The sequence below is a fragment of the Bradyrhizobium sp. CIR48 genome, from assembly GCF_014198315.1.
Lineage (GTDB): Bacteria > Pseudomonadota > Alphaproteobacteria > Rhizobiales > Xanthobacteraceae > Bradyrhizobium.
The window spans coordinates 1-115,343 of sequence record NZ_JACIHG010000010.1 but is presented as its reverse complement, the minus strand read 5'-3'; the positions used below and the strand labels follow the sequence as shown (position 1 = coordinate 115,343).

Sequence of the window (115,343 nt, the reverse complement as noted above, 5' to 3'; positions counted from 1 at the left end):
CGGCGGGCAAAAGCAACGCAATGGCGATCAGAACTGGTCGTTTCATACGATATCTCCCGAGCATGAACGTCAGGGAGGCGATCACCGTTCCTTCACGGTTCGTTGGGTGAACCTTAGCGGGGGACGGCAACCAGCTTGCCATCCCGCCAGACGCCCTGGGCCGACTTTCCAGCAGGCAGGCTGCCTGAAAGGTTCCGAACGGCGGTCGGCCGCGAGGCAGCCTGATTGGTCTGCGCCTTCTTCGTGGGGGTCGTGATGATGCTGGAGCTCGTGGTGTTGGCCTGATCCTTGGTCCCCTGCGCACCGGCAGGCGAAACCAGGAAGGTCAAAACCGTGAGGACTGCTAGAACGCCGCGCATGGTCGAGCACCAGAAAGAGAAGAGCTTGGCGAAATGTCACAGGTTCTCGCCCAAAAGCAAGCACCTTCGAACACCGCGCGAGGCCGTCGCGGAGCCGCCAATCGAAGCCAAACTGCCTCAACTCGAGAGGTTTGAAGCGGAAAGACCTAGCGAAATAGCCCTATCCGGGCTACTTGATCGGCCTTGATGACCGACTCCGGTGAAACTGCGGCCAACGCTCCCTCGGCGCAACAGATCAAAGCCGGGTTTATCCGTCTCCTGTCGAGCCGCATCCGCGCCGTATCCGACGATCCCCGGCAAATGCGGGAGATTGTCTATGAGCTGGCGCGCGTCAAGCTTCTGGAGCAATTCACGCACGCCGACGCGCGGGAATCGCGCGAGTTTCAGCAGGTCCTCGAACGTGCCATCAAGGAGGTCGAGCGTTCCTTCGAGCGTAGCGCCGCGTCCGAGCCGCAAAAAATTGTCGCGGCAACCGACGTTCCGGTCCCGCCCCCGGGCCATACCCCCGCTCCCCCGCCCATTCCGATGTCGTCACCCGTTTCGGCTTCGCCGCCTGCTGTGAAGGACGCGGGAGCACCGCGCCGTCCCGTGGCTTCGCCGCGATCGCCGGATCAAACCAAACGCAGCGGCGCCTTCACCTTTCTGGTTCGACTGGCCGGCATTCTCCTGCTCATGGCCGGCGCCAGCACCACGGTGATCTATTGGCCGCGTTTGAGGACCCAAGTGTCCGCACTGTCACAATTGGTGCTGCCATCCGAGCGCGCGCCGGGCAACCCCGAGCCCCGGCCGACCACCGCCCCGCCCCCGTCGGAGAGCGTGAGTGTCGAACGAGCGCCCGACAGCGCAAAGGAGCCGGAGCCACCTGCACACCCCTCCATGCCTTTGCCGACGACCTTCGGCGTCTACGCGCTGAACGAGGGGCAGCTCCAGGAACTGAAGCCGGTCCCCGGAAAGATTCCAGACCGACGCGTTGCGATCTCGGCGGCCATCAACACGCCGAGTGCAACGACCCTGACAAGCGGAGATGTCAACTTTATCGTGTTCAGACCGGACGGAAGCATTGAGGCAAGCGTGACCGAGGTTCGAGTCGTCGCGAGGGTGTCCCGGTCAATGGGCGTCGATGCCTCCGGCAAGGCCGCCATAGTCAACGCGGGCGATTCCTGGGTCATTCGCAGCATGTCCTACCCCTACAAAGTGGGGCCGGTCGAGGATCAGCAGAGGATGCTGTTGCTGCAACCGGAACAGGACGGCTTCACCCTGTCGCCGGGCCGCTACATTGTCGTCGTCAAAGGCATCGGCTACGATTTCACCGTGGCAGGGACGATCACCGATCCCAACCAATGCGTCGAACGCATCAACGCGGCGAACGGCGCGTTCTATTCTCCCTGCCCGCCGCCGCGTTAGATCGACGGCCGCTACTTACTGGGCTTGCTGTCCTTGGCCGCCTCCGCCGGCACGTCGTCGACCTTACCGTTGTTCGCGACGCATTTTTGGAAGTATGCGCGCTGATCCTTGGCCGTTCCCTTGGCGCTCCCCGCCGCCGGGTTGCCGATTTGCCTGGGCGGAAACGCCTTGGCCACCGCCGCTTCGCATGCGCGCGCCACTTCGGCAGTGATGGCCGACGCCGTCGCCGGCGCAGCCAACGTCAACACGCATGCCAATCCAACCAACCTTCGCATATTCCTGACCGGCACCTTGCTGCTCCCTCGAAGCGTGAATGCTTGCCGGGACCATAGCAAAAAGGATCGACGCGCCAAACCGCAAAGCGGCGCCGAATTGTCACGCGGTGTGGCCTGGGCGTCTCGAAGGATGGCCGAGCGCGCGGCAAGAGCTCCAATACTAGCTGTTGAGCTGCGGCGGCTTGAAATTCGGAAAACGCGTGAGCATTGCGGTCTTGACGAACTTCAGGTGCCCGATGCTGCTCGCCAATTCCTTGAGCCGGCGCTGGCCATTGGAGATGTCCGCCGCAAAGAGATCCTGGTGATGATTGTCGAGCGCCTCTCGCTCAAGGTACTCGTCGGTACCGTTTCCGAAGGTGACGGATGCGCGCGCAACTGCGTCATCGACACGCCGGTTGAGGCCGGCCTGCTCCCTCTCCGCTTCCTGCAATGCCGTTTCGATCGCCGTCAGGACGGCACCGATCCGCGTGCGATCGGTCTCCGCATCACGCTCCGCGGAGCGGGCCTTAAAACCTTTGTCCTCGCGGCGGGAGCCGAGAAGATTATGCGCGCGTGCTCTCAGGAATAGCTGAAACATGTGGGCCATCCCCATTTTCGAGATCTAAGCCGCTACCATCGGTCAGGCATAGTTAACAAAGCCTAAATCCTGCGTCCGCCCCGCCTGGCTTTGTGCGATCCAGGCCCGCCAGGCTCCTTCGTGCTTGGAATAGAGCTCCAGCCACCGAACGTCGTCAACCGCGGCCGCTCTCGTGCCTGCGCGGGTTTCGGCCACGATTTGCACCGTCTCCTTCGAGGCAAGATCCAGCGCCTCGAATTCCGCCGTCTCCTCCAGCGAAAGGCCTATCAGAACACGATGCCCTTGCGCGTCAACAAAATACCTGCGCGGCGCGTTCTGCCGTTGATCAATCATTTGAATGACCCTCGCTCATGATCCAAGGACCTGGAAGATCTCTCAGATGCCGGCCATAGCTACAAACAAACGCAATCAAAATAAGAGCGCAAGTCGTCGCGCCCAGCAACGCAATCAGCCACGTCATCTACGCCTACCCGCACGCCCTCCGGAAATAGAGGGCCCGAACTCGCAATGAACTGATCCGTCTTAGGTTGCCTTGCCTGGGCGCTCAAGGACGGCGGCAGATTAACCTAACCGCACATGGTTATTTCGACTCCGCCACGACGACCATTCACCCGGGTCAGCACGCGCGCGGCCCCGCGGTTACGATGGCCGCTGGGTGCGACCGGCTTCCATCGAAGCGGGGGTATAGGGTGCATAGAGACGATATCGTGCCGATCGCTTCCGCGAGCGCCACGCCCGTACGGCATAGCCGCAGCCAAAACCCGCTGCGAAAATCGAAATCAAAACCAAAGCAGCTAACATTGGAATATTCCCACGTTTGCCGGAACGCTCCTCCCGCGCTCATTTTCATCTTTTCGTTGTGTCGACTTCAAGTTCGTCACCGCTGAAACTTTTGTCAGACGAAGATGAAGTTTGTGCAACGTGATGCTCGAAGATTGGTCGGCACGCGAGGACACAGAGCGCGGAGAAGAGGCTCCAGTTCTTTTTACCAGAACTCGCCACGCCGACACCATGAACCCTCGTTCATCTTGGTGCTTCAAACGTCGACCGGCACGGATGAGACCGCCGTGGGAGGGCGCGCATCGGATTCGCCAGCGAAACACCGTGGTTATACGGAGCGTCGCGCATCGATTTCATCGCAGTAAGGTTGAGCAGTTAGCTTAATCCGCGTTGTTTGTTGCGAAGTCTCACCGATCGCATATCCATCTCGCACCGGGCTCCCCCAAGCCCGGCCCCACCCAAGCAAAGCCGTCGAGCGAACATGGGTCGCTTGGCGGCTTTGTCGTTGTGTCGACAAGAGGATGATTTCGGTTATGGCGCGCAAGCCCTGGTCGTTCAAAGAAGACCGCCGGCTCATGGAGCTGGCCAAGTCTTCGGCTTCGCTGGAAGAGGCCGCGAAAGTTCTCGGACGCTCGCCTGATGCGATCAAGCGCATGGCCTTGCGGCTTGGTCTTTCGCTGAAGCCGAAGACGGGCAAAAAGAGCTAGCCTCGGAAAGGCGACGGTGCTCGCCTTGAGCCCCGCAGCACGACCTCCCGCGTGCGGTGAATGACGACCGACCTCACTGTCGGGGCCAGCAGGTCACTGCAAAAGGCTCAGAGGTCACGACTCCGCAGATGCGGACGTCAGCCTACAGTCTTTCGAAACAGACATTCTTTCGAAGTAATCATGGCTTTGCCTCGCCGGGACGGAACCAGACCCACGTTCGGGTGTTAGTTCGAATCTCACAGCGAGGTCTGGCAGTGCTCCACTTTGCCATTTCCGCGGTTTTGGTTTGGCTGGCGATCAACATCGCCTTCGTGGTGCTTCGGCTGCGGGCCGCCCGTGATCCCGCAGCGCCCCACACCGACAGGTCAGGCAGAGCTTATCCAGAGGCCGTCTCCCCGCGCCCCCGATGAGCGCGACCAAGCTGACCTGACCTAGTTGCGCGTCTTCTTCTGGGACCCCATCCCAGGGCTCGTTCCATAGTTGGGTGTCCCCGTCCCCTTGAAGGCTCCGCCCATGCTGTCCGAACCGGAATTCGTGGCCGTGCCGCTGCGGGAGGTGGGCTGAGTGCCCGATGGCTGGTCTTTGGTTCCCTGCGCCCAAGCCGCGGAGCTTCCGACGACGAACGACAGGAGGAGGAGGCTTAACGTCCTGATCATACTGCTCAACTTTCCATGCTCGGGCCGCACGACCATCAGTCAGGCAACCCCTGGGTAGCCCTTCCGGACCGGTCCGCTCGTTAAACCCTATCTTAGCCCCCGCTGGCTAGAATCAATTCCCAAAATCAGTTCCGAGATCAGTCACCAAGCCTCTCCTGAATTTCGCCTGGACCGGATGAGATTACAGCGGCCGAACCTCTCGTTTGCGGCGCTCGTTGTTGCGAGCACGATGGCGTTCGGGCTGGCGGGCCATTTTGCGGCAGACGGCGTCATTCGCCACCAGCAGGCGCATCAACTGAACGAGCTGACCGAGGTCGTTCTGCGCCGCTCCGAATTTGCGGTCGATTTCGCCGCGGCCAGCCTCGACGAACTCGCCAAGCGTGATCTTGCCAGCTGCGCACCGGCGGCGCTGCAAGCCATCCGGCTCCACGTCTACCAGCGCTCGGCGATCAAGGACGTCCGTCTCGTCAACCCGGACGGATCGGTGATCTGCTCGGCCTATTCCGAGACGCTCGAGTTCGACAAGGGATGGGCGGATCGGCGCGACATGCTGCCCTCGCACGACAAGAGGCTCTCGCTGTTCCGCGTGGAGCAGTTCGGCGGCGACGCATTGGGCGTGCTCAGGGACGTCAATCGCAGCTCCGCGCTGGTCGCCATCGTCGGCATCAACGCCGGCCTGTTCGATCTCATGCCCGCCGAGCTGCGCGCGCACAGCGAGGTGATCCTCGCCTTGAGCAATGGCGAGAAGCTCGGCGATTTCCGGCTCGATGCCGACAGGCCCCTGCCAGGGCCGATCAGCTTCGACAGGCATTCCACGCGCTTCCCGCTTCACGCCACGATCCGGCTCGAGCACGCCGTGCTTTCGAGCTGGAACAGCGAGGCGTATTGGCCGGCGCTCGCAGTCGCCCTTGGGCTTGGTGCACTGTTCGGCATCCTGCTTGCACGCAGCCGCCGGATGGAGGGGCCGGTCGCCGATCTCGATCGCGGCCTCGCAGCCGGCGAATTCAAGCCGTACTACCAACCCATCTTCGAGCTCAGGACGGGCCAGATCACCGGCTGCGAGATTCTGGCGCGCTGGGTTCGTCGGGACGGCTCGGTGGTGCCGCCGATGAACTTCATTCCGCTCGCCGAATCCAGCGGGCGCATCCAGGTGATGACCTGGCAGATCCTGAAATCGGCACTCACCGACCTGCAGGGCGTGCTGAAGGCGGACAAGACCTTCAAGATGTCAGTGAATGTCGTGCCCAAACACCTGCTGAGTGCCGGCTTCGTCGAGACGCTGCGTCGCACGGTCCTGGCAGCGAGAATCTCCGCACGCCAGGTCGTGGTCGAGGTCACCGAACGCGACGAGCTCGACGATCTCGCGCACGCCGCGACCGTCGTGGCCGAGTTACGCGACCACGGCTTCCGCGTCGCAATCGACGACGTCGGCGTGGGTCACAGCGGTCTGTCGCGACTGAAGGGACTCGGCGCCAACACGATCAAGATCGACAAGTTCTTCGTCGACACCATCACCGTGGATGCATCGACCACGACGATCGTCGAGATGTTGGTCGCGCTCGCCAAGGACTTCCGCATGACGGTCGTCGCCGAAGGAATCGAGACCGAGGAGCAGCGCCGCGCCCTGATCGCCTCCGGCGTCGAGGAAGGGCAGGGCTATCTCGTCGCCGCACCGCTGCCCTTTGCGAAATTCAGCGAGCTCGTCGATTCACGCCGCCACTCCGCATCCGCAGCGCAGGCGGGCGACGTCCTGGTGGCCTGACCATCTTCGCCGGACCGCCTCCCGGCCGGCGATAACGGCCAGGTTTTAGGCAGCCCGCGCCGCCCGAAGAGCGACGAGGCGCTTTAACGATGTTCTCGTCTTTCGAAGCGGAATGGCCCTCGAGCGGTTATGGTAGGCCATGCGTCGAAATCACCTCATCGCAGCCGCGGGAATCTGCCTCGCCCTCATCGCCTATGCCACCCTGGCAAGGCTGGCGGGGCGGCCGGCGCTGATGGGGCATCACGAGGCTTACTGGATCGTCGTCATCGAGCGCTTCAGCGCCTATGGCCTGTTGGGCTTCCTGCTCGCTTTCCTGTTGCCCGGCCGACTCGCTTTGGCCTGCTCGCTCGTCATCGCAGTTGCGATGGGGCTGGAAGTCCTGCAAACGCTGACCCCCGATCGTGATCCGGGTTTCCTGGACGTGCTGCAAAAGGCGGCAGGAGGCACCGTCGGTGTCATCCTCGCCCAGACGATCCTGGCCTTCTTGCCTCGGCCGCCAGCCTGAAGCCCACGGCGCTGACACATTCTTCAGCGCCAGCGCGACATCCCCCTACTTCATCATCTGCCCGCGCAATTCGCCGCCTGGGTTCGCGGCCGTATGGATGTTCGCGTACCATTTGCCGGCCAATAGATCCGCCGCCTGGGCATCCGTGAGCGTGGCGCTGCCCTGGATAGGACTCTGGACCGTCTTGAAGGGCAGAGCGATGCCGGCGTTCTTGCCCGCATCACTGGGGCCATGAAAATGTGCCCCCATCGCCGGACCAGTCAGATTGGCAAACGTAATCGTATAGGTCAGGACTTTGGTCTGGGTGTCGAACGCGGCCTCCGCCTTGCCTGAACCGGACGAGCCGTTCGGAGGCACTTCATTGCTACCCTTGAGGTCCGCCTGCAGCTTGACGACCTCCGCACGTGACGGCGCGGTTGTGACGATCAGCAGCCCACCGAACATCACCGTTCCCAACAGCGTCACGCCGACCCGATACTTGGCTTTCCTCATGGCATTCTCCTACAGGCTCTACGGCCCGATGCGGTTGAAACCCCGGCCCCGGCTCGAAATTCCGGAGACGAGTCTATGCCTGATTCGCGAAAAGCTGGCGGCGATCCACCGGTGGCACGTGGAACGATCTGCGGGGCCTGACGCCAAGCGAGCTAGGCTGCCCCGCGCTCGCGGAACCCGGTCGGGGCCAGGAGTTCGGCCATCTGCCTGTGCGTGCTCTGCAGCGCCTCGATCGCGCCGTCGAGATCGAAATCCGCTTCGCGGATTGAGGCGAAGAACTTGGCCGTCAGCGCCAGGTCGAGCTTGACGCGCGTTGCGCCGTCGCGGCTCTTCCGACGGTCGAGCGACAGATGGACGGCGCGCATTTTGGCTTCTGCCGGCGAACAGCCGCTGAGTGTCGCCAATTCGTCGTATGTCATCCAGATCTGAGGCATGGTCTCGTCCGTCCTTTATTGCCGCCTCATTCCTAACTTTCTGCGCCTGAATGCATCGTTGCCGCAGCGCGGTCGCAGCCCGCTTCGCTGCGATAGCGTCAACGCAAGACTAAGATGCGGGCGGCGGCCTGGAAGGCGCAGGAAATTGGCGCGGCCGCGAACGGCTGTCGAGGCCCTTGGGCAATTTGTCATTGAGCTTCACGACGGCGCCTCGCGCCTCCACAGCCGGCGCATCTTCCTGGCTGTAGATCAGCGTCACCTCGAACATCACGTCGGGCGCTTCCCTGGCCGTTCCGGAGCAGGTCGCCATCGCACCGCTGCACACGCCGGCGAGGCTGACCTCGACCTCGTCCAGACCGAACACGGTCGGCGGCCCCTCGGCATAGCGCCGCGTGGTCAGCACGGCCGTGAAGCGCTGATCGTCATCGAACTGATAGGAGCCGCCATAGGTGAAGAAGCTGTCGCTGCCGGAGATCCGTCCCTCCGCCAGATGCACGATACCCGTGCCCTGGCCGCGCGGCGTCCTGAACCAGGCCGCGTATTTGCCGTCTCGCATCATGGAAATGTCCGCCGTAAAATTCACTGATATTTGCAACCAACTCTGGGGCGCGACAATGACCGACGCGGCGAGTATTCCGCGACGGTTAACGCCCTGCAAAGCCGACTCGTCAAATTGCCGCCGCATCACGTGGCGACGCAATCAAAACAATTCTATGCCGTCATCCGCAGTCTCGACCGCCTCGACCCGGCGCATGGTGGCGATCGATGCCAGTCCCAGCGCTTGCAGGAACTCCCGATGAACGTCCCGCTCGCGCTCCATCGTGTAGCGCGCGAAGAGATCGTCGAGGATCGCCTGATCCTGCAGCTCCGGCTGTAGCCGCTGCGCGCTTGCGCTCGCAGTCTCGAGCCGCGTGGCGACCGCAGGCAAGGCTGCGGAGCTTTCGCCGAGCCTTGTCATCAGGCCCTGGGCCGAATTCATCAGCCTCTCGAATTCCACGCCTTCGTCGACGAGCCGGCTCATCAGCTTGCCGAGCCGTTCATTGCCGGCCTCGACCTCGCGCAGCGCCTGAAGGATTTGCGGCTCCAGCTTGGCAAGCTGGGTGGGATCACCCTGCACGCGGAGCTCCTTCAGCTCATTGGCCGAGCGCTCGATCCCGTCGAGCACGGGCCTCAGGCGCGCGGCCCCCGCGGAGACCTGGTCGGCGGTCGCCTTGAGCTCGTTGGCGATGACGACGAAGGCGCTGCCGCGGCTGCCGAGATGGCTCGCCTTGAGGCCGGCATTCATTCCGATCAGCGTGATGTCGATAGTCGCTTCGGCAAGCCCTGCGATCGCCTGGCGAAATTTCGTCAGCGTGTCCTCGACGATCGCGAGCGCCTCGTCGACCGAGCGGCCGGCACTCTCGCAGGTAGCGATCAGGGTCGATGCGTGCGCCAGCGTCTGCTTGATGCGCGTCAGGAACGACGACGAGCCGCCCTCCTCGCCGCCGAACAGCGTGCGGCCGTGGCCGACGACGCTGCCCGCATCGTGCAGGATGGCCGTCAGCGCGCCGACGATCTGGCCGACGTCGCCGCCGAACTCGCGCTGGGCATCCCTGAGCTGGACCGCCTGCAGCCGGCAAATCGCACGCACGCCGTCATCGCTCGGCACCGTTTCAGGAACGAGGCTCGGCGCGGCTTCCGACGCAAGGCCGAGGCCATAGGACACGTGCTCGAGACGCTGACGCGTGCTGTCGCCCGCCTGCAGCGAGATGATCGCGCTGCCGACCGCCTCGGCGATCTTCCTGGTGCTGGCACTGGCGCGGTCGGCCAGATGGCTGCTCTTGCTGCGCTGGTCGCGTAACCCGGAATAGGCCGCGCCGAGCTCGGCGCTCTCCGACATCAGCTGGGCCCGGTAGCGGCTCTCGAATTCCTTCTGCCGGCCGGAGGCGGTGGCAACCGCCTCGGACAGGCGCCGCTGGTCGCGCGCGCAGCCTTCGATCGAGCGCTGCACGGCCCTGCCGAGATCGTAGGCTTCCTGGGTGAAGGCGAGAAAGCCCTCGCGGTCGCCGTCGAGCGAGGCCGCCTCGATCCGCGCGCTGCGCGCGATGATGGTGATCATCTGGATGTGCTTGAACAGCGGCTTGAGCAGCGAGGACGCCTCCGCCGTGCTCTTGCCGATCGTCTCCAGCAGGGCGCTCTCCGCCGGCAGCGCCTGCGCCAGCTCGCTCAGCTGCGCGGCGATCTCCTGCAGCGCCGTTGCTGCACCCTCGATCTCGGCGCCGGAAAGCTCGCCCGAGAGCGTCGCCAAACCCTGGTTCAGCTCCTTGAAGATGAAGTGGCCGCAGCCGAGCTCGTGACCGACGCGCGCGAAGACGTCCTCGATGCGCGAGGAGACGTCCTCAATCGCGGTGGTTGCCTCGGCGAGCGTGTTGGCTGGAACGGGCGACATGGCCATCAACCCGCCACCGCGGCGTGCCCGACCTGATACCAGAGCATGATCTCGCGCGGAATGTGATGCAGCGAAACGACCTTCTCGACACCGCCATGGGCGATGGCTTCCTTGGGCATGCCGAACACCACGCAGCTCTCTTCGTCCTGCGCCCGCGTCGAGGCGCCGAGCTTGCGCATCTCCAGCATCCCGCGCGCGCCGTCGTCGCCCATGCCAGTCATGATGACGCCGAGCGCGTTGGCGCCGGCATGCTGGGCCGCCGAGCGGAACAACACGTCGACTGAGGGACGATGCCGCGATACCGGCGGGCCGTCCTTGATCGCGATCTGGTAGCGCAGGCCGATGCGCTGGAGCAGCATGTGGCGGGCGCCGGGCGCGATATAGGCGCAGCCCGGCAGCACCGGCTCGCCGTCCTCGGCCTCCTTGACCCTGATCTGGCAGACGCCGTCGAGACGCTTGGCAAAGGCCGCGGTGAAGCCTGCCGGCATGTGCTGGACGATGACGATCGGCGGACAGTGCGGCGGCAGCATCTCGAGGACGTCGTTGAGCGCCTCGGTCCCACCGGTCGATGCTCCGATGCAGACGATGCGCTCCGTCGTCGGACGGACCCTGCCCTGCACCGGCGGCGGGATGATGGCGTCGGCGGTCAGCTTCTTCTCGATGGCCCGGCGTTCCGCACGCGGCCGCACCCGCGCGCGCGCAGCCGACTTCACCGCCTCGCGCAGCCGCGTCGAGCATTCGAGCAGCGCCAGGCGCGTGTCGATCTTCGGCTTCGGCACGATGTCGACCGCGCCCGCCTCGAACGCCTCGAACATCACGTTCGAGCCCTCTTCGGTCAGCGAGGAGCAGATGATCACCGGGATCGGGCGTTGCGCCATGATCTTGCGCAGGAACGTCATGCCGTCCATCCGCGGCATTTCCAGGTCGAGGATCATGACATCGGGGATCTCGTCCTGAAGACGCTTTGCAGCCACGAACGGATCGGAGGCCGTTGCCATCACCTCGATATCGGGATCGTCGTTGAGGATCGTCTGCAGGATTTGGCGCACCGACGCCGAATCGTCCACGATCAGCACGCGAACCTTCTCCCTCGGCATCTTGGTTGCGCTCCGGCTAGACCTGGAAAATGGTTGGCTGAACCTGCTTCAGCCCGGGCACGGCACTGTGAATCATCGATTCCGAATGTCCGACCAGCAAATAGCCGCCGGGACGCAAGTGGCTGCACAATTGCTCGACCACCTTGCGCTGGGTCTCGCGCTCGAAATAGATCAGGACGTTGCGGCAGAAGATGATGTCGACGTCACGATCGACCGGATAGGACTTGTCCATGAGATTCATTCTCATGAAATGTGTCGCGCGCCGCAGCTCGGGTACGACCCGCACCTCACCGCGCGACTTGTCCCGCGACGTCGCAAAATATCGTTTCACGAAATGCTCGGGCACCGGGCCGAGCACGTCGCGCGTGTAGATCGCCGTCTTGGCGAGGCGCAGCACCGCGGTCGAGATGTCGGTCCCGAGGATGCGGTACTGGAAGCGCGAGCCGTTCCGCGTCATGTCGTCCAGCACCATCGCGGTGGTGTAGGCCTCCATGCCGGTGGAGCTCGCCGAGCTCCAGATCTTCAGGTTCGCGTTCTTGCGTCCATGCGACTTGAGCAGGCCGGGAATCGCGACGTCGCGCATGAAGGTGAAGTGCTGCGGCTCGCGGAAGAAGTCGGTCTTGTTGGTCGTCACCACGTCGATGAGATGGGTGAGCTCGGTATCGAAATGATCGGCCTCGAACAGGTTCTCGACATATTCGTTGAGACCGGTGAAGTTGAGCGCGCGCACGCGCTTGTGCAGCCGCCCCTCCAGCATCAGCCGCTTGCCCTGCGGCAGCTTGATGCCGACCTGGCCCTCGATCAGTTCGGCGATGGTGCGGAAATGGCGGTCCGACAGATGCACGGCCGTATCCTGTACGGCGGGCATCATGACCGCCGGCCCCGGTCCGCGACGGCCACCTGCACTGAATGTCGGGCCGTACGGGCCATCTCGAATCCTACGGGTTTAAACAACCTATGAAAGAAGACCGGTCCACCGTCCCAGGGCAGACCGGCCCGCAAAAATCCTAGCGCTGAAAATCGGCGTCCCGATCATCCTCGCCGTCATGCATGTCGAAGGCAAAGCCGCCGCCACCGGCAACCTTCACGGCGCGCGCCGGCCGGGCCTGCACGACCTTTTTCGCCGGACGCTCGGCAGCCGCCATCATAACCGCCTTGGCGCGCAACTGGCTCACCGCCCGGTCGATCGGCGCCGGCGCCTGGCTCTTGGCGCCGTGCTCGATGCGGAAATAGGCGATGGTGGATTGAAGTTGTTCGGCCTGCGAAGCGAGCTCCTCCGAGGTCGAGGACACCTGCTCGGACGCGCTGGCGTTCTGCTGACCGACCTTGTCGAGCTGCTGGATCGCCTGGTTGATCTGGGCCGAGCCGACGTCCTGCTCGCGGCAGGCCGCGGTGATCTCCTCGACGAGCTCGGCAGTCCTCTTGATGTCAGGGACGAGCTTGGAGAGCATCGCGCCGGCCTCCTGTGCCACCTTGACGGTGTCGGCCGAAAGCGTGCCGATCTCGGCCGCGGCGGCCTGGCTGCGCTCGGCGAGCTTGCGCACTTCGGAGGCGACCACCGCAAAGCCCTTGCCGTGCTCGCCGGCGCGCGCGGCCTCGACCGCGGCGTTGAGCGCGAGCAGATCGGTCTGCCGTGCGATCTCCTGCACGATCGTGATCTTCTCGGCGATGGTCTGCATCGCGTTGACGGCGCGGCCGACCGCGGCACCGCTGGCCTCGGCGTCCTTTGCCGACTGCGCGGCGATCTTCTCGGTCTGATTGGCGTTATCGGCGTTCTGCTTCACGTTGGAGGCCATCTCCTCCATCGAGGAGGAGGCTTCCTCCGCGGACGAGGCCTGCTCGGTCGCTCCCTGCGACAGCTGCTCGGCGCTCGCGGAGAGCTCCTGGCTGCCGGCGGAGACGTTCTGCGCCGCCGTCAGCGCTTCGGACACGATCTGGCGAAGCTTCTCCACCATGCGCTCGAGCGCAAGGCCCAGCGTGTCCTTGTCCGACAGCGGCTTGGCTTCGATCGTGAGGTTGCCCTGCGCGATCTCGTTGGCGACGGCCGCGGTGGCGTTCAGATTGGCGGTCATCGCGTTCAGGGATTTCACGAGATCGCCGATCTCGTCGTTGCTGGAAGCATCGATCTTGTGGCTGAGATCACCGATCGCGACGGCATCCGCCAGCCCGACCGCCTTGGCGAGGGACCGGCTGATATTGATCGAGATCCAGACTGCGCCAATCGCGGCAACGATGAGTGAGACGATGACGAGGACGATCAGAACCAACTGGGCACGGCGGCTGTCCTCGTTGGACTGCACAGCCTGCTCGGCCATCTGCCTCTTCGTATTGGCGACATAGGCTCCCATCGCCTCCGTCGCATCCGCAACCACCTTGCGCCCGTCGCCCATCGAGCGCTCGGTGGCCTTGGTCTTATCGGTCTTTGCCAGCCTGATCGTCTCTTCCTGAAAGACGTTCATTCTGGCGTAGGCGCTGGCGAAATTGTCGAGCAGCTTCTTGCCGCCTTCGCTGGCCATCGCATAGACCTCGTCCCTGATCTTCATGGCCTCATCGCGGAGCTTGGCCGCGTTCACCGCGAATTCCTCGGCCTCGCTTGCCGTCCCCAGAATTGCGTTCTTTTCCGCCCTGACCTGCTGCCAGATGATCTTTTCGACCTCGGCTGCTTTCTCCATCCGCTTGGCGCGAAGCACCATGGAATCTGCGGTCGCGGCCATGTCGGACAACTTCATGTAGCTCACGGCGCCTGCTACCATGAACAGAAGAATGACGACGCCAAACGCGCTGGCGAGCTTGGCTTTGACGGTGAATCTCATTTTCAGTCTCGTTGGTTCGAATTGGGGTGCTTACGCGTGACCACGCTTCACTCTTGCAAACTCAGGCGGCGCGCGGCGCATCTGTAGCCGTGTCGCGGCCTTCCGGAACTTCGTCATTGGCCATCAGCTTGGCGAGATCGAAGATCACGACGAACTTCTCGCCCTTGCGGCCGATGCCGGCGGCATAGTCCGATTGCCATTTCCCGCCGACCTCTGGCACGGGCTCGATTGCCTGCTCGTCGATGTCCGTGACCTCGAACACGCAGTCGGCGACGAAGCCGACGCCGACCAGACGGTCCTTCATCGGCACATCGAGGATGATGATGCGGGTCGCCTCGGTGGCGGCCACGCTGGGCAGGCCGAGCTTGTTCCTGAGATCGACGATCGGATAGCCGCTGCCGCGCACGTCGATCATGCCGAGCAGAAAGTTCGGCGCATGCGGAAGCCGCGAGATCGGCCGCATGTCGAGAATTTCCCGGACGTTGCGGATGCTGATGCCGAACGTCTCGCCGGCGAGCCCGAGCGTCAGATATTGCGAGGTTGCGGCCATGATGCAGTCCAGGATTCCCGGTTGGAAATGGGTACGGTCCGGCACAAGGCCGGACCGGTTGATCAGCGTTGGAACTCGGCGTCGCGATCGTCTTCGCCGTCATTCATGTCGAAGGCAAAGCCACCGCCACCGGCGACCTTCATCGCACGTGCCGGCTTGCGGACAGGCACCGGCTTCTTCATGCCGCGATCGGCGGCCGCCATGTGCGCTGCCTTGGCCCGGAGCTGACCGACGGCGCGGTCGATCGGCTCGGCCGCGGCCTTCTCCTTGCGCGTGGCATGCTCGATCCGGAAGAACGAGATAGTGGACTGCAGCTGCTCGGCTTGCGAGGCGAGCTCCTCCGAGGTCGACGACACCTGCTCGGAGGCGCTGGCGTTCTGCTGGCCGACCTTGTCGAGCTGCTGGATCGCCTGGTTGATCTGGGCCGAGCCGACGTCCTGCTCACGGCAGGCCGCGGTGATCTCCTGCACCAGCTCGGCGGTCTTCTTGATGTCGGGCACGAGCTTGGACAGCATCTGGCCGGCCTCCTGGGCGACCTTCACGCTCTCCGTGGACAGCGTCCCGATGTCGGCCGCGGCGGCCTGGCTGCGCTCGGCAAGCTTGCGCACTTCGGAGGCGACCACAGCAAAGCCCTTGCCGTGCTCGCCTGCGCGAGCGGCTTCCACGGCCGCGTTGAGCGCGAGCAGGTCGGTCTGGCGTGCGATCTCCTGCACGATCGTGATCTTCTCGGCGATGGTCTGCATCGCCTCGACGGCACGGCCCACGGCGACACCGCTGGCTTCAGCGTCCTTGGCCGACTGCCCCGCAATCTTCTCGGTCTGGTTGGCGTTGTCGGCATTCTGTTTCACGTTCGAGGCCATCTCCTCCATCGAGGAGGAGGCTTCCTCGGCGGACGAAGCCTGCTCGGTCGCGCCTTGCGAGAGCTGCTCGGCGCTGGCGGATAGCTCCTGGCTTCCGGCGGAGACGTTCTGCGCCGCAGTGATCGCCTCGGCAACGATTTGCCGGAGCTTTTCGACCATTCCGTTCAGCGACCTGACGAGATCTCCGATCTCGTCGTTGCTCGCCGAGGGAATGGTCTGGCTGAGATCGCCCTCCGCGACCGCACCTGCAAGGCCAACCGCTCTTCCGAGCGAACGGCTGATCGAGATGGAAATCCAGAGCGCAGCCCCGATTGCAACCGCCAGCGAGATGCCGATCAGCGTCATCAGCAGGAATTGGGCCTGGTGCCCCTCCGCCTTGGACTGGACGGCCTGCTCAGCCATCTGCTTCTTCGTGTTGGCGACATAGGCGCCCATGGATTCCATCGCGTCTGCGACGACCTTGCGGCCGTCACCCATCGAGCGCTCCATGGCCTTCGGCTTGTCGGTCTTCGCCAGCCGGATCGTTTCTTCCTGGTAGGTATTCATCTTCGCGTATGTGGCTGCGAAGCTGTCGAGCAGCTTCCTGCCGCCCTCGCTCGCCAGCGCGTAGACCTCATCCCTGGTCTTCATCGCTTCCTCGCGAAGCCTGGCGGCATCGGCGGCAAACTGTTCGGCTTGAGCCTCCGTACCGAGCACCGAGTTCTTCTCGGCGCGCAGCTGAAGCAGGATGTCCTTTTCGATCTGCGTCGCCTTTTCCATGCGGTTTGCGCGCAGAACCATGCTGTCGGCGGTCGCCATCATGTCGCCGAGCTTCATGTAAGCCACGCCGCCCGCAATCCCGGACAGGACGATGATCACGCCGAACGCACTGGCAAGCTTTGCCTTGACGGTAAATCTCATTTCCAGCCCCTACCCCGGTCTCGCCCGAGACCTCATCTCAATTTAGAATGCGTTCCATGTTCGGAACGATGACGAACTCTTCGCGCCACTTGGCAATGAAGCGAATGAACTCCGGCTTCCAGTGCATGCCGACGCGCGGCGTCTGCTGCACGTCGGTCTGGGAGATCTCCGTGACCTCGTAGACCTTGTCGGCGGTGACGCCGACCAGAACCGGCTCGCCATCGAGCTCGAGCTCGATGACCACGATGCGCGTATCGGCGGAATCATCGAGCTGCGGCATGGCGAAGCGGATGCGCAGGTCGGCGAGCGGAATGACGTTGCCGCGCACGTTGATCACGCTGGGAACGAAGGCGCGCGCGCCTGCCACTTTGGTCACGGGGACGGGATCGATGATCTCGCGCACGAGGCCGGCGTCGAGCGCGAACTTCTCCTCGCCAAGGCCGATCATCACGACCTGCATCGCGTCAGCCTGCCGTTCGCCAGCCAAACCATCGTTCATCACGCCGCCTCGCTGATATGCTGCTTCTCGACCTTCGACTGCGCCAACGCGACAAGCTGCGCGACGTCGAGGATCAATGCCGCCGTACCGTCGCCCAGGATGGTCGCGCCGGAGAACATCGTGACGTCCGAATGCAGCTTTGAGAGCGACTTGATCACGGTCTGGTGGTTGCCGATGATCTGGTCGGCGACGAGACCAACGTGCGTCTCGCCGGTCGAGATGATGATCGTCTTCTGATGACGGTCGGGCGTGCCCGATGCGGTCATGATCTCGCGCAGCCGGAGGAAGGGCACGAGATTGCCGCGCACGTTGAGGAAATTGCGGCCGCGCGAGCGTTCGTCCTCGGCGGTCAGCTCGATGCATTCCTCGACCGCAGACAGCGGAATGATGTAGCGGCCTTCGCCGACGCGGATCAGAAGACCTTCGATGATCGCCAGCGTCAGCGGCAGGCGCAGCGTCACCGTGGTGCCCTGGCCCGGCCTGGTCGACAGGTCGATCGAGCCACGCATGTTCTCGATGGTACGCTTGACCACGTCCATGCCGACGCCGCGGCCTGATAGCGCCGAGATGGTCTGCGCGGTCGAGAAGCCGGGATGGAACAGGAACTGATGGACCTCGTGATCGGTGAGCACGGCGCCAGTCGCGATCAGCCCCTGCTCTTCGGCTTTCGCACGGATGCGCGCGGTGTTGAGGCCGCCGCCATTGTCCTTCACGGTGACGAGCACCTGCGCACCGGAATGGACGGCGGCGAGCTCGATCCGGCCCTGCTCGGTCTTGCCATTGGCAGCGCGCGTGGCGGTGTCTTCGATGCCGTGGTCGACGGCATTACGGATCAGATGCACCAGCGGATCTGCCAGGCACTCGATCATTGTCTTGTCGAGCTCGGTATCTTCGCCCGAGGTGACGAATTCGACGGGCTTGGACAGATCCCGCGACAGATCATGCACGAGGCGGCGGAAGCGGCCGAACAGCGATCCGATCGGCACCATGCGCGCACCCATCGTGGTATCGCGCAAGGAGGAGGCGAGGCGCTCGATCTCCTCGGCGATCATCTTGATCGAGAGGTCGGAGCCGGAGGCGGCGAGCTGGGTCAGCCGCGCCTGGGCGATGACGAGCTCGCCAACGCGGTCCATCAGCTCGTCGAGACGCTCGGCCTGGACGCGGACGGTGGCAATGCCGCGATCGTCGCGCTTGGCCTCGAGCTTCGGTTCAGGCTTTGATTCGGATTTCGGTTCCGCCTTTGCGACCGCCTGCTCGGCGACGGGCGCCGCAGCAGCCTCGACCGGCGGCGCAGGCATTTCGGCCACCGGGGCCAGCTCCTCGTCGAGCAGCTGGAACAGCGGTGCCGGCGCAGGCGCTTCGACATGCTCCAAAGGCGACAGCGTCAGCTTCATCTCGTCCTGGACGAACATGAAGACGTCGTCGATCGCATCCTTGTCGCAGGCCGCGTGCAGCTTGACGTCCCACTTCAGATAGCAGTCTTCCGGCTCCATCTCGTCGAGGAACGGGACGCCGTCGGTAACGGGCACGACGAAGCAGGGGCCGAGCTTGCAGAGGTCTTCCAGCAGGTCGAGCGGGTTCGAGCCGTTGCGCAGGATATGGGTTTCGAATTCCAGATAAAGGTGCCAGCCGGCCTGCTTGGTCCCGGCGGGAGCCAGCGGCGGCGCTTCGGCAATCTCCATCACCGCTGCAACAGGCTGGTCGGCCGAGACGAAGCGCTTGAGGTCGTCGAGAATGGCCTCGCCAATGATGTCGTCGGTCGACTGGGGATCTTCGATCAACGCGCGGATGTAGTCCTTGGCCGCGAGCGCGACCGAGATCAGCTCCTGGGTCGGCTTGATCTCGCCCTTGCGGACACGGTCGAAGGCGGTCTCGAATTCGTGGGTGAAGGAGGCGACCTTGTCGAAGCCGAACATGGCGCCCGAGCCCTTGATCGTATGCAGGGCGCGGAAGGCGGAATCGACCAGTTCGCGGTCATCGGGACGCTGGCCGAGATCGAGCAAGGCCCCTTCAAGGACTTCGAAGAGCTCGCTGGCTTCCTGACGAAAGACCTCGGTCGGGTCCATTGCGCTCATGCGCGCACCAGCTTGCCGACCACGGCGAGCAACTGCTCAGGCTTGAACGGTTTGGTGATCCAGCCGGTGGCGCCGGCGCTCTTGGCTTCCTGCTTCACCGTGTCGTTGGATTCGGTCGTCAGGAACACGATGGGCATGCCGACCGCACTCGGCAGCTTGCGCAGCGCCCGGATCAGCTCCAGCCCGTTCATGACGGGCATGTTGAGGTCGGTGATCACGAGATCGAGCTTGCCGGCCTGCGCCTTGGCGAGGCCTTGCGCACCGTCGCCGGCCTCGATCACGCTGTGACCGGCCGGCTCGAGCACCACCTTGATCATTTGCCGGATGCTGGGGGAATCGTCGACGGTCAGAATCGTGGCCATTAGGTGCCATCTTTCTTTTGCGGGAAATGCTGATCGATCATCGCCTCGCTGGTGAAGCCGGCGCGGCGAAGGGTGTTGCGAAGAGACTGTGAGAATGAGGTCAGCACCACCGGGCGGCCCTGAGCCTGGCCCGTCTTGGCTGTCGACAGCAGAAGCTGGATCGAGGTCACGTCGGCCTTGTCGACGCTCGAACAGTCGATCTCGAGCCGCTCCTGGCGGCCGAACGCCTCGCGAATGAGCTCATAGACATTGCGAATGGCCGCGATGCTGCAATCGGCGGGCAACCGCAACGACCACTTTGGCTCCGTGGGATTGAGCGCCATCGCTGCCCCGCCTTTGCTAAAATTCCACTACTCGTTTGACGCGAATCCGGTGAGCAAACTCCTAACGCGGGCATCCGTACAACTACGGGTCACATTCTCGCGGAATTCGCGCAACTGTATGCAGACGTGTACAACCTCCTGAAATCTTTCATGCGCGGCGCGCATATCCGCGGCGCGGGTGCTCCCGTACGGCGCATTTGCTTCGCGTTAAATTCGCTCGGGCTATGGCTTGGGTTCGTGTCTTTGCCAGCGAAGAGAGCCCCGGCCGCCGATGCTGACCCAAGCGCTTCTGGTTGACGACAGCCGTTCCGTCCTCAACTTCCTGAAACGTCACATCGAGGCCGAAGGCCTGGTCGAGGCCACCACCTTCCTCGATCCCGTGGAAGCGTTGACTTGCGCGCGCGAACGCGGCTTCGATCTCGTGCTGGTCGACTACGAGATGCCGCACATGGACGGCATCAGCTTCATCCGCACCTTCCGTGCCCTGCCCGGCTGTGCCGACATCCCGATCGCGATGATCACGTCGCGGCAGACAGATGACGTCAAGATGGAAGCGCTGCAGGCCGGTGCAACCGACTTCCTGCCCAAGCAGCCGCAAAGCGTCGAGATGACGGTGCGCCTGCGGAATTTGATTCAGCTTGGTGCAGCCGTACGCAAGCTCAACGACCGTGCGGCGCATCTGGCCAGCGAAGTCGCAGCCGCGACGCAAAAGCTCGGCGAACGCGAGGAGGAGATCATCCTGCGGCTCGCACTCGCGGTCGAATACCGTGACAACGACACCGGCGAACACACGCTGCGGGTTGCCCGGTACAGCCGCATCATCGCCGAGCAGCTCGGACTGCCGGCCCGGCTTTGTCGCGACATTTATCTGGCCGCGCCCCTGCATGACGTCGGCAAGGTCGCCATTCCCGACAACATTCTGCTCAAGCCCGGCAGGCTGACCGACGATGAGATGGCGGTGATCCGCACCCATGCAACGATCGGCGAGCGGATCCTGGCGAACTCCGGCTGCGAGCTGATCCAGCTCGGTGCGCAAATTGCCGCAGGCCATCACGAACGCTGGGACGGTGCGGGCTATCCAAACGGTCTGAGGGCAGACGAGATCCCGGTCGCCGCGCGCGTGGTCGCGGTCGCCGACGTCTTCGACGCGCTGACGACGCGACGACCATATAAAGAGCCGATGCCGATCGAGCTGGCTCGCGGCTATTTGGTCGAGAACCAGGGCCGCCAGTTCGATCCGGCCTGCGTCGAGGCTTTCTTGTCGCGCTGGAACGAGGTGGTCGAGATCGCCGCCGGTGAGCGGGCGACGCCATTTCACAAGGCCGAGGCTCCGCTCACTCCGGCCATGGAGGCACCGGCCGAGGGCCGTTCGCCTGAGGTTGTCCCGGCCAGCTGATTTCGCTGTCCGGCCAACAGCTTGGCAATCTTCCTTCGTCGGCGATGGCCGGCTTGAACCACTTCCTGCTAGAGTGCACCAATAATCAAAGAGTGATTCTGGTCACACTTGCCTGGGCGCCCCGATGCTAAAAATCGCACCGGGACGGGGACCTGGCAAAATTATCGGTCGAATTGAATGAGAATAGTCATGAGAAGCCTGATCGGCGCTGTTGTCGGCGCGTTCTGTACTGCGGCCCCTGCCTTGGCAGAGACGCCGGCCGCGATCGTCGAGGATGTGCAAGGCAAGGTCGATGGCGTCGAGTTCATGGACTATGTCGCCGCGGGCAAGATCATCAAGCTCGGGCCCAAGGCCAGCATTACGCTCAGCTATCTCAAATCCTGCCTGCGCGAGACCATCAGCGAGGGCGTCGTGATGGTCGGCGCCGAGCAGAGCACCGTGCAGCTCGGCGACGTGCAGCGTGCCAAGGTGCCCTGTGACACCAAGGCGGCGCAGCTCTCCGAACGCGAGGCGAACCAGAGTGCGGCGACCACGTTCCGGACCATGCGGTCCGATGCCAAGAGCGCACCGTCCAAGCTGCCGACGATTTACGGCGTCGCGCCCCTGATCCAGGCCAAGAGCGGCAGCACGCTGGTGATCGAGCGCACCGACGGCAAGGAACCCACGATCAGCGTGCCGCTCAAGAACGACATCATGATCCGCGGCAAGTTCTACGACTTTGCCAAGGCCGGGAAGTCGCTGACCCCGGGCGGCAGCTATCTCGCAAGCCTCGGGGCCAAGCGTTACACCTTCCAGGTCGATGCCAGCGCAACCGCCTCGCCAACCCCGATCATCGGCCGCCTGCTGCGGCTCGAATAAGCAGACCTAGCGACCGGGCGATGCGGCGGATCGGGGGACGGGACATCGTTGCGGCGACCCTGATTGCGCTCGTGACGGGCGCGATCTTCACGTCGCCGCCGCTTCAGACCCTGCAAGGCCTTTCGCTCGACATCCTCACGGCGATGCGCGGGAGGCTTCTCGGCGACAGCCGCGACATCGCGACATCGCCGGTCGTCGTCGTGGCGATCGACAGTGAAACCTACGACACGCCACCGTTCAAGGGATCGCCGACGCAGACCTGGACGCGCGAGATCGGCCGGGTGCTCGGCAGCGTCACCGAGGGCGGCGCCAAGGTGATCGGCTTCGACGTCATCTTTCCGAGCTCGATCGAGCAATCGGAGATTCCTTTTGGCGACACCGCCGTTGGCGGCCGCATGAAGGGATTCGATCGGGATTACTTGATCGCGCTCCGGCAAATCTCCGACAGCGGCAAATTGGTGCTCGGCGAAATCCTGAGCAATGACCATCCGGAAGTGCCCTATCGCGCCCAGCAAGTCGCCGTGCGCAACACCGTGCGGGCACTCAATGTCCACACCGACCACGACGACGTCATCCGACGGATGCCGCTGAGCTTTGCCATCGAGGGCCGGCCGGTCCCCGCGATGGCGGTCGAGCTCACTGCGCGCGCGACGGGCGCAAAGCCCGAGATTGCGCCCTCTGGCGCGACCGAATTGTCCAGCTATGCGATCCCAAGTGCCGTGCCGAATACAATGACGCTCAACTTCCGAGGGCTGGGACGCGACATCCCGACCTTCTCCTTCGTCGATCTGCGCGCCTGCGTCGAAAAGGGTGACCGCGACTTTTTTCGCCGCGCTTTCGGCGGCAAGGTCGTGCTGCTCGGTACTGTCCTGAATTTCGAGGACCGCAAGCTCACCTCGATGCGCCTCTCCGGCGGGTATGACGGCACGCCGGCGGCACGATGTGCCCTGCCCGCGCCGGCAGGCACTGTGCAAAAGTCTCGCAGCGACGTCGCCGGTGTGTTCGTGCACGCCACCGCGGTCCGAAATCTGATCGAGCGCGATGCCGTGACCGAACTCGGCTTCCCAATGCGGACCATTCTCACGATCGCGTTCGCGGCGATCATCGCCTGCGCGGCCTGCCTGCTCGCACCGAGTGGCGCGCTGCTCACGTGGTCCGCTCTCACCCTCGTTTATGCAGCCATAGCCGTCAGTGCGTTCGTCCATGCCTTGGCGCTGCCGCTGACGGAGCCGGCACTCGCCAGCCTTGCCGCGCTCGCGATCATGATCGGCTACCGATTCATGCTGGCCGATCGCGACGAGCGCTTCCTGCGCAAGAGCTTTGCCTTCTACCTCGCGCCCGAGGTCATCGAGACCATGGTCACCTCCGGCAAGATGCCGGCGCTCGGCGGCGAGATGCGCAACGTCACCATGTTCTTCTCCGACCTCAGCGGTTTCTCGTCCATTGCCGAGACCATGACGCCGGGAGAACTGGTGACGCTGATGAACGAATATCTGTCCGCCATGACGGATATCATCGAAGGCCATGGCGGTTACGTCGACAAATATATCGGCGATTCCATCGTCGCGATGTTCGGTGCGCCGGCCGACGATCCCGCACACGCCGCCAACGCCGTTCGCGCCGCGCTGAAGTGCCATGAGAAGCTGGCGGAGCTCAATGCGGGCAATCCCGTCTTCGCCGGTCACGGCCTGTCGCATCGCATCGGGCTCAACAGCGGCGAAGCCGTGGTCGGCAATATCGGCTCGCGCCGCCGCTTCAACTACACCGTGATGAGCGACACCGTGAACGTCGCCTCGCGGCTCGAGGGCGCCAACAAATATTACGGTACCGCGATCATGGCCTCGGAGACGACCATGACGCAGAGCGGCGACGCCTTTGCCTGGCGCGAGCTGGATGCCATCAGGGTGCTGGGGCGCGGCGAAGCCATCAGGGTGTTCGAGCCGATGGCGGAGAAAGGCGCGGAAGGCGCCGAGCAGGCGAAGGTCGCCGCAGCTTATGCTGAAGGACTGGCGCGCTGGCGCGCGCGGGACTTCGCGAAGGCGGCTGACGCCTTCGGGCAGATGGCGGAGACTGATCCGGCGTCAGCGCTGTTTGCGAAGCGCGCGACGGCATTCACCGCGAATCCACCGCCGCCAGATTGGACCCCGGTCAATACGCTGGAAGGGAAGTAGCGACGTCAGCGCCAGACGCGCCGCGCCTAGAACGGCAGTCCCACGTAATTCTCCGCGAGCAGGCGCTGCGCCGTCTCGGACGAGAGCAGATAGTCCAATTCGGTCTGCTGAAGCCGGTCCTCGTATTCGAGCCGGTCGGGGAAGCGGTGCAAGAGCATCGTCATCCACCAGGAGAAGCGCTGCGCCTTCCAGATCCGCGCGAGCGCCTTGGCGGAATAGCCTTTGAGGCCGGAATCATCGCCGCGCTGATAATGCGCGAGCAGGGCGTGATAGAGATAGTAGATGTCGGACGCCGCGCTGTTCAGCCCGCGCGCGCCCGTCGGCGGCACGATGTGAGCGGCATCGCCGGCGAGGAACAGGCGGCCATAGCTCATCGGCTCGGCGACGAAGCTGCGCAGCGGCGCGATGCTCTTCTCGATCGACGGCCCCGTGATCAGCTTGCCGGCGACCTCCTCCGGCAAGCGGCGCTTCAGCTCGGCCCAGAACGCATCGTCGCTCCAATCCTCGACCTTATCGGTCAGCGGCACCTGGACGTAGTAGCGGCTCAGCACCTGCGAGCGGAGCGAACAGAGCGCAAAGCCGCGCTCGTGCTTCACATATATCAGCTCGGGCGACACCGGCTTGGTGCGCGACAGCACCCCCAGCCAGCCGAACGGATAGACCTTCTCATATTCGCGCAGCACATCCTTCGGGATCGACTTGCGGCTGACGCCGTGGAAGCCGTCGGCTCCGACGATATAGTCGCAATCGACGCGGACGGTCTCACCGTTCGATCGATAGGTCACGTAGGGCCGGTCCGACGTCAGATCATGCGGCGTCACGTCCTGCGCATTGTGCACGACCTTGCCGCCGAGGCGGTCCCGCGCCTCATAGAGATCGCGCGTCAGCTCGGTCTGGCCGTAGACCAGCACCGAACTGCCGCCGGAATGCTTGTGCAGATCGATCTTGGACAGCACGCCGTCATGGGCGATCTCGAAACCGGTGTGGATCTCGCCTTCGCGGTCCATCCGCTCGCCGCACTGTGCCTCGCGCATCAGCTCGGCGAAGCCATGCTCGAGCACGCCGGCGCGGATGCGGGCGAGCACATGGTCGCGGCTGTATTTCTCGAGCACGACCGCATCGATGCCCTTGAGGTGCAGCAGCTGGGATAACAACAGCCCGGACGGCCCGCCGCCGATGATACAGACCTGAACCTTCATTTTCGCGTCCTCCCGTCGGCACTTTTTTGCAGATTTGGCGGCGCAGACCGATGGAGGGTTTCGCCATTGTCTTGTACTATTCGAACATGAGAAGCGCGCTCCCTGCCCGGACGATCCGGGTCTACAATTTGTTCGGCGAGTCCGGCGATCTGCCCGACGTCGTGCATTGCGAGACCATTGCGTCCCGCTCGGTGCTGCACGACTGGACCCTCGCCGTGCACCGTCATGCCCGGCTGCACCAGGTGCTGCTGATCGAGCGCGGCGGCGGCGAGGCGACGCTCGATGGGCGCGTGGTGCCGTTGAAACCGATGCAGATCGTCAACGTGCCTGTCGGTCACGTCCACGGCTTCCGCTTCGTGCCGGATACGCAAGGGTGGGTGCTGACCATCGCCGCGGAAATTCTGGATGAGGCGCTGCTTGCCGCCGAGGGTCTGCGCGGTGCACTGGCCCGCTCAGCCGTGGTGCGCGGAACGCCGCAGATCCGCGCCACCATGAAGCAGATCTTCGCCGAACACGCCGCGCGCGATTTCGGCCGCGCGCATGTGCTGCGGGCGTTATCGTCGGCCATGATCGGGCTGGTGGCCCGCGCGCTCATGAGCGAGAGCGGCGGCAACGGCACGGTCGAATCCAGCCTGTTCCGGCGATTCGAGGCGCTGCTGGAGCAGCATCACCTGGAACGCTGGAGCGTCGCGGACTATGCCGAGGCGCTGGCGGTGACACCGACACATCTCAACCGGATCACGCGGGCGGCGACCGGCGATACCGCCTCGCACCTCATCCTCAACCGGCTGATCCGCGAGGCGCGGCGCAACCTCGTCTACACCAATTTGCCGATCTCGACGATTGCCTACACGCTCGGCTTCGAGGATCCCGCCTATTTCAGCCGGGTCTACGCCGCAGCCACGGGAGTGTCGCCGCGCGCCTTCCGCGCGCAGCTGCATGGCGATGAAGGTTGACACGTCGGACGAAAGACCGAGCGCGCCCATGGATGAAGGCGACATTGCCGCAATGGCCGCCTTTGCTGCCGGTGCAGCCACTTACCTTCGTATATCGGGTCCTATCCTTTGCATAGAAGCCCCTTACCTCAGTACAATTGAGCAGGGCCTGCTCGCGCCTTAGCGTGGCTGCATTCGGCGCCCTGGCGCTGGTGGCATGGAACCTCCCTTACCTTGGCGCAAGACGGCCACCCCTGTCCGGTCGTCTGCGCCGCTTTTTCAGCAAGCCATCGGCGCCTTCAGTATTTTCCGGCCGACATACCGTACCCTGACAGCTGATCGGCCAGCTTTCGTGTGGACTGGAGATTTGAGCACAATGTCTTCGATTGAGAAGATCGCACTCTTTATCGATGGCTCCAATCTCCATGCCACCTCCAAGGCGCTCGGCTTCGACATAGATTACAGGCGTCTGCTCGGCGAATTCCAAAGCCGGGGTGTGCTGTTGCGGGCCTTCTACTACACGACCCTCATCGAGAATCAGGAATATTCGTCGATCCGCCCGTTGATCGATTGGCTCGACTATAACGGATACACCGTCGTCACCAAGCTCACCAAGGAGTTCGTCGACGCCACCACGGGCCGCCGCAAGGTGAAGGGCAGCATGGATGTCGATCTCGCCGTAAGTGCGATGGAGCTCGCCAAGCACGTCGATCAGATCGTGCTGTTCTCGGGCGACGGGGATTTTCGTTCGCTGGTGGAAGCCCTGCAACGCCGCGGCGTCCGCGTGACGGTCGTCTCCACGCTCTCCACTCAGCCACCCATGGTCGCCGACGACCTGCGCCGGCAGGCCGATGTATTCATTGACCTGGCAGAACTGAGACAAAAAGTGGGGCGCGATCCGGTCGACCGGCCGGGATCGCGCGAAATGCGTCAGTCGCCGCAATTCCTCGCCCGCGGAGCGATCAATCGCGGCGATCCGGTGGAGTGATCCTGCCGGACGGCGGCCGGATCCTCACACGTCGAAGAACACCGTCTCCTCCGGCCCCTGCAGATTGATCGTGAAGGAATACACGACCTTGCCGCCGCGCTCGCTGCGCTTGGCGACCAGCGTCGAGCGCCGGGACGGCTGTTCGATCAGGTTGAGCACGGGGTCGGCGGCGTTGGCGGTCTCTTCATCCGAGAAATAGAGCCGCGTGTTGAGGCCGATATTGATGCCGCGCGCGACGATCCAGACATTGATGTGCGGCGCGCATTTCCGGCCCGCCTTGTCGACGATTGCGCCCGGCTTGATGGTCTCGAAGGTCACGAGGCCGCTCTCGAAGTCGGAGCCGGCGCGGCCCCAGCCGCGAAACTCCTGCTCCAGCGCGCCGGCCGAGCGATCGGCCGGATGGTTGTAGCGGCCGCTCGCATTGGCCTGCCAGATCTCCAGCAGCACGTCGCGCAGCGGCGTACCGGTGCCGTCGAGCACCTTGCCTTCCAGCGTGATGCGCTCGCCCTCTGTATTCGGCGTTGTCAGGACATTCGAGAAGTTCTTCTCGAAGATGTCGAAGCCGGCCATCGCCGGGATCAAGCCGATATGGACGTAGGGCCCGGCCGTCTGCGAGGCGGTTTCCTTGAGATAGTTGAGCGGCTGCGGCATGGCTCAGTTCCCCGCGGTGCGGTTTTCAAAATAGGTGGAGCGCTGGCCGCGCAGGACGATGTCGAAGCGGTAGGCCAGCGAGTCGAACGGCGCCGAGGCGTTGAGGTCGAGCGGCGCCACGAGGCGGTCGAGCGCATCCTGGTCCGGAATCGTCGTCAGGATCGGGCAGACCGGGATCAGCGGATCGCCCTCGAAGTACATCTGCGTGATCAGCCGCTGCGCAAAGCCCGAACCGAATACCGAGAAATGGATGTGGGCGGGACGCCAGCTGTTGACGTAGTTGCGCCAGGGATAGGGCCCCGGCTTCACGGTGCGAAAATAATAGTAACCGGTGTCGTCGGTCAGCGCGCGCCCGCAGCCGCCGAAATTCGGGTCGACCGGCGCCAGATAGGTGTCCTTCTTGTGCCGGTAGCGGCCGCCGGCGTTGGCCTGCCAGAACTCGACCAGGGTGTTCGGAACGCCGCGGCCGGTCTCGTCCAGCACGCGGCCGTGGACGATGATGCGCTCGCCGACGGGATCGCCGTCCTTGGCGTAGTTACGGATCAGATCATTGTCGAGCGGACCGAGATCGTTGTGGCCGAACACCGGCCCCGTGATCTCCGAGACCGAGCCCTCCAGCGACAGCAGCGACTGCCGCGGCGAGCGCAGCACCGAGGATTTGTAACCGGGCGCATGCGCGGGCGGATGGATCGAACGATCGCGCTGGAAGAAGCCGCCATCACCAAGCGGCGGCGTCAGGGGCTCGGGGCGGTTGAGGCGGGGATCCCGCAAGGCTGGCGCCTGGGCATTCATCGTGTCTCTCCCTGGGGGCGCCCGGGGTCCGGACGCGCGGCTTATCGGGAGATCATGGAACGGTCTATTCCGCAGATAAATAGATTGATTATAATATATTGCATGAAAGAAATCGATCATTTGGCCCTCGACGGCCACGCCCTCGAACTATTCCTCGCCGTGCTGGAGGAAGGCTCGGTCACGGCGGCCGCCACCCGGCTCGGCCTGACGCAGTCCGCCGTCAGCCACGCCCTGAACAAGCTGCGGCGGATCGCGGGCGATCCCCTGTTCGCCAAGTCCGGCCGCGGCATCGTCGCAACCGCCCATGCGCAAGCGTTGGCCGCAAAGGCGCGCGCACTGATCGACGAGATGCGAAGCTTTGCCGGCGGCGTCAGCTTCGAGCCGCCCCGCGCGCAGCTTTCGCTGACGATCGCGGCCAATGACTTCCAGCGCGATCTGCTGCTGCCCCGGTTCTTCGATCATGTCGCCGGCCAGGTGAAGAGCCTGAATTTGCGCGTGATCCCCTCGCAGTCGCCCTCCCCCGCGATGCTGCGTGAGAACCGCTGCGATCTCCTGATCACGCCGCTGCCGCCGTCCGGCATCGACATCGTGCAGAAGCGCCTGCTGAGGGATCATTACGTCTGTTATTTCGATGCCAAGGCGCGTACTGCGCCGGCCAGCCGCAGCACCTATCTCGCCGCGCGCCACATCACCGTCGTCTATACCGACAATGAGAGGCTCGATTTCGACCGCCGGCTGGCGGCCAACGGTCTTCACCGCGACATCGCGATCTCGGTCCCGAGCTTTTCCGGCGTGCCGTCCTTCCTGCGTGGCTCGCAGATGCTGGCGAGCATGCCGAGCCTGCTCGCATCCGGCGTGATGCGCGGCTTCGCGCAAACGCGGATTCCGCTGGCGTCCCGCACGCGGACCCTGGCCGAGCTGCCGATGTTCATGGTCTGGCACCAGCGCTATCAGAAAGATCCGGCTCATCGTTGGGTCAGGAGCCAGCTCGAGACGGTCGCAGCGACGGCCGCCAAGGCTTGAAGGCCTGATCGCTGATACCGCCTTTCGGAAGACCACCCCTCGCCAAACCCACTGGTTGCGCGCGGGCCGCCGCGCTAAAATCCCCCCATGACAGTGACCGATATTGCGAGCCGGACCTACAATCACAGCTGGCGGCTGGACCCCATCATCCGCAGCCTGCTTGATACCGACTTCTACAAGCTATTGATGTTGCAAATGATTCGGGAAGACTACCCGGATCAGCAGGTGACCTTCTCGGTCATCAACCGCTCGCGCCATGTGCGGCTTGCCGAGATCATCGACGAAGGCGAGCTGCGCGCCCAGCTCGACCATGCCCGCACCATCCGCTTCACCAAGAAGGAGCTGATCTGGCTGGCTGGTAACACCTTCTACGGCAAGACCCACATGTTCTCGGCGGACTTCATCCGCTGGCTGGCCGAATTCCGCCTCCCCGAGTATGAGCTGCGCAAGGTCGAGGGCCAGTACGAATTGCATTTCCACGGACCGTGGACCCACACCACGATGTGGGAGATCCCGGCGCTCGCGATCCTCAACGAGCTGCGCTCGCGCGCGGCGACGAAGGGCCGCGGCCGCTTCGAGCTGGACGTGCTCTATGCCCGCGCCAAGGCCAAGCTGTGGACCAAGGTGGAGCGGCTGCGCAAGCTGGAGAATCTGCGCCTGTCCGACTTCGGCACACGTCGGCGTCACGGCTTCCTCTGGCAGCGCTGGTGTGTGGAGGCGGTGAAGGAAGGCCTGGGTCCGTCCTTCATCGGCACCTCCAACGTGCTGCTCGCGATGGACAACGATCTCGAAGCCATCGGCACCAACGCGCATGAGCTGCCGATGGTCGCCGCGGCACTCGCCAGGGACGACGAGGAGTTGCGCTGGGCGCCCTATCGCATTCTCGACCAGTGGCGCCAGACTTACGGCGGCAATTTGCTGATCGCGCTGCCCGACGCCTTCGGCACCAAGGCCTTCCTGCGCGATGCGCCGGAATGGGTCGCGGACTGGACCGGCTTCCGCCCCGACAGCGCGCCGCCGATCCAGGCCGGCGAGGAGATCGTCGCCTGGTGGGAAAGGAAGGGGCGCAATCCCAAGGACAAGCTGCTTGTCTTTTCGGATGCCATGGATGTCGGCTCGATCGAGGAGACCTATCACCACTTCGCCGGCCGGGTGCGGCTCTCCTTCGGCTGGGGCACCAACCTCACCAACGACTTCGTCGGCTGCCCGCCGGACGGCTCGTTCAATCTCGATCCGATCTCGCTGGTCTGCAAGGTGTCGTCGGTCGATGGCCATCCGGCCGTCAAGCTCTCCGATAATCCGGAGAAGGCGACCGGCATGCCCTCGGAGATCGAGCGGTATCTGCGCGTGTTCGGCGACGCCGGCCGCGTCCGCAAGCCGGTGCTGGTCTAACGGCACCGACGAAACTCTCTCGATCGGGTAAACCGCGCACGACGAATGCGAGGCATTCGTTCGTCGATGCGGCGCCTTGTCCTATTTACCGGCATTTGAAGCGATCTGCGCATATCGGCTTCACAGCGCTTTCACCCTGCGATGCAGTCTCCCGCGCCTTTCAGGCCGAGTTAAGCAACCATATCCTCTACTTGGCGTTGCAGGCGCAGCGCTCCGCTGGGGGTCATTGCGCGATTTGGGGAACGCAGGGTGTTTCGCAGAACAGCGACGTCGACGAAGGGACACAGCTTCCTTCATGTCATCAAGCTCGTCTCACCTTTCGTGATGGTCGTCGTGCTTCAAGCGACGATCGCGGGATTCAGTCTCGAGGTGATGTCGTCGGTCCGCGCCTATGTCGCGGGCGAGGCGATGTGGTCGCGCTCGCAGAAGAACGCCGTCTATTTCCTCAATCTCTATTTGCATTCGGGCGATGCCAGCCAGTTCACGCAATACCAGGCCTCGCTTGCCGTTCCCATCGGTGACGAGTTCGCGCGCTGGGCACTCGAGCGTGATCCGGTCGACGTCGAGGCCGCCCGCATCGGCTTCCTGCAAGGCGGCAACCATCCCGACGACGTGCCGGGACTGATCTGGCTGTTTCGCTACTTCAACCGCGTCAGCTTCCTTCAGGACGCGATCCGCGAGTGGGCTGCCACCGATCCGATGCTGCTGGAGCTGAGCGTGTTCGGCGAGGTCATCCGGTCCGAGCTCGCGAAGGGGCCCATTCAGGACACGAACCGCCTGCAAGTCCTGTCATCGCGGCTCTCCGAGCTCAACGCCCAATTCACGGTGCATGCCAAACGGTTCTCCACGGTGCTCGGCGAAGGCTCCCGCGCCATCAAGCTGGCACTGACCGGCATCAATATCGTCACCGCCGCGGCGCTGATCCTGCTCCTGATCTGGCACACCAGGCGCTTGGTGCTGCAGCGGCAGGCCTTCGAAGATGCCTTGCATGCCGAGAAGGAACGCTTGGGGTGGCAGGCATCGCACGACTGGCTGACCGGCCTGTCCAACCGCCGCGCCTTCGAGGCGCGCCTGCAAAGCGAGCTGGACGTTGCCGCGGCGGGTTCGCTGGGCCTGATCCTGCTCGACCTCGACCAGTTCAAGAACGTCAACGACAGCTGCGGGCACCTTGCCGGCGACAGCCTGCTCTGCCAGGTCTCCCGCCTCCTGCAACAGGATCGGCATCCGCGTGACCTGGTGGCCCGGCTCGGCGGCGACGAATTCGGCCTGATCCTGCCGCAGTGCTCGCCTGCGAACGCGGTCGACATCGCCGAACGGCTGCGGCGATCGCTCGAGCTGTTCAATTTCGCCTGGGACGATCGCTGCTTTGCGGTGACCGCCAGCGTCGGCGTCGCCTGCATCGCGGATCGCAACATCACGCTCGAGGATGCAATGCGGCGCGCCGATGCGGCCTGCTACCGCGCCAAAGAAAAGGGACGCAACCGCGTTCAGGTCGATGGCGGGCGACCGGACGTCGTCGTGGTCGCGCCTTGGCACCGCGAAGCCGCCGCCGCGCAAGGCTGATTGCCGCCCGCGCATCATTTCAATTCGACGGTCGGCCGACATTGCGATCGGGTTGAGTTCGCCTCAGACCGACCCGATGACGTCTCGGTCCACTCTGGCGCGCCGGACAGTGCAGTGATACGGCGCAGTTGTGACGTCGCGGCCACATGGCTTTGAAAAAGCGACGCTCTTCGCATTCGGACACATCACATTGCGCGCCGGGCCACGATGGCCGGCGCCTCCTTCTCTAAGCATGGCACTGCCCAATATTTGCGGCGCGATTCCACGGGTTGCGCCGCAGGAGGAGTTTGGAAGTGCCTTGGAATCGTTTGCTAGCCCCGCGCTATATCGTCCGCTCGAACACGCCCCGGCGGCGCATGCTACTTCTGAGCACCGCGATCGGCGCCCTCGCCGCAAGCGGTTCGCTACCGTGGTTCATCACGCCGGCGCAAGCGGTGTGTGTGGTGACCGGAGCCGGCACGCTGACGACGCTTCAATCGGGTGATTCGATCACCTGCGTCGGGAATAACACCCAGATCAAGACATTCCCCGTGGTCAACGGCGTCACCATCAACATCGGCGACGGCACCACCGCGACCTCAGTGAATGACCCAACTTTTGCGGGCATTGTGCTTCAAACAGCATCCAACAGCTCGATCAGGATCTTCAGCAACGCATCGGTCGCGCCAGCCAACAGCGACGGCATCATCGTGTCAGGCGGAGGCAACAATACAATTACCGTGGATGCGGGTGCCGCAACCGGGTCACCGGCCCTCGGCTCGACGGGGCTTGGTCTGTCCGGTTCGAGCAACAACACCATCGTGATCGGAGGTACGGTTGGAAGCGGCGCTGCCGGAACCTCCGGCATCGGCATCTTCGCCGGCTCCGCGAGCAACCAAGTGAATGTCCTGTCGAGCGGCCTCGTCCAGGGCAACGGCCCGGCGGCCATCGAACTCAACGGCGCGGCAGACGGCAACACCATCAACAACGCCGGCACGATATCGAATGCCTCGGGCACCGCAATCTTCGGCTCTAACAGTCAGGACACCGTCATCAACGCCGGCACGATCATCAACAACATTGTCAGCACGGCTGTCGACCTCAAGGGCGGCAACGACGTCTTCGAGCTCCGCGCTGGATCGAACATCACGGGCTGGGTCGTGGGTGGTAGCGGAATGGACACGTTGCGCCTGGGCGGAACCGCCAACGCGGCGTTCGACCTCAGCACATTCGGTGCGGCCGGCCAGTTCAAGGACTTCGAGATGCTGGAAAAGACCGGCAGTTCGACCTGGACGCTGACGGGCACCACGATGGACGCGGCCGCCATGAACGTCCAGGCCGGCACCCTCATTGTCAACGGCACGATGGCCAACATCGGGACGGTGGTGAGCGGCGGCACGCTCAGTGGCAGCGGCATGATCGGATCGCTCACGGTGCTGTCCGGCGGCAGGGTCGCGCCCGGAAATCTCGGTCAACTCGTCGTCAACAGCAATGCGGCGTTCCAGTCAGGGTCAACCTACGCAATCTCGGTCAACGCGGCCGGACAATCAGACAAGATTGCCGCTGTGAGCTCGACGCTGACCGGCGGCACAGTCGCCGTTAACACGATTGCCGGCGCCTACAATCCCTCGACGCAGTACACCATCCTCAGCACGACGGCTGGCCTCACCGGTAGTTTCTCTGGCGTGACTGTCAGCGGATACAATCCGCAGCTGTTCGCGTCCTTCCTCAGCTATGACGGATTCAGCGTCTTCCTGACGCTCAACTACAACAATGCCGCTTTCCTCTCGATCGCCCAGACGCAGAACCAGAAGGAAGTGGCCGGCGCGCTGAGCGCATTCGGCCCGAACCTGCCCTTCCTGTCGTCTTTCGCGGGCCAGAGCGACGCGCAGCTTCGTCACAATCTCGATCAGCTCTCGGGCGAAGCTGCCACCGGCGCGCACCGCGGCGCATTCCAGTTCACCGGCCAGTTCCTCGGCTTGATGCTCGATCAATTCATGAGCGGGCGTAGCGGCATGGGCGCAGGCGATACAGCACTCGGCTTCGGCCGCGAGCGCGCCGCACTGCCTGAGGATATTGCCCTCGCCTATCGCAAAGCTCTCGGCACGCCGGCAACGAAAGCGCCGGCCTTCGCGGAGCGTTGGGCCGTCTGGGGCACGGCCTTCGGCGGCACCAACCAGACCGGCGGCGATCCGATCGTGATCGGCAGCCACGACCTCGGCGCGCGCGCAGGCGGCGTCGCGGCCGGTGCGGACTATCATTTCAGCCGCGACGCGGTCGTCGGCTTTGCGCTCTCCGGCGGCGGCACCAGATGGGATCTCGCGCAGGCGCTCGGCGGCGGCAAGAGCGAGGCGATCCAGGCCGGCGTCTACACCGCGGTCCGCAACGGGCCTGCCTATTTCGCCGCCTCGCTCGCCGTGGCCAATCACTGGATGTCGACGGACCGCCTGGCGCCGTTCAGCAACCAGCTGACCGCGAAGTTCGATGCGCAGACCGTCGGCGGCCGCATCGAGGGTGGCTATCGCTTCGCGACGCCGATCGGCGGCTTGACGCCATATGCGGCAGCACAGGTGCAGGCGTTTCGCACGCCGACTTATACCGAGACCGATTTGACCGGCAGCGGCTTCGGCCTGACCTATCGGGGGCGTACGGCCTCCGACACGCGCAGCGAACTCGGCGCGCGCTTCGATCGCGCCACGCTGGTTGCACCGAACGCGGTCCTGACGTTGCGCGGCCGCGCGGCCTGGGCCCATGATTGGGTGAGCGATCCGACGCTCGTCGCCGCATTCCAGGCGCTGCCCGGCGCGAGCTTCATCGTGCAAGGCGCGACGCCGGCAAAGGACGCCGCGCTTGCATCGGCCGGGGCCGAGCTGAAGTTTTCGAACGGTGTTGCGTTGTCGGCCAAGTTCGACGGCGAGTTCGCGGCCCGCAGCACCACCTATTCCGGCACCGCGAGCCTGCGATACGCCTGGTAGCACCGGCGCCCGATCAAGACTTCCGCGCGCCGACCGGCAGAATGCCGAGGCCGGCGAGATGGGCGTCGACGAACTGTTCGATCTGCTGACGCAGCATCTGCGGCGGCACGGCCACCATGCGCTCCTCGAGACCGAGCGAGATGATTCCGTGCACGGCAGAAAACAAGGTGCGCGACAACAGCGCGATCTTCACGTCATCCGCATCCGGTAGCAGCCGCACCAGGGGCGGATGCATCAGCGCAAATGCATCCATCACCATCTGCAGGATGTCGTCGGGATAGGGACGGTCGTCCTCCATCCGATGCTCGAACAGCGAGCGCAGCAGATTGGCGTGCTCCGCGAAGAATTCGAGATAGGTCTCGGCAAGCCCGTAGAGCTGGCGAACGGGATCTTCGGCCGGAACCCCGCAAAGCCGGGCCGTGAGCGCCTGAACGGTCTCCCGATTGACGGTCAGGATGACCCCGTCGAAGTCGCCGAACTCGTTGTAGACGCTGCCAACGGAGCAGCCGGCGGCCTCCGCAACGTCCCGAACCTTCAACGATCTCAATCCTTTAGTCGCGATAATCCCCCGCGCGATCTCCAGGATCTGGAGCCGCCGCCGATTTTTTTTCTGATCCCGCAACGATTCTTCTTGAACATTGTTCATTTTCGAGCTACTCATGTGAACATTGTTCAAATTAACCTGGAGACGACCAAAATGCAAACCCTCGCTGTTGATATCGCCGCCACCTTCGTCGACGACGCCACCGCCCTCGTGACCGGCCTTGGCCGCGCCCTGCTGCGGTTCGCCATGACGCCGATCGATCGCATCGCAAATGCCTGCGACATTGCCGGCGTGCTTGCCGAACGCCGGGCGACCTTCCGGATGTGGCGGGCGAGCCGCGACCGCGCCCGTCAAGAGGGCCGCCGATTCAGCCTGCTCCGCCGCCTCTCGCCCTTTCGTCACCTCGCCCATCTCACCTGAGGTGCACGCGACCTGCACACGCGGGTCGGCTCGAATGCAAGAGCTGGTTGCAAGGAAGGACTTACCATGTCCCGATGTTCGCGGCCGATCTTGCCAGACTTCAGTGACGCGGTTCAGCTTTTCCTCATCGCTCGGCGCATACCCGGTAAGGCGCGCCCAGATATTTTGCGAACCTAACGACGCCGCTTGGAGACCAACAGGATCAGAGGGATCGAGGGGACAAGGCAGGCCGGCCATCAGCGCCCGCAATCGTTCGTCCCCTCCCCTTCCGGTCGTGACGCTTCAAAGACAACGTAACGAACCTCATTCTGCCTTTCCAAAACAGGACTAGTCATGATCAGGGAATTGATGTCGTCACGCCGCTTTGCTCCACTGTTCTGGGCGCAATTCTTCTCGGCGCTCAATGACAACGTGCTCAAGAACGCGCTCGTCATCATCCTGCTTTACAGCGCCGCAACCGGGCACGGCGATGCGCTGGTGACGGTGGCAGGCGCGGTCTTCATTTTCCCCTATTTCATCCTGTCCGGGCTCGGCGGTCAGCTCGCCGACAAATACGTCAAATCCGTCGTCGCAAGGCGGCTCAAGTTCGCCGAGATCTTCGCTGCTTGCTTTGCCGCCGCCGGCTTCTTCCTGCACTCGGTGCCGCTCCTGTTCGCAGCGCTCGCCCTGTTCGGCACCATCGCCGCGCTGTTCGGACCCGTGAAATACGCCATGCTTCCGGATCAGCTCGAGCTCGGCGAGCTCGCGACCGGCAACGCGCTGGTCGAAGGCGCGACCTTCATGGCCATCCTGCTCGGCACCGTCGCCGGCGGCCAGTTCGTGGCGGGATCCGCGCATATGGGCTGGGTCGCATCGGCCGTGGTCGTGCTGGCCCTGCTGTCCTGGGCCTTCGCCTCCCGCATTCCGCAGACGACGCCGTCGGCGCCCGATCTGCCCGTCGACGCCAATCCCTGGACCTCGACGGTGAGCCTTCTTAGGACGTTGCATGCCGACCACCGGCTGTGGGACGGCACCGTGATCGTCTCCTGGTTCTGGCTGGTCGGCGCGATCGTGCTGTCGCTGCTGCCGGCGCTGGTCAAGGATGTCGTCGGCGGCACCGAGGGCGTGGTGACGCTGTGCCTTGCGATTTTCGCGATCGGCATCGCCATCGGCTCACTGTTCGCTGCCAGCCTCAGCCACGTTCGCCCGAACCTCGCGCTGGTCCCGATCGGCGCCATCATCATGGGGTTTGCCGGCCTCGATCTCGCCTGGGCCATCGCCGTGACCACCAAGGGGCAGGACATCACCGCGGCCGGCTTCGCGACCTCGTTCGCAGGCCTGCGTATGCTCGTCGACTTCGTCGCCTTCGCATTCGGCGGCGGCTTGTTCGTCGTTCCCTCCTTTGCCGCGGTCCAGGCCTGGTCGGCACCGTCCGAGCGCGCCCGCATCATCGCCGCCGGCAACGTGCTGCAGGCCGCCTTCATGGTGGTCGGCTCGCTGTTCGTCGCGCTGCTGCAGGCGGCCGGCCTTCACATCGGCTGGATCTTCTTCGGGCTCGGCGTCGCCAGCTTCGGCGCAGTCTGGTTCGTGCTGACGAAATGGGGCAAGGAAGGCGTGCGCGATTTCGGCGGACTGCTGTTCCGCGCACTGTTCCGCACCGAGGTTCGCGGCCTCGAGAACCTGCCGCCTGCCGGCACGCGCATGCTGATCGCGCCCAACCATGTCAGCCTGATCGATGGTCCGCTGCTCCATGCCGTGCTGCCGATCGACGCGAGCTTCGCGGTCGACACCGGCATCGCCAAAGCCTGGTGGGCCAAGCCGTTTCTGCGCGTCGTCAAGCACTACACCATGGATCCGAGCAAGCCGCTGGCTGCGCGCGACCTGATCAAGCTGGTCGCCGCCGGCGAGCCGGTGGTGATCTTTCCGGAAGGACGCATCACCGTCTCGGGCTCGCTGATGAAGGTCTATGATGGCACGGCGATGATCGCGGACAAGGCCGATGCGGTGGTCGTACCCGTTCGCATCGAAGGCGCGCAGCGCTCGCATCTCAGCTACCTCAACTCCAGCCAGATCAAGCGCTCGTGGTTCCCGCGTGTGACGGTCACCATCCTGCCGCCGATCAAGCTGCCGGTCGACCCAGCGCTGAAGGGCAAGGCGCGCCGCAACGCCGCCGGCGCCGCACTCCAGGACGTGATGATCGATGCGATGGTCAAGAACGCCATGCTCGATCACACCCTGTTCGAAGCGCTCGGACACGCCTATCGCGACCGTGACACCGGCAAGGTCATCATCGAGGACGCGCTCGGTACCAAGCTGACCTATCGCAAGCTGATCCTCGGCGCGCAGGTCTTGAGCCGGAAGCTCGAGACCGGCACCGACGTGGGCGAGAATGTCGGCGTGCTGCTGCCGAATTCGGCGGGCGTCGCCGTCGTCTTTATGGCGCTGCAGAACAACGGCCGGGTGCCGGCGATGCTCAACTTCTCTGCCGGCCCGGTCAACGTCCTCGCCGCCATGAAGGCCGCGCAGGTCAAGACTGTGCTGACATCGAAGGCCTTCATCGAGAAGGGCAAGCTCGACAAGTTGATGACTGCGATCTCCGCGGAGGCGCGCGTGGTCTATCTCGAGGACGTCCGCGCCTCGATCGGGACGGCCGACAAGATCAAGGGCCTGCTCGCAGGCACCGCGCCGCGCGTCGCCCGCCAGGCTAGCGACCCCGCCGTCGTGCTGTTCACGTCGGGTTCGGAAGGCACGCCCAAGGGCGTGGTGCTGTCCCACCGCAACATCCTCGCCAACGCGGCGCAAGCGCTGGCGCGGGTCGATGCCAACGCCAATGACAAGGTGTTCAACGTGCTGCCGGTGTTCCATTCGTTCGGGCTGACCGGCGGGATGATGATGCCGCTGCTCGGGGGCATTCCAATCTACATGTACCCCTCGCCGCTGCACTACCGCATCGTGCCCGAGCTGATCTATCAGACCGGCGCCACGATCCTGTTCGGCACCGATACGTTCCTGACCGGCTACGCCCGCTCGGCGCACGCCTACGACTTCCGCACCCTGCGGCTCGTGATCGCCGGCGCCGAAGCGGTCAAGGACCGCACACGGCAGGTGTTCATGGAGCGCTACGGCATCCGCATCCTCGAAGGCTACGGCGTCACCGAGACGGCGCCGGTGCTGGCGATGAACACGCCGATGGCCAACCGCCCCGGCACCGTCGGCCGCCTCTCGCCGCTGATGGAAAGCCGCCTCGATCCGGTCCCCGGCATCGAGGAAGGTGGGCGCCTCTCGGTGCGCGGGCCGAACGTGATGCTCGGTTACCTCAGGGCCGAAAATCCCGGCGTGCTCGAAAAGCTTCCCGAGGGCTGGCACGACACCGGCGACATCGTGGCGATCGACGCAGCCGGCTTCATCACCATCAAGGGCCGTGCCAAGCGCTTTGCCAAGATTGCCGGCGAAATGGTGTCGCTGTCCGCGGTCGAAGCCATCGCCGCGACGTTGTGGCCGCAGGCCGCATCGGTCGCCGTCTCGATCCCCGACCCGCGCAAGGGCGAGCGCATCGTGCTGCTGACGACGGAGAAGAATGCCGAGCGTAGCGCGATGCAGGGCCAAGCCAAGACGATCGGCGCGTCCGAGCTGACCGTTCCCGCGGTGATCTTGGTGGTCGACAAGGTGCCGCTGCTCGGCACCGGCAAGACCGACTACGTAACCGCGACGACGATGGCGCGCGAGCAGGCGTCCGCGCCGGAGCGCGAGGTGGCGTAAGGCAGATGCACGAGGCGCCTCATTCAGGCGACGCGCGATGCCCGGGAGTGGTTCTGCTTCACGGCATCGCGCGGACCTCGGCATCTCTGATGAAGCTGGAACGGGCGCTTCGTGCGGCCGGCTTCGCAACGCTCAACATCGACTATCCCAGCCGCAGCAAGCCGATCGCCGCGCTTGCGGAGGATATCCACCCGGCGATCACCCGTTTCGCCGAGCGCGACGCACCGCTGCATTTCGTCGCGCATTCGATGGGCGGGCTCGTCGCGCGCGCTTATATCGCGAGACACCGGCCGGCCCGGCTTGGCCGCGTCGTGATGCTGGGCACGCCGAACAGCGGCAGCGAGGTCGCCGATCTCCTGCGGGGATCTTTGCCCTATCGCAAATTCTACGGGCCAGCCGGGCTCGAGCTCACCACCACGCCTGCGACCGCGCCGAATGCCCTCCCCGCCATCGACTATCCGGTCGGCGTGATCGCCGGAAGCCGCTTCATCGATCCCGTCGCCGGCCTGCTCGTTCTGCCGAAGCCAAATGACGGACGGGTCTCGGTGCAAAGCGCGGGGCTGGCCGGCATGGCCGACCATATCGTCGTGAAGACGTCGCATACCGGGCTTCCGCGCCACGCCGCCGCGATCGCGCAGACCGTCGCCTTCCTGCGCGAGGGCCGCTTTCAACCGAAGTAACGGGTCACCCTGCAGTCCGCCGCTCCTGCGCGTAGCGCACCAGCGCGACGAAACGGTAGATGCCGTGCACGAACTTGCCATAGGGCATGGTGACGAACAGCGCGAACACCGCGCCGAGATGCAGCGCCAGCAATGGCCCCATTGCGGCGGTCTCACGCAGGACCAGAAGCGCCATGCCGGTGAACCCGGTCAGGAACAGCATGGCGATGAAGCCGACATCCATGCCGTAGCTAAACTCGTCGAGCAGCGCCGGATCGCGTCGCATCTTGGCCGTGAACAGGCCGATCGGGCCGATGATCAGGCCGATGCCGCCGAGCGTGCCAAGCACCACCGGCAGGTCCCACCACGGATACGGCGCCTCGCGGCCGAGCAGATAGTGATACAGCGTGGCGACCGAGGTGGCGGCGAAGCACAGCAGAAAGCCGTAGAAGGTCAGGTGGTGATACAGCTTGCGCCGGTCGGTCGGCTTGTCGTCCTCGTTGTAGCAGCCGACGCCGCCGCCGTGGAGATAGCGCAGCTCGCCGGCATCGCGGATCGCCCGCAAGATCGATCCCCCATCGGCGCGACCGCCGATCGGCGGCCCGATGTCGCGCCAGAAGGCGCGCACGCTCATGATCAGTGCGAGGATCGCATAGAGAAAGACGGCGCTGAACAGCGCAGCCATGACGTTATGCGGCATCAGCTTGTAGAAGGCGCCGGGGCCGGTATGCACGCCGAACAGTACGTCGCGGTCGTTCAGGGCCGCGAAGCCGAGGATGAAAGCGGCCATGCTGAGCGCGGCGACAATGCTGATGACGAGGCCGTTCCGCGCAAATGTGCCTGAGAGCGCCCGCGGCCAAGCATAGGCTGCATAGGACTCGGCGCGCGCCACCGCCAGCGTCTTGGGAACGTTGACGTTGAACTCGTGCGGCGGCGAGAACTGGCAATCGACATAGCAGGCACCGCAGCCATGGCAGAGATTGGCGAGATAGTTGAGGTCGCCGTCGGAAAAGGCGCGGCGCATTTCCATGGCCGGAAACACCGCGCACAGCCCCTCGCAGTAGCGGCAGGAATTGCAGACCGTCATCAGGCGGTCGGCTTCGTCCAGGATCCTAGTTCCGTGCATGTTTTGCCGCTTCCCGTCCCGCGATCCGCCCGAACACGCTGCCGATGGTCATGCCCATGCCAGCTGCGTAGCCTTTGCCGAGCACGTTGCCGGCCATGATCTCGCCGGCGGCGAACATGTTGCCTGACGGCTTGCCGTCAGCCATCAGCATCCGCGCCTCCTTGGTCACGCGCGTGCCGAGATAGGTGAAGGTGATGCCGGGCCGCACCGGATAGGCGAGATAAGGCGGCGTTTCGATCTTGCGCGCCCAGTGCGTCTTGGGCGGCGTGATGCCTTCGGTGCGGCAGTCATCCAGAATCGTGTGGTCGAAGGTGCCTGATAGCACCGCGGCGTTGAATTCGGCAATCGTCTTTTCCAGCGCTGCCGGGTCGAGCTCCAGTTTACCGGCGAGCTCGGCCACGGTCTGTCCGGCGATCGGCGGAAACAGCGTCGGCATGAAGCTCGTGACCACGGTGGAGTCGAAGATGATGTAGGCGATCTGGTCGGGCTGCGCCGCGACCAACCGGCCCCAGATCGCGTAGCGCTTCGGCCAGATGTCCTCGCCCTCGTCGTAGAAGCGCTGTGCGTGCTTGTTGACGACGATGCCGAACACCACGGAGTCGTGCCGCGTGATGATCCCGCCGTCGAATTTCGGTGCGCGGGCATCGATCGCGACCGCATGGCACTGGGTGGGATCGCCGACCTCCTGCACGCCCTTGTCGAGCAACATCTTCAGGATCGAACCGCGATTATAGGGCGTGCCGCGGATCAGGAAATTGTCGGCGGCCTCACCCCAATATTGCTTGAGCCATTCGATGTTTGCCTCGAACCCGCCGGCCGCGGCGACCAGCGAGGTCGCGCGGATCTCGGTTTCGCCCCTGATCGGCCGCTTGAGGCGCGCAGCGAGGAACATGCCATCCTCGATCACGAGGTCGGTGACCTCGGCATCGTATTCGACGTCGACGCCGAGCCGCTCTGCAGTGAGATAGAGCGCATTCAGCATCGCGCGGCCGCCGCCGAGGAAGAAGGAATTGGTGCGGCCGAGGCTCAGCGTGCCGCCGAGCGAGGGCTGCCAGCGCACGCCCTGCTCCACGATCCAGTTCAGGATGTCCTTGGATTCGCGGATCATGTGGCGCGCGAGCACCTCGTCGGTCTGCCCGCCGGTGACGCGCAGCAGGTCCTCCCAGAACTCGTCCTCAGTGTAGGGACCGGTCAGGATTTCGGTTGCGGCGTCATGGGCGCAACGCATGTTGCGGGTGTGGCGGGTGTTGCCGCCGCGATAGAACTTCGGCGCGCCTTCGAGCACCAGCACCGAGGCACCACCGCGCCGCGCCGCGATCGCCGCGCACAGCGCCGCGTTGCCGCCGCCGATCACCAGCACGTCGTATTTGCTGCTCATGCCGTCCGTCCGATACGACGAAGTGGAGACATTCCATCCACGGGCGGCACCGGTCACCCGCACCGCCATTGCGTACCTTTGTATACAAAGATATACATAATCTGTGCAAGCGACATCTCTGCATGGGCAGGGTGCGCCTTGCGTCGAGGGAACATGGCGAGGCGCCCGGCAAAGACAGGCGGATCAATCGCGCGCGGCGGCGTTGCGCTCGGCGAGGCCGTGTTCCGCTCGCTCTGCGAAGCACTCCAGGCCGGCAACTACCGCGCCGGAGATCGCCTGCGCGAGGAAGAGGTCGCACAGCGGCTCAAGGTCAGCCGCACCCCGGTGCGCGAAGCGCTCGGCCGGCTCGCCGCGCGCGGCTTCGTCGAGCCCGCCGGCGGCCGCGGGCTGATCGTGCGCAATCTCGACATCTCCGAGGTTCTCGAGCTTTACGCCATGCGCGAGATCATGGAAGGCGCCGCGGCGCGCCTTGCCGCCGAGCACGCTTCGGCGCCCGAGGTCGATGCGCTCCGGGATATCGAGCAGGCTTTTGTCGAAGCTCCCGCAGCGGACGCGGCCGAGATGGCAAGACTCAATCGCAGCTTCCACGAGGCCATATGCCGGGCCGCCCGCAACCGCTATCTCGACAACGCTTCGCGGGAATTGCAGGACTGGATCGCCCTGCTCGGCCCGACCACCTTCTCCGTGTCGGGCCGCCCCTCGTCCAGCCATGGCGAGCACCAGGCCATCATCAACGCCATCGCCGCGCGCAACGGCGACAAAGCAGAGCAGCTTGCCCGCGCACACATCCGCGAGGCGCTGCGCTGCCGGCTGAAGCTGTTACAGAAGCAGTAGGCCGGCCCGATCACGCCTCGAGCACGCGCGTCAGCAGCCAATATCCACCGAGCAACCCAATCGCCGCGGACACCGAGTAGACCAGTCTCGTCGCGCGTGCCGGCTCATCCGGCCCGACCACAGTCACACGGTCCAACAGGCCAAGTATCGGCACCATCAGCGCGACGATCGCGATCTGCCCGATCTCGACGCCGATGTTGAAGGCGGCCAGCGCCGGGACGATCGCATCCGGCGGCAGGCCGATCTCGTGAAGAGCGCCGGCGAAGCCAAAGCCGTGGATCAGACCAAACAGAAGAGCCACGCGCCAGCGCTTGTCGACGTCCCGCGAGAAGAAGTTCTCGGCCGCCACGAACACGATCGAGGCCGCGATCGCCGGCTCCACGATGCGGCTCGGGATAACCAGGACATTCAGCGCCGCGAGCGACAATGTCAGGGAGTGGGCGATGGTGAAAGCGGTCACGATCTTGACGACCGGCAAGAGCCGTCGCGCCCACAAGACGATCGCGACCAGAAATGCGATGTGATCGTAACCGAGAAAGATGTGCTCGATGCCGGTGAGCAAATAGCGTTGCATGATCGAGAACGGCGATGGCGGCGCCGTCGAGAGCGTCACCGTCGTATTGTCGGCATCGAGCAAGGCCTGCGCCTCGGACCTGCCCTGCACGATCAGCACCACCTGTCGCGCGGTCTTGTCTTTCGCCGTCAGCACGGTGGAGCGATAGACGATGTCGCCGGCCGCGTCCGTGCAAGCAAAGCTGTTGCGATAGACGATACCGTCACCATCAGGCAGGATCGCGGCATCACCCGGCGAACAAGCCGTACCGCCGCCTGTCACGGCCAGGTGCCGGCCGAGATAATCGATGATTGCGGATTTGGCCGCTTCGACCGCGACCGGGTCGACCGTGTCCTGCCTTGCATCATGGATCTTCGTGCCGATCAGGCGATCGACATCGCTGCCCTTCAATCCCAGCTCGACGTTCACAATGCGACCGGCGGTGAGGGCCACGCGCGCGGTCACAAGATTGATCTGATGCGCCTCAGCCGGCGGGCAGACCACAAGCAAGATCGCGAACCACAGCAGCAGTGGCCGCCTCATGATCGCGCTCCATTGCCGTCACGCCAGCACATCCGCGACGACCGCTTTCACGACGTCCCTCACGTCGCCCGGCTTGAGCCGCACCTGCAACCCGCGCTGGCCGCCATTGAGATAGACGAGATCATGCGCGAGCGCGCTCTGCTCGATCACGGCGCGAATGGGCTTGCGCTGCCCGAATGGGCTGATGCCGCCCACCTTGTAGCCGGTGACGCGCTCGGCCTCGGGGGGCTTCATCATCTGCGCCGACTTGCCGCCCGCGGCTGCGGCGAGCTTCTTCATCGAGACCTCCTGGTCGGACGGCACGACCACACAGACCGGCTTGCCGTCCACCAGCGCCATCAGCGTCTTGAGGACACGTGCCGGGTCCTCACCGAGCGCGGCGGCCGCCTGCAGCCCGATGCTCTCGGCGTCAGGATCATAGTCGTAGGCATGGACGGTGAAGGCAACACCGGCGGCCGTGAGCGCGCGAGTGGCGGGGGTGACCTTGGACATGGGCCACGTTTAGCACCGTCATTGCGAGGAGCGAAGCGATGACGATGTAGGGGTACAATTCCCCGCCACGCTCTCCGTTGTCGTCCCCGCGTACGCGGGGACCCATAACCCCAGGGAAGAGTTTGGCTAAGGCTCGCAGTCCGGGACTGCGACCACTCGCACTCGATGGATCACGCAGTATGGGTCCCGGCGTTCGCCGGGACGACACCGGTAAATTGGCGGCACTGAGCCGCCAACTAACGCCAGAGCCCTACTCCGCCGCGTCCCGCATTTCCACGCGCTCGGCCCGGGCCGCGCAGAACTTGAACTCCGGGATCTTGCCGAACGGATCGAGCGCCGGATTGGTCAGCAGGTTCGCCGCCGCCTCCGCATAGCAGAACGGCATGAACACCATGTTCTCCGGCACGTCGCGGTCCGAGCGGACCTTGACCTCGACCGCGCCGCGGCGGGTCTCCAGACGAATGAAATCGCCCGGTGTAAGGTTCTTTTTGCGCATGTCCTTCGGCGACATGAAGGCGACCGCCTCCGGCTCGATCTGGTCGAGCACCTGGGCGCGGCGGGTCATCGAACCGGTGTGCCAGTGCTCCAGCACGCGACCGGTCGACAGCACCATCGGATACTCGGCGTCGGGGATCTCGTCCGGCGGGATGACCTTGGCCGGCACGATCTTGCCGCGGCCGCTGGCGGTCGGGAAGCCCGTGGTGAAGATGATCTCATTGCCGGGCTTGTTGGGATCGTCGACCGGATAGGTCACCGCGCCTTCGCGCACCAGCCGCTCCCAGGTGATGTTCTTCAGCGACGGCATCAGCTCTGCCATCTCGGTGAAGACGTCGCCCGGGCCGGCGTAATTCCAGGGCAGGCCCATGCGCTTGCCGATCTCCTGGATGATCCAGAGATCCTGCCGCGCATCGCCCGGAGGCTTGATCACCTGGCGGGCGAGCTGCACGCGGCGATCGGTATTGGTGAAGGAGCCGTCCTTCTCCGCGAAGGCCGAAGCCGGCAGGATGACGTCGGCATGGAATGCGGTCTCGGTGACGAAGAGATCCTGCACCACGAGATGATCGAGCATGGCGAGCGCATGGCGCGCATGCTGCAGATCCGGATCGGACATCGCGGGGTTCTCACCCTCGATATACATGCCCGTGATCTCGCCGGCGTGGATCGCATTCATGATCTCGACCACGGTCAGGCCGCGGACGGGATCAAGATCCTGCTGCCAAAGCTTTTCGAAGCTGCCGCGCAGATCGTCGCGACCAACCGGCTGATAGTCCGGCAGGAACATCGGGATCAGGCCGGCGTCGGAGGCGCCCTGCACGTTGTTCTGGCCGCGCAGCGGATGCAGGCCGGTGCCGGGACGGCCGACCTGGCCGGTGATCAGCGCCAGCGCAATCAGGCAGCGCGCATTGTCGGTGCCGTGGACATGCTGGCTGATGCCCATGCCCCAGAAGATGATCGACGATTTTGCGCGGGCATATGTCCGGGCAACCTCGCGCAAGGTTTGCGCCGGGATGCCGCAGATCGCTTCCATCTTCTCCGGCGCGAATTCCTTGATCTTCTCCTTGAGGTCCTCGAAGCCTTCGGTGTAGCCGGCGATGTACTGGTCGTCGGTCAGGCCTTCGGTGATGATCGTGTGGATCATCGCGTTCAGCATCGCGACGTCGGAGCCGGGCTTGAACTGCAGGTGTTTGGTCGCGTGGCGCGACAGCGTCTGCCGGCGCGGATCCATCACGAACAGCTTTGCGCCGTTCTGCTTGACCGCATTCTTGATGAAGGTCGCGGCGACCGGATGGTTCACGGTCGGGTTGGCGCCGATCACGATGATCACTTCGGCATCCATCGCAGCCGAGAATGGCGCCGATACCGCGCCCGAGCTTAGGCCTTCGAACAGCGCCGCCACCGACGAGGCGTGGCACAGTCGGGTGCAATGGTCGACGTTGTTGGAGCCGAAGCCGGTACGCACCAGCTTCTGGAACAGATAGGCCTCTTCGTTCGAGCCCTTGGCCGAGCCGAAGCCCGCCAGCGCCTTCACACCCTTCTCGTCGCGGATCTTGACGAGGCCCTTGGCGGCGATGTCGAGCGCTTCCTCCCAGCTCGCTTCACGGAAATGGGTGAAGGGATTGGCGGGATCGACCTGGTCGTTGGCATCCTTCTTCGCGTTCGGCAGCCGCACCAGCGGCTTGGTCAGGCGATGCGGATGGTGGATGTAGTCGAAGCCGAAACGGCCCTTCACACAGAGACGGTTGCGATTGGCGGGGCCGTCGCGGCCCTCGGCATAGATCACCTTCTCGTCCTTGACCTCGTAGGTCACCTGACAGCCGACGCCGCAGAACGGGCAGAGCGAATCCACCTTCTTGTCGGCGTAGGTGACACGGGTCTGCTTCTCGTCGAGCATCACGGCCGGCATCAACGCGCCGGTCGGGCAGGCCTGCACGCATTCGCCGCAGGCGACGCAGGTGGACTCGCCCATGGGATCGTCGAAGTCGAACACGATCTTCGAGCCATGGTTGCGATAGGCCATGCCGATGACGTCGTTGACCTGGACCTCGCGGCAGGCGCGTACGCACAAGCCGCACTGGATGCAGGCGTCGAGGTTGACGCGCATCGCCGGATGGCTGGCGTCGGTTGCCCAGCGCTCGGCGGCGGGGAAGCGGCTCTCGGTGACGCCTGTCGTCTCGGCCCAGTGCCAGAATTTCGAATCCGGATCGTGGCTGGTCTCGCGCGCCGGCTGGTCGGCGACGAGCAGCTCCATCACCATCTTCTGCGCCGACACCGCGCGCGCGGACTCCGACTTCACCTTCATGCCGACCGACGGCGTGCGCTTGCAGGACGCAGCCAGCACGCGCTCGCCCTCGATCTCGACCATGCAGGCGCGGCAATTGCCGTCGGGCCGATAATCGGGCGCGGGCGAATAGCACAGATGCGGGATCTCGCGGCCCTGGCGTTTTGCGACTTGCCAGATTGTCTCGCCGGGATTGGCTTCGACCTGCTTGCCGTCGAGCTCAAACGTAATCTTGGTCATTCGGCCGCTTCCTTGAACTCGTCAGGGAAATATTTGATCACGGTGGCCAGCGGATTCGATGCCGCCTGTCCAAGCCCGCAAATCGAGGCATCGCGCATCGCCTGGCTCAATTCTTCCAGAAGAGCGCGGTTCCAGACCGGCTTCTGCATCAGCAGCGCCGCCTTCTGGGTTCCGACACGGCACGGCGTGCACTGGCCGCAGCTTTCGTCCTCGAAGAATTTCATCAGGTTCAACGCCGCCGCGCGCACGCTGTCCTTTTGCGACAGGATCACGATCGCGGCAGAGCCGATGAAGCAGCCGTATTTTTCCAGCGTGCCGAAATCGAGCGGGATATCGTCCATCGACGCCGGCAGGATACCGCCGGATGCGCCGCCCGGCAGGTACGCATAGAACTGATGGCCATCGGCCATGCCGCCGCAGAATTCGTCGATTAGCTCGCGCACGGTGATGCCCGCGGGTGCGAGCTTCATGCCGGGATTCTTGACTCGGCCCGAGACCGAGAAGCTGCGCAGGCCATGACGCTCGTGGCGGCCATTGCCCTTCCACCAATCAGCGCCCTTCTCGACGATGTCGCGCACCCACCACAGCGTCTCGATGTTGTTGATCAGCGTCGGCAGGCCGAACAGGCCGACCTGGAACGGATAAGGCGGCTTGTGCCGGGGCAGGCCACGCTTGCCCTCGATGCTTTCGAGCAGTGAGGATTCCTCACCGCAGATATAGGCGCCGGCGCCGCGGCGCATGTGCAGCGTTGGACCGCCCGGCGGAAGCTTTGCGATCTCGCGCTCCAGAATCTCGCGCGAGGCCGGATATTCGTCGCGCAGGTAGATGTAGACATCGGAGGCCTGCACCACATGCGCGCCGATCAGCATGCCCTCGATGAAGCGATGCGGGTCGCTTTCGAGATAGACGCGGTCCTTGAACGTGCCGGGCTCGCCCTCGTCGCCGTTGATCGCCATCAGCCGCGGGCCGGGCTCGCCGAGCACGGCGCGCCATTTCCGTCCCGTCGGGAAGCCGGCGCCGCCAAGGCCACGCAGCGAAGCATCGTCGAGCGATTTCAAAAGATTGTCGGTCGACAGTTCGCCCGAGCGCAGGTGGCCCAGCAGCTTGTAGCCGCCGCCCGCGACGTAGGCCTCGTAGCCGATATAGTTGGGCAGATGCGCGTGAGTGTCGCCGACCTTCGCCGCCGCCATCACATTGGCGACGGTCGCATGATCGACGAAATTGTGCCCGACCTCGGCTGCCGGCGCAGTATCACAACGACCGACGCAGGGCGCGCGCACCACACGGATGCCAGGGCCGCTTGCGCTTTGCAGATCCTCGAGCAGCTTCTCACCGCCGAGCATCGCACAGGTCAGGGAGTCACAGACGCGGATCGTCAGCGGGGCGATATCCGGCTCGCCCTCCTTCACCACGTCGAAATGCGCGTAGAACGTCGCGGTCTCGAACACCTCGGCGAAGGCGAGCTTCATCTCGTCGGCGAGCGCGGCCAGATGCGCGGCCGAGATCTGATGATATCTGTCCTGGATCAGGTGCAGATATTCGATCAGGAGATCACGCCGCCGCGGCCTGTCGCCGAGCAGCTGCTCGATCTCGTGCGCGGCGGTGGGATCGACCTGCCGCCCCTTGGGCGTGGCCTTGGCTCGCTTGCGTCCCTCACCGGGATGCTCGAACGGGCGGACCTTGTGCACGTCGTCGTGGCTCATCGATTCGTCTCGATCTCGTCTTTTAGAACGACTCCAGTTCTAGCTCCTGGCATGCCAGATGCCAAGCAAATTATCATGCTCGCGGAAGCAGTTAAGCGCAGCCCAAGGGCAACCCAAGATCGCTGCCCGGACACGGCCTTGCGTTCGTCCAACGCGCCAATCGATAGAACGAAGCCTGAATTGGTCTGGAGATCAATAAAGGCTTCCTATGCTGCGATAGCGAAATCGTATCGAACTCCGCTCCGAGGCTGCAGGTGACCTCTCCGTGCCCCAATGCTGACGGGTCAGCTCTTGCCCATGCACTCCTCGATATAGAACCAGCGATCGTCGCCCGCGAGGCCCTTGGCCTTCACGTCCTTGCGGCACTCCCTAAGCTTTGACTTGTTGGCGCTCCACTTGGCCTTCATGTCCTTGAGCTTCTGCGCGGTCAGCTTGATCTTGCCGGGCTTGGCCTCGGTCGCGGCGGGCGGCGTTACAGCCGGTGCCGCGGCGGTTTGTGCGGATGCGGATTGCAGGACGCCGGCGACGAGCAGCACGGCGGCTGCACAAACGAGCTTACGAACCATCGAATTCCCCCAGGGAAGTTTTGAAGCAATCGAAATGAGCGGCGGGAGCGCGCATGATGCGCTCCCGCCGCGATGAACGTGCGATCAGAAGATCTTGACCGCGCTCTCCAGCGTCTTCCAGACACCCCAAGCCAGCGGCACGCCGACAAAGGCCCAGAACAGCGCCGCATTGGCATCCAGACCGCCCTTGCCGATGCCGAACGAGCCGTGCTGGACCGACGCCTCGCTCTTCGCACTGGCCGCCTGCAGGCGGGCCACCTCCTCGTGGCTCATGTTCCACTTCGGATCGACCGGCTTGATCAGGTAGTTGCAGATCAAACCGGCGATCAGCATGGCACACAGGATGTACATCGTCGTGTTGTAGAGCTGGTCACGCGGCACGCCGGCCGCGAGCTGGAACTCGCGGATGTAGTTGACCACGACCGGACCGATGATGCCGGCAGTCGACCATGCCGTCAGCAACCGGCCATGGATGGCGCCGACGAACTGGGTGCCGAACATGTCGGCAAGATAGGCCGGCACCGTCGCGAAGCCGCCGCCGTACATCGACAGGATGATGCCGAATCCGAGCACGAACAGCAGTTTCGAGCCCATCGCCGCGAAGGTGGGCGCCAGCGCGTAGAGCACGATGCCGAGGATGAAGAACGTGTAGTAGGTGTTCTTGCGCCCCATGAGGTCCGACATCGACGCCCAGAAGAACCGGCCGCCGATATTGAACAGCGACAGCAGGCCGGCGAAGCCGGCGGCGATCGCCGCGATCGATGCCTTCTGTTCGACCGAAAGCTGGCTGAACGTCAGCTCCGGATGCCCGATCAACTTGCCGGCGAAGATTTCCTGGAGCATGGGCGAGGCCATGCCGATCACACCGATGCCCGCCGAGACGTTCAAGCAGAGCACCCACCAGATCAGCCAGAATTGCGGCGTCTTGTGCGCGTTGTTGAGGTGCACATGGTGCTCGGTGATCATCGACTTCTTCTCGCTTGGCGGCGTCCAGCCATCAGGCTGCCAGCCGGGCGGCGTCACCCGATACGAAAAGGCACCGATCGTCATGAAGATGAAATAGATCACGCCCATCACGACGAAGGTCTGCCAGACGCCGACATCCGTTGCGGTCTTGAAGTAGTTGATCAGCAGATTGGCGAGCGGCGCACCGATCATCGCACCACCGCCAAAACCCATGATGGCCATGCCCGTCGCCATGCCGCGGCGATCGGGGAACCATTTGATCAGCGTCGACACCGGCGAGATATAGCCGAGGCCGAGCCCGACGCCGCCGATGACGCCGGCCCCGAGCCACATGATCCAGAGTTGATGGACGTAGACGCCGAAGGCGCCGATCAACAGGCCGCCGCCCCAGCAAAGCGCGGCAACGAAACCTGCCTTGCGCGGGCCGGCACGCTCGAGCCAGCCGCCCCAGATCGCCGCAGAGACGCCGAGCAGGACGAAGAACAGCGTGTACATCCAGCCGAGGCTTGCGACCTTCCAATCGCAGGTCGTGGTGAACAGCTCCTGCCACAGCGAGATGTCGGGGCAAGCCTTGCTCTGCGTGATGCCGATCGAACGCGACAGCGGCAGCCAGAACACCGAGAAGCCGTAGGCCATGCCGATGCAGAGATGGATGCACAGCGCGGCCGGCGGCACCAGCCAGCGATTGAACCCGGCCTTCGCGATCGTGCGTTCACGATCGAGGAAGCCGGAAGCACCAACCGGTGCAAGAACGGTATCGGCAGTTGTCATAAGCATTCCCTCCCAAGCGCGGCCTTGCCGGCACATCGGTTTGAGACCGGTCGTGTGCGTGCTTTCAGCCGCGCATGACAGGTCGGACTTCATTCATGCCGAAGTGGAATCGTCTGGTGCGCATCCGTCTTGTGCGCCGAGCAAGCAACTGATCGCGGGCGATGTCCCTTCGCCTCGCAAGCAGCGTTGCCTTGACGGCTATCGCGCCCTCATCCCCCTCAACACCCTGTCTTGAGAAGGGCAACGCGCGTGCCAGAAGTCGCATCGTGACGATTCAACGACTTCCCGCAGCGCAGCGCGCCGCTCCGGACAGAATGTCCTGACTCCAAGGACAAAATGTCCAATCAGGTCGCTTCGGGCAGCCACATCGTGAAGGTGCTCCCGGAACCGAGGTGGCTTTCGGCCGTGATCTGTCCGCCCTGGCGCTTGATCAGCGTCTGGCTGATGGAGAGGCCCAGTCCGGTGCCTTGCCGCCGTTTGGTGGTGTAGAAGGGGTCGAAAATCTTTTCGATCACGTCTGCGCTCATGCCGATGCCGGTATCAGTGACCTCGATGGCGACGCCTTGATGGCCGTCGCGCTCGGCATCGAAGGAGCGGAGCGTCAGGGTTCCGCCGTCCGGCATGGCGTGGATCGCGTTGACGATGAGATTGACCAGGACCTGCTGCAGCTCGTTCCGGTTCATCAGCACGAGCCGGCTGGCGCGATCGTCCCTGACCACGGCGATCTCGGTCTTGTTCAGAAGATGCTGCACAAGCGGCAGACAATCGGAGATGACGCTCGTCGGCGCATGGCGCTCGACATAACCGGCATATTCCTCCGGCCTTGCAAACTGCAGCAGCTTGGTCACGATCTGGCTGATGCGGTGAATCTGCTCGTCGAGCAGGCGAAACTCGACCTTCGCCTTGTCGGCATCGGCCCCGAACACGCTGCGGATGACGTCGAGATTGCCCTGCATCACCGCGATCGGATTGTTGATCTCGTGCGCAACGCCGGCGGTGATCTCGCCGATCGCGGCCAGCTTCTCGGACATGATGAGCTGCTTGGTGGTTGCCTCGAGCTTGAGATTGGCGTGCTCGAGGTCGCGGGTGCGCTCCAGCACGCGGACGTTCAGTTCCTCATTCCACTCCCGGAGCTGCCGGTCGCGTTCCTGGATCTGGTCGAGCAGGCTGTCGAGATGAACCGCGACGCGGCCGATCTCGTCACCCAACACCGGCATCTTGGTGCGGGCGGACAGGTTCCCGCGCTCCACCTCGCCGATCGTCGCCGTGACGCGCTCCAGCGGCATGAAGATGGAGGTCGCCCAGCGCAGGAAGATCGGTACGGTCGCGGCGGTGATGGCAATGAACGCAGCGATGATGATCACCAACGTCTGGTATTTGGCTTCGCTGAACGGCTTCTCCAGAAAGCCGACATAGAGCATGCCGACCCGCTTGCCATAACTGTCGACCAGCGGCTCGTAGGCGGAGATGTACCAGTCATTGACCACGAAAGCGCTGTCGAGCCAGGTGTGCCCCTCGCCCAGCACGGCCGAGCGCACCGCCGCCGACACGCGCGTGCCGAGCGCGCGCCGGCCCTCGAACAGGCGGACGTTGGTCGATATCCGCACGTCGTCCAGGAACAGCGTCGCGGTGCCCTGGCTGCCCTCCGGCAGGCTCGCCGCGCGGTAGACGAGATCGTTGATCGTGTCGATGAATTCGAGGTTCTGGTTGAGCAGCGTGCCGCCGACCAGCGCAGCGGCGCCCCCGTCAGGCAGCATCGCCCGGCTCGCCGCGTGCACGACCATGCCGCGCGTCTCCGTGCTGCGGTCGGTCGGCACCGCGTTCGGGGTTGGCACCAGGTCCAATCGCGCGCGCTCGGCCAGGGCCGGCGAAATTGCGGCGAGCTCGTCATTGCCGAAAATGTCGACGCCTGTGGCTGGGACCTGGCCCGACAGCGCCGACATGATGATCGGCCAGTCGCCTCTCGGTTGACGCTGCAGCGGGGGCGATGAGGCCAGGACGTCGCCGCGATCATTGGTCAGGTACAGGAAATCGAGACCGATCTCCTTGCGGGTCTCGTCGAGCAGGTCCCGCAGCGAGCCGCGCGCATCCGGCGCCAGCACCTCCTGGAAGCGGGCCGACAGGCCGAGCGCCCGGATCTGGACGCCGGTCTTTTCTAGGATGCGGGCGAGATATTGATGGGCGATGGTGAGATCGCCGTTCACCTTGGAAATCAGGGCCGCGTCGAATTTTGCGTTCCAGCGATAGATTGCGACGCCGAGCAGGAGCGGCAGGATGACCAGCATCGGCAGCAGAGCGATCGCGAGCAACCGGAAGCGGACGGAGCGTCCCCGCACGAGCTCACCGCTGCGGCGGGCACCATCAGACATCCCATAACGCGCATTTGCGGTCGATGGTCTTGCGCGAGATACCGAGACGCCGCGCCGCCTCCTCGCGATTGCCATTGACCTCCTTCAGCACGCCGAGGATGTGACGTCGCTCGAGCTCGGCGAGACTGTCGGCAGGCGCCGACTGGCCGTCGTTGCGGGGACCGGCGAAATCGTCGGGGAAGGCGCCGAGGATCAGCGTGCGCTCGATCAAATTGCGCAGCTCGCGCACATTGCCCGGCCAGTCATAGCTTGCGAGCGCCGCTCGCACCGAGGCGTCGATCGGCACCGGCGGCATGCCGAGCTGAGTCGACAGCTTGCTCATGAAGATGGCGGCAAGCTCCTGCACGTCGTCGCCCCGATCCTTCAGCAGCGGCAGGTGGATCTGCATCACGTTGAGCCGGTAGAACAGATCGGCTCGGAAACGGCCCTTCTCGACCTCTTTCTGAAGCTCGGCATTGGTTGCGAAGATGAAGCGCAGGTCGACCGGAACTTCCCGCTCGGAGCCGACCGGGCGGACGCGGCGGTCTTCGAGCACGCGAAGCAGCTTGCTCTGCATCGGCAGCGGCAGCTCACCGATCTCGTCGAGGAACAGCGTGCCGCCGTGGGCATACAGGAACAAGCCCTCGCGCCCCGAATCGGCACCGGTGAAGGCGCCCTTGATGTGTCCGAACAGCTCCGCCTCGATCATCTCGGGCGGGATCGCCGCGCAATTGACGGGCACGAAGGGCTTGTCGGCGCGGTCGGACAGCGAGTGGATCGAGCGCGCTGCCACTTCCTTGCCGGTGCCGGATGCGCCGGTGAGGAGAACCGAGGTCGGCAGGCGCGCGACGCGCGCGATGGTCTCACGCACGCGCAGCGTCGCTGCCGATTGTCCGATCAGATTGTCGCGCAGAAAGGTGCGGTCGGACGAGGCGCGCAGGGCGTAGCGCAGGACATAGTTCTCGCGCTGGAGGCGGACACGGTCGAGGCATCGTGCCACCGCGTTGAGGATCTGGTTGGAGCGGAACGGCTTGAGCACGAAATCGGCCGCACCGGCGCGCAGGGCCTGGATCGCGGTGTCGAGGTCGGCATAGGCGGTGATCAGGATGGCGTCGGCGAAAAAGCCGACGGCGCGCTGCTCGGCGAGCCAATCGACGCCGTTCTTGCCGGGCATGATGTTGTCGAGAATGACGACATCGTAGCGGTTGGAATCGAGCTTGCGCGAGGCCTGGTCGGTATCGGCCGCCTCGTCCGCCAGCTTGCAGCGCGGCGCAAGCGTACGCACCAGGAAATTGCGCATGCCCGGCTCGTCGTCGACGATCAGGATGGAGGCCTGTGCCAGCGCGCCGAACTCCGGCCCTGCAGCCGTCTTGCCGGGCTTGACGGCAGGCTCGCGGCCCGCCGCGGGACCTGCGGCAGCGCTTGCCCTCGATGTTGAGAAAGTCATGCCCGACGTCTTTGAGAGTCTTGGGTTTGAGGGGTCTTGGGTTTGAGGGGTCTTGGGATTGAGGGTCTTGGGATTGAGAGTCTTGGGTTTGAGCTCATCCACGGCACCAATCGGCGCCTTTCGCATTGCAGCGAAGTTCCGGCCGTGTCCCGCGCAGGCAACATAGTCAAACGTTGCCGCCGTGAATATTCGCCTTTCTACGGGGCGTCGCTCTTTTCGACCAGGAACACGATGCGCGCCTCGTTGCGTTCGGTAATCTCGACCTTGTCGCCGGTCTCGCGGATCAGGTTCGGAATGTCAATCACCGACAAGGGATCGGTGCAGTGGACCTCGAGCTGATCGCCCGGCTGCAATGGCTTGAGCGCCTTGCGCGTCTTCAGGGCGGGCAGCGGGCATTTCAGTCCGGTGAGATCGAGCGTCGTTCTGGTCATGGGCGCAACATGGCGGGACCGATCGATGGCGTCAACGCGAGGCCGCTAGAGCAGATCGGCGTAGGACAAAAAACCTACGGCCTGCCCCGGCTCGACGCCCGTGATGCTCTCACCGAGCTCGACGAGGCCGTCGGTCTCGACCAGCGAGGACAACAGCCCGGCCCCTTCGCGCGGAAACTTCACCGCCTCCAGCGTACCGTCCTCCGCCCGCCGCAAGGAGACGCGAACATATTCGCGCCGGCCTGCCTTCTTCTTGTAGGTGAAAGCCGCCCGCAGGGGGATCGGCAGAAGCGGCTCCGGCAGGCCCCCGGCGAGCGCCAGCACTGTCGGCCGCACCACATGGACGAAGGTGACGAAGCTCGCGACGGGATTGCCCGGCAATCCGATCAGCGGCGTGCCGTCGATGATACCCATCGCCACGGGACGGCCAGGCTTGATCGCCATCCGCCACAGCACCAGCGAGCCGATGCTCTCGACCGCCGCCTTGACGTGGTCCTCCTCGCCGGTCGAGACGCCGCCGGTGGTGAGGATCAGGTCATGATCACCGGCCACCTGCTTCAAGCCATTGCCGAGCGAAGTCCGCTCGTCGCGCAAGATGCCGAGATCGCTGACCTCGCAGCCGAGCCGGCGCAGCATCGCCATCAGCATGAAGCGGTTGGAATCGAACAGTTGCGAGGCCGCGCGCGGCTCGCCGGGCGAGGCCAACTCGTCGCCGGTCGAGAACACCGCAACGCGAATGCGCCTGATGACGTCGAGACTGACAAGACCGAACGCCGCGGCGAGCGCGACATGCTGCGGCCGCAAGCGCTGGCCGGCGCGCAGCGCGACGTGCCCTTTCGGGATGTCCTCGCCGGCGGGGCGAACATTGGCACCGGGCTTCAGCCCCGGCGGCAGCACGATCCTGCCGGAATCGTCGATGCGGACGTCCTCCTGCATGAAGACGGTTTCGGCATCCGGCGGCATCGGCGCGCCCGTGAAAATGCGCGCGGTATGGCCGGGCTTGATCGGCGCCTGTGCGAGGCCGCCGGCCTGGATGCGGCCGTCGAGCGGGAACGCCCGCTCCGCGCCTTCAGGAATGTCGCCGTTGCGCACGGCGTAGCCGTCGACGGCCGAGTTGGTGAAGGGCGGCAGCGGCAAGGGTGCTGCGACATCGCGCGCCAGCACGCGCCCGTCTGCGTCGATGAGCGCCACCGTCTCCAGATCTGCGATCGCGTTGACGCGCGTCGTGATGAGACCAACGGCCTCGTCGACCGACATCATCGGGCCGCCGAAGGCAAAGCAATCGTCCGAGAGTTGCGCCATGGTGCCTCGTCAGCGTATCGCGGCGCTTTTCGCCACCGCTTCCTCGACCGGCATCGCGGCGCGCAGCAGCAACGCCGCAGCTGCCGCGACATCGTCGAGATGGACAGTCGGCAGCTTGGTGTCAATGGCGGTGTCGGCCGCGATCCCGGCAATCCCGGGATCGTCGGGAAACAGCAACGGCTTGCCGTTCGCCGCGCGATGCACCTCGATCTTGCGATGCGGCTCGCGCTTGAAGCCCTCGACCACGACGAGATCGACCGCGGAAAGCTTGTTCAGGAGCTCCGGCAGCCGCGGCTCCGCCGCCCCGCGCAGTTCGTGCATCAGGGCCCAGCGGTTTGACGACGCAACCAGCACCTCGGCCGCGCCGGCCTCGCGATGGCGCCAGGAATCCTTGCCGGGCACGTCGACGTCGAACTGGTGATGCGCATGCTTGATGACCGAGACGCGCAGCCCTTGCGCGTTGAAATGCGGGATCAGCCGCGTCAACAGCGTGGTCTTGCCCGCACCGCTCCAGCCTGCAAGGCCGATGACTTTCATTCTAGCTCCGTGTCCGCGAGCGACTTGGTTTTGGTGGAACCGCTATCCCTTCCCGTCATTGCGAGCGAAGCGAAGCAATCCAGACTCCTCGCTTCGCTCCTCGCAACGATGACCGGAGGCATTTCGTTTTCCGTCAGCATGCTTATATCGGCTTGACCCGAATGTCATGCTAACCTCGCCGCCATGATGAAGATCGACAAAGCCCCGGTGCCCCTGATCGTCCCCAACCCGGACGACCCGCGCCTGACCCAGAGCGTGACCGGGACCGACCAGACCGGCGCCAGGGTCGAGATCAAGGTACCGATGGAGCGACCGCTGACGCTCTACCTGAACTCCCAGGAGATCGTCACCATGATGACGATCGGCGATTACCCCGAATATCTGGCGCTCGGCTACCTGCTGAACCAGAACATGCTGAAATATAATGACGTGGTCACCGAGGTCGAATACGACGACGACCTCCAGGTGGTCGTGGTGCGCACCACGCACCACACCAATTTCGAGGCCAAGCTGAAGAAGCGCACGCAGACCTCGGGCTGCGCGCAGGGCACCGCCTTCGGCGATCTGCTCGAGGCGGTCGAGAGCGTCGCGCTGCCGAAGGCCGAGCTGCGCACGTCCTGGCTGTACCAGATGACGCAGACCATCAACACCATGCCCTCGCTCTATCTCGAGGCCGGCGCGATCCACGGCTGTGTGCTGTGCAAGGAAGGCACCCCGCTCTGCTACACCGAAGACGTCGGCCGCCACAACGCCGTCGACAAGATCGCGGGCTGGATGTACCGCCACGGTGTCGATGCCAGCGACAAGATCCTCTACACCACGGGGCGGCTCACCTCGGAGATGGTGATCAAGACGGTCCGCATGGGAATTCCGATCCTGGTGTCGCGCTCCGGCTTCACCGCCTGGGGCGTCGATCTCGCAAGACAGGTCGGGCTGACGCTGGTCGGACGCACCCGCGGCAAGCGCTTCATCGCGCTCGCGGGCGAGGAACGCATCGTCTACGACCAGGACCTCGCTTACGTCGAGGAAGAGTCGGCCAAGCACAAGCGCAAGGGTGAAGCTGGTGACGACTGACATTCTGCCGACGCAAGGCGTGCTGCTCGCCGGCGGCCTGGCGCGGCGCATGGGCGGTGGCGACAAGCCGATGCGCACCATCGGCGGCCGCACCATCCTGGAGCGCGTGATCGCGCGCCTGTCACCGCAATGCAGCGGGCTGATCCTCAACGCGAACGGCGATCCCGCGCGTTTCGCCGCGTTCGGCCTGCAGGTCGTCGCCGACGACGTGCCCGGCTTTCCCGGCCCGCTCGCCGGCATCCTCGCCGCGCTCGACTGGACCGCGGCAAACCGGCCGGGCATCGAATGGGTGCTCAGCGCCGCCGGCGACTGCCCGTTCCTGCCACGCGATCTGGTCGCGCGCCTGCATGACACGCGCGCGCGTGAGAACGCGCAGCTCGCGGTCGCCGCGTCAGGCGAGCAGTCGCACCCCGTGATCGGCCTGTGGCGCGTCGCCTTGCGCGACGAGCTCAGGCACGCGCTGGTCGTCGAGGACCTCCGCAAGATCGACCGCTGGACCGCGCGCTATCCACTGGCGACGGTGACGTGGCCGACCGAGCCGCTCGATCCCTTTTTCAACGCCAATACGGTCGAGGATATCGCCGAGGCCGAACGGCTGGCGGCGCTGGATGATGCATCCTAGGGCATTGCCTGGAGTTCATGGCCTTGAGCTCCTGGCTATGAACCGGGCCTGAGAAGCGAACGACCAATGATTGGGACGTTGCCCCGGATGAGCCATGGCCGACTCGCTCTTGGAAGTCATTTTCGACGTCGTCGATCTCGCGTTCGATGTTTCGGACGCAATCGATCGCACGAAGCAGCTGAGTAAGCCTGACACCGTCGAAGTCCCGCCGGACCCGGAACCGTTGCCGGCCGCCGCCCAGCGTGCGCTCGCGGAAGCCGAGGAGCGGGAGCGCAAACGCGGTCAGTCCGATCAAGCCGCCAGCAGCACCGACCAGGCATCGTAGCTGCAGATCCAGCCGGTATCAGTCCGCTCCTTCCGCCAGATATTTGATGCGCGAGGTCTTCTGCACCGTCGCTACGCAGGCCGGAATCCGGCGCGCTCCAGCGCGGCACGGGCCTCATTCGAGCCAAGCGCATCGAGAAACGCCTGCACCGCCGGCCGGTCCTTGCGCGCCGTGACCAGCGCGAAGTCATAATGCTCTTCCGCGAACGGAATGAAACCGAGGCCGGCCGCATGGGCGACCGGTGCAATGGTCATGCCCCAATCGGCGCGGTGCTGCGCAACAGCTGCCGCGACCGCATTGTGCGAACGCGGCTGATTCCAGTAGCCTTCCGGCCGCGCGCCGCCGAGCAGCCGATCGATCAGGATGCGCGTGCCGGCGCCCTGGTTACGGTTGACCATGATGCAGGCGGGGTCAGCGAGAGTGGCGGCGACGGCCTCCTTCGCGCCGAGGCCCTCGAAACGCCTGTCGTCCTTGCGGAAGACGATGCCCTGCATCCGCCGCCAGCCCGGCACGAGCTCGAGGCCCTCGACGAGATAGGGCGAATTGTACGTCTCGCTCTTGTCATCGAACAGATGGATCGGCGCGAGATCGCATTCGCCGCGCTTTGCGGCCGCGAGTCCGCCGAGGCTGCCGACGGCGATCGAGCGCACGGCCAGGCCGGTATGCGCGAGCTGTGCGGTGACGAGATCGAGGCCGGTGCAATGGCTGCCGACGATGACGAGATCGGGCACGCGCACATGCGGCGTGAACAGCGTCACCTCGGTTTCGGTCCCGGCCGGCATCTGGTCGGCGAGCGCGTCGATGCGCAAAAAGCCGTCGGCCTGCGCGAAGGACGTGATCGCGCCAGACCCCTTGCCGGAGGGATAGGCGATCAGGCCGTCCCTGCCCTCGACCAGCGACACCATGACGAACTCGGTGCGGCCGAGCTCGGAAGCAATACGCACCGGCACGGTCGCGTTCACCTTGGCATCCGAGCGCGGCGGCAGGCCGGCCAGCTTGCGTAGCACCGGCACGATCATGTCGTGGAAGGTGAACATCGCCGAGGTCGGAAAGCCCGGCAGGATCACCACCGGCTTGCCGTCGCACACCGCGAGGCACAGTGGCTTGCCGGGCTTGAGCGCAACGCCATGCGCGATGATGCCGGGCCGGCCGAGCCGGCCGATGATGCGATGGGACAGGTCGCCCGCGCCTTTCGAGGTGCCGCCCGACAGCACCAGCATGTCGGATTCGGCGAGCGCGCGACGCATGGCGGATTCGAGTTTCGCCTCATCGTCCGGAATGGCGCCGAGGAAGACCGCCTCGCCGCCATTCTCGTCGATCGCAGCCGCAACGATCGCGCCGTTGGTATCGTAGATCGCGGCGGGCGCGAGCATCTCGCCGGGCTGTACCAGTTCGTCACCGGTGGAGACCACGGCAACCCGCGGCTTGCGCGCGACGGCCACCTCGGCAATGCCGCAAGCCGCGAGCATGCCGATCTCGCGCGAGCCGATGATCGTGCCGGCACGCAGCAGGGCCTCGCCGCGCGCAATGTCGGATCCGGCGTACGACACGAATTGTCCGGGCGAGACGGCACGGCGGACGTCGATCGCATCGGATCCAACCGGCTGGGTGTGCTCGACCATGACGACCGCGTCGGCACCACGCGGCAACGGACCGCCGGTGGCGATCGGCGTCGCGGTTCCCGCCGCCACTTGCATCCTCGGCGCGGTGCCGCAGTGGATGGTCTCGCGGTTCAGCGTGAGGCGCCGGGGAGTGCCCTCGCCAGCCGCCGCAAGATCGGCCGAGCGCACGGCAAAACCGTCGACATTGGAGCGATCGAAAGGGGGCACGTCGATCGGCGCGGTGATGTCTTCGGCGAGCGCCACGCCGAGCGCATCGCCGAGCTTGCGCTTTTCGCTCGGAACAGCGCGCGGGAACAACGCGGCCTCGAAGCGCGCCAGGGCCTCCTCGCGCGAGAGGATCTTGAGGAACTGCTCTTGTTCGAGCGCGCTGCGGATTTGCGATTGCGGGTTCATCGACATGTCAAAACCCATATCATTCCCGCATCAGATAGGCATCGATCGGCACGCCCGCCGCAAATCCCTCGTCCCTGTCGGGAATGAGCAGCCATGCGTCCGCACCGGCAATAGCCTGGAGCGGCCATTCGCCCACGGCAAGCGGCATCCAGCCGTGATGTTCCCTGGCCAGCAAAGCGATCTCGGCGATGCCGACGCTGGATGCGATTTTTCGCGCAAGCGGCAGGGTCACGCGCCGGCGCGGCCGGCGCGCCGATAGCCGGTCGACGAGCGGAAGCACGAGCGCGAGCCACGCCGCCAGCGCGTGATCCGGCGAGCCCGGCAAGGCGACGACGGGAACCTTTCCAATCTTCGCGGCCGCGGCAGTCCGCCCGGGCTGAAGTGCAAAACCGTGGGCGATCACCTGACCACGCTGAGCCAGCGCCGTCACGGCCGCATCGCCACGGCCAACGCCGCTGCCGCCGACTGAGAGGATCAGATCGCAGGAGGACGTATCGAGCGCATCGGCAATCGCCACCGCATCGCGCGCGCCCGCCTCACACGTCTTCACATCCAGTCCCGCAGCGCGCGCGATCCCCGCGATCATATGCATCGTTGCCGTTGCACCCGGCACGTTGACGATACGCAACCGGGGCCGACGCACGCCGAGCTTGTCCAAGCCGGCAATGCGTGCGAGCAGCAGATCGGCTGCGACGACCGGTTGGCCCTCGGCGCCGGCCGGCGTGCGCTCCGCGATGTCGCTGCCGCCACGCCTGACGCCCTGCCCCGGCACGCCCTCCGCCAGCACCTGCACGAGCGGCCCCGATGCATCGACCGCGTCGGCATCGAGCACACAATCGCAGCCGGCGGGCATCGTGTCACCGGCCTCGACCCACGCGGGCGCTTGTGGCAAAGGCAGCGGCGAATAAGAGGACGCGCCGACGAGATCGTTGGCGCAAAGCGCCCAGCCATCCGCGGCGGCGATGTCGTGATGCGGATGGGCCGCAAGCAGCAGCGTGCCCGCCGCGATGCAGCCGGCCGCTTCGCTCAGCGGCAACTCCACCGGTGCAAGCGGCTCAAGCCCGTTCAGCAACGCGGCGAGCGCGGTGTCGAGCGGCGTCAGCGATGGCGGCAGGCGCTGGGTCATGCGCCATGGTGGACCATGCATCGCCCGGTTTGGCAACCACCGGCGATGCCGACGTCAACCGCCCGACCTGTCCGCATTGGGGAAGAACAGCTGCTGTCCGTCGACCTTGTAGCCTGCGATCGCCGTCTGCCCCTCCGGCGAGGTCAGCCAATCGATGAAGGTCTGCGCGAGATCCTTCTTCACGTTCGGAAACTTCTCGGGGTTCACCAGCATCACGCCATACTGATTGAGCAGCCGCCGGTCGCCTTCGACGACGATATCGAGATCGCCGCGATCCCTGAAGGCGATCCAGCTGCCGCGATCCGACAGCACATAGGCATTGGCGGCGCGCGCGGCGTCGAGAGCCGAGGCCATGCCCTGTGCCGCCTCGCGATACCAGGCGCCCTTGGCTCCGGCGATGTCGATGCCGGCGACGATCCAGAGCGCAAGCTCCGCAGCATGGGTGCCCGACCGGTCGCCGCGCGTCACGAACGGCGCACCCTTGGCCTCGATCGCCTTCAGCGCCGTCGCGATGTCCTTGCCCTTGACGCCGGCGGGATCGTTCTTCGGCCCGATCAGCACATAGTCGTTGTACATCACGTCAAAGCGCTTCACGCCAAACCCGTCCGCGACGAATTTCTCCTCCTGCGGCCGGGCATGCATCAGCACGACGTCGGCCTCGCCCCTGCGCGGCCCGTCGAGCACCTCGTCGGCGCGCCGCGCGATCACCGTCACGTCGACACCGGTCTTGTCGCGAAAGATCGGCAGCAGATAGTCGAGCAGGCCGGAATCCTGCGTCGCGGTCGTCGTGGCAAGGACGAAGCCGCGGTCCTCGGCGGATGACGCCGCAATGGCGGCGGTGAGGCCGCAGAACAGCGCGAATGCAACGGACAGGCGGCCCATGATCGGGGGTTCCTTTGGCTACGACCCGATCATGATGATGATCGATTGCGCCGCACTCGTGACGCGTTTGCCTTTTGCGCACGTCACCCGGGAAATTTCGGCAACGCGCCGAACGATTCAGGATCATTCACCAAAGCAAAAGACGCGCGCGCGGATGTGTTGCAAAGCAGCGAGATGATCGGGCATGGTTCCGGCGGACACGAATTGAAATGCAGAATTCCACCTGCGTCGAACGTCAAAAAGAAGCAAGAATTTGCATAGGAATGCAGGATGGAATTCCTGACGACCAGCGAAGCCGCCGACTATCTTCGGCTCGGCGAACGCAAGCTCTACGAACTCGTCACCACAGGCGCGATCCCCTGCACCAAGGTGACCGGGAAGTGGCTCTTCCCACGCCACGAACTCGATCTCTGGGTGCTCTCTGGCCTCGCGCGTCCGGCCGGCATGCTGATCGCGGAGCCGCCGCCGGTCGTCGGCGGCAGCCAGGACGAACTGCTGGATTGGAGCCTGCGCGAATCCGGCTCGGGCCTGGGATCGATGAGCGAGGGCAGCGTGCGCGGGCTCGAGCGCTTGCAGCGCAACGAGGTGATGGCGGCGGCGATACACTTCCACGGCCTGGATGCTTCCGATGATCTCGCTGGGGATGCCAGTGTCGAGGCGCTGCGGGCCGCGCCGGATTTGCATGATGCGGTGCTGGTCGCGTTCGCGCGCCGCGAACAGGGTCTCGTGCTGCCGCAGGGTAATCCCAAGCACCTGCACGGCCTGACTGACGTGCTCGCGCTCGGCGCCCGGATGGCGATGCGGCAACAGGGCACGGGCGCGCAGATGCTGCTCGACGTGCTGCTGAAGCGCGTGGGCGCCACGACGCGGGATTTGCGCAGGGTCGAGACGCCGGCCCTGACCGGACCGGATCTTGCGGAACTGGTCCGCGCCGGCCAGGCCGATTGCGGCATCGCGACGCGCGCCGCCGCGCGTTCGGCCGGTCTCGATTTCGTGCCGCTGGTCTGGGAGAATTTTGACCTCGCGATGCGGCAGCGCAGCTATTTCCGCCCCGCCATGCAGGCCTTGATCGGATTCCTGAACGAACGGCGGCTGCGCCAGCGCGCCGATGAGCTGACCGGCTACGATCCCTCACCCGCGGGGCGGATCCGCTTCGCAGCCTGACATTGACGCCCGCCCCAAAATAGTTGCAAAAGAAACCAATTCAGCCGGGCATACCCGGGGCAACACCGGCCAACGTGCCGGATCAGGGGAGGACAAACGTGAATCCAATCAGATTTGGACTGCCGGTCGCGGCCGCCTTGACGGCGGCGCTGCTGTCCGGTGCGGCATCGGCGCAGGTTTCCGACAACGTCGTCAAGATCGGCGTGCTCACCGACATGAACGGCCCGGCCTCTGCGCCGACCGGCCAGGGCTCGGTGACGGCGGCGCAGATGGCGATCGACGATTTCGGCGGCACCGTGCTCGGAAAGCCGATCAGCATCGTGATCGGCGACCACCAGCTCAAGGCCGACATCGGCGGCACGATCGCGCGGCGCTGGTACGACGTCGACCAGGTCGACCTGATCGTCGATGTGCCAGTCTCCGCGGTCGGGCTCGCGGTGCAGAACGTCGCCAACGAGAAGAAGCGGCTGTTCATCACGCATTCCACCGGCACCGCGGACTTCCACGGCAAATTCTGCTCGCCTTACGCGATCCAGTGGGTGTTCGACACCCGCGCGCTCGCGGTCGGCACCGCGGACGCCGTGGTCAAGCGCGGCGGCGACAGCTGGTTCTTCATCACCGACGATTACGCCTTCGGCCATTCGCTCGAGCGCGACGCCTCCGCCGTCGTCACCGCCAATGGCGGCAAGGTGCTGGGCTCGGTGCGGCCGCCGCTGGCAACGCCGGATCTTTCCTCCTTCGTGCTGCAGGCGCAGGCCTCCAAGGCCAAGATCATCGGCATCGCGGCCGGACCGCCCAACAACATGAACGAGATCAAGACCGGCTCGGAGTTCGGCGTGTTCAAGGGCGGCCAGCAGATGGCGGCGCTGCTGGCGCTGATCACCGACATCCACGGCCTCGGCCTGCAGGCGGCGCAAGGTCTGCTGCTGACCACGTCGTTCTATTGGGACATGGATGACAAGACCCGCGAATGGTCGAAGCGCTATTTCGCCAAGATGAACAAGATGCCGTCGATGTGGCAGGCCGGCGTCTATTCGAGCGTGATGCACTATCTCAACGCCATCAAGGAAGCCGGCACCGACGATCCGCTCAAGGTCGCCGCCAAGATGCGCGAGAAGCCGATCGAGGATTTCTTCGCCCGCAACGGCAAGCTGCGGGAGGACAATCTGATGGTCCACGATCTCTGGCTGGTGCAGGTCAAGACGCCGGAGGAGAGCAAATATCCGTGGGACTATTACAAGATCCTCACCACGATCTCCGGCGACAAGGCGTTCGGTCCGCCGGACCAGGCGTGTGCGATGGTGAAGAAGTGAGTTGGCGAATGGCGAATAGGGAGTAGCGAATGGGGATGCTTCCATTCGCTATTCGCAACTCGCCATTCGCTACTTCACCACCCCGATCTCGCGAAAATAATTCATCACGCCGGGATGGATCAGCTCCGGCCTCGGCGCCGCCGCCACCGTGTTCGCGGCCGTGGTTTCGCAGGCCTGCGCGAGCTTCTTGCAGAAAGTCGCCTCATTGCCGTGCAGCGTCTTCGCCAGGCGATAGGCAATTTCGTCAGGCAGATCCTCGCGCGTCAGCACGAAGCTCCAGGACCCCAGCGAGGCGATCGGCGCGTCCTGCTTCGGATAGCTATTAGCCGGCACCAGCAGCGGCTTCAGGAAGGCATGCTTGGCGCGGATGCGCGTCATCTCTTCAACATCAGGCGCGATGAAGCGCGCGCCTGAGGCGCTCGATGCCACCGCGGCAAAGCCGGGCCAGCCGATGCCGGCGCCCCACAGCGCGGCGACGCGGCCGTCCTCGACCATCGCGGGGCCGTCGCCGGCGCGGTCGAGATAGATGGCCTTGAAGTCCTCGTCCTGCTTCAGGCCGAGCCCATCCAGCACATAGCGCGCCAGGATCGGCAGGCCCGAGCCCTTGGCGCCGAACGCAACGGGCTGGCCGACGAGATCGCGGATGGTCCTGTAAGGACTGTCCGCGCGCACCACGAACATGCCGGGGTTGGAATAGATCGCGGTGAGAATCTTCAGCCGCACAGGCGCGCGTCCGATGCCGGCGAAGGCCTCATAGGCCGGCTCGCCCGCGACCAGCGCAAGATCGAGCTCGCCCTTCTCCAAGAGCGGAATGTTCTCGTTGCTGCCCTTGGTGTTGCGTGGCGCGATGGAGATTTGCGGATCGGCCGCGTTCATCACCTCCGCAAGAGCGTTGCCATAGAGCGGAAAGCCGCCGCCGGGCGTCGCGGTGCCCAAACTGATCGTCGTGGTCGGAATGGCCGTGCCTCCGGTTTGAGCAGCAACGGGGCTTGCGAGCAGCGCCGCGCCGAGAAGGGTGAGGATCGCGAATCTCATGGTCGTCCCTGACGGACCTGCGTCAACACCGACTTGCGGCGATGTAGGCAGGGTGCGGATTTTGTGAAAGCATGTCGCCAACGACAATAGAACAATGGGAGGCGTCATGTTGCGAATTTTGCGTAACGGTTTTTTCGGGCTCACCGTCCTTTTAGGTCTTTTCAGCGCCACGCCTCCCGCCTCCGCCGCCTATCCCGACCGTCCCGTGCACTGGCTGATTGGATTTGCCGCCGGCGGTCCGGTCGACATCGTGGCGCGGATCATGGCGCAGTGGCTGTCGGACCGTCTCGGCCAGCAATTCATCGTCGAGAACCGGACGGGATCCGGCGGCAACATTGCTGCCGCCGCCGCGATCAACTCGCCGCCCGACGGCTATACGCTGCTGTTCGTCGCGCCCAACAACGCGATCTCGACCTCGCTCTACAAGAAGCTGCCGTTCGACTTCCTGCGCGACACCGTGCCGGTGGCGAGCATCATGCAGCTCACCAACATGCTGGTCGTCTCCAACGCGTTCCCCGCGAAGACGGTCCAGGAGTTCGTCGACTACTGCAAGGCCAATCCCGGCAAGATCTCCTTTGCCTCGTCCGGCAACGGCACCTCGGTGCACATGTCGGCCGAGCTGTTCAAGGTGCTGACCAAGTGCGACATGGTGCACGTGCCCTATCGCGGCTCCGCCATCGCCTTCCCCGACATCATCTCCAACAAGGTGCAGCTGATCTTCGACAATCTGCCTTCGGCCATGGAGCAGGTGAAAGGCGGCAATGTCCGCGCGCTGGGCGTGACCTCGCCGCAGCGGTGGCCGAGCGTGCCCGACGTGCCCGCGATCGCCGAGACCGTGCCCGGCTTCGAATCGGTCGGCTTCTACGGCATCTCCGCGCCGAAGGGCACGCCGCCCGAAGTGATCGAGATCCTCAACAAGGCCGTCGGCGAAGCGCTGAAGGACCCGAAGCTGGTGGCGCGCCTCACTGAAGTCGGCGGCCTCCCCAAGCCGATGACGCCTGCCGAGTTCGGCAAGCTGGTCACCGACGAGACCGAGAAGTGGCGCAAGGTGGTGGAGTTCGCCGGGGTCTCGGTGGATTAGGCGGCGGGCTCAGCCGCAAGCCTGCAGCTCGCTTGGCAAGCGTCGGGGGGGATTCCGGAAGGCCCCCTCTCGTCAAAAACGGCAAAACAACCCCATGCACAGTAGACGAGGCCAGCAATTTCAATAGGTTACCGAACCTGAAAAGTGAGGCCTTCGCAAGTCGGTTTGCTTCGTCGGGCAAAACAGGGTTATACAGGCACCATCGCCAATTTCGGATATTCAACAATCACCTGCGATGCCGCGGCGGCGTTCCCATCCCCAGAGCCAGCATTGCACCCCCGCCCCCATCCCTGTAAACGAACCGCGCACCGTTGCCGGCCGTACATCGCGAGCCGTCTCGCGGCGGGGCCTGTAGCTCAATGGTTAGAGCCGGCCGCTCATAACGGTCTGGTTGCAGGTTCGAGTCCTGCCGGGCCCACCAAAGAAATCAATGACTTATCAGGCACCAGTTCGCCGGATCGGAATCACCGCACCAGAAACCGCACCAGATACGTGCGCTTTTCGTTCACTGGCTGGGTCGCACTTGGCAATTTTGTCGACGGTATCGGACAAATAGTCGGGATTCTGATGGCTATACGTGTTGAGCGGCACCTCAAGCTACATTCCGAGATAGCCCACTGCCTGCCAAGGATCCGCGCCCTTTCTGTATAAGCCAAGTCTGCGGTGTGTCGTAGCGTGTGCGCTTCAAGCACCAGCACCGAGGATGCTCGTAACGGGACGCCGCGGCATCGCGCCCTTGTCTCGAGGAGCGCTCGTCCAATGAGAGGCCGGCAGCCGCTAGGCTGCCAGCGGCGCCGATGCTCAAGCTGCTGCTGGTCGTGCTGCTGGTGCTGCTGGGGATGATGCCGGCATCATGACCGTCGGCATGTCGATGAGCAGCAGCATGCTGATTATATCATGGTGCCGCTGATGATCGGCGGCGCCGGATATGCCTGAGCCGTTTATGCCGACCCTGCCCGCTAGGCTCGAGCAGCGCTATTTTTCTTGGCGAAAAGAGGCGCCGCGCTGTCCACCACCTCTTTCGGAAGCATCCTTAATTGCTCTGCGTCGAACGGAAGGTGAGTAAGATAGTTCGCCACCAGAGCGCCTACGGCTTCAGCCTGCGCTGCATCTCGTTGGCGTTTGAGCGCCTCTCTGTCCGCACGACGGGACAGCCATAGCTTATGGGCGGCCCAAACCCGCGGATCCGGAGCCACGATGCGTACCGGTTCGCCCTTTTCGTCGATCGCGACCGCCTCGAACGCGGGAGCATTCTGCAGCCAATCGAGTCCTTCGATTTGCACAGCGGACAAATCTTCCGGGTCCGAGCCGATCTTATCTGGACCCTTCCGCCAAGGTGGGCTCTGCATTGGCTTAATCAAATCGACGAGATAGCCGTCCCGGTTTATAGCGCGGAACGTCTGCTTGGCGCGTTCGAAGCTGGTGTCCACTCGCTTGAGTATCTTCATGAGCGATGACTCAGAGACGTGGTCGTCTGCGACGAACGTTAGTCCGCCGCGCGCATCGAACAGCAGATCGATGTCTTCCGTCGTGGCCAGGCCCGAATCGAGTCTGACGCCGGAAGAGGCCTCATAACCGTAGATCGCGTTGGTCCCGAGAATCCGGATCCCAGAACCCAAGATTCCGAATCCGTCGAGAGCGCGCATGATCCGGGCTCCAAGCAACGGTACGCGGCCCAAGCCGAGCGCACGATTGACCGCGGCTTGACGATCCATTGTATCGCGCAAGTTCTTCACCCGGTCTTCTGCAACAGCACGTTTAGCTTCGAAGTCCGCCTTCATTTTTTCAGTTTCGGGCGAACGCGAGCCGAGCGAGGCTTGCTTCCTGAGGCCAGCCTTGTCGTAGTAGCTCCGGACGAGGTATTCGCGGCCTTTCGACTCCACCCAAGTCAGGGACCCCCGATGGGTATCGTAGGCCTCCTTGGCATCCCTCAGGGCCTGGAAGCGCTGCTGACTATTGACCACCTCGCGGCGTTGGTCATTGTTAAGCTCTTGAAAATCCATGGTTTCAACAATCTAGCCCGATTTCTAACTCAGCTGTTAAAACGCTATTTATCATCTGGAATCAATAGTTTCAACAGTTCCACCAGACATAGAGACAAACTGTTGAAACCGGGAACTCGCACTTACCTCGCTACCGCCCTCATCGAATCGCCGATCAAGCGGAGGTAATCCTGTTTCCTCCTCAGCGAAGGCAACATCACGATCCAATGGCAGATCAGATCCGCCAACTCCGGGTCGCCCAAAGAGGCCCCAGATCGACTGCTTCGCTTTCGATAACGCGCAGCGGAACGCCTTCTTCGTAGTGCTTGGGAATCTCTCTCAGATGCTGCGGCAGCCACCGTCCGTAATTGGCGAGGTCGACCCGAAGATCAGCGTCGTACCTTCCGCGGACGGAACGGCTCCGCACGAAATAGCGAGTAACTTATCAGGCGCCATTTCGCCTGATCGGAATCACCGCACCAGATACGTGCGCTTTTCGTTCGCCGGCTGGATCGCGCTTGGCGATTTTGTCGACGGCATCGGACAAATAGTCGGGATGGTGATGGCCGTAAGTGTTGAGCAGCACCTCAAGCGACATTCCGAGATAGCCCGCTGCCTGCCAAGGATCTGCGCCTCGCTGCATAAGCCAAGTCGCTGCGGTGTGTCGTAGGGTGTGAGGGGAGATTCCCGGACCAAGGCCTGCCAGTCTCACGGCACTCTTGAACGCCGTTTTGACCGAGGTAACGGGCCTTCCGTTGTACTCGACGAAATGCTTCGCCTCTGGATTAATCCGGTGCCAGCGCCGTAGGTGAGCAAGCAAGCGCAACGGTATCGGGACGGTCGGCTGCCGCTTGTTGGTTTGGGCACTGCCCTGTTTTAGACGGTAATAGCGGCCGCGCTCCAGGTCGACATAAGCTCGACCGATTGCAGGAATGGGAGATGCGGCTGCAATAGCGCCCGCCCGGGTTCCGCTATAGATGCCCAATAAAATAAACCGTGCAAGATGGCGCAGCGGACGCTTGCATGTCGGGACCTTCAGGTCGTCGGTCGGCCGACGCGAGCCCTTCTGCATTTCGCGATGGCGCCAGCATGTCCAAATCAGTTTCGCAGCATCGCTGCGCGTCAACCACTTGTCTCGAGGTTGGCCCTTCTCTGGCAGTGATATCTTGACGATTTCCCGATGAAATCCTTCGGCCGCATGGTGACCAATTGCTGCGCGGAGGTCCTCAAGGTCTCGGCGCGCGCCTCCCCTCCGCGCGCGCTCCCTGGCGTACGAGCGACACGCCTCCCCGTTCACCTCGCCCAGCATTTTTGCTCCCCACCAGTCGTTCAGCCGCTCGATCCGCCTTTTGAACTTGCGGATATCGGGGATGGTATCTTCGTTCTCGCTATCGACATTGAAACGGCCGCGAAGCTTGTCCAATTGCGCGTCCAGATAGATCGAAAGGACGTCGGCAACGGCGATATCGTCTATGTGACGAATTCGTCGCTTCGGAGTGTGTTTAGACGCTATGTAATCCTTCAGTTTTTCCTCTGCGGCCGCAATCTCATCTGCAGCGCAGCCTGTGCCGACATCCCGGCCGTTGTCTCTGATGATCCAGGTTGCTTGGTGGGTGATCTTTCCGCTCTTGTTTCGGCGGGCGGCCTTAAACTGAAGTCTGGCGCCCTTGCTTCTTCGCGGCATAGCTCTCGCATCCGTTCGATATGAGCCAGCGTTGTAAATTCCTTGCCGGCAATCTTCTCAATGACCAATCGGTTACGATCGCGCTCGCGACGTAAGCCCGCGACCGTCATTCCTCCCAAAGGAAACGCGATCTTCGCGGCATCAGCAAGGCGAAGAGGAGTATCGGGTGTAATTTCAGGTTGCGCACGATTTGACATCGACGCTTGTCGGCTGTTGTGGGGGCTTACACGAGCAGTCCCACTATCATCGCAAAGGCCAATCTCTGCATAAAGGCACCACGCTCCTTAGTCGCACAATTGAGTGCGTTCTCGACCAATCGCGTAGGTTAGCGTCGCGAGCAGAATGGGCTCGAGACGTGCAGGCTCCAAGTGCTCTCCAAAATTTCTGCGACAGAGCGCACTCAGGGCTCCACGACGGCCTGACCTAGCAGCCCGCTTAACTTAGCTCTATGAGGCGCTCCCCAGGGCGCCGGCGACACAGCGGCCGGCAGCAACGCCAACTGGTATCGGCTGGATCCGCCGTTACCGGCCGTGTTCCACTATAGCCTCTACCCTCAAAGGCTCAGCATCAACACGCATGACTGCGGCAATCGATAAACTCAATCCGGAGCGCCGACAGCCGGGTCGTCCGCGCGAACAGACGTCAGATTGGCAAGGTCCACGCGTTTCCGATTGGCCATTGAACGAGATTCCTGGGACGGTACGACGCATCCGCCCGCCAGCGGTCGAATACCGACTTGTCAATCGTCTTGTTCACATTCACATGGGCCCCGTCATCGCGGACGTCCGGCTCCTGGTCGATCGTCCGATAGAGCGGCTTGGTGACCCTGGAGTATAGGCCGTAGGCAAACTCTTTGTAGGAATCCGCAAGCGGCGCCGACAGTCCGTCACCGTCCAGATCCACCTCGCTGCGGAATGCGAGTCCTTGCGACTGGGCCTTCTTCATGATCGAGCGCAACGGCACCTGAGGCAATAGGTCGGTCGCGTATCCACCTCCAACGTTGGCGTGCGCGCCGACGAACCAGCGTTGCTCGACGCTGGATTATGAGGTTGGCGTGAATGGCTTCCTTGGCGGCGTCTTTGGCAAAGGCCTTGATGAGAACATCCGGCTCGCGTACGAGTGGCTCGTCGAGAACTACAATGACGGAGATGAGATATTCATCTTTGGCGTCAGTCGCGGAGCTTACACCGCCCGAAGTCTGGCGGGGCTGATCGCAAAGCTCCGAGTTTTAAAGACGGGCTCGCCAATTCGCATCACTCAGTTGTATGACCGTTATAAGCGAGGGAACGAGGAGAAGATCTGGCGTCTGGCTGAGCTGGAGAGCTCCGGAAACCTTCAGAATATTACGACGGAAGAGCAGTGGTTGCTCGAGGACGTGGCTCAATTCATGGCCCTTTAGGAGATGGTCAAGGCTTCAGCTTGGGCAACCGTGCGCGGAAATCCGTCTAGGATGAAACCTCGATCCGCGTCAGGCTGTGCAATGCGCTCGGCAATCAGCCCGATCACCAGACCGTCCGGGACGAGCTCGCCGCGCTCCATGATCTCCGCGACGTGTCGTCCGATCGCGGCTCCCCCAGATACCGCTGCGCGCAGCATGTCACCCAGTCGAGAGCTGCGGGATCCCGAGCGTCTGGGATAGCCTGACCGCCTGCGTTCCCTTCCCGGCGCCAGGTGGTCCTAGGAGAACAAGCCTCATATCGTTCCTCCGTCAAAGTCGGCTTCGAATGGCTGCGCGGGTCGGTGGCGCATGCCGGATCACAATCACACCGATGTTCGTCGACGATTAAGCCGGCCCGCCCTTCCTGTTCTGGCGGTTCTTGACGAGATCATCGACCACAGCGGGATCGGCAAGCGTCGAGGTGTCGCCGAGGCTGCCCGGTTCGTCCTCGGCGATCTTGCGCAGGATGCGGCGCATGATCTTGCCGGAACGGGTTTTCGGCAGACCGGGCGCAAACTGGATGAGGTCCGGCGAGGCGATCGGCCGATGTCCTTGCGGACCCAGGCGACCAGTTCCTTGCGCAGCGCTTCGCTCGGCTCCTGGCCCTGCATCAAGGTGACATAGGCGTAGATGCCCTGGCCCTTGATGTCGTGGAGATAGCCGACCACCGCCGCTTCGGATACCGCCTGGTGCGCCACCAGCGAGCTCTCGACCTCGGCGGTGCCCATGCGATGACCTGAGACGTTGATGACATCGTCTACGCGGCCGGTGATCCAGTAATAGCCGTCGGCGTCGCGGCGGCAGCCGTCGCCCGTGAAATACTTGCCGTTGTAGGTCGAGAAATAGGTCTGCTCGAAGCGCGCGTGGTCGCCATAGACCGTGCGCATCTGGCCTGGCCACGAACGCGTGAGACAAAGATTGCCTGACGTCTCGCCGTCCAGCACCTTGCCGTCGGCGTCGACGATTTCAGGCACCACGCCGAAGAACGGTTGCGTCGCCGAGCCCGGCTTCAGCTTGGTCGCACCCGGCAGCGGCGTGATCAAAATGCCGCCGGTCTCGGTCTGCCACCAGGTGTCGACGATCGGGCAGCGTCCCTCGCCGACGACGCGGTGATACCACTCCCAGGCCTCCGGATTGATGGGCTCGCCGACCGAGCCCAGGAGGCGAAGGCTCGCGCGTGAGGTCTTCTTCACGGGCTCGTCGCCGCCTTGCATCAGCGCACGGATTGCGGTCGGCGCGGTGTAGAAGATGTTGACCTTGTGCTTGTCGATGACGTTCCAGAAGCGCGAATTGTCCGGATAGTTCGGCACGCCCTCGAACATCAGCGTGGTCGCGCCGTTCGCCAACGGTCCGTAGAGAATGTAGCTGTGGCCAGTAACCCAGCCGACGTCGGCGGTGCACCAGTACACGAGATAGCCGCCCGTCGAATGCACGACTCCCTTTGGGGCGCCGGTCGAGCCCGACGTGTAGAGGATGAACAGCGGATCCTCCGCCTTCATCTCCGCGGGCAGACAATGTTCGGAAACCTTGGCTGTTTCCTCGTGGTACCAGACGTCGCGGCCGGCATACCAGGCGACGTTTCCGCCGGTGCGCTTGACGACGATCAGCGACTTGATTGTGTCGCCGGTCTTCCTGATCGCTTCGTCCACGTTGGACTTCAGGGCAACCTTGCGACCGCCGCGCAGTCCCTCATCTGCCGTGATGACGACCTTGGACCCGCAGCCCTCGATACGACCCGCAAGCGAATCCGGCGAGAAGCCGCCGAAGACGACGGAGTGAACAGCCCCGATCCGTGCGCAGGCCAACATCGCGTAAGCCGCCTCGGGGATCATCGGCAAATAGATGGTGACGGTATCGCCCTTCTTGACGACGTGCGCCTTCAGCACATTTGCGAATGTGGCGACTTCCCGCGCCAACTCGCCGTAGGTGATCTTCCTGGATTCGTTGGGATCGTCGCCCTCCCAGATGATCGCGACCTGATCGGCGCGCTTCGCAAGATGACGGTCGATGCAGTTCCAGGCGACATTGGTCGTGCCGTCCTCGAACCATTTGATCGAAATGTTGCCGGGCTCGAACGAGTGTTGCTGACCTCAGAGAAGGGCTTCATCCAGTCGATACGCTTGCCGTGCTCGGCCCAGAAGCCCTCGGAATCGGACAGCGAGCGCGCCTACATCTCGCGATATTTGGCATCGTCGATCCAGGCGCGCTTCGACCACTCGGCAGGCACGTCGTAGACAGACACCCCAGAATTGCCATCGGCCATGTTGCTCTCCTTAAAATTGTGATTTCAAGCAGACGCAACTTATCGCGCACCTGCCCTGGTTGGCTTCAAGAGCGGTTCAGTCCGCTATTGTCAGAGATTGTCGGGCTCAGGCCCATCGACGGGCCGGAGACGGTCATCAATGTAGCGCCGCAGCGCTGCGGCGGCGTTCAGCATATGCGCACGCATTCGGCGTGAGGCCGCTTCGCCGTCGCCTTCGGCGATCGCCTGCATGATCGCATCATGCTCGTCGCGGGACTTGCGGATGCGATCGCCCTGCCGCAATTGCGTGCGGCGGAAGGCACTCAGCCGGGCACGAACATCCTGGGCCTGCTCGGCCATGAACGAGTTGTGCGTCGCGCTGTAGATACATTCATGGAAGACCCGGTTGAAGGCATCATAGGCATCGACGTCGTTGGCCTCGACCATTGCCCGCGAGCCTTCGTGTAGCTCGATTAGGCGGCTGCGTTCTAGCGGCGTCATGCGATAGGTCGCGAGCCTGACGCACAGGGCCTCCACCTCAGCGCTGGTCTCGAACATGTCCATAATCCGTTCGGGTGTCATCCGCGCCACCACAACCCCGCGACGCCCACGCACCTCGACCAGTCCGCTGACGACGAGTTGCCGGAGAGCCTCCCGCACCGGGGTGCGGGAAGCTCCGAAGCGATCGGCAAGCTGCTGCTCTTCCAAAGCCGAGCCGGCAACGAGCGCACCGGAGGCGATCTCGTCCGTGAGCGCATTGCGGATGCGATCGGAGAGGAGGCCGCCATCTTCTTCTGCTTCGGCTGCGACTTTGAACAGACCTGCCATTCAGCTTCCTATGATTGCGCGCACCGTGAAGTAGAGGATGGACGGTGCGACCAGGCATCCGAGGCCCGTGTGAAACGTCGCGGTCAATGCGCCGTAAGGCACGAGGCGACGATCGGTCGCCGCAAGCCCTCCGGAAACGCCGCTGACCGTTCCCATCAAGCCGCCAAACACCATTGCGCTGCGCGGATTGTCGAGCCCGATCATCTTCGCGACGAAGGGCGTGCCGATCATCACGATCACCGCCTTGAATACACCGGTCGCGATCGAGAGCGCAATGACCGGCGATGACGCGCCGATCGCTGCCCCCGTGACCGGACCGACGATGTAGGTGACCGCACCGGCGCCGATCGTCGTGAGCGATTCGGCGTCAGTGTAGCCAAACGCTGCGGCGACGAACACGCCCAGAATGAACGGAACGACCGTTCCCAATCCGAGCGCGACCGCACCGATCAGTCCGGCCTTTCGCGCATGGACGACATCGACCTCGAAGGCGGTGGCGACGATGGCGAAATCCCGCAGCATCGCGCCGCCCATCAGGCCGATCCCGGTCAGCGCCGGCAGGTCGGCGACGCCCTTTTCGCCGCCGGTGGCGAGACCTCCGAAAAAGGCCAGCACGAGACCCAGCATGATCGCGATCGCCGAGCCGTGGATGCGGCCGAAGGTGAGGTATTTCGAGATCGCCCCCGAGACCCACATCAGGATCCCGACGGCGGCGAACGCCGTGATCAACGCATTGGCTGCGAGAATGTGAGAGATCATGGTCATCCGACCCTCCCGGACTTGAAGTGGGGCACATTGGCCTCGATCGCCTCTCGGGCTTCGATCTCGTCCATGGTCTCGACGCGGCCGCTGAGCCGGCCGATCAAGGCCACCATCGCGAAACACACCGCGACCGCGCCGGCGCCCGCGATGACGACGATCGGACCGCCCTTCGCCGCGGCGACGACGTTCTGCTGCGCGGCCATGGCGACCACGATCGGAATGTAGAAGCTGCCCCAGAACTCGACGCCGGTATTGAGCCCGCGGCTGAGCAGGCCGTTCCGCACCAGCCAGAGCCGGGCCGCGATCAGGAACATCATCGCAATGCCGACGCCGCCGACATTGGCCTTCACACCGAGGGCAACGCCAAGAAGGTCCCCAAGCAGGCCTCCCAGCAGGGTGCAGATCGCGAGCAGAGCTACGCCGGAAATGGTCACGGGCGCCTCCCTGTTGCGAGCGGGGCGCAGGCCCCGGGATACGAGGCCTCTGTATGCATTCGCATCATAAATTCCCTCCTGTGTATGCGAATATCCATCGCTTATATAGTTACGTATACACTAATTGACATTTGAAGGCAATATGCATACATTCGACCCCATCGAAGACCAACTTCGCATGCCGAGGAGCTGAAATGAGCGATTGGGGTATGCAAAAGGCCGCCCTGGGCGAGCGCCTCGCGGCCGGCCGACAGCACGCCAGGGGGAAGGTCGTCCCGATCCCGAACCTGGGCGCATTTCTGAAGGCGGTGGTCCGGTCAGGGGATCGGGTGTGCCTGGAGGGGGATAATCAGAAGCAGGCCGATATCCTCGCCGCGGCGCTCGCGAACCTGGACGCTCGGGATGTCCACGACCTGCACATGGTGCAGTCGGGCGTGGTGCTGCCCTCCCACCTCGACATCTTCGAGAAGGGCATCGCGCGGCGGCTCGACTTCTCTTATTCCGGCCCGCAATCGGCGCGCATCGCGCGCATGCTGTTCGGCGGCAAGATCGAGCTCGGGGCGGTCCATACCTATCTCGAGCTGTTCGCCCGCTACTTCATCGACCTCACGCCGAACGTCGCGCTGATCGCGGCGGTGAGCGCCGACAAGGACGGCAACCTCTATACGGGGCCGAACACCGAGGACACGCCGACGGTGGTCGAGGCGACCAGCTACAAGAACGGTCTCGTCGTGGCGCAGGTCACCGAGATCGTCGACAAGGTGCCGCGCGTCGACATTCCCGGCGATCTCGTGCATTTCGTGGTCGAGGCTAACAGGCCCTTCTATGTCGAGCCGCTCTTCACCCGCGACCCCGCCGCCATCACCGAAACGCAGATCCTGACGGCGATGCTCGCCATCAAGGGCATCTACGCGCCTTACGGCGTGCGCCGGCTCAACCACGGCATCGGCTTCAACACCGCCGCGATCGAGCTGCTGCTGCCGACCTATGGCGAGAAGCTCGGCCTCAAGGGCAAGGTCTGCACCCATTTCGCGCTCAATCCGCATCCGACGATGATTCCGGCGATCGAGTCCGGCTGGGTCGAGCAGATCCATTGCTTCGGATCGGAAGTCGGCATGGAGGATTACGTCGCGGCGCGCTCCGACATCTTCTTCACCGGTCCCGATGGCTCGCTGCGCTCCAACCGTGCCTTCTGCCAGACCGCGGGCCTCTACGCCTGCGACATGTTCATCGGATCGACGCTGCAGATCGATCTCGAAGGCCACAGCTCGACGGTGACGACCAGCCGCATCGCCGGCTTCGGCGGCGCGCCCAACATGGGCTCTGATCCGCGCGGACGTCGCCATCCGAGCGAACCCTGGCTCAAGGCCGGCGCCGAGGCCGACCCCGATTCCAGCGCTGCGCTGCGCCGAGGCCGCAAGCTCGTGGTGCAGATCGGCGAGACCTTCGGTGACAGCAACGTCCCGCTCTTCGTCGAGCAACTGGATGCGCTCGAGCTGGCACGCAAGCTCGACCTCGATCTGGCGCCGGTGATGGTCTACTCCGACGACGTCACCCACATCGTCACCGAGGAAGGCATCGCCAACCTCCTGATGTGCCGCAGCAAGGACGAGCGCGAGCAGGCGATCCGCGGCGTTGCCGGCTACACCGACATCGGCCGCGCGCGCGATGCCAAGCTGGTCGAGCAGCTCCGGCAGCGCGGCGTGATCCGCCGCCCCGAAGATCTCGGAATCGATCCGCTCGACGCCGATCGTCGCCTGCTGGCCGCGCGCTCGATCAAGGACCTCATGCTGGCCTCCGGCGGTCTCTACCGTCCGCCCAGCCGCTTCCGCAACTGGTGAGGAGTTTTGCATGGAAAAGCTCAGCTTCAGACTGACTGCAACGCAATCCGCCGGCGGCACTCGCGCGCAGGCGATCGTCGGCGTCGTCGCCTCCGGCAATCTCGAAGTGCTGCTGGAACGTGCCTCGCCCGCGGACACCTGCACGATCGACATCGCCACCGCCGCCCACGGCTTCGGCGCGGTGTGGGACGCCGTCGTCCGCGACTTCGTCGCGCGCCGCTCCGCCGGGGGCTTGCGCATCTCCATCAATGACGGCGGCGCCCGGCCCGACACGGTCGCGCTGCGACTTGCCCAGGGCGTCCGCAAGATCGAGGAGCCGGAACGATGACAGCCGTGACAGCCAATGACGTCTCGCTGAGCTGGTACGAGGCGAGCGCGCGGCAGCGCATCGACGCGCTGGTCGATGCCGGCAGCTTCTGCGAATTCATCGGCCCGGAGCTGCGCGAGATCAGCCCGCATCTTGCGATCTTTGACCTGCCGGAGCAGTTCGACGACGGCATCGTCATCGGCCGCGGCCGGCTCGACGGTACGCCCGTGCTCGTCGCCGCGCAGGAAGGACGCTTCATGGGCGGCGCCTTCGGCGAAGTCCACGGCGCAAAGCTCACCGGGCTGTTGCGCGCGGCGCGCGCGCTCAAGCAGGATCTGGTGATCCTGTTCGATACCGGCGGCGTGCGGCTTCAGGAAGCCAATGCCGGCGAGCTCGCGATCGCCGAGATCATGCGCGCGATCGTCGAAGCGCGGCGCGGCGGCATCAAAATCGTCGGCCTGATCGGCGGCCGCGCCGGTTGCTATGGCGGCGGCAGCCTGATCGCCGGCACCTGCTCGAAGCTGGTCATCTCCGAACAGGGGCGGCTCAGCGTCAGCGGCCCCGAGGTGATCGAGACCAACAGGGGCATCGAGGAATTCGATTCGCGCGATCGCGCGCTGGTCTGGCGCACCATGGGCGGCAAGCATCGCTATCTGATCGGCGGCGCCGACATTTTCGTCGACGACGAGGCGCTGGCGTTCCGTGAGGCGGCGATCGCTGCGCTCAAGGCCGGCAGACGATGCGACGTCCCGGTCCTCGAAGCCGAGCAGACGCGGCTCGAGCGGCGGCTGCAGCGTTTCGGCGAGGCCAAGGACGCCGTCGATATCTGGCAGGCACTCGGCATCGACGATCCCGCCGATGTTCCCGCACGTCCGACCGGCGCGTTTCTTCGCGCGGCCAATAACAGGGAGAACGCCGATGACGCTCGATGACATCCTGGCCGGCCTGTTCCCGAACGGTGCCAAGATCGAGACGATCGGCGCGATGATCGCGGGACAGGCGACGCTGCCTGACGGCGGACCGATCCACGTGCTCGGCGTCACGCAAGGACAGCCCTTCGGCGTGGACGAAGCCATCGTGCTCGCGGGGCGCGTGATCGAGATCGTCAAATCAGGGGATCGGGCGCCGATCCTGTTCCTGGTGGATTCCGCCAGCCAACGCATGAGCAAGCGCGACGAGCTGCTCGGCCTCAGCGAATATCTGTCGCATCTCGCCAAGACGCTGCTCCTGGCGGAAGCCGAGGGACATCGCACCGTCGGCCTGCTCTATGGCGGCAGCGCAGCCGGTGCGTTCATCGCCACCGCGCTTGCGACCGGCACGCTGGTAGCACTGCCCGGCGCGCATCCCGCGGTGATGGACCTGCTGTCGATGGCGCGGGTCACCAAGCTTCCGATCGATGTGCTCAAGGCCAAGGCGGAGGCAACACCGGTGTTCGCACCCGGGCTCGACAACATGGTGAAGACCGGCGGAATTCACGTCGTCTGGGACGACGCTGCGCCGCTGGCGCCGCAGTTGGCCGCCCTGCTGCGGCGGCCACCCGGACAGGATGATCGCGGCCGGCTCGGCGCTGAACGCGGCGGGCGGCAAAAGGCCGCCGAGCTTGCCGAACGCGTTGCGCGCGCTGCTGCCTCGCCTCAGGGGGCGCGACATGGCTGAAGCCCTGGCGCGCCACAGCATGGTGAAGGCCTCACCGGCGGGATGGGCTGCGGTGATGAACCGCTATCCGGAACTTGCCAGCGAGCCGATCGTCGCGGGCTGGGCACGTGCCGGCCGTCCGCTCGTCGTTCGCCGGCCGGCTTGCAGCGATACCGCCGGTCTCGTTCCACTCGGATTACCGCTGCCGCCGAGCCACGGCAAACGGCGCATCGCGGTCTCGCTCGCCGCAGCCGATATCGTCGCGTCCGCGCCGCCGCCGTTACTGGCGGACGCCGCGGCGGCAGCGCCCGCGCGCTGGCGCGAGACGATCGAGAAGCTCCTCCAGCTTCTGCCGGAGACGCGCACCTATGGCAGCCTGGCCTGGCAGCATCTCACAGGCCTGCCCTATCTCTCCGACAGTTCGGATCTCGATCTGCTCTGGCCGCTGTCCTCAGTGAAGCAGGCGGGATCCCTGTTGTCCGACATCGCGGGAATCGCGAAGCAAGCGCCGATGCGGCTGGACGGCGAGATCACAGGTCCCGCCGGCGGCGTTCAATGGCGCGAGCTGGCCGGCACTGACGAGGACGAAGTCCTTGTGAAGGGCGAGGCAGGCATCACCACGACAACGCGCGCGGCCTTCCTCGCAGGTCTCGTGTCATGACCTCTGCACTCCGATGGCAATCACGGCCGGGACGCGCGCTCGATGCGGAAGAGCTCGGCCATCTCGCTTCGCTCTCTCTGACGCTCGAAGTCGAGACCTATCCGAAGCCGGGGCTCGTCAGCCATGTCGACAACGGCGCGCATCGCGACATGGACGCCGTGATGCTCTGCCTGAGCGCCGACACGCTGGCGCCGTTCTTCAGCGAGCTCGCCGTCGCGGGCGCCGAGGGCGCCGGCATGAACCGGCTGCGCGCGATCGGCGTTGCCGCCGAGCGCGCGATGCTGGCCGCGACACAGGGCGTGAACACGCATCGGGGCGCGATCTTCGGACTGGGTCTGCTCTGCGCCGCGGCCGGCTATCGCAACGCCGTCGGCATCCGCAAGTCGCTCGGCCGGCTGGTTTCGGAGCGTTGGGGCCACGACATCCTCTCGGGCCCGGTCTCGCTGCGCAGCCATGGCGCCGTGGCCGGACGGCGCTACGGTGCCGGTGGCGCCAGGGTGGAAGCTGCCGACGGCTTTCCGTCAGTCTATGATATCGCCCTGCCCGCGCTGCATGCAGCGCGCGAGCTTGCGCCAAATGACGAGGAAGCCGTGCGCGTTGAGACCTGCATGAGACTGATCGCCGAGGTCACCGACACCAACCTGCTGCATCGTGGCGGTGCGGAAGGATTGCGCTTCGCGCAAGAGAGTGCGGCCAGCTTCCTTGCTGGCGGCGTCGGCTCTCTGGGATGGCGCGAGCGCGCCGCCGAGATTCATCGAGCATTCGTCGCCCGCAATCTCAGCCCCGGCGGCTCCGCCGACCTGCTGGCGATGGCGCTGTTCGTCGATCGGCTGGAGGTCTGATGCTGGCACTGCTCTGCGGCGGACAAGGCACGCTCTCGGACAAGATGTTTGATCTTGTCGCGGACCAGCCCGCTGCGGAACCAGTGTTTACTGCAGCGACGACATTTCTTGGCGCGGATCCGCGGGAGTTCATCAGGACGCGGACCGCGGACGAACTCTCCGTCAATCACACCAGCCAGATCCTGACCGTCACATCGACACTCGCCATCCACGCCTGCATTGCGGACCTGCTGATTGAGGAGATTGCCGTCACCGGCTACAGCGTCGGCGAGATGGCGGCCTGGAGCATCGCTGGGATCTGGAGGGCCGATGAAGCGCTGCGGCTCACGGATCTTCGCGCGCGGCTGATGGAAAGCTCGGCAGGGCCTAATGGTCGCCTCGGTTATGTTCGCGGGCTCGACCGGGCCGCGCTCGAAACTCTGCTTGCCAAACATCGCTGCGAGATCGCGATCCGGAATCCCGACCTTCTTGTCGTCATCGGAGGCGCAGAGCGTGATGTCATCGCGCTCTGCGACAAGGCCGCCAGAGAAGGCGCGCGCACCGGCCTTCTCGCCGTGAAGATCGCGTCGCACACGACGAGGCTCGCGCAGGCCTGTAAACCTCTGCAGCAAGCGCACGATGCCAGCAGGCACGCGGCCATCGCAAGTCATCGCGTGCTGCTTGCCGGCGGCGACGGCGAGCGCATCTTTTCGGCCGAAGATGCCACGGCGAAACTGGCAAACCAGGTCGCGCATCCCATCGACTGGGCGGCAACGCTGGAGGCACTCGCGGAGCTGGGCGTCACCGCGGTGCTGGACCTTGGCCCTGGCCATGCGCTGGCAGAGATGATGCGCGCCTCTCAGCCGTCCATCCGCTGCTACGCCGCCGACGGATTCCGCACCATCGATGGCCTGCGCAAGTGGATTGCTGCGGGCTAGGCATCGATCCGTTTGACGTTCTCCTTTTCGCTGTTTGTTCGATCGCGTGCCTCAACCTGACGCTGCCTTAGCGGCTGCTCGCCCACTCACGCGCCGGAACTCCGCTGCTTAATCGTGTCCAGCGCGACAATATGCTGTCCGCGGCGCTATCCTCTACGCCCACCGGCTCTGCTACCTGCGCATGCCCAGTCACGCGGGAATTAGCTCTGTTAGATCAGGAACGCGCTCGAGCCGTGCGACGAGAGCGGTTCAGGTCACCCATTATCAGAGATTGTCGGGCTCAGGCCCTTCGACGGGCTTGAGGCAGTCTTCAATGTAGCGCTGGAGCGCTGCGGCGGCGTTCAGCATATGCGCCCGCGTCCGGCGTGAGGCCGTCTCGCCGTCCCACTTCGGCGTCGACTAGATCGGCGTGCTCGTGTTTCTCAGAGGTCCTGGCGATCCTGATGCTTCCGACAGTGACCTCTCCGAAGGTCGCGGGAGTGACCTGACGATGGATGTTTGACACCCGCTTCGGTTTCGCGGGTCGATGCCAATAACTGTTAGGCTACCGCGCGAAGGACGACAGCCCTCCAAAATCCGCACGATCATGGACAGGTAAGAAACTCACGGTGGATAAGCTGCGCGCGTATGTGGAGTTGGTGTCCTGGGAATACTCGCTGCAACGGTCTCTCTGCGAGTCAGGTCAAGCTTGAGAATCCGCCCGCGAGCGGGCGAGCAGGCGCTACTGGAAACCAACTATGCAATCGGAAGGTCCAGCTAGTCTCTCACTCGCTTGGATTGACAATAGTGATCGAGGAGTGATGATCCGGGCAGAGCCGGCCGCGATAATCATCGCGGCACCAAGAGGACGATATGAAGCTATTCCAGCGCTCAGCAGTCTCGTTGTTTCGTGCCGAAGAGATCTCGGCCGAATTGATGAAAGGTCGGCGCGCCCTACTGAAGATGGGCTGCGCTTGCTGCGTTGCGCTCGCCGCGTCGCCCTACGCACTCGCGCAGACGTCCTCGCCTGACGTAGCGCAGCATCTCGCAGCGGCAAAAGAGGCTGCAGGCTCAGATCTCGGCGCTTATCTCGCTCTCGGCAGATCGGCAGATCCGAACTTCAACCAGCCGGTGCCTGATCTCGAGGCGCTTATGAAGGTCCCGGCGCCACCTCCGGGGAGAGCCTTCGACAATTTCTACTTTGTCGGCAGCAAGTGGGTAAGCACTTGGGCGATCACGACCTCCGACGGCATTATCCTAATCGATGCTATGGACAATGAAGAAGAAGCTGTGCGAATCGTGGAAGGCGGATTGAAAACGCTCGGGCTGGATCCGGCCAAGGTGAAGACCATCATCGTCACGCACGGGCACGGAGATCACTACGGCGGCGCGAACTACTTCGTACAAAAATACAAATCGCGCATTGTGAGCGACATCGATTGGACAATGATGGAAACGAAGCTTGAATTCGACACCCCACTCTGGGGCAGGCCACCGAAGCGCGACGTGTCGGTGGTCGATGGAGACAAGGCCACCCTCGGCGAGACGACGATCGACATCCTAATTACGCCCGGACACACGATGGGCACGATCTCGCCAATCTTCGACGTCCTGTCAGGATCTCAGAAGCATCGCGCATTGCTGTGGGGCGGCACGTCCTTCAATTTCGGCAAGAAACCCGAACGTCTGCAAGCCTATATCGACGCGACCGCGCGCACTCGGGAGGTCGCAAAGCGCCAAGGCGTTGAAGTCTTCATTTCAAACCACAATGGCTATGACGGCGCCCTTGACAAGCTTGCGGCGAAAACCGTGAACGGCCCGAACCCGTTTATACTCGGTGCTCCAACCGTTCAACGCGCTTTGACCGTAATGAATGAGTGCGCACAAGCGACACTTGCATCGTGGAGATCCTGAAAGAAAGCCAAGACGACCGGATATTGAGGAAACTGCGCAATTCCCCAAGGCAAGCCGTCTGGGCCCTCCAGCGTCAGCGGAAAATCGGCATCTCGAAGCCCTCACCGATCAGATCGCCAGAAACCGAACAGCGAGGGCTTCACTGGAGGCTGCTATTTGTGCCGCCGGGCGTAAGAGACAGGATAGGCCGCCGACCTCGCATCGATCATCGGATTCTGCGCTTCAATTCCGGATGGAAGAGCATTTGGCAGGAACAGCAGTTCCTGCTGTGCAGCGTCGTTATTCTGCACGACTTTCGTTATCGAAATCGAGCCAAGTTCTACAACCTGGCGAGTATCGGGCCAGGCGATTGATGGATCGTCGAGCTAGTCTTCGGCGGCGGCAACTTGAAGCATCACCTTGAAGTTCACCGGCCCCTGGTCCGCGCGAGTCCTGATTTCGGCACTCAAACAATTACCGGCCTTGTTGACCGCTTCGCCGTCGCTCAGATAGTGAGCGCCGGCCGTTGGCAGAAATTGACAGCGACCAAACGTGACCTGGCCGTCTCCGTTTGTGAACTTGAACGTGTTTACGCCATAGTATGGCAGCGTGGCGTAACTCACGGGCGCTGGCTTTGGTGCAGTCAGGAATGCCTTCGCGATCGGGTGGGTAGCCAGATAATTATCGAGCGGCGTCGGTTTGCTCGCCTTCGGTCCGCTGCTTCCCAGCGCGATTAACAAGTCGCGGAAATCATCGGCCGTAGGCGACGGGAAGCCGTTGAATGAGTGGGCCACGATATCGCTGTCCGAGCCGTCAGGCACCCTGAACTTGATTGCCAGTCCGCGGGGCCACCCCCCTGATTGTCCGGAATGTCGGGAATTCCAGCAAAGTTCGAAAACCGCACCGCAACGGGAACTCCTGTTCGCTGCAGGTGAGGCGCCTTGCTGACGGTAGACGCTTTGACACTCGGCGTGAAACTCCCCTCCAGCACAATTCCCTTCGCATGAACCGCTCGCGCCCCGGGATGGGAGCCGAAGACCCGGTTCGAGACGGCAGCCTCGAGGCCCGGCTGAGCCGGAGCAGGTACGAGCAATTGCAAGTCTTGTCGCCGCAGCCATGATGGTCCGATGCGTCACCCATGTGCTTTGCCCCCTTCAGCGTCCGAATTCAAAGATGGCGCTCAGGGCCACCTTGACGGAGCTTGGCGTATCAGTCGGGAAGCGGTACTTCGAAAATGCGCAAGGGCCTTCGCAGAAAACCGATCACCCGGCCACGGCCCGCGGGTGCCAGCGAAGAGTTGGCAATCATTTCACCCTCGCCGGGCTGAAGGTAGGGTATCTGGCTCACCAAGATCCCAATACAGCCCCGCCATAACCTCCAGAGCTTCACGCGCGAGCCCGATCGGCATGTGCTCGTCGGCTGCATGTTGCCGGCAGCCAGGATAGGCATGCGGGACCCACAACGTGGGCAAATCCAACACGTTGGCAAAGATGTCATTCGGAAGCGATCCTGCGAAATTGGGCAGGATTGCCGGCGATTTCTGCGTCGTCCGGGCAATCGAGGCTTGGGCCCACCTAGCCCAGGGATCCTCAGGATCGAGGCGCGTGGCAAGAAAAACACCATCGCTGGGGCTTGGAGTCACTTGGACCATGTCGAGACCGGAACTCACGAGGTGTCGCCGAAGCGCCGGCAAGAAGTCCTCTTGATCAACGCCGACCACGAAGCGGAGCTGGCAGCGGGCCCATGCACTCGGCGGAATGGCGTTGACCGGCGCCTGTGGATTTCCGCAACTGATGGCGAGGACATCAAACGAGCACCAGCCATACACCTGCTCTGAAGGGGTCAGTCCCGGCTCGCCCCAAGCCGGATCGATCTCAGGTTCGCCAAGTCCCCCGTCAACAACGCAATCGGCAAGCGCCCTCCGGACGGAGTCAGGCAGCCCATTTGGAAGCCATTCTGGAATCAGGATTCGTCCGCTCGGCGAGACGATCGTGGCCAGGGCATGCGCAAGCTGGATTGCAGGATCGGAAAGCAGACCGCCCCAATTGCCGGAATGATATGCGCTCTCGCGCGCGTTAATCGAAATGTCGAATGTGACACATCCGCGCGAGCCCAGGAATATTGTAGGCCGATGCTCGGACAACCGTGGTCCGTCGGACGCCATGAAAAGATCGGCACGCAGAAGTTTCCGATGCGTCGTGCATAGTTCGCGGAGGCCGGGCGAATCGACCTCTTCGCCCATCTCGATGAGGTATTTCAGGTTGAACCCCAGTCGACCTCTCGTCTCGAGGACAGCTCGGAGGCTCGCAAGATTGATGGCATGCTGTCCCTTGTTGTCTGCGACACCACGGCCATACCAGCGATCATCGAGCCTCGCGAGGCGCCAAGGCGACATTCCGGCGGCCCAGGATTCGTCCATTCCTCGAACCACATCGCCGTGCCCATATCCGAGCACCGTCGGCAATGCTCCATCTTCTTTGCGCTCCGCATACAGGAAATCCGCGCCTGCGGCAGTCAGATGCTGGCAATCGCAGCCGAGCTCTTCAAGCATGCAACGGAGTTCGTCGAGATACTCAGCAATCTGAAGCGTTCGCTCCGGATTCTGGCTCTCGGAAGGAATGGCGACGAGCCGCGAGAGCACTGTCTCGAAGCCTCCAGAATCGAGATGATTTCTCGCGCGCGAGATTGCAGCGTTCCGGCTCATTTCGGGTAGCTCCTTGCACGCCAAAGGGAGCTCAACCGGCAGCCGGAAACACGCGGGTATGCGCCGCCTCGATCTCAACGCGGACCCTTTGACCGGATTGGAGCAGCGGCCGTCCGGGGCTCACCGAAGTCCGGGCTGTCAATCGAATGGACCCCACCTGCACGAGCACGCTTTGGTTCGTGCCCGTGTAGGCAGATTCCAAAACCATCGCGGTGGCGCGGTCGTCGGGTGTCAGATCGACATACTCCGGGCGAACGGCCAGCAACCCTCGATCGCCCGACGTGAGCACCTGAGTGTCTTTCTGCACACTCTCAAGTCGGAGATCAGCGCTACGGGCACACACCTCACCTCCCGACTGCCGCAACTCGACTGGCAGAAAGTTCATCTCGCCTATGAACCCCGCGACAAATGCAGTAGCCGGCTGCTCGTATAGCTCACGCGGTGTTCCACACTGCTGCAAGCGTCCCTGCTCGAGCACAGCGACGCGGTCGGCCATCGACAGCGCTTCCTCCTGGTCGTGGGTAACGAAGATGATTGTGCTACCAACCTCCTTATGGATCAGCTTGATCTCCATTTGGAGTTGTTGCCTGAGCTTGCGATCCAGGGCCCCGAGCGGCTCATCCATGAGCAACAGTGGAGGACGGAAGACGAGAGCCCGGGCCAAAGCGACACGTTGTTGCTGTCCTCCCGACAACTGGCTGGGAAGTCGCGCACCATATCCGTCAAGCGCAACGAGCTTCAGGGCTTTTGCGACTTCACGCTCAATATCTCCGCCACGTAAGCCTCGGCGCCGCAGCGGATAAGCAATGTTCTCCGCGATGGTCATATGGGGGAATAAGGCGTAGCTCTGAAACACCATGCCGAAGCCGCGACGATGGCTGGGAACGTCATTGATGCGTACGCCGTCGAGCGTGATATCACCGGACGACGACGCTTCGAACCCGGCGATCATCATCAGCAAGGTCGATTTTCCAGACCCGCTGGATCCAAGCAAGGCTACGAACTCGCCTGGCTGAACGGACAATGATACGTCGTCGACCGCCTTGACCGGACCGAACATTTTGGTCAACGACTTGACCGAGACGGAGCCACGTTTGCTGTTCGCCGCAGCGACACCAGCCATTGCCTTACCGTTCGCCACCGCTGTGCTGACGCTCATTTCGGCTCCGTCTCGAATATTTTGCGCGGTATTGAAGTCAATCGCTTACCGCCAGAACTGGTCGCCACGACGGACTCGCTGAAGGCAAGACCAGCGGCGGACGTGTACATGTGAAAGACCATTCCTTCCTCGATGGCCCAGTCTGAATGAGGCGTGAAACAGCGATATAGGTCACTCGTGTGCTGGGACACGAGCGGCGCGGTACCGAGTGTGTAACCGGTGATGTTATCGTAGGTCTCTCGCAACCCGGCCTCGACGACGCCTTCGCGCACGATGCGGTCAACGTCAGCGGCAATGGCTCCAGGCCGTAGCGCGGCGATTTGGCGATCCTGTAGCGAGATCAGAGTTTGGGCTGCAGCTCGCTGCTCGTCGTTTGCCTGCCCAACGATGACAGAGCGCATGATCCGCACCGTATAGAAACGCAAGCGCGGCAACAGTTCAATATGAACGATATCGCCGTTGGCCAGCGGCCGCTCTGCGAGGAACCCGTGCAGCGAATCCCAACCCGACCCAACATTAAGAGGCCCAACAAAGCCATCGTCGAACCCGAGCCGATAGTAGGCGGCAGCGGCAGCGGCGGCGATATCACGCTGACTCTTGCCGCCTGCCACTTCCTTGACAGTCATGTCGAAGGCCGCGTCCAAGAGCGAACCCGCTCGGGACATATGTGCGATCTCTTCCGACGACTTGCATCGCCTGAGATCCCATCCCGAACGCTCAAGGTCACAAAACTCCGAGTCCGGCAAGAGCTTGCGAAGCGATTGGAATCTTTTGATCGTAAACGAGTTCGATTGAAACTCGGCGCCGATCCGGACAGGCGCCGAGCCCGTTTCTCGCAAGGTGCTGACCAATAGCGCCAGCGGATCGTCCCAGTCGCCAAAGCCCACAATCTTATCGATCCACGTGCGCTGCCGCGCCGGGGGCATATCAAGCTTGCGCACGAGCAGGAACGGCTCGGACGATGCCGGCACGATGCACGCACGCCAGAGATTCTCAGAGACCGTATAGCCCGAGAGCCACGACATCATCTCAGGTTCATCGAAGATGACGCAGTCAAGACGACGCTCCGCCATCAACCTTCGAACAGCGTCATATCGACGCTTGTACTCCTCGACGGAGAATGTGAGATCGCGACTCATGATCGATGCTCCGTTGCGGTTACGAAAGCTTGACCCAGATTGGGCCGAGTGCATAGCTTCAGGAAAGGCGTCATTGGCTTCTCGTTAGGATGCAAATTGTTCGAAGCGCTCTTTATTTTGCTCTTTCCCCTCAAGGATGGAGATTTTCCTGCGGCCGGCGGCCTTGGACGACCAAGCCTACGAACAGCCGCAGGAGCAGGAGAAGCGCAAGTGCGGCGAGAAACAGAACGGCAATGACTGCGATCTGGGGACTTATCTCCAGGCGGATGTTATCCCACATTCTCATGGGCAAAGGCGTAGCCGTAGGTCCGCTAAGGAATAGACCGAACACGACGTCATCAAACCCCACGATGAACGCGAAGATTGCTGCGCTAGCTAGCGTCGGCAAAAGCAATGGAAGGGTCACTGTTCTCAACGTCACAAGAGGGCTCGAGCCGAGGCTCGCGGCAGCCAACTCGAGTGTGCGATTGAAGCGCTTGAGTCCCGCGATCATGACGATGACCGTATAAGGCGCGCCGATGATCGTATAACTGAGGGCGAACGCCAGCGGATTGCCGATCAATGAGGATCCGGCGAGAGCAAAGAACAACGAAACCGCAATTACGACGTGAGGAACAATCAGCGGGGAGATCAAGAGAAGATAGACTGGCACGCGCGCAGAGAAGCGGTACCGCACGAGAGCGAAGGCAGCAGGAACACCAATAGCCACGCTCAAGAGAGCGGACAGCCCTGCCCATCTCAGGCTGAAGCTTAGTGCATCGAGCCATTGGGTATTTTTGAGCAGACTTGAGAACCAGCGCAGTGAGTAACCAGGAGGCGGAAAGGTGAGATATGGTGCATCGCTGAATGCAAGAGGAATCACGACCATGAATGGCAATATCAGGAGGAGCAGCGTTGACGCCGCAACAACGTACAGCAATGGCCGGCGGATGATCGTGAACGCCTCGTGCAACCTCAACGACGGACCATGCAGGATCGCAGTCACGCGTTCCAGGATCGGCCACTGTGCAGAGAGGCCGGATGTCGAGGTGCCGATCGGAGAGATGTTGTTGTGCGGGCGATCGTCGAGCTCTTCCGCGATGCGCTGACGAAATATGATGAAGACTGCGATCACTGTCAGCATCAAGATCGATGATTGGGCTGCGGCTTCATCGAAATTACCGAGGATCAGCACGCGCAGGCTAATACCCTGAGCAATCAGATAGCTGTCTGGACCACCAAGAAGCTCTGGCGTGATGTAGAAGCCGAGACTGGAAAGAAAGACAAGCGTGCAGCCGCTGATCACGCCTGGCATCGAGGCTGGCAGCGTGACTCTCAGGAAGGCGTCGGTAGGAGGACTTCCAAGGCTTTGTGCCGCTTTTGCAAGGCTTGGATTAACCCGCGCCAGCACCGCGTAGAGAGGAAAGACCATGAGAGGCAGCTGGACCTGCACCATCCCGATGTAGACGCCGATCGAATTAAACACCATTTGCAGCGGCTCGGAGATGAGGCCGAGGCGCAAGAACAGCTGGTTGATAGGCCCGTTGGGGCTGAGCAGGACGATCCATGCGTAGGTTCGGATCAGGACGCTCGTCAAATATGGAAGCGTGACAATAAGTAGGAGAAACGCCGCCCAGCGCGGCGGGCATTTCGATATGGCATAAGCGAGCGGATAGGCGGTGATCAAACAGATGATCGTCACGGTCGCGGCGAGCGCGAGTGTCCTGAGGGCGATCCATAGAAACGCCGGCGAGTTGGCGATCTCGATATAGCTGTTGAGCGACCATGCGCCATCAAGCTGCAGGCTCTTGAGCACGAGTTGCGCAAGCGGCACGACGTAGCCGATCGAGAACAGGATCACGATCGGCAAGAGAAGTAGGACAGGCACCAGGCGCGCCCGTCCTAAGATGTATCTCCTATGCGGCATGGCCACACTCGCATCCACCATCTTGACCTACCGTGCACCTGAAATCCAACGCTCCCATTGAGCGACGGCAATTTCATTGTTGGCCTTGCCGTTGGCTCCCACGGTGTTCCAGAATTCGTAATCCTGGACGAATTGCAGCTTCCGTGCTTCCGATGAGGTCGGCAGGAGCTTTGCCCTTTCCGGCGGCACGAAGTCGAATGCACGCGAGTTCGGTGGCGCGTAGAGAATGTGTTGGACGAACTTCGCCTGGTTCTCGGCTCGCGCTGAGAACGCGAGAAACTTGAATGCATTGTCGGCGTTCTTGGTGCCCTTCAAGACCACCCAGGTGTCGTACTGCAACATTCCCTGATTCCAGGTGTAGCCGATCTTGGCACCCTGCTCGTTGGCTGCCGAAACCCGACCGTTCCAGGCGCTGCCGGCCGTGATCAACTTATCAATGATCATCTGCGGAGCTTCCGCACCAGTATTCCACCATTTCAGGATGCTTGGCTTGACCCGGCTGAGACTCTTGAACGCGCGATCCCAATCAAGTGGATAGAGCTTCGACGGATCAACACCATCCGCCATCAAAGCTGCTTCGAACGTGCCGCCGTCCGAGGCCCAGGTTCCGGCCATGAGCGAACGCCGTCCCGCGAATTTTTGGGCGTCCCATACATCCGCCCACGAGTTCGGCGCATCGGATGCAAACTTCGACGCATCATACGCAATGAACAGCGAATAGATAATCGCGGGCACGGTGAACTTGCCGACCTTGACCGGACTGAACGCGTCGAGGTCCGCCTTGTCAAAGTAGCCATAGTCGATCGGAAGCAGAAGATTGTCCCGCTCGAAAGTCGGGGCCTTGCCGCCAGGAAGAATCGTCACGTCATATCGGGGAGCGCCGGCCAACACGCTCGCGCGCACCGCTCCCGTATCGGTGCGCGGTTGAGCTATGACCTTGATGCCCGTCTCCTTCTCGAAGGGCTCGAAATAGGCGATCCGCTTGGCTTCTCCCCAAGAGCCGCCGCCGTCGTAGACCACGACCTCACCGGTGCCCTTCGGGATTTGCGCAATCGCGGGCGTGGGAAACAGCGAGCGCGCGGCCGCAAGGCCCCCTGCCAAAGCCGTTCCCTGGAGAAGCTTGCGTCTGACTACATCCACCATCTGCGGCTCCGTGTGTAGTGGCAAATACTTGCTCGACCCGGCTTCGTGCATATAATCTGCCAAGCCAGTGGCTGAATTCGCCGTTCTGCGACCCAAAATGCCATAAAACTGCAAATTGAGAGGTTAAATGGCTGTCACGCGCACTGACCTCGATCGTCTCGACCTGAAGCTTCTGATGCTGCTGCAGGAGAATAATCTGCAGACCTCTGAGGAATTGGCAGAGCGCGTGGGACTTTCCCCGACGTCCTGCCTGCGTCGGCTTAGGCGATTGCGTGAAAACGGGGCGATCATGTCCGACGTCTCGATCATATCGCCTTCGGTCACCGGGAAACGGGTCACCTCGATCGTGCTTGTGGCGCTCGAGCAAGAGCAGCTCGATCTTCTCCACACCTTCAAGAATCGGATGAGCGCCTATCCTGAGGTTACGCAGTGCTACTATGTAACGGGTTCGGCTGATTTCATTCTGGTCGTCAACACGGGCTCGATGGAAGAATATGGGGCTTTCACCGAGCGAGCATTCTTTCCAGACAAGAACGTCAAGTCGTTCAACACATATGTTTCAATGCAGACGGTGAAGTTCACCACCCGCATCAATCTTGACGTATCCTGACGGGCAGCGTTCTGCTCCTGGCTATTGGTTGCCGCTCCAAACCGACAGGTCGGTGGGGCTTTCCGTCGCAAAAAGCAGAACCTTGGCGGACTGATCCAGCCCAAGTCTCTTTCGGTCCTTCTCTTCGGCTGCCCTGAAGAGGCCTGCCAATCCCGCCGCTCCCGACTCGCCGACGCGAAGACGCTGATCGCCTGAAATGCCCTCGTTGAGTAAACGTACTGCGTCGGCGGCCGCCTCGTCGGTGACCGTTATGTAGCCGCTGGTCAGGTCTTCGATGATCGGCCAAACCAACAAGGATGGGCTTTGGCATTCGAGCATCGACATGTTCGTCGCAGGGCCGGGCGGAAGGCGCACCGGCATCTTTGCTTGCACGCTTTCGTAGAGACAGGCCGATCGTTCCGGCTCCACGATCCACAGATGGGTATCGGGCCCGAATAGACCACGCGCCCAGCCATGGCTGAAGACGCTTGCAGCAAGACCTCCGACGCCAGCTTGAACCAGAACATGCGTAAAGGGCATTTGCTGGCCCATGGTGGCGGCAATGATTTCATCGGTCAGGATCGAGTAGCCTTGAACCACAAGCGTGCAGGCCGTGGCATCTTCTCCTGGCCCGACGGTATCCGGGACCGCAATCCAACCGTCCTGCGACGCAGCTTTAGCTGCAGCTTCCACCGAGTCGTGATAATCTCCTGACACACGCACGATCTCAGCACCGAGCCGTGTTATATGTGCGGCACGCTCTTCGCTCACGCCGTGGTGGAGATACACTACAGCCCGCGCTCCGATGAGCCGAGCTCCGGCTGATACCGAACGACCGTGATTGCCGTCAGATGCACAGGAAAAGGTGAGTTCGGACAGCATGGCCCGAACTCCCGGCTCCATCAGTTGCGCCGGCAGAATGGCTCGTCCCGTCCGCCTTTCGACGTGTCGCATAGCGAGCTTCAGCACGGCATAGGCTCCGCCAAGCCCCTTGAAGCTGCCTATGCCAAGACGCCGCGTCTCGTCCTTGATCCATATTCCGCCAACCCCTAGCCGCTCGGCAGCACCCGGCAGCGAGATTAAATCGGTCGGAGCATAGCGCGGGCAGGCTCGAAGAAGGCGCAGAGGCTCATCTGCCGCGTTGCGGTCGCACCAGGAAGCCGCATGTTTCAGGCCAGATGACCGGTTGCGTAATAGGATAGATCGTGAAGTGGCAAGCGTCGCTGTCGCGGAGTCCGCGGCCTCAAAAGGGGGTACCAAGGTCATTCTCCTGGCAAGTTCGTTCGATCTTTCGGACCGTATTGTGCCGAGCCGCGAAGCCGTTTGTTGCAACCTTTGACGCAATCCATGACGGAATTGGGCATTGTTGACACTAAAATGGCGGGTTTGGGCTCTGCTGGCAGGCATATTCCAAGAGATTTGCTGATCGAAGGCGGCGAACGCATCGTAATCTGGCATTCTAGGCGCGTCGCGAAAATAAGGATCTCTGGTGCAGGATAACGGAGAGCAAACCGCAAGCTCGATAGAGGATCTTTCAGATTCCGAGGTCGATCGCTTGCGAGGCGATACGTCGGGTGTTGCGCATCGAATCCACCTCAACAATGCGGGCGCCTCGCTGATGCCACGTCCCGTCTTGGACGGCATGGTGACATATCTCCGGCGCGAAGCCGAGATTGGCGGCTACGAAGCGTGCGCCGAGAGCACAGCGCGCCTCGAAGGCGTATACGACAGCATAGCTCGACTGGTCGGCTCGAAGCGGGAAGAAATCGCGCTCGCCGAAAGTGCCACTCTGGCCTGGCAGCGCGCCTTTTATTCGCTCCGCTTTGGACCTGAAGACCGAATTCTCACCACCTCCGCAGAATTTGCGGCAAACTATATTTCGTTTTTGCAGGTCGCGCGCCGTACCGGCGCACGGGTCGAGGTCATACCCGACGACGCAAATCAGGCCTTGGACCCTGAGGCCCTCAAGCGAATGATTGATGAGCGCGTCCGGCTGATCGCTATCACGTGGATACCAACCAATGGCGGTCTGGTGAACCCAGCTGAAGCCGTAGGACGCATCGCGCGCGCCCATAATGTTCCCTATTTGCTGGATGCATGCCAGGCCGTTGGGCAGATCCCCATCGACGTCCGTGCACTTGGTTGCGACATGCTGACGGCAACAGGTCGGAAGTTCTTGCGTGGTCCGCGCGGAACAGGCTTCCTCTACATGCGCGACGAGTTCCTGAAGGATATTGAACCGGCAATGATAGACCTGTTCGGCGCACCTTGGGTTGGACCTGAGCGCTACGAATTTAGGTCCGACGCACGACGATTCGAGACGTGGGAAGCGAACTATGCGGCGCGGCTTGGACTTGGGATCGCCGCTGACTACGCGATTTCAATTGGCATCGAGAGGATCGAACAACGTTGCCGCAAGCTTGCGAATGAATTGCGAGCAGCACTTGGCGCCGTCCCTGGGGTGTTGCTTCACGATCTTGGAGAACGTCCCGCTTCAATCGTGTCGTTCACACTTCGTGGCATAGTCGCACGCGAGGTCATGTGCAGCCTTGCAAGGCAGAAGATCAACGTATCCGTCTCGCCACCAACAAGTACACCGCTAGATGCAGCGCGGAGAGGTCTGCCGGACATCGTTCGCGCATCCCCGCATTACTACAATACGATTGAGGAGGTTCACAGTCTCGCGTCAGCGGTCCGGGGGATCGCGGCATAACCTATTGCAAGCGGCGCTGATTGCCAAAGCCGTTTGGTTTGAGACCTAGACTAGCGTGCGGGAGGTTTGTCGTCAGTTCGCCCCATTCCGATCGCGACACCCGTTCCTTCATTTCGGCTGGCGCAAGATTTCAAAAGCGGCGATCATCGCTCAAAGAATTTTTACGAAGGTCGCACTAGTGGTAGAACGCCTTATTTGCTGCGAATATTCAGTTACGCAATCAAAGACCGCCGCCATCCTTGGGACATGCCGTAACTCTTCGTGGATGGCAAGCCAAGACTCGCGATTTGTCCTGGCCTCAGCCGCAAGTACGCGTCTGAGCGTGGGCTCAGAGTCTGCCAGATATGTAGGAAACATTCCGATGCCAAAGCCTCGCCTGACGGCCTCCAATTGGACAAGTGGACTGGTGCTGCAAAAAACGACACGTCTCTCGCCGACGGTGTCATGTAGCCATTTCAATGCGGAGATTTCGATCATATCGCCAATGTAGTCCACAAAAACATGATCATCGGCTTTCCCGAGGCTTTTCGGCTCGCCATGATGGTCAATGTAACTTTTGGACGCATACAGATAGACGTCGCATCTGGCGATCCGCCGGGCGATATGGCGGGCCCGTCGGACGCATTGGTCCCGATGGATATATCAGCCTCTTGGCTCGTCCGAGGCCGAGACCTAGGCCTACGGAGATGCGGCCAGCCATGTTTTGGGCTGGCCTTCCGCCGAGTGCGGACCGAACTCGACGGCCTGCCGCTCGAACAGACTGCGATAGATGCCGCCGGGTTGCACGATCAGTGCCGAATGCGCGCCCTGCTCGACGATCTTGCCGCGATCGAACACCAGGATGCGGTCGAGGCCGCGCACCGTCGACAGGCGGTGCGCGATTACGATCGAGGTGCGGTCCTTCATCAGCCGTTCCATCGCCTCTTGGATCAGCGCTTCCGATTCCGAATCCAGGCTCGACGTCGCCTCGTCCAGGATCAACACTGGTGCATCGGCAAGGAACGCGCGCGCCAGCGCAACGCGCTGCCGCTCGCCACCCGACAGATTTACGCCGCGTTCACCCACAAGTGTGCCGTAGCCCTTCGGCGATCGCATGATGAAGTCATGTGCGTTGGCGAGCCTCGCCGCCTGCTTGATCGCCGCCATGCTGGCGCCGGGTCGGCCATAGGCGATGTTTTCAGCCAGCGAGCGGTGAAACAGGATCGGCTCTTGCTCCACGATCGCGATCTGGCTGCGCAGCGACTGCTGCGTGGCTTTCGCAACGTCCTGGCCGTCGATCAGGATCCGGCCGCCGGAGACGTCGTAGAGGCGCTGAAGCAGCTTGACGAACGTGGTCTTGCCGGAGCCGGAGCGGCCGACCAGACCGATCCGCTCGCCGGCGCGGATGTTGATCGACAATCCGTCGTAGAGCGGCACGCGATCGCCGTCATAGAGGAAGGTGACGTCTTCGAACGTGATCCTCCCACAGTGAATGTCGATCGGCTTGGCGTCGGGAGCATCGACAATGCCGATCGGCTCGCCATAGATGGTAACCAGTTCCTCCATGTCGTTCACGGAGCGCTGCAGATTGTTGATGTGCATCCCGACGTCACGCAAATAGGCGTGGATGATGTAATAGCTTGTCAACACATAAGCGACGTCGCCTGGAGAGGTCCGCCCCGCCATCCACAGCAGGATGGCGCCGCCGATCACCGAAGCACGAAAGCACAAGAGCATCACGAGCTGCACCGTGCCCGTGCCGTTGGATCGCAGCCAGGTGCGCTGCACCCTTGCCCGCCAGCGTCTGACGACACCATCAAGCCGCGCATCCTCACGCGCCTCAGCACCGAAGGATTTCGCCACAGTATTGCAGGTGAGCGCGTCCGCCAGCGTGCCGCTGACCTTGCTGTCCCAGGCGTTGGAGACGCGCGCCGCCGGCGCGATGTAGCCGATCGTGAATGCCGTCGTGATGGCGACATAGATCACTGCGCCGAGGCCGATCACGGCGCCGAGCTCGGGCCAATGCAGGCCGAGCAGGATCGTCGAACCCACGAGCACCGCGAGCGACGGCAACAATGCCATCAGGATCGTATTGTTAAGCAGGTCGAGCGCCCACATGCCGCGGGTGATCTTGCGCACGGTCGAGCCGGCGAACGAGTTAGCGTGCCAGTCGGTTGAGAAGCGCTGCACGCGCATGAAGCCCCCACGGGCCACATCTGACATGGTCTTCAGCGTGAACGGCACGATCGCCTGGAAGCCCGTAAACCGCAATATAATCGAGAGCAGACCGAGCGCGAGGGTACCAGCGAACGCAATCAGTGCCGCATGCCGCGCCGCTTGGTCGGAGGGGACCGAGGCCAATGCATCCACTAGACGGCCGGAATAGACCGGCATGAACAGGTCGGCGACCGTCGATCCTAAGAAGCCGACGAGGACAATAGTGGCACGGACTGGCTGCTTCAGCCACTGCTCCAACGCAAACGGGAGAACCAAGCCGATTGCGGCCGGTCGTTTGTCGTCTTGACTGGTCATGGCACTAGGGGGTTGTGGCACACGCGGTGTAAAAACCGTTCGATCCAGATCCGATGTGCCCAATGCTTGGCGCGTCGTCCGAGGGATGCGATAAATGCCCGCAGTCTGGGGGCTGCGGCCGAAATCTTCTAGCCATTTCTCCCACTCTTGGCGTAAGCGCTGAGCTGAAGCGCCTCACGCTTTGCGAGCTCCTCGGGCTGAGAGCATCGATCTGAGACATCGGCCAGCCTTGCACGATCCGAGCTTGTGTGAGCCAGGTAGGCGGGATCGGCGTCACTCTCTTTTGCATCTTTTCTCCTCCGGCGCTTGCGCTTTGGTACTTTTGCGGAACTCCGGGTTGCGGAGTCGCACATAGAGACCAATGGCAAGCCTTCTGACCCTTGTAGTTGGCCAGCGTTTGGACCAATACCGACATAACCTGCTGTTTCGGTTTGTCCGAGATAGGTGCGGGGCCGTCCAGCGACCTCAGCGTCACCTCGATCGCGCGATCTGTCGCCGCTCTCATAACAGTACTGAGCGAGCGCCGGATAGGACAGGAACTTAGGGGCCTCGTCGTGTTGCGGAGGATTCACTGCCAGAATGTGTTTGGATAACTCATTGCCCATCGCGAAGCGCTCGGCCTGCGGCAAATAAGAGCTGTCATTCGCCGAATCAAAGAGTTGGCGCATCGCCCCGGCCATCCACAGCGCGGATTTTTTGTCGATCGCCTCACGAACCAATTGGCGCATCATCACCGGCAGGCCGGCCTGCACCTCGTGCATTTTGTGGAGCAACAGATCCGCATGCAGCACGCGGAAGTTCACGTCATCCGGCAGAACAGCGACGGCTTCCTCGACCACCGAAAGCGCCTTCGCCCAATCCTGCGCCATCGCCGCTGTCAGTTTAGCGGAGATCGGCATTGTGCGTTCGCCCTCGGCGATCCGCTCTGCATCGGCGGCTTTCGCTTCATCGCTGATGCGCCAGCGGCCCGTCAGAATCTTCGGCAGAACGTCATTGAGTTGCGTCGGGGAACCTATAAAGGCGATGCGGCCATCACGGCCGACTAGGAACGAGGTGGGAATTCCGACAGAAAAGCTGGAATCCATCCAAAGCTTGTCCATTTCGCGTGTGTAGTTGAACCCGATCCGATAGTTGAGATTCGGCACCCTTTTGGTCAACGATGGGTCCAACTTGCTTCGGGCCTCTTCCGCTGTTTGAGCGCGCTCACGAGCTGCTATTCCGAGGACCTCAACTCCGCTATCTCTGTATTTCTCTTGCAGCTGTACCAGATCGGACAGCGCCGCCACACATGGTGCGGACCAAGCGGGCCACATCGATTCAAGGAAGGGGAGCATCGCCGGTCTTGCGTTTCGTGCGCTCAGCACTTTCAGTACTGCGGCACCTTAGTAGCAACGTCCGTGCCAGCATCGTCTGCGCGCATTAAGTGCCTGATTGCGCATGAATAGCTCAACGGCACGGCGGCCAGTGCTTTGAACCCGACGGGCTTTGTGCCGCTGTCGGAATTTGAATTGCGCACTTCGCACCGCCGGAAAACTGATGTGATCTTGTGAGCCGCCGAACGGAAACTTGGTAATCCCTGTAACCTGGCAGACAGGACAGAGGCGAGCGACGATTTAGATCGGACTCGAACGATTCGAAGCCCGTGGACCAGGAACACCTATTCTGGTCGATGACGATGGGACCCATTCGCGGGGGGCTGCAGACGGTACCGCGGATCCGGAAGGCTTTGAGACTGTCAGTGCTCGCCATCGCGCCAAGCGGCTCCTGCACCAAAAACTGGTACTTCGATTAGTTTGCTGTCCAGCCGCGTGTACCAGGGGTCGCCGACGCCCTATCGACTTCGAAAACCGTTGCCCTCGTATCGAAACAGATGCCGCCGATCGCCTCGATGGAGCTAAGGCTTATACAGGCGTCACCTCCAGGTCTGTACAAGAGGCACGGACCGCTCGCGCTAATCGGCACGCGCACTAAGCTGATGCAGCATTGGGCCGATCGGATCCACTACTGGCTAGATTCCAAGAAGGTGACGCCGATCAAGGGAGTGGCGCAGGCTTGAGCCTATGCCGAAATCGTAAGAACCGGTGGTTGCGTGGACTCGCAACACCCGATACTTGCTATTGACCGAGAGCACGGTTCCACGATTGGCTGCGTAACCTGCTCACAACGATCGCCACGTATCTGCCTCCCTGCGACAACCGGTCGAGCCGGAACGCTTGCGCTGCTCTGAGTGACGCTTCAAAGGCGAAGAGCGCTCCAGCTGCGTGATCCAGTCAACCTTACTCGAGGTGACGTTATCCGACCATCGCGGAGCCTTGCCCGGGGGTCCGGGCGCGGTCACTCGCATGGCTCTGCATCGACGAATCCAACCAAAGCGTGGCCGCTCAAACAATGGCAGCGGCCGGGCGAGCGATCAGCTTGCCGAAAAAAGACCCTTCCCTGTGGCCTGTGCCACGTCCGCATTCTGTCAGAATACAAGCGCGCTCATGTCTGAAACCCGCCTCCGACTGTCTACGGAAGCCACATTGCGTAAAAAAGACTCGAGAGTGCCCCTTCTGTTGCTGGCCTAAATCCTGCACCGGCGCTCGGCGCCAGGGAGTTTGGCGCCGGCAACAAGATGGGAGTCGGGTTTGGGCCTCGATCCGTCAATCGACAATGCGGTTGCCGCACTGGAGGTCGTTTGTCTGTACCACGCTGGGAGAACGGAAGATGTTCCTGCTTGCCACGGCCTCGCGCGGCATCGGTCATCCCACCCGAAAACTGCTTTCAGAAGAGGGGCGGCATATCTTCACTTGCACGCGCCCCCCTCCTGAGACAGACAACGATGTCCACGTAAATCTAGGCATTCGTCCAACGGTGGCGCGTGCCATCGCCCAGGAGCGGCTTGCTGGCGCACCGCTACACCTATTGTAGCCACAATGCGGCATTTTCGCAATAGACACCGGACCATACGTTGATGGCGTCATTCGAAAGCTGGATGAGGCGGCTTCATCTCAATCTGCCTGGCCTGACCTTCCTCCGGCAAAACCTCTTTCCCGAGTTCAAGCGGCCTCGGTAGTGATCGTCGACATGACTCGATCGGCAACCTAGCCGCGCGCAACCGTTTCCCAGCACCGCCATTGGCCCACGCGTCAAGGCTGACGGTTGCCTGCTCACCCTGAAGCGAGGCGTCAATACATGATCGATGAACTGGATCTACGAACCTTCACGCCCCATCCGCAACGCGACGCTGTGCTCGGCGAAGTGCACGCGCGCCCCTTCACGCGCCTTGTTTCGCCCTTCAGCGTGATCCACTTGGCCTTTCTTGCACAGGGCGAGGCGGCCACAAGCGATCGCTGCCGTTTTATCGATTTTTGCCTCGAGCGCAATCTTACGCCGCCTGAGCAATCGGCGAAACTTCATCAGATTGTCATCGGGCCCGCTACGCTACGCTGGGAGCAGCATTCGGAATTTACGACATTCACCTGGATCTGGACTAACGCAAATTGTTCTGCCGCAGACCAATTTGACAAAGTTGAGGGTACCGTCCGATCGCTGATCCGCGCGTTGCGTCAGACCGGACAGTTGCTGGTCGCGATCAGGCTAGAAGTGGAGCAGGACGCCTCGCCGACCATGCGGGCCGAACAGATTTTTGACAAGAACAGCCTGGCCATGGTTGCCACAAAGAGCGGCGCAGGCGTTGCCGCCTCAGACTTCCGCGTAGATGAAAAAGGTTTCACGAAGATCCTCGTCTGCGACCTCGGGTTGACGTCGCACGATCTCGGAGCGCTGGTGCAACGGCTCCTGGAAATCGAGACCTACCGTCCATTGGCGCTCCTTGGCCTGTCGGCGGCTCTTGAGCTTGCACCATCTGTTGATCGCATCGACCGCCGTCTTGTTGAGGCGCTCGAGAAAATGCAAAGCGGTGAGGGTCTGCAATTCAACAACCATCTGCTTGCCGAGCTGACGGCGCTGGCCGCATCCTTCGAGAGAGGCGCGACCGGCAGCCTGTTTCGCTTCGGCGCCAGCAGGGCCTATAGCGAGCTGGTCCAATCGCGACTATCCATCATTGAAGGCAACAATGTCTCGGGCTATCCAACCTGGTCGTCATTTCTGGCACGCCGCATGGCGCCGGCGATGCGAACCTGCGCAACTGTTGAGGATCGTCAGGCGACTCTGTCGGTCAAGCTCGCGCGTGCCGCCGATCTGTTGCGAACCCGGGTCGACGTCGAAATCGAACGACAGAATCGTGACCTATTGCATGCTATCAACGAGCGCGCGAGACACCAACTTCGGCTGCAATGCACGGTCGAAGGATTGTCGGTCGCGGCGATAGGATATTATGTGGTCAGCCTGTTTAGCTATCTTGCCAAGGGCGCGCATGATGTCGGACTGCGAGTAGAGCCCTCGTTCCTGACCGCAGCCTTTGTGCCGATCGCGGTCGGCGTGATCTGGCTGGTGAGTTACAATGTCCGAAAGCGACACCTCAAGCACAACGATGCGCCCTCGGTGACTTGCGACTAAAGCTCCTTGAGGGAATCGGTGCGTCCGTCCTGCGAAGCTCGCATGGTCGGGGTGCGACGCAGCCGCAAGATCGCGGCCGGCTCCTGCGCAAGGTAATGCCCCGCCCGGACCAGCCGGGCGAGGCAAAGCGGATCGGGTCAGTCGCCGTTGCGACGGCTGGGAGGGGAGCAGATCAGGCTGAAGCCTTCACCTTCCTCGTCGCGACACTATCGCAAGAAACGCAGCGTCCGGATCGTCACAAATTCAGTTGCGCGATTTTTGTCATTTGCGCTGAGCTTACGCTCAAAAGGCTCGTGCAATCGGCATTTGACCCTTTGTGATCTTCGCTGCCACTCCATCGCGTGTGTTGCTTTTGAGCATCCGGGTCACAATCGCCACTCACTCCAAGCCCTGATTGTTTTCCGTTTGGCGGCGCTTTCGCAACTATTCCACGCAATGATAAACGCTGCGTATTGGATCTGCCCTCGCAAATGTCGCGCTATGGAGAGACTGTCGGAAGCTCAGATTGTCAGATTTGAGACGACAGTCGGCAAGTAGACGCAACAAAGTCTTCCGAAAACCTGCAAAGCAGACGAAATCAGTTTGGCACGTGCATTGCTTCATTCGGGCATCATCACCGATCGCAGTGCGTTGTTTTCGGAGCGGATCTGGCACGCGTTGTCGCGAGTGTCAGTTCTGCCGCGACGATTCACCGTTGGCGATATCTTAAGAAGCCGGTGTGGACCGGGAAAGTGCAGGGTCTTTGATGAAGTCGAGAGTTCTTCTGTTGGGTGCCACGATTGCGGTCATGGCCAGCGGTGCGGCCAACGCGCGCCTTGAGCCAGAACCGAAGCTGCCGCTGGTCGTATGGAACTGGTCGGGTGTCTATATCGGCGGACATGTCGGCGGTGGATACGGCCGAACTTCCTTCAGCAATCCCTACGGTCCCTCGATTTATGGCGGTATCGTGGAAAGCCCGGCGTTTCTCGCGGGTGGCCAGATCGGCTACAATTGGCAGAACAGCAGCTGGGTGTTTGGCGTCGAACTGGATGCCAGCGGTGTTATTTCCGAAGGCACAAATACTTGCCTCGCTCATTCGGGCCTGGTTGTAAGCGCAAACTGCATCGCAGGTCCCAACCTCTTCGCCACCGGGACTGGCCGAATTGGTTACGCCTTTGGCGCACTCGGCCTCACGCTGGCGTATATCAAGGGAGGTGTAGCCTGGCAAAACAACAGGGGCGATGTGGTCAACAACTATGAATTCCTCCACCTGCCCCAGGAGAAAACCCATTTCGACTATGGTCGTGTCGGTAGCGTTATCGGGCTGGGCATCGAGCAAGCGATTACGCCTGCGTGGTCCGTGAACGTCGAGTATGACTATCTGCATTTTGGCGGACCGAGTGTGGCAACGGCTCCGACAGTACAACTGCCACCACTTGCAATTCTGCCAGCGAACACAACCAGCCTGTCCAGCAACTATCACATCGGAAAGATTGGCCTTAACTACCATTTCGACGCCGACCCAAAGGCCGCACAATGGTCTAATGCTACGCTGTACACGAAGGTACCCGCGAGCGTGCAGCCCATTCCTTACGCGAGCGGTTGGTCGTTCGAAGGCGGCTCGCGGCTCTGGCTCAGCCGGGGAAGATTCCAGTGGGATCACAGCGCAGCGGGCAGAGAGCAAGATCCCGGCTTGCTGATATCGAGGCTCACCTATCATCGACAGGACGGATTCTCCGGGGAGTTATTCGGCCGTGTTGATAGTCCCTGGGGAGTGTTCCTGAAGAGCAACCTTGGTATCGGGGGCTTCAACAAAGGGAAGTCAAATGATGAAGACTGGTTGCCCCACAAGGGACGGTCCTACCAGAACACCATTTCAGATGAGTCAAACGGAAAGTTCACATATTACACAGCCGACGTCGGTTACGATGTCCTGCGCGGCACGAACTACAAGGTCGGTGGATTTCTAGGCTGGACCTATTACGGGCAGAGCTCGGACTCGACCGGTTGCATTGAGTTCGCCAATCCACGGCATCGATGTCTGAAGCCGGGTGACAACAGGATTGTTGGCAGCGAGGATACGCAATGGAATGCGCCTCGAATCGGCCTGAGCGCCGAAACCATGCTGACCGAGCGCTGGCGCCTGAACGCTGATGTCGCTTACCTGCCCTGGACCGATTTCATCGGTCGAGATTATCACCTCTTGCGTCCCGCCACTACCTTCGCGGAACAACGCGGCAGTGGTGGTGGCGGCGTCCAGCTTGAAGGCGTGCTGTCCTACTTCATCACGGATAACATCAGCGTCGGCGTTGGTGGTCGCTATTGGGCTATGTGGACCAAAAAGGACGCCGAGTCCATGCACTGCGGCAACGGCTGCATCGAGCACGCGCCCTCATTTGCGAAGTACAGCATGGAGCGCTGGGGTACATTCTTTCAGGCTTCTTACAAGTTCGATTCAAAGACTTGATCTTGGCCAGCTCGAGACTATATCTCGAGCCATCCAGGCCTGCTCGTAAGCATCGATGTCGGCGCCAAACAGCGACGCCGACGTCGTGGATAATGATGGTGAAGCACTCGGAATCGAGCAGAGCTCAGCTTGCTTGCAAAGAAAGAATGAATGCTAGCCAGCGCGAGCCGCACACTGCTGAGGCGAACACACGTGGGCCGCGGCTGGTCGCACGATCAGCGGCATCGAGCGAGCTGGAAAGCTCCTGGTGATTAGAATTTGCGGCAGCGCTCACGCGCCGCCGAATGTCCAGATCGGGATGCCGAGCTTCTTGGCCTTGTCGGCTAGGTCGTCCTGAATGCCGGTGCCGGGGAAGTACAGAACGCCGATAGGAAGTGTCTCCGGCATCGCATCGTTGCGTTCGAACGGGGCGGCCTTCGCATGCTTCGTCCAGTCGGGCCTGAAGGCAATCTGCGGCACCTTACGGTTGTCGGCCCACTTGGCTGCGATCAGCTCGGCGCCGTTGGGCGATCCGCCGTGCAGCAGCACCGTCGAGGGTCCTCACCGTCAACAAACTCGCTTTATCAAGCTCAGCTTCACAAAGCGCGATCAGATTGCTCAGTCGCTTGGCGCCGTCTGTTCTGTCCAAAAGCTCGGTAAATTCTCGGATCGCATCATCCAAGAGCGGCTTGCCATTATCGGGATCTTCCTCGGACAAGGAATGCAGATTGAGTGCGTGCATCCTGGCGGCTTCGGTATCTCGAGCTCGATCTATTTGTTCGAGGAGCTGGCGCGCGGCCTCGTATTCCCCCGCGCTCGCTTGGCTGCCGCCCTTATTCGAAGCTCGCCCTGCTCCGGCCAACGATTATGGGGATGATTAGCGAAACTGACACGCTCCTTGAAGACCTCGATCAAGATGCGACGTCTTCCAGCCCGTTGTCAGGGAGCCGTGCACGACCAATTTTGTTGCCGTCCAGCACGCGATGACTTCGCTCCCTTCTGAGAAAGTTCTTTGGGTCTATTCAACACTCCCGATCAAGGCTGTTGAAATGGCTCGAGCCAGAACTCGGCGATTTTCTGGATGGCTCACCATTGTCGCGTGGTTGCCTGGAACCGGTACGGCATGCATAGCACCAGATTTCATGATCCGGTCCCAGCCCTGCTTTGGCAACGCGCGATCAGGTTGTTTGTCGGGTGCTAACCAACTGATGAGAGGCTCACTGGCATAAAACTGGTGGATTTCAATCGGGAGCGACGGAATGCGATAAGACTGTAGCGAGCGGTGAAATGTCGCGGCCCTTTGATACATCGAAACGTCACTATGAAGATCGTGACCTGGAGCTAACGCTCCTATTTGCTGCGCCTTTTCAAGCAACTCAGAGATGGAACATTGTTCGGTGTCGCGTTCCAAAACCTCGTGATATTCATCGCGCAAGATTCCACAACGATCCAAGACAAATTCTCGCGCCAAATTCTTCAGTGATCCGTTTGAAGAAGCCGCAGTTAGACTAACATCAATGAACGCCATGAATGACACAACTTCATCAACACTCAGTAATTGCTCGGCAATTGCATAAGCCAGGATTGCACCTGATGAGTATCCAGCAAAGCGGTATGGGCCACGTGGCTGGATCTGTTTAATCGCAAGGATCACCTCCGCGGCCATCGCCTCAAGTGTCGGTGGGCGAACGTCGTCGAAAGGAGGCCATGGCAGAGCGTAAACCGGGCAGTCTGCATCCATTTCCGCTGCCAAACCGAGGACATACGAACAATCCCCAAAACCTGTGGGGACAAAGAAGAGAGGTGGCTGCGATCCGGTCGGTCGAACGGGAATCACCGCCGTGTTACTGGGCTGCACCTGCAAACGAATCTTCGATGCAAGCTCTTTCAGAACAGGGGCTCGGAAGAGGTCGGTGGCGCTAAAACTCAGCCCAAGATGTAATGCTCGACTGAGCATCTGCACGGCCAAGAGCGAGTGGCCGCCCAGTTCGAAGAAGTGGTCGTTGCGCCCGATGCGCTCGACACCCAGGAGCTCGGCCCAGATCCGTGCCAGCACCGTCTCGACCGCACCTTGCGGCGCCTGGTAGGCCGCCAGCGCATAGGCCTGATCGGCTGGCGCCGGCAGCGCGTTCCGATCGAGCTTGCCGTTCACCGTGAGCGGAAGCGCCGCCAGTCGCACGAACGCACTCGGCACCATGTAGTCCGGCAGCCGCGCACTCAAGTGCGCCCGCAAGGCGCCCGCAAGCCTGCCTCCATCGCCCTCGTCCGAGCCGGCCTCGGGCGCGCAGACCACATAGGCGATCAGATGCTTGTCACTGGGGCCGTTCTGGCGCGCCACCACCACCGCCTCGCGCACCCAGGCGTGCTCGCAAAGCTTTGCGACGATCTCGCCCGGCTCGATGCGGTAGCCGCGGATCTTCACCTGGTCGTCGTTACGGCCCAGGAACTCAAGATTGCCGTCCGGCAGATAACGTGCAAGGTCGCCGGTCCGGTACAGCCGATCGCCCTCGACAAAGGGACTGGGGATGAACCGCTCCGCTGTCAGCTCAGGGCGGTTCAGGTAGCCCCGCGCCACCCCCGCCCCGCCAATGTAAAGCTCGCCCACCGCGCCGAACGGCACCAGCCCGCCATGACCATCCAGCAAGTAGACCCGCGTGTTGGCAATTGGACGCCCTATCGGGACCACTGACCCATTGAAGTCAGCCGGGCAAGTCCAGAGCGTCGCGCAGACTGTCGCCTCGGTCGGGCCATAAGCGTTGACAATTGATGCTGGGGTCAGACTTCGAATGAGTTCTGCCTTCGGCAGCTCCCCAGCAAGAATGAGAACTTGCGCAGCCAAACCTTCCGGATCCTTGCTTGTCTGAAGCAACGCTGGGGGTAACGTCGCGTGGGTGATGGCTTCGCTTTGGAGATAATCCAATAGCTTGTTACTCGCTTGACGGATCTCTTCCGCAGGCAAGTGCAAAGCGGCTCCGGAGCCAAACGCCATGACAAGCTCCCAAGCGCTTGCATCAAAAGCAATGGAGGCGAACTGCACGACGCGGCTGTTGGAAGAAGCGCCAAAGAGGCCGACCTGAGCCGACAGCAGATTGACCAACCCCTGATGCTGAACCATGACTCCCTTTGGGCTTCCGGTTGAGCCTGAGGTGTAGATCACATAAGCGAGATGGCACGCTGTGAGGCCAAGCGTGCGCCGGTCAGGGTTTGAAGCCGCCCGTTCGGCCCAGGCGGGCGTGGCGGTCTCCAGATCGATGACCGTCACATCGGTCAGCACCTCGGGGCCGAGTGCTGCGCGACCGACAACGTCGCAAAGCAGCAGCCGCGGCGCGGCATCGTCGACAACCAGATGCAGCCGCTGGCTGGGATAGGCTGGGTCCAGCGGCAGATAGGCACCGCCAGCCTTGAGGATCGCCAAGACACCAACCACCATCGCCGGACCGCGTTCGAGGCAGATCGCGACCGGCTGATCCGGCTTGATCCCGAGGGCGATCAGGTGATGCGCGAGCCGATTGGCCCGTGCGTTGAGCTCGCCATAGCTCAGCCGCTCGTTTTCGCAGACCAGCGCCACCGCCTCCGGCGCCTTTTGCACCTGCGCCTCGAACAGCTCATGGACGCACAGGTCCGATGGATAGGCCTGCGCCGTCCGGTTCAGATCCTCCAGTAGATAGGTGCGCTCCTCGGCCGGTAAGATGTCCAGCTCGCGTACGGGCGTATCCGGGGCATGCTCCAGCGCCTTTGCCAGCTGTTCGAGCACCCGCTGCATGTAGCCGCAGATCCGATCCGCCGAGATTGGCTCCGCCGCCTGCACAGTGAGGCCCAGCGCCTCGCCAAAATCCTCCACCGACAGGGTCAGGGGATAGTTGGTGCGTTCCTCTCCACCCAGCCATTCCATGCCCGACAACACATCATCCGTCCCGGAGCCGGGCACAGCCGGCGCCGTGTTGTGACGGTAGTTCAACAGCGTGCTGAATAGCGGTGCCGACGCCGCAACAGCGCTGCAGCGCTGTGCCAGCGCCAGCGAGGCATGCTCATGTGCCAGCAGGTCGGCCAGCCGGGCCTGCGTCATCCGCACGCTCGCCTCGACGGCGGTCTCATCGAGATCAAGCCGCAGCGGCAGGGTGTTGATGAACAGCCCCATGGCGCGGTCGGCGCCAGCGCTGCCCTGCAGTCGGCCTAACAGCACCGTGCCGAACACCACCTGCTCGCGGCCGCTGCTGCGCGCCACCACCTGTCCCCACGCCAGATGGCACAGGCTCGCCAGACTGACGCCCAGCCGTCGCGCCTGTTCGCGCAGCCTCGCATGGAGAACTGACGGCAGCATCCGATGCGCCTCTCGAACCCCGCCTCCGTCGCCGCGCACCTCGCTCAATTCGAAGGGCGCGGTCGGCTCGTCGATGTCGGCCAGCAGCTCCCGGAAGAACACTTCGTCGGCCTTGTCATCCCGGCGTAGATGCGCCCGCGCCACCAGATTGCGGAATGGCTGCGGCGCCGTCAGTTCATGCTGGCGCCCCTCCAGCTCGGCCCGGACCTCAGCATGCATCACGTCCCGCGTCGTGTGATCCCCGATCAGATGATGCTGCAGCTCCAGCAGCAGCCAGCGCGCGCTTCCGGGCTCGCGCGCAATCACAAACCGCAGTAATGGCGCCCGGCCAAGCTCGATGCGGTACCGACGTGGGTCAAACCGCTCCCTGAGCTGCTTGGCTCCAGCGCCATCCAGCTGGACCTCGATCACCTCCAGACGCGCCTCCCGCCACACCACCTGGGCCGGCCGCGACAAGCCCTCCCAGACAAACGAGGTACGCAGGATGTCATGCCGATTCACCACCCGCTGGACCGCGGCAAGATAGCGGTCGAGCAGCCCACGCTCGGCAAACGCCATCTGCGACACCAGTAGGTACGGATCGCCCTTTGCCGCTAGCAAATGATGGAACAGGATGCCGTCCTGCAGCGGCGACAGGCCGTAGATGTCCTGGATGTTGCAAACCCCGCCGGGTACCGTGGCGATGATCCGGTCGATCTCGCCCGGCGTCAGCTCGATCAGCGGCAACATCTGCGGCGTGATCGCCGCACTCCGCTCGGTGATCAGGTTGGCCGCGACCGCCACCTCGTGATGGCGGCCCAGGCTTGCAGCCAGATCCGCCAGCACCGGCTTGACGAACAAGGTGCGCACCTCGATACGCAGTGACCGCAGCCGTAGACGCTCGATCATCTGCACGGCCAAGAGCGAGTGCCCTCCCAGTTCGAAGAAGTTGTCGTCCCGTCCGACCCGTTCCAGCCCCAGCAGCTCGGCCCAGATCTGCGCCAGCACCGTCTCCATCTCGCTCTGTGGCGGCGCGTAGGTCCGGCGCGCATACGCCTCGTCGCCCGGGGCCGGCAGTGCGTTTCGATCGAGCTTACCGTTCAGCGTCAGCGGAAGCGCCGCCAGCCGCACGAACGCACTCGGCACCATGTAGTCCGGCAGCCCCGCACTCACATGCGCGCGCAACCCGCCGGCAAGATCAGATTCCTCAGCTTCGGCGGCAACGACATACGCAACGAGGCGCTGCTCGCGGCGACCATCCTCGCGCGCCACCACCACCGCCTCGCGCACGCAGGCGTGGCCGCAAAGCTTTGCTACGATCTCGCCCGGCTCGATGCGGTAGCCGCGGATCTTCACCTGCTCGTCGTTGCGGCCTAAAAACTCCAGATTGCCGTCCGGCAGGTAGCGTGCCAGGTCGCCTGTCCGGTACAGCCGGTCGTCCTCGACAAAGGGACTGGGGATGAACCGCTCGGCTGTCAGCTCAGGGCGATTCAGGTAGCCTCGCGCCACCCCCGCCCCGCCAATGCAGAGCTCGCCCACCGCACCGAACGGGACCAGCCCGCCATGACGATCCAGCAAGTAGACCCGCGTGTTGGCAATAGGACGGCCAATCGGGACCATGGCCTCATCAAACTCCGCCGGGCAGCTCCAGGAAGTAACGTCGATCGCGGCCTCAGTCGGACCGTAGAGATTGTGCAGGGCCGTCCAGGGCAATACGCGCCGAACCCTATGCACACTTGTGGCAGGGAGCGCCTCGCCGCTGCATAAAACCCGCCGCAGCGATGTGCAGCGGTCAACACTCTTCGCATCCAAAAAGCTGACCAGCATGGATGGCACGAAGTGAACCGTCGTGATGCGCTGGCCGACGATCAAGTCGACCAATGCATCGGGATCTCTGTGCGCTCCGGGCGGCGCCAGTACCAGCGTTGCCCCTTCAAGCAAAGTCCAAAAGAACTCCCAGGCCGAGACATCGAAGCTAAATGGCGTCTTCTGCAACACGACGTCTGTTGCCTTCAGACCATAGGCGTTCTGCATCCAGATCAGGCGATTAACGATAGCCCGATGCTCATTCTGAGCCCCCTTGGGCGTGCCCGTGGATCCCGAGGTGTAGATCACATAGGCGAGATTGCGGGAGGTCAGGCTGAGCGCGCGCGGGTCAGGATCCACTTCCGGCAGGCTGGCCCAGGCCGGCGCCGCAGTATCGAGCTCCACCACGCGCACATTGGCCGGCACATCCGAGCCGAAGGCGGCACGGCCGGCCACATCGGCTAGCAGCAGCCGCGGCGCTGCATCGTCGAGCACCTGATGCAGCCGCGCCGGCGGATAGGCCGGGTCCAGCGGCACATACGCCCCGCCGGCCTTCAGGATCGCCAGAAGCCCCACCACCATCATCGGACTGCGCTCGACGCAGATCGCAACCGGCTGGTCCGGCCTGACGCCGAGGGCGATCAGGTGATGTGCCAGGCGGTTGGCCCGCGCATTGAGCTCGCCATAGCTCAGCCGCTCATCTTCGCAGACCACCGCCACCGCATCCGGCGCCTTGTGCACCTGCGTCTCGAACAGCTCGTGGATGCACCGCTCCGCAGGATACGGCGCCGCCGTCCGGTTCAGCTCCTCCAGCAGATATGTGCGCTCGGCAGTCGAGAGCAGCTCAATCCGGCGGACCTCTTGCTGCGCATCGGCAGCCATCGCCCGCAGCAGCGCCAGCAGATAACCACGCTGCCGCTCGATCGTCGCCTGATCAAACAGCGCCGTGGCATAAGCCAGCGTTCCGGCGATCTCCTCGCCATGCTCGCCAAGGCTCAGCTCCAGATCGAACTTGACCTGATCAAGCTCGTCCCCGGCAGCTTCGACACTCAGCCCCGGCAGGTCCAATGACCCAACCGCATTGTTCTCCCAGGCCAGCATCACCTGGAATAATGGCGTGTGATCAAGAGCCCGGGGCGGCTGCACGATCTCCACCACCTGCTCGAACGGCAGGTCCTGATGCTCCTGCGCAGCCAGCACCGTGCGCCG

Annotated in this window: 92 protein-coding genes, 1 tRNA gene and 3 pseudogenes; 38 read left to right on the top strand and 58 right to left on the bottom strand. The window is 63.1% G+C overall.

Features of this window, described 5'->3' with window-relative positions:
- Window positions 1-113 precede the first annotated feature (113 nt).
- Entirely contained in the window at window positions 114-359 is a 246-nt protein-coding gene (locus GGD66_RS28545; RefSeq protein WP_183233105.1) for a hypothetical protein, read from the bottom strand.
- 186 nt (window positions 360-545) lie between these two features.
- On the opposite strand from GGD66_RS28545, the gene GGD66_RS28540 reads away from it, so the two are divergent.
- Window positions 546-1,763: a hypothetical protein gene (locus GGD66_RS28540; protein ID WP_183259688.1), complete on the top strand. Its 1,218-nt coding sequence runs from the start codon at window positions 546-548 to the stop codon at window positions 1,761-1,763.
- An 11-nt stretch (window positions 1,764-1,774) separates the two neighbouring features.
- Here GGD66_RS28540 and GGD66_RS28535 read toward each other — a convergent pair whose 3' ends face one another.
- From GGD66_RS28535 to GGD66_RS28525, 3 genes are all read right to left on the bottom strand, one after another.
- Window positions 1,775-2,011, bottom strand: a complete 237-nt coding sequence (locus GGD66_RS28535; RefSeq protein WP_246788999.1) for a hypothetical protein — start codon at window positions 2,009-2,011, stop codon at window positions 1,775-1,777.
- Window positions 2,012-2,198: 187 nt separating this feature from the next.
- A complete protein-coding gene (locus tag GGD66_RS41655) occupies window positions 2,199-2,615 on the bottom strand; it encodes a hypothetical protein (RefSeq protein WP_092261751.1) in 417 nt (138 codons plus the stop codon).
- A gap of 42 nt (window positions 2,616-2,657) precedes the next feature.
- The gene (locus tag GGD66_RS28525) at window positions 2,658-2,948 is read right to left on the bottom strand and encodes a hypothetical protein (protein WP_092261669.1); all 291 of its coding nucleotides are present in this window, start codon (window positions 2,946-2,948) and stop codon (window positions 2,658-2,660) included.
- A 980-nt stretch (window positions 2,949-3,928) separates the two neighbouring features.
- Between GGD66_RS28525 and GGD66_RS28520 the strand changes: the two genes are divergently transcribed.
- The 3 genes from GGD66_RS28520 (at window position 3,929) to GGD66_RS28510 (ending at window position 7,025) form a co-directional block, all read left to right on the top strand.
- Complete coding sequence (locus tag GGD66_RS28520; RefSeq protein WP_018317058.1) at window positions 3,929-4,102, top strand: hypothetical protein; 174 nt, start codon at window positions 3,929-3,931, stop codon at window positions 4,100-4,102.
- Between the two features lie 831 nt (window positions 4,103-4,933).
- On the top strand, window positions 4,934-6,520 hold the full coding sequence (locus GGD66_RS28515) for an EAL domain-containing protein (protein ID WP_183259687.1): 1,587 nt from the start codon (window positions 4,934-4,936) through the stop codon (window positions 6,518-6,520).
- 139 nt (window positions 6,521-6,659) lie between these two features.
- On the top strand, window positions 6,660-7,025 hold the full coding sequence (locus GGD66_RS28510; protein WP_018317055.1) for an antibiotic resistance protein VanZ: 366 nt from the start codon (window positions 6,660-6,662) through the stop codon (window positions 7,023-7,025).
- Window positions 7,026-7,070: 45 nt separating this feature from the next.
- Here the strand turns inward: GGD66_RS28510 and GGD66_RS28505 are convergent, their stop codons facing one another.
- The 13 genes from GGD66_RS28505 to GGD66_RS28445 form a co-directional block, all read right to left on the bottom strand.
- Window positions 7,071-7,517, bottom strand: coding sequence for a CHRD domain-containing protein (locus tag GGD66_RS28505; RefSeq protein WP_246785977.1), 447 nt, complete (start codon window positions 7,515-7,517; stop codon window positions 7,071-7,073).
- A gap of 152 nt (window positions 7,518-7,669) precedes the next feature.
- Window positions 7,670-7,882 (bottom strand): hypothetical protein, encoded by a 213-nt coding sequence (locus GGD66_RS28500; RefSeq protein ID WP_246788998.1) that lies wholly within the window; start codon window positions 7,880-7,882, stop codon window positions 7,670-7,672.
- Window positions 7,883-8,060: 178 nt separating this feature from the next.
- Window positions 8,061-8,510, bottom strand: coding sequence for a hypothetical protein (locus tag GGD66_RS28495; RefSeq protein ID WP_092261674.1), 450 nt, complete (start codon window positions 8,508-8,510; stop codon window positions 8,061-8,063).
- A gap of 141 nt (window positions 8,511-8,651) precedes the next feature.
- A complete protein-coding gene (locus GGD66_RS28490) occupies window positions 8,652-10,379 on the bottom strand; it encodes a chemotaxis protein (protein ID WP_183259685.1) in 1,728 nt (575 codons plus the stop codon).
- A 5-nt stretch (window positions 10,380-10,384) separates the two neighbouring features.
- Window positions 10,385-11,476, bottom strand: coding sequence for a chemotaxis response regulator protein-glutamate methylesterase (locus GGD66_RS28485; RefSeq protein ID WP_183259684.1), 1,092 nt, complete (start codon window positions 11,474-11,476; stop codon window positions 10,385-10,387).
- Between the two features lie 16 nt (window positions 11,477-11,492).
- Window positions 11,493-12,347, bottom strand: a complete 855-nt coding sequence (locus GGD66_RS28480; protein ID WP_183259683.1) for a protein-glutamate O-methyltransferase CheR — start codon at window positions 12,345-12,347, stop codon at window positions 11,493-11,495.
- Window positions 12,348-12,483: 136 nt separating this feature from the next.
- Window positions 12,484-14,289, bottom strand: coding sequence for a methyl-accepting chemotaxis protein (locus GGD66_RS28475; protein WP_092261677.1), 1,806 nt, complete (start codon window positions 14,287-14,289; stop codon window positions 12,484-12,486).
- Between the two features lie 61 nt (window positions 14,290-14,350).
- Window positions 14,351-14,839, bottom strand: coding sequence for a chemotaxis protein CheW (locus GGD66_RS28470; RefSeq protein WP_038949575.1), 489 nt, complete (start codon window positions 14,837-14,839; stop codon window positions 14,351-14,353).
- Window positions 14,840-14,901: 62 nt separating this feature from the next.
- Window positions 14,902-16,599 (bottom strand): methyl-accepting chemotaxis protein, encoded by a 1,698-nt coding sequence (locus tag GGD66_RS28465; RefSeq protein WP_183259682.1) that lies wholly within the window; start codon window positions 16,597-16,599, stop codon window positions 14,902-14,904.
- Between the two features lie 37 nt (window positions 16,600-16,636).
- On the bottom strand, window positions 16,637-17,098 hold the full coding sequence (locus GGD66_RS28460; RefSeq protein ID WP_183259681.1) for a chemotaxis protein CheW: 462 nt from the start codon (window positions 17,096-17,098) through the stop codon (window positions 16,637-16,639).
- On the bottom strand, window positions 17,098-19,173 hold the full coding sequence (locus GGD66_RS28455) for a chemotaxis protein CheA (protein ID WP_183259680.1): 2,076 nt from the start codon (window positions 19,171-19,173) through the stop codon (window positions 17,098-17,100). Before GGD66_RS28455 ends, GGD66_RS28460 begins: the two co-directional genes overlap by 1 nt.
- Entirely contained in the window at window positions 19,170-19,535 is a 366-nt protein-coding gene (locus tag GGD66_RS28450) for a response regulator (protein ID WP_018317043.1), read from the bottom strand. The genes GGD66_RS28455 and GGD66_RS28450 overlap by 4 nt, the downstream gene beginning before the upstream one ends.
- On the bottom strand, window positions 19,535-19,858 hold the full coding sequence (locus tag GGD66_RS28445; RefSeq protein ID WP_018317042.1) for a lipid asymmetry maintenance protein MlaB: 324 nt from the start codon (window positions 19,856-19,858) through the stop codon (window positions 19,535-19,537). The genes GGD66_RS28450 and GGD66_RS28445 overlap by 1 nt, the downstream gene beginning before the upstream one ends.
- 271 nt (window positions 19,859-20,129) lie before the next feature.
- Between GGD66_RS28445 and GGD66_RS28440 the strand changes: the two genes are divergently transcribed.
- From GGD66_RS28440 to GGD66_RS28430, 3 genes are all read left to right on the top strand, one after another.
- The gene (locus GGD66_RS28440; protein ID WP_183259679.1) at window positions 20,130-21,254 is read left to right on the top strand and encodes an HD domain-containing phosphohydrolase; all 1,125 of its coding nucleotides are present in this window, start codon (window positions 20,130-20,132) and stop codon (window positions 21,252-21,254) included.
- Window positions 21,255-21,443: 189 nt separating this feature from the next.
- Window positions 21,444-22,112, top strand: a complete 669-nt coding sequence (locus tag GGD66_RS28435; RefSeq protein ID WP_177237423.1) for a hypothetical protein — start codon at window positions 21,444-21,446, stop codon at window positions 22,110-22,112.
- 20 nt (window positions 22,113-22,132) lie between these two features.
- A complete protein-coding gene (locus GGD66_RS28430) occupies window positions 22,133-24,283 on the top strand; it encodes an adenylate/guanylate cyclase domain-containing protein (RefSeq protein WP_183259678.1) in 2,151 nt (716 codons plus the stop codon).
- A 26-nt stretch (window positions 24,284-24,309) separates the two neighbouring features.
- On the opposite strand, the gene pobA is transcribed toward GGD66_RS28430, so the two are convergent.
- Window positions 24,310-25,482, bottom strand: a complete 1,173-nt coding sequence (gene pobA / locus GGD66_RS28425; protein ID WP_183259677.1) for a 4-hydroxybenzoate 3-monooxygenase — start codon at window positions 25,480-25,482, stop codon at window positions 24,310-24,312.
- A 50-nt stretch (window positions 25,483-25,532) separates the two neighbouring features.
- Between pobA and GGD66_RS28420 the strand changes: the two genes are divergently transcribed.
- Both GGD66_RS28420 and GGD66_RS28415 read left to right on the top strand, forming a co-directional pair.
- Complete coding sequence (locus GGD66_RS28420; protein ID WP_183259676.1) at window positions 25,533-26,438, top strand: helix-turn-helix domain-containing protein; 906 nt, start codon at window positions 25,533-25,535, stop codon at window positions 26,436-26,438.
- A gap of 355 nt (window positions 26,439-26,793) precedes the next feature.
- Window positions 26,794-27,405: an NYN domain-containing protein gene (locus GGD66_RS28415; protein ID WP_018317036.1), complete on the top strand. Its 612-nt coding sequence runs from the start codon at window positions 26,794-26,796 to the stop codon at window positions 27,403-27,405.
- A gap of 24 nt (window positions 27,406-27,429) precedes the next feature.
- Here the strand turns inward: GGD66_RS28415 and pcaG are convergent, their stop codons facing one another.
- Complete coding sequence (gene pcaG, locus GGD66_RS28410; RefSeq protein ID WP_183259675.1) at window positions 27,430-28,056, bottom strand: protocatechuate 3,4-dioxygenase subunit alpha; 627 nt, start codon at window positions 28,054-28,056, stop codon at window positions 27,430-27,432.
- A gap of 3 nt (window positions 28,057-28,059) precedes the next feature.
- The gene (gene pcaH, locus GGD66_RS28405) at window positions 28,060-28,848 is read right to left on the bottom strand and encodes a protocatechuate 3,4-dioxygenase subunit beta (RefSeq protein ID WP_018317034.1); all 789 of its coding nucleotides are present in this window, start codon (window positions 28,846-28,848) and stop codon (window positions 28,060-28,062) included.
- A 102-nt stretch (window positions 28,849-28,950) separates the two neighbouring features.
- On the opposite strand from pcaH, the gene GGD66_RS28400 reads away from it, so the two are divergent.
- From GGD66_RS28400 to GGD66_RS28385, 4 genes are all read left to right on the top strand, one after another.
- Window positions 28,951-29,871 carry a LysR family transcriptional regulator gene (locus GGD66_RS28400; RefSeq protein WP_018317033.1) on the top strand — a complete coding sequence of 307 codons (921 nt, stop codon included), beginning with the start codon at window positions 28,951-28,953 and terminating at the stop codon, window positions 29,869-29,871.
- Between the two features lie 87 nt (window positions 29,872-29,958).
- Complete coding sequence (gene pncB, locus GGD66_RS28395) at window positions 29,959-31,263, top strand: nicotinate phosphoribosyltransferase (RefSeq protein ID WP_018317032.1); 1,305 nt, start codon at window positions 29,959-29,961, stop codon at window positions 31,261-31,263.
- A gap of 249 nt (window positions 31,264-31,512) precedes the next feature.
- Window positions 31,513-32,826: a GGDEF domain-containing protein gene (locus GGD66_RS28390; RefSeq protein ID WP_183259674.1), complete on the top strand. Its 1,314-nt coding sequence runs from the start codon at window positions 31,513-31,515 to the stop codon at window positions 32,824-32,826.
- Between the two features lie 356 nt (window positions 32,827-33,182).
- Window positions 33,183-35,780 carry an autotransporter domain-containing protein gene (locus GGD66_RS28385; RefSeq protein WP_183259673.1) on the top strand — a complete coding sequence of 866 codons (2,598 nt, stop codon included), beginning with the start codon at window positions 33,183-33,185 and terminating at the stop codon, window positions 35,778-35,780.
- Between the two features lie 13 nt (window positions 35,781-35,793).
- Here the strand turns inward: GGD66_RS28385 and GGD66_RS28380 are convergent, their stop codons facing one another.
- Window positions 35,794-36,426, bottom strand: coding sequence for a TetR/AcrR family transcriptional regulator (locus GGD66_RS28380; RefSeq protein WP_183259800.1), 633 nt, complete (start codon window positions 36,424-36,426; stop codon window positions 35,794-35,796).
- A 651-nt stretch (window positions 36,427-37,077) separates the two neighbouring features.
- On the opposite strand from GGD66_RS28380, the gene GGD66_RS28375 reads away from it, so the two are divergent.
- Window positions 37,078-40,482, top strand: a complete 3,405-nt coding sequence (locus GGD66_RS28375) for an acyl-[ACP]--phospholipid O-acyltransferase (protein ID WP_183259672.1) — start codon at window positions 37,078-37,080, stop codon at window positions 40,480-40,482.
- Window positions 40,483-40,487: 5 nt separating this feature from the next.
- Window positions 40,488-41,162 (top strand): triacylglycerol lipase, encoded by a 675-nt coding sequence (locus GGD66_RS28370; protein ID WP_183259671.1) that lies wholly within the window; start codon window positions 40,488-40,490, stop codon window positions 41,160-41,162.
- Window positions 41,163-41,166: 4 nt separating this feature from the next.
- Here the strand turns inward: GGD66_RS28370 and tcuB are convergent, their stop codons facing one another.
- Both tcuB and tcuA read right to left on the bottom strand, forming a co-directional pair.
- Window positions 41,167-42,267, bottom strand: coding sequence for a tricarballylate utilization 4Fe-4S protein TcuB (tcuB, locus tag GGD66_RS28365; RefSeq protein WP_183259670.1), 1,101 nt, complete (start codon window positions 42,265-42,267; stop codon window positions 41,167-41,169).
- Window positions 42,254-43,645 (bottom strand): FAD-dependent tricarballylate dehydrogenase TcuA, encoded by a 1,392-nt coding sequence (tcuA, locus tag GGD66_RS28360; RefSeq protein ID WP_183259669.1) that lies wholly within the window; start codon window positions 43,643-43,645, stop codon window positions 42,254-42,256. The genes tcuB and tcuA overlap by 14 nt, the downstream gene beginning before the upstream one ends.
- Before the next feature lie 153 nt (window positions 43,646-43,798).
- On the opposite strand from tcuA, the gene GGD66_RS28355 reads away from it, so the two are divergent.
- Entirely contained in the window at window positions 43,799-44,479 is a 681-nt protein-coding gene (locus tag GGD66_RS28355) for a GntR family transcriptional regulator (RefSeq protein ID WP_183259668.1), read from the top strand.
- 10 nt (window positions 44,480-44,489) lie between these two features.
- Here the strand turns inward: GGD66_RS28355 and GGD66_RS28350 are convergent, their stop codons facing one another.
- From GGD66_RS28350 to mobB, 11 genes are all read right to left on the bottom strand, one after another.
- On the bottom strand, window positions 44,490-45,575 hold the full coding sequence (locus GGD66_RS28350) for a HupE/UreJ family protein (protein ID WP_183259667.1): 1,086 nt from the start codon (window positions 45,573-45,575) through the stop codon (window positions 44,490-44,492).
- 18 nt (window positions 45,576-45,593) lie between these two features.
- Window positions 45,594-46,067, bottom strand: a complete 474-nt coding sequence (ybaK, locus tag GGD66_RS28345; RefSeq protein WP_018317021.1) for a Cys-tRNA(Pro) deacylase — start codon at window positions 46,065-46,067, stop codon at window positions 45,594-45,596.
- A 250-nt stretch (window positions 46,068-46,317) separates the two neighbouring features.
- On the bottom strand, window positions 46,318-49,086 hold the full coding sequence (fdhF, locus tag GGD66_RS28340) for a formate dehydrogenase subunit alpha (RefSeq protein ID WP_018317020.1): 2,769 nt from the start codon (window positions 49,084-49,086) through the stop codon (window positions 46,318-46,320).
- Entirely contained in the window at window positions 49,083-50,789 is a 1,707-nt protein-coding gene (locus GGD66_RS28335) for an NADH-ubiquinone oxidoreductase-F iron-sulfur binding region domain-containing protein (RefSeq protein ID WP_183259666.1), read from the bottom strand. Before GGD66_RS28335 ends, fdhF begins: the two co-directional genes overlap by 4 nt.
- Before the next feature lie 284 nt (window positions 50,790-51,073).
- Window positions 51,074-51,355, bottom strand: coding sequence for a hypothetical protein (locus GGD66_RS28330; protein ID WP_183259665.1), 282 nt, complete (start codon window positions 51,353-51,355; stop codon window positions 51,074-51,076).
- 84 nt (window positions 51,356-51,439) lie between these two features.
- Window positions 51,440-53,092 (bottom strand): OFA family MFS transporter, encoded by a 1,653-nt coding sequence (locus GGD66_RS28325; RefSeq protein WP_028142275.1) that lies wholly within the window; start codon window positions 53,090-53,092, stop codon window positions 51,440-51,442.
- Between the two features lie 344 nt (window positions 53,093-53,436).
- Window positions 53,437-55,461 (bottom strand): cache domain-containing protein, encoded by a 2,025-nt coding sequence (locus tag GGD66_RS28320; RefSeq protein ID WP_092261699.1) that lies wholly within the window; start codon window positions 55,459-55,461, stop codon window positions 53,437-53,439.
- Entirely contained in the window at window positions 55,454-56,887 is a 1,434-nt protein-coding gene (locus GGD66_RS28315; RefSeq protein WP_183259664.1) for a sigma-54 dependent transcriptional regulator, read from the bottom strand. Before GGD66_RS28315 ends, GGD66_RS28320 begins: the two co-directional genes overlap by 8 nt.
- 197 nt (window positions 56,888-57,084) lie before the next feature.
- Window positions 57,085-57,318, bottom strand: a complete 234-nt coding sequence (locus GGD66_RS28310) for a sulfurtransferase TusA family protein (protein WP_028142272.1) — start codon at window positions 57,316-57,318, stop codon at window positions 57,085-57,087.
- 45 nt (window positions 57,319-57,363) lie between these two features.
- On the bottom strand, window positions 57,364-58,620 hold the full coding sequence (glp, locus tag GGD66_RS28305) for a gephyrin-like molybdotransferase Glp (protein WP_183259663.1): 1,257 nt from the start codon (window positions 58,618-58,620) through the stop codon (window positions 57,364-57,366).
- 9 nt (window positions 58,621-58,629) lie between these two features.
- Window positions 58,630-59,157 carry a molybdopterin-guanine dinucleotide biosynthesis protein B gene (gene mobB / locus GGD66_RS28300; protein WP_092261702.1) on the bottom strand — a complete coding sequence of 176 codons (528 nt, stop codon included), beginning with the start codon at window positions 59,155-59,157 and terminating at the stop codon, window positions 58,630-58,632.
- A 183-nt stretch (window positions 59,158-59,340) separates the two neighbouring features.
- Here mobB and fdhD point away from each other — a divergent pair, with 183 nt between their 5' ends.
- From fdhD to GGD66_RS28285, 3 genes are all read left to right on the top strand, one after another.
- Window positions 59,341-60,231 carry a formate dehydrogenase accessory sulfurtransferase FdhD gene (gene fdhD, locus GGD66_RS28295; RefSeq protein ID WP_018317011.1) on the top strand — a complete coding sequence of 297 codons (891 nt, stop codon included), beginning with the start codon at window positions 59,341-59,343 and terminating at the stop codon, window positions 60,229-60,231.
- The gene (gene mobA / locus GGD66_RS28290; protein ID WP_183259662.1) at window positions 60,212-60,853 is read left to right on the top strand and encodes a molybdenum cofactor guanylyltransferase MobA; all 642 of its coding nucleotides are present in this window, start codon (window positions 60,212-60,214) and stop codon (window positions 60,851-60,853) included. The genes fdhD and mobA overlap by 20 nt, the downstream gene beginning before the upstream one ends.
- A 94-nt stretch (window positions 60,854-60,947) precedes the next feature.
- Window positions 60,948-61,178 (top strand): hypothetical protein, encoded by a 231-nt coding sequence (locus GGD66_RS28285; protein ID WP_183259661.1) that lies wholly within the window; start codon window positions 60,948-60,950, stop codon window positions 61,176-61,178.
- A gap of 71 nt (window positions 61,179-61,249) precedes the next feature.
- On the opposite strand, the gene GGD66_RS28280 is transcribed toward GGD66_RS28285, so the two are convergent.
- The 3 genes from GGD66_RS28280 to GGD66_RS28270 are packed head-to-tail and all read right to left on the bottom strand — an operon-like array spanning window position 61,250 to window position 65,201.
- Window positions 61,250-63,211 (bottom strand): molybdopterin biosynthesis protein, encoded by a 1,962-nt coding sequence (locus GGD66_RS28280; protein ID WP_183259660.1) that lies wholly within the window; start codon window positions 63,209-63,211, stop codon window positions 61,250-61,252.
- Window position 63,212: 1 nt separating this feature from the next.
- Window positions 63,213-64,319: a molybdopterin-binding protein gene (locus GGD66_RS28275; RefSeq protein WP_183259659.1), complete on the bottom strand. Its 1,107-nt coding sequence runs from the start codon at window positions 64,317-64,319 to the stop codon at window positions 63,213-63,215.
- 54 nt (window positions 64,320-64,373) lie between these two features.
- Entirely contained in the window at window positions 64,374-65,201 is an 828-nt protein-coding gene (locus GGD66_RS28270) for a substrate-binding domain-containing protein (protein ID WP_183259658.1), read from the bottom strand.
- 45 nt (window positions 65,202-65,246) lie between these two features.
- Between GGD66_RS28270 and GGD66_RS28265 the strand changes: the two genes are divergently transcribed.
- From GGD66_RS28265 to GGD66_RS28255, 3 genes are all read left to right on the top strand, one after another.
- The gene (locus tag GGD66_RS28265; protein WP_157644218.1) at window positions 65,247-65,462 is read left to right on the top strand and encodes a hypothetical protein; all 216 of its coding nucleotides are present in this window, start codon (window positions 65,247-65,249) and stop codon (window positions 65,460-65,462) included.
- 9 nt (window positions 65,463-65,471) lie between these two features.
- Window positions 65,472-66,365, top strand: a complete 894-nt coding sequence (locus GGD66_RS28260; RefSeq protein WP_183259657.1) for a helix-turn-helix transcriptional regulator — start codon at window positions 65,472-65,474, stop codon at window positions 66,363-66,365.
- 98 nt (window positions 66,366-66,463) lie between these two features.
- Window positions 66,464-67,678, top strand: a complete 1,215-nt coding sequence (locus tag GGD66_RS28255) for an ABC transporter substrate-binding protein (RefSeq protein WP_092261710.1) — start codon at window positions 66,464-66,466, stop codon at window positions 67,676-67,678.
- A 69-nt stretch (window positions 67,679-67,747) separates the two neighbouring features.
- Here GGD66_RS28255 and GGD66_RS28250 read toward each other — a convergent pair whose 3' ends face one another.
- Window positions 67,748-68,713 (bottom strand): TAXI family TRAP transporter solute-binding subunit, encoded by a 966-nt coding sequence (locus tag GGD66_RS28250; protein ID WP_183259656.1) that lies wholly within the window; start codon window positions 68,711-68,713, stop codon window positions 67,748-67,750.
- 106 nt (window positions 68,714-68,819) lie between these two features.
- Here GGD66_RS28250 and GGD66_RS28245 point away from each other — a divergent pair, with 106 nt between their 5' ends.
- Both GGD66_RS28245 and GGD66_RS28240 read left to right on the top strand, forming a co-directional pair.
- Window positions 68,820-69,794, top strand: a complete 975-nt coding sequence (locus tag GGD66_RS28245; protein WP_183259655.1) for a tripartite tricarboxylate transporter substrate binding protein — start codon at window positions 68,820-68,822, stop codon at window positions 69,792-69,794.
- Window positions 69,795-70,139: 345 nt separating this feature from the next.
- Window positions 70,140-70,215: transfer RNA gene (locus tag GGD66_RS28240), tRNA-Ile, on the top strand.
- Window positions 70,216-70,753: 538 nt separating this feature from the next.
- On the opposite strand, the gene GGD66_RS28235 is transcribed toward GGD66_RS28240, so the two are convergent.
- From GGD66_RS28235 to GGD66_RS28225, 3 genes are all read right to left on the bottom strand, one after another.
- Window positions 70,754-71,797, bottom strand: coding sequence for a nucleotidyltransferase domain-containing protein (locus GGD66_RS28235; protein WP_183259654.1), 1,044 nt, complete (start codon window positions 71,795-71,797; stop codon window positions 70,754-70,756).
- A gap of 424 nt (window positions 71,798-72,221) precedes the next feature.
- The gene (locus tag GGD66_RS28230) at window positions 72,222-73,460 is read right to left on the bottom strand and encodes a tyrosine-type recombinase/integrase (RefSeq protein ID WP_183259653.1); all 1,239 of its coding nucleotides are present in this window, start codon (window positions 73,458-73,460) and stop codon (window positions 72,222-72,224) included.
- 642 nt (window positions 73,461-74,102) lie between these two features.
- Window positions 74,103-74,405, bottom strand: coding sequence for a hypothetical protein (locus tag GGD66_RS28225; protein WP_246788997.1), 303 nt, complete (start codon window positions 74,403-74,405; stop codon window positions 74,103-74,105).
- Between the two features lie 109 nt (window positions 74,406-74,514).
- On the opposite strand from GGD66_RS28225, the gene GGD66_RS28220 reads away from it, so the two are divergent.
- On the top strand, window positions 74,515-74,859 hold the full coding sequence (locus GGD66_RS28220) for a DUF2235 domain-containing protein (protein ID WP_312014193.1): 345 nt from the start codon (window positions 74,515-74,517) through the stop codon (window positions 74,857-74,859).
- Window positions 74,860-74,867: 8 nt separating this feature from the next.
- On the opposite strand, the pseudogene GGD66_RS28215 reads toward GGD66_RS28220, so the two are convergent.
- The 5 genes and pseudogenes from GGD66_RS28215 to madL form a co-directional block, all read right to left on the bottom strand.
- A pseudogene (locus GGD66_RS28215) lies at window positions 74,868-75,156 on the bottom strand (adenylate kinase family protein); the annotation flags it as partial.
- A gap of 87 nt (window positions 75,157-75,243) precedes the next feature.
- Window positions 75,244-77,161: pseudogene (gene acs / locus GGD66_RS28210) on the bottom strand (acetate--CoA ligase).
- Window positions 77,162-77,251: 90 nt separating this feature from the next.
- The gene (locus GGD66_RS28205) at window positions 77,252-77,968 is read right to left on the bottom strand and encodes a GntR family transcriptional regulator (RefSeq protein WP_183259651.1); all 717 of its coding nucleotides are present in this window, start codon (window positions 77,966-77,968) and stop codon (window positions 77,252-77,254) included.
- Window positions 77,969-78,733 (bottom strand): malonate transporter subunit MadM, encoded by a 765-nt coding sequence (gene madM, locus GGD66_RS28200; RefSeq protein ID WP_183259650.1) that lies wholly within the window; start codon window positions 78,731-78,733, stop codon window positions 77,969-77,971.
- A complete protein-coding gene (gene madL / locus GGD66_RS28195) occupies window positions 78,730-79,164 on the bottom strand; it encodes a malonate transporter subunit MadL (protein WP_183259649.1) in 435 nt (144 codons plus the stop codon). Before madL ends, madM begins: the two co-directional genes overlap by 4 nt.
- A gap of 194 nt (window positions 79,165-79,358) precedes the next feature.
- On the opposite strand from madL, the gene mdcA reads away from it, so the two are divergent.
- The 9 genes from mdcA (at window position 79,359) to GGD66_RS41190 (ending at window position 87,613) form a co-directional block, all read left to right on the top strand.
- A complete protein-coding gene (gene mdcA, locus GGD66_RS28190) occupies window positions 79,359-81,005 on the top strand; it encodes a malonate decarboxylase subunit alpha (protein ID WP_183259648.1) in 1,647 nt (548 codons plus the stop codon).
- A 10-nt stretch (window positions 81,006-81,015) separates the two neighbouring features.
- Window positions 81,016-81,333 carry a malonate decarboxylase acyl carrier protein gene (gene mdcC, locus GGD66_RS28185; protein ID WP_183259647.1) on the top strand — a complete coding sequence of 106 codons (318 nt, stop codon included), beginning with the start codon at window positions 81,016-81,018 and terminating at the stop codon, window positions 81,331-81,333.
- The gene (locus tag GGD66_RS28180; RefSeq protein ID WP_183259646.1) at window positions 81,330-82,244 is read left to right on the top strand and encodes a biotin-independent malonate decarboxylase subunit beta; all 915 of its coding nucleotides are present in this window, start codon (window positions 81,330-81,332) and stop codon (window positions 82,242-82,244) included. The genes mdcC and GGD66_RS28180 overlap by 4 nt, the downstream gene beginning before the upstream one ends.
- Window positions 82,231-82,968, top strand: coding sequence for a biotin-independent malonate decarboxylase subunit gamma (mdcE, locus tag GGD66_RS28175; protein WP_183259645.1), 738 nt, complete (start codon window positions 82,231-82,233; stop codon window positions 82,966-82,968). Before GGD66_RS28180 ends, mdcE begins: the two co-directional genes overlap by 14 nt.
- Window positions 82,961-83,608, top strand: a complete 648-nt coding sequence (gene mdcG, locus GGD66_RS28170) for a malonate decarboxylase holo-[acyl-carrier-protein] synthase (protein ID WP_183259644.1) — start codon at window positions 82,961-82,963, stop codon at window positions 83,606-83,608. Before mdcE ends, mdcG begins: the two co-directional genes overlap by 8 nt.
- Window positions 83,605-84,450 carry a triphosphoribosyl-dephospho-CoA synthase MdcB gene (gene mdcB, locus GGD66_RS28165; RefSeq protein WP_183259643.1) on the top strand — a complete coding sequence of 282 codons (846 nt, stop codon included), beginning with the start codon at window positions 83,605-83,607 and terminating at the stop codon, window positions 84,448-84,450. Before mdcG ends, mdcB begins: the two co-directional genes overlap by 4 nt.
- The gene (locus GGD66_RS28160) at window positions 84,450-85,367 is read left to right on the top strand and encodes an acyltransferase domain-containing protein (protein WP_183259642.1); all 918 of its coding nucleotides are present in this window, start codon (window positions 84,450-84,452) and stop codon (window positions 85,365-85,367) included. Before mdcB ends, GGD66_RS28160 begins: the two co-directional genes overlap by 1 nt.
- Window positions 85,368-86,219: 852 nt before the next feature.
- Window positions 86,220-87,260: an MBL fold metallo-hydrolase gene (locus GGD66_RS28155; RefSeq protein WP_210321692.1), complete on the top strand. Its 1,041-nt coding sequence runs from the start codon at window positions 86,220-86,222 to the stop codon at window positions 87,258-87,260.
- The gene (locus GGD66_RS41190) at window positions 87,248-87,613 is read left to right on the top strand and encodes a hypothetical protein (RefSeq protein WP_210321691.1); all 366 of its coding nucleotides are present in this window, start codon (window positions 87,248-87,250) and stop codon (window positions 87,611-87,613) included. The genes GGD66_RS28155 and GGD66_RS41190 overlap by 13 nt, the downstream gene beginning before the upstream one ends.
- Before the next feature lie 12 nt (window positions 87,614-87,625).
- Here the strand turns inward: GGD66_RS41190 and GGD66_RS42460 are convergent, their stop codons facing one another.
- From GGD66_RS42460 to GGD66_RS28125, 6 genes are all read right to left on the bottom strand, one after another.
- A complete protein-coding gene (locus GGD66_RS42460) occupies window positions 87,626-88,357 on the bottom strand; it encodes a catalase (protein ID WP_246788996.1) in 732 nt (243 codons plus the stop codon).
- A gap of 191 nt (window positions 88,358-88,548) precedes the next feature.
- Window positions 88,549-89,943 carry a M20 family metallopeptidase gene (locus tag GGD66_RS28145; protein ID WP_183259641.1) on the bottom strand — a complete coding sequence of 465 codons (1,395 nt, stop codon included), beginning with the start codon at window positions 89,941-89,943 and terminating at the stop codon, window positions 88,549-88,551.
- A gap of 31 nt (window positions 89,944-89,974) precedes the next feature.
- Window positions 89,975-91,102, bottom strand: coding sequence for an ABC transporter ATP-binding protein (locus tag GGD66_RS28140; protein ID WP_183259640.1), 1,128 nt, complete (start codon window positions 91,100-91,102; stop codon window positions 89,975-89,977).
- Window positions 91,099-92,241 carry a Xaa-Pro peptidase family protein gene (locus GGD66_RS28135; RefSeq protein WP_183259639.1) on the bottom strand — a complete coding sequence of 381 codons (1,143 nt, stop codon included), beginning with the start codon at window positions 92,239-92,241 and terminating at the stop codon, window positions 91,099-91,101. Before GGD66_RS28135 ends, GGD66_RS28140 begins: the two co-directional genes overlap by 4 nt.
- A 130-nt stretch (window positions 92,242-92,371) precedes the next feature.
- Window positions 92,372-94,147 carry an ABC transporter permease subunit gene (locus GGD66_RS28130; RefSeq protein WP_246789013.1) on the bottom strand — a complete coding sequence of 592 codons (1,776 nt, stop codon included), beginning with the start codon at window positions 94,145-94,147 and terminating at the stop codon, window positions 92,372-92,374.
- A gap of 27 nt (window positions 94,148-94,174) precedes the next feature.
- A complete protein-coding gene (locus tag GGD66_RS28125) occupies window positions 94,175-95,290 on the bottom strand; it encodes an ABC transporter substrate-binding protein (protein ID WP_183259637.1) in 1,116 nt (371 codons plus the stop codon).
- Between the two features lie 127 nt (window positions 95,291-95,417).
- Here GGD66_RS28125 and GGD66_RS28120 point away from each other — a divergent pair, with 127 nt between their 5' ends.
- Window positions 95,418-95,900 (top strand): Lrp/AsnC family transcriptional regulator, encoded by a 483-nt coding sequence (locus tag GGD66_RS28120; protein ID WP_183259636.1) that lies wholly within the window; start codon window positions 95,418-95,420, stop codon window positions 95,898-95,900.
- Between the two features lie 21 nt (window positions 95,901-95,921).
- Here the strand turns inward: GGD66_RS28120 and GGD66_RS28115 are convergent, their stop codons facing one another.
- Window positions 95,922-97,337 carry a diaminopropionate ammonia-lyase gene (locus tag GGD66_RS28115; RefSeq protein WP_183259635.1) on the bottom strand — a complete coding sequence of 472 codons (1,416 nt, stop codon included), beginning with the start codon at window positions 97,335-97,337 and terminating at the stop codon, window positions 95,922-95,924.
- A 64-nt stretch (window positions 97,338-97,401) separates the two neighbouring features.
- Between GGD66_RS28115 and GGD66_RS28110 the strand changes: the two genes are divergently transcribed.
- Complete coding sequence (locus GGD66_RS28110) at window positions 97,402-98,592, top strand: aminotransferase class V-fold PLP-dependent enzyme (protein ID WP_409362384.1); 1,191 nt, start codon at window positions 97,402-97,404, stop codon at window positions 98,590-98,592.
- Window positions 98,593-98,742: 150 nt separating this feature from the next.
- Here GGD66_RS28110 and GGD66_RS42455 read toward each other — a convergent pair whose 3' ends face one another.
- The 3 genes from GGD66_RS42455 to GGD66_RS28095 all read right to left on the bottom strand — a co-directional run bounded on the left by GGD66_RS42455 (window position 98,743) and on the right by GGD66_RS28095 (window position 102,416).
- Entirely contained in the window at window positions 98,743-99,231 is a 489-nt protein-coding gene (locus tag GGD66_RS42455) for a LysR substrate-binding domain-containing protein (RefSeq protein ID WP_183259797.1), read from the bottom strand.
- Window positions 99,232-99,270: 39 nt separating this feature from the next.
- On the bottom strand, window positions 99,271-101,103 hold the full coding sequence (locus tag GGD66_RS28100; RefSeq protein WP_183259634.1) for an ABC transporter ATP-binding protein: 1,833 nt from the start codon (window positions 101,101-101,103) through the stop codon (window positions 99,271-99,273).
- 128 nt (window positions 101,104-101,231) lie between these two features.
- Complete coding sequence (locus GGD66_RS28095; RefSeq protein ID WP_246789011.1) at window positions 101,232-102,416, bottom strand: TlpA disulfide reductase family protein; 1,185 nt, start codon at window positions 102,414-102,416, stop codon at window positions 101,232-101,234.
- A gap of 1,861 nt (window positions 102,417-104,277) precedes the next feature.
- Here GGD66_RS28095 and GGD66_RS28090 point away from each other — a divergent pair.
- Entirely contained in the window at window positions 104,278-105,603 is a 1,326-nt protein-coding gene (locus tag GGD66_RS28090; protein WP_183259633.1) for a DUF3422 family protein, read from the top strand.
- A gap of 766 nt (window positions 105,604-106,369) precedes the next feature.
- Window positions 106,370-108,049: an outer membrane beta-barrel protein gene (locus GGD66_RS28085; RefSeq protein ID WP_246788995.1), complete on the top strand. Its 1,680-nt coding sequence runs from the start codon at window positions 106,370-106,372 to the stop codon at window positions 108,047-108,049.
- 270 nt (window positions 108,050-108,319) lie between these two features.
- Here the strand turns inward: GGD66_RS28085 and GGD66_RS28080 are convergent.
- Both GGD66_RS28080 and GGD66_RS28075 read right to left on the bottom strand, forming a co-directional pair.
- Window positions 108,320-108,586, bottom strand: a pseudogene (locus GGD66_RS28080) (DUF2493 domain-containing protein); the annotation flags it as partial.
- Between the two features lie 460 nt (window positions 108,587-109,046).
- Complete coding sequence (locus GGD66_RS28075) at window positions 109,047-115,334, bottom strand: non-ribosomal peptide synthetase (RefSeq protein ID WP_312014190.1); 6,288 nt, start codon at window positions 115,332-115,334, stop codon at window positions 109,047-109,049.
- Between the last annotated feature and the right edge of the window lie 9 nt (window positions 115,335-115,343).

Bases quoted from the DNA above. Each gene is read 5' to 3' on its own strand.
- GGD66_RS28495 (WP_092261674.1), bottom strand. From the start codon at position 8,510: ATGATGCGAGACGGCAAATACGCGGCCTGGTTCAGGACGCCGCGCGGC.
- GGD66_RS28100 (WP_183259634.1), bottom strand. From the start codon at position 101,103: ATGACCAGTCAAGACGACAAACGACCGGCCGCAATCGGCTTGGTTCTC.
- fdhD (WP_018317011.1), top strand. From the start codon at position 59,341: ATGATGAAGATCGACAAAGCCCCGGTGCCCCTGATCGTCCCCAACCCG.
- pncB (WP_018317032.1), top strand. From the start codon at position 29,959: ATGACAGTGACCGATATTGCGAGCCGGACCTACAATCACAGCTGGCGG.
- GGD66_RS28370 (WP_183259671.1), top strand. From the start codon at position 40,488: ATGCACGAGGCGCCTCATTCAGGCGACGCGCGATGCCCGGGAGTGGTT.
- GGD66_RS28480 (WP_183259683.1), bottom strand. From the start codon at position 12,347: ATGATGCCCGCCGTACAGGATACGGCCGTGCATCTGTCGGACCGCCAT.
- mdcC (WP_183259647.1), top strand. From the start codon at position 81,016: ATGGAAAAGCTCAGCTTCAGACTGACTGCAACGCAATCCGCCGGCGGC.
- pobA (WP_183259677.1), bottom strand. From the start codon at position 25,482: ATGAAGGTTCAGGTCTGTATCATCGGCGGCGGGCCGTCCGGGCTGTTG.
- GGD66_RS28250 (WP_183259656.1), bottom strand. From the start codon at position 68,713: ATGAGATTCGCGATCCTCACCCTTCTCGGCGCGGCGCTGCTCGCAAGC.
- ybaK (WP_018317021.1), bottom strand. From the start codon at position 46,067: ATGTCCAAGGTCACCCCCGCCACTCGCGCGCTCACGGCCGCCGGTGTT.
- GGD66_RS28335 (WP_183259666.1), bottom strand. From the start codon at position 50,789: ATGAGCCACGACGACGTGCACAAGGTCCGCCCGTTCGAGCATCCCGGT.
- GGD66_RS28180 (WP_183259646.1), top strand. From the start codon at position 81,330: ATGACAGCCGTGACAGCCAATGACGTCTCGCTGAGCTGGTACGAGGCG.
- GGD66_RS28380 (WP_183259800.1), bottom strand. From the start codon at position 36,426: ATGAACAATGTTCAAGAAGAATCGTTGCGGGATCAGAAAAAAAATCGG.
- GGD66_RS28445 (WP_018317042.1), bottom strand. From the start codon at position 19,858: ATGGCGCTCAATCCCACGGAGCCAAAGTGGTCGTTGCGGTTGCCCGCC.
- GGD66_RS28330 (WP_183259665.1), bottom strand. From the start codon at position 51,355: ATGGTTCGTAAGCTCGTTTGTGCAGCCGCCGTGCTGCTCGTCGCCGGC.
- GGD66_RS28385 (WP_183259673.1), top strand. From the start codon at position 33,183: ATGCTACTTCTGAGCACCGCGATCGGCGCCCTCGCCGCAAGCGGTTCG.
- tcuB (WP_183259670.1), bottom strand. From the start codon at position 42,267: ATGCACGGAACTAGGATCCTGGACGAAGCCGACCGCCTGATGACGGTC.
- mdcA (WP_183259648.1), top strand. From the start codon at position 79,359: ATGAGCGATTGGGGTATGCAAAAGGCCGCCCTGGGCGAGCGCCTCGCG.
- GGD66_RS28400 (WP_018317033.1), top strand. From the start codon at position 28,951: ATGAAAGAAATCGATCATTTGGCCCTCGACGGCCACGCCCTCGAACTA.
- GGD66_RS28270 (WP_183259658.1), bottom strand. From the start codon at position 65,201: ATGGGCCGCCTGTCCGTTGCATTCGCGCTGTTCTGCGGCCTCACCGCC.
- GGD66_RS28310 (WP_028142272.1), bottom strand. From the start codon at position 57,318: ATGACCAGAACGACGCTCGATCTCACCGGACTGAAATGCCCGCTGCCC.
- GGD66_RS28325 (WP_028142275.1), bottom strand. From the start codon at position 53,092: ATGACAACTGCCGATACCGTTCTTGCACCGGTTGGTGCTTCCGGCTTC.
- GGD66_RS28430 (WP_183259678.1), top strand. From the start codon at position 22,133: ATGCGGCGGATCGGGGGACGGGACATCGTTGCGGCGACCCTGATTGCG.
- GGD66_RS28090 (WP_183259633.1), top strand. From the start codon at position 104,278: ATGATCGATGAACTGGATCTACGAACCTTCACGCCCCATCCGCAACGC.
- GGD66_RS28235 (WP_183259654.1), bottom strand. From the start codon at position 71,797: ATGGATTTTCAAGAGCTTAACAATGACCAACGCCGCGAGGTGGTCAAT.
- GGD66_RS28120 (WP_183259636.1), top strand. From the start codon at position 95,418: ATGGCTGTCACGCGCACTGACCTCGATCGTCTCGACCTGAAGCTTCTG.
- GGD66_RS41655 (WP_092261751.1), bottom strand. From the start codon at position 2,615: ATGTTTCAGCTATTCCTGAGAGCACGCGCGCATAATCTTCTCGGCTCC.
- GGD66_RS28320 (WP_092261699.1), bottom strand. From the start codon at position 55,461: ATGTCTGATGGTGCCCGCCGCAGCGGTGAGCTCGTGCGGGGACGCTCC.
- madM (WP_183259650.1), bottom strand. From the start codon at position 78,733: ATGACCATGATCTCTCACATTCTCGCAGCCAATGCGTTGATCACGGCG.
- GGD66_RS28135 (WP_183259639.1), bottom strand. From the start codon at position 92,241: ATGAGTCGCGATCTCACATTCTCCGTCGAGGAGTACAAGCGTCGATAT.
- GGD66_RS28315 (WP_183259664.1), bottom strand. From the start codon at position 56,887: ATGACTTTCTCAACATCGAGGGCAAGCGCTGCCGCAGGTCCCGCGGCG.
- GGD66_RS28095 (WP_246789011.1), bottom strand. From the start codon at position 102,416: ATGTGGCCCGCTTGGTCCGCACCATGTGTGGCGGCGCTGTCCGATCTG.
- GGD66_RS28440 (WP_183259679.1), top strand. From the start codon at position 20,130: ATGCTGACCCAAGCGCTTCTGGTTGACGACAGCCGTTCCGTCCTCAAC.
- pcaH (WP_018317034.1), bottom strand. From the start codon at position 28,848: ATGAATGCCCAGGCGCCAGCCTTGCGGGATCCCCGCCTCAACCGCCCC.
- GGD66_RS28465 (WP_183259682.1), bottom strand. From the start codon at position 16,599: ATGAGATTTACCGTCAAGGCAAAGCTTGCCAGTGCGTTCGGCGTGATC.
- mdcB (WP_183259643.1), top strand. From the start codon at position 83,605: ATGACCTCTGCACTCCGATGGCAATCACGGCCGGGACGCGCGCTCGAT.
- glp (WP_183259663.1), bottom strand. From the start codon at position 58,620: ATGGCGCAACTCTCGGACGATTGCTTTGCCTTCGGCGGCCCGATGATG.
- GGD66_RS28115 (WP_183259635.1), bottom strand. From the start codon at position 97,337: ATGCCAGATTACGATGCGTTCGCCGCCTTCGATCAGCAAATCTCTTGG.
- mdcE (WP_183259645.1), top strand. From the start codon at position 82,231: ATGACGCTCGATGACATCCTGGCCGGCCTGTTCCCGAACGGTGCCAAG.
- GGD66_RS28415 (WP_018317036.1), top strand. From the start codon at position 26,794: ATGTCTTCGATTGAGAAGATCGCACTCTTTATCGATGGCTCCAATCTC.
- GGD66_RS28520 (WP_018317058.1), top strand. From the start codon at position 3,929: ATGGCGCGCAAGCCCTGGTCGTTCAAAGAAGACCGCCGGCTCATGGAG.
- tcuA (WP_183259669.1), bottom strand. From the start codon at position 43,645: ATGAGCAGCAAATACGACGTGCTGGTGATCGGCGGCGGCAACGCGGCG.
- mdcG (WP_183259644.1), top strand. From the start codon at position 82,961: ATGGCTGAAGCCCTGGCGCGCCACAGCATGGTGAAGGCCTCACCGGCG.
- GGD66_RS28540 (WP_183259688.1), top strand. From the start codon at position 546: ATGACCGACTCCGGTGAAACTGCGGCCAACGCTCCCTCGGCGCAACAG.
- GGD66_RS28160 (WP_183259642.1), top strand. From the start codon at position 84,450: ATGCTGGCACTGCTCTGCGGCGGACAAGGCACGCTCTCGGACAAGATG.
- GGD66_RS28490 (WP_183259685.1), bottom strand. From the start codon at position 10,379: ATGTCGCCCGTTCCAGCCAACACGCTCGCCGAGGCAACCACCGCGATT.
- GGD66_RS42460 (WP_246788996.1), bottom strand. From the start codon at position 88,357: ATGGCTGCGGCGACAAGACTTGCAATTGCTCGTACCTGCTCCGGCTCA.
- GGD66_RS28505 (WP_246785977.1), bottom strand. From the start codon at position 7,517: ATGAGGAAAGCCAAGTATCGGGTCGGCGTGACGCTGTTGGGAACGGTG.
- mobB (WP_092261702.1), bottom strand. From the start codon at position 59,157: ATGAAAGTCATCGGCCTTGCAGGCTGGAGCGGTGCGGGCAAGACCACG.
- GGD66_RS28275 (WP_183259659.1), bottom strand. From the start codon at position 64,319: ATGACCCAGCGCCTGCCGCCATCGCTGACGCCGCTCGACACCGCGCTC.
- fdhF (WP_018317020.1), bottom strand. From the start codon at position 49,086: ATGACCAAGATTACGTTTGAGCTCGACGGCAAGCAGGTCGAAGCCAAT.
- GGD66_RS28260 (WP_183259657.1), top strand. From the start codon at position 65,472: ATGGAATTCCTGACGACCAGCGAAGCCGCCGACTATCTTCGGCTCGGC.
- GGD66_RS28125 (WP_183259637.1), bottom strand. From the start codon at position 95,290: ATGGTGGATGTAGTCAGACGCAAGCTTCTCCAGGGAACGGCTTTGGCA.
- GGD66_RS28145 (WP_183259641.1), bottom strand. From the start codon at position 89,943: ATGAGCCGGAACGCTGCAATCTCGCGCGCGAGAAATCATCTCGATTCT.
- GGD66_RS28545 (WP_183233105.1), bottom strand. From the start codon at position 359: ATGCGCGGCGTTCTAGCAGTCCTCACGGTTTTGACCTTCCTGGTTTCG.
- GGD66_RS28280 (WP_183259660.1), bottom strand. From the start codon at position 63,211: ATGGGTTTTGACATGTCGATGAACCCGCAATCGCAAATCCGCAGCGCG.
- GGD66_RS28130 (WP_246789013.1), bottom strand. From the start codon at position 94,147: ATGCCGCATAGGAGATACATCTTAGGACGGGCGCGCCTGGTGCCTGTC.
- GGD66_RS28510 (WP_018317055.1), top strand. From the start codon at position 6,660: ATGCGTCGAAATCACCTCATCGCAGCCGCGGGAATCTGCCTCGCCCTC.
- GGD66_RS28205 (WP_183259651.1), bottom strand. From the start codon at position 77,968: ATGGCAGGTCTGTTCAAAGTCGCAGCCGAAGCAGAAGAAGATGGCGGC.
- GGD66_RS28375 (WP_183259672.1), top strand. From the start codon at position 37,078: ATGATCAGGGAATTGATGTCGTCACGCCGCTTTGCTCCACTGTTCTGG.
- GGD66_RS28350 (WP_183259667.1), bottom strand. From the start codon at position 45,575: ATGAGGCGGCCACTGCTGCTGTGGTTCGCGATCTTGCTTGTGGTCTGC.
- GGD66_RS28470 (WP_038949575.1), bottom strand. From the start codon at position 14,839: ATGGCCGCAACCTCGCAATATCTGACGCTCGGGCTCGCCGGCGAGACG.
- pcaG (WP_183259675.1), bottom strand. From the start codon at position 28,056: ATGCCGCAGCCGCTCAACTATCTCAAGGAAACCGCCTCGCAGACGGCC.
- GGD66_RS28155 (WP_210321692.1), top strand. From the start codon at position 86,220: ATGAAGCTATTCCAGCGCTCAGCAGTCTCGTTGTTTCGTGCCGAAGAG.
- GGD66_RS28455 (WP_183259680.1), bottom strand. From the start codon at position 19,173: ATGAGCGCAATGGACCCGACCGAGGTCTTTCGTCAGGAAGCCAGCGAG.
- GGD66_RS28525 (WP_092261669.1), bottom strand. From the start codon at position 2,948: ATGATTGATCAACGGCAGAACGCGCCGCGCAGGTATTTTGTTGACGCG.
- GGD66_RS28230 (WP_183259653.1), bottom strand. From the start codon at position 73,460: ATGCCGCGAAGAAGCAAGGGCGCCAGACTTCAGTTTAAGGCCGCCCGC.
- GGD66_RS28460 (WP_183259681.1), bottom strand. From the start codon at position 17,098: ATGAACGATGGTTTGGCTGGCGAACGGCAGGCTGACGCGATGCAGGTC.
- GGD66_RS28225 (WP_246788997.1), bottom strand. From the start codon at position 74,405: ATGAAGAAGGCCCAGTCGCAAGGACTCGCATTCCGCAGCGAGGTGGAT.
- GGD66_RS28245 (WP_183259655.1), top strand. From the start codon at position 68,820: ATGTTGCGAATTTTGCGTAACGGTTTTTTCGGGCTCACCGTCCTTTTA.
- GGD66_RS28500 (WP_246788998.1), bottom strand. From the start codon at position 7,882: ATGCGCGCCGTCCATCTGTCGCTCGACCGTCGGAAGAGCCGCGACGGC.
- GGD66_RS28515 (WP_183259687.1), top strand. From the start codon at position 4,934: ATGAGATTACAGCGGCCGAACCTCTCGTTTGCGGCGCTCGTTGTTGCG.
- GGD66_RS28485 (WP_183259684.1), bottom strand. From the start codon at position 11,476: ATGCCGAGGGAGAAGGTTCGCGTGCTGATCGTGGACGATTCGGCGTCG.
- GGD66_RS28140 (WP_183259640.1), bottom strand. From the start codon at position 91,102: ATGAGCGTCAGCACAGCGGTGGCGAACGGTAAGGCAATGGCTGGTGTC.
- GGD66_RS28420 (WP_183259676.1), top strand. From the start codon at position 25,533: ATGGAGGGTTTCGCCATTGTCTTGTACTATTCGAACATGAGAAGCGCG.
- GGD66_RS28475 (WP_092261677.1), bottom strand. From the start codon at position 14,289: ATGAGATTCACCGTCAAAGCCAAGCTCGCCAGCGCGTTTGGCGTCGTC.
- GGD66_RS28355 (WP_183259668.1), top strand. From the start codon at position 43,799: ATGGCGAGGCGCCCGGCAAAGACAGGCGGATCAATCGCGCGCGGCGGC.
- GGD66_RS28285 (WP_183259661.1), top strand. From the start codon at position 60,948: ATGGCCGACTCGCTCTTGGAAGTCATTTTCGACGTCGTCGATCTCGCG.
- GGD66_RS28435 (WP_177237423.1), top strand. From the start codon at position 21,444: ATGAGAAGCCTGATCGGCGCTGTTGTCGGCGCGTTCTGTACTGCGGCC.
- GGD66_RS28450 (WP_018317043.1), bottom strand. From the start codon at position 19,535: ATGGCCACGATTCTGACCGTCGACGATTCCCCCAGCATCCGGCAAATG.